Origin of the sequence: Nonomuraea sp. 3N208 (assembly GCF_052245935.1) — a bacterium.
Lineage (GTDB): Bacteria > Actinomycetota > Actinomycetes > Streptosporangiales > Streptosporangiaceae > Nonomuraea.
Genome location: NZ_JBQQBR010000011.1, coordinates 112,940 through 223,972 on the forward strand (window position 1 = coordinate 112,940; position 111,033 = coordinate 223,972).

Genomic DNA, 111,033 nt, shown 5'->3' on the forward strand with positions numbered 1-111,033 from the left:
CATGGCGGGAGTGGTGTCGGCTAAGCGGGACGGCGGGAGTGTGATCTACGCGCTGAGCGCCGGCGAAGTGGCCGAGCTCCTAGGAGCTGCGCGGCGGCTGCTGACCGAGGTGATCGCCGATCAGAGCGGGCTGCTGGCCGAGCTTCGGCAGCCGCCGTACGAATCCCCGCCTGGGTGATCTCCTGCTGATCGTCGGGTGGCGTGCGAAGCAGGGAGACAACGATGGGGTTGTTGCCGGCTCCACCAGGCCCTCCATCGAAGACGCCGTCATGGACATGACGGACATCGGGCAACACACCGATACCCAGGCCCCGCTACTCACCCGCCCCGACCAGCTGCCACCGCAGGGTCCCGGGATGATCCTGCCGACGGTCGCCGAGATCAAGCGCCTGGGTCTTGGCATTTCCCGGAACCGGCATGCCGCCTGATTCGATGGTGGACATCTCAACCGTGCGGAGTTGAGCGTGTCCACCATGTTGCCGCAGTTCTCCGATCACACCAGCTTGATGATGGTTCCGGCGATGTTCAGCACCTGCCTGAGCCAGTCGAGGATGGGAGGGAGGCTCAAGTTGACGGCTGACCTCCATGCCCACCTGTAGCCACCGGCCAGTTCGGGCCATGCAGCAGCGATCGCGGCATTTACCCCGTTGTGGTTGAAGTTGAAGTCCCGGGACCCCGGTTCGAAGGTCCCGTGGCATCGTCCCGATGCCGAGAGGCTGAATGCCGGATTGCCGTCCCTGGTGGTTATGAGCCAAGAGTGGGCCACGTTGTAGCTGGGCAGGCCAGAATCGTGGAAATGGCCGCTGAGGTGGAATGCGCCGTTGGGATAGAGGGCCACATTCGACCATCCCCTCACCGGTACGCCTCCGCCGAAGTGGATGGGACCAGTGCTCGCCTGGATGCTGGGCAGCGCGCGGGCGGGGGCTTCTGCTCCGGGGACGAGTCCCTCGATTTGTTCGCCCCAGGTAGGCCAATCCGGGTGGTCCATCAGGTCTGCGAGGATCGAGTCGCCGGCGGCAAACCCTGCCCCATCGCTCTCCGGATCGGACTCGTAGAGTCCTGCCACCGCCTTGGATTGACCGGCCTCTCCGAGAATCCGGTGGGCGCTTGCCAGAAGCGCCCGCTGCTGGACGTCGGTGAGCTCCGGCATTTCAGTGGGCGCGATTGTTTCGGTCATTTCCGTTCCCCCGAATCGGTCGAGAATTGATGGTTGACACGAATGGGTCCGTTTAAGAACTCAGAACACCGGCCGCCATCGCACCATCCAGCTCAGCTCGCGAATGGCGACTGCCGTACTAGCCCTGCGCCGTCGGCACATCAGGCTGCCAAGCCTCAGTCGGTGCGTACGTCATTCTTCCCCGACACACGCGTGCGTCATTGCGACGCGTTTTCTCGGCATCCTGCGATGAGTCCGTTTCCACGCGTTTCGCTTCCTGCATCGGCACGAAAGGCCACCAAGCCTTCGTTGTTGCGTATGTCAACCTTCCCCCCGTGTGTCGTGAAAGCGCGACGCGCATGACGGATTCCGCTTTGGCTAGGCAAAGATGACACCCATCAAGACACGGAGAATCCCCGTGGCTCTGCCAACGGCAATGCGACAACTCCCCCATCAGAGTCATGGGTCCCACCCCGTTAGGCCACGGAATCGCGCCACCCCGGTCGGCATCTGCCCACCTGGCATCACCTTGCTACATATGGCCTCTGACCTGCAATGACACGTCTTTCATAGGAAGAGTCCTCCCACGGAGAGCCGGTCATACGTGCGACAATCCCCGTTGCGGATCACGAGAACAGCAGCAGCAGTCGTCGTGGCCCGCTGGGGGACTTTTTGGCCGCTCGCCGAGCATCGCTCAACGCAACCGAGGCCGGCTTGACCGAATCCGGGCAGATCCGCCGTGTACCTGGGCCGCGCCGCGAAGAGGTGGCCCAACGGGCCGGAATCAGCACCGACTACTACAGCCGTCTGGAGCAAGGACGCGTTCGTACCGCCTCTCGCGCCGTGCTCGACTCCATGGGCCGGGCGCTGTAACTGAACAGTGACCAGCAGCGTTACCTCATCCAGCTTGCTCATCCCGCTGACAGCGATCGCTGTGGCGGCGGGGATGTGGGCCGATGCGGCACCGCCGCATCGCAACTACGCGCGCATGGTCTTTCTTGACCCGCACACCAGGTCCCTCTTGGCGGACTGGAAGGAACGCGCGCAAGAAATCGTGTCCAGCCTGCGCATGGCTGTCGGAGCGTACCCAGCGCATGTCAGGTTGCGCGAGCTGGTCGACGAGCTGACTGCTTGTGATGGCAATTTTCGTACCTGGTGGAGACAGCACCTCGTCACGACACGCACTTGCGGGCAGAGTCGGCTCAACCATCCAATAGCCGGACAATTCCGCGTTGACTGGCACGTCCTCACACAAGTCGACGATAGTGAACAGGGAATCGTGCTGATAAGCGCCCCCGCCGGCACCCCCTCCCACGCCGCCATTCGGCGTCTGGACGCCTGGGCGGCAAAGCAAAACCTGCAGCACGGCGTGGGCGCACGAGCAATCGACGCCGGCTCGCAATAGCCCCGTCCGGACTCTTACGGTTGTCAAACCGCTGCTGGAAGATCGTGCTCCCGCCGGCAAGCTGACGGCCCGCCACCCTCCGGCTCCGCACTGTCCCTGGTGGTCAGCACCACCCGCGCGTGTGCGAGGCTCGTCAAGGACGCAGCCGCCTCCGAAGGCATGCGCCGTGTGGTGACCTCCTCGAGGCGATCGCGCCGATCTCGACCAGCTGGGCGGTTCCTGTGCTGTTCCTGGTCAGGACCTTCGAGGTGAGGGTAGTGACCGGTGTCAGCTCATATCGCGGGCAGAGGCCGAGCCGGGTCTGCGCAACCGGGGGTGAGTGATCATCTGCCGCGGAGTGGCCTGTACGTCAGGAGGCTGCTATGAGAAAGGGCGGCACGTCCACCACTGCGGAGCGTTCCGGAAGACCGAGGCTGACGTTGGGCGTCGAGGAGGAGTTCCTCCTGCTGGACCGCTCCGACGGGTGCCCGGTCGACCGGGCACCGGGGATCCTGACGCTGCTCGGCGGCGAGCCGCGGGTCAAGTACGAGTTCCTGCGGTACCAGTTGGAGACCGTCACCGGTGTGTGCACGGATCTGGGGCAGGTGGCGGAGGAACTCGCGTTGTCTCGACGGCTTGCCGCCGGCGCGGCGATGGAGCTGGACTGCCATCTGGTCGCCACCGGTATGGCGCCGCAGCGCGGCAACGGCCTGTGCCAGGTCACGGCCGATCCCCGTTATCTGCGATTGGTCGCCCGTTATGGCGCACTGGCCGCGGGTCCCGGCACCTGCGGCTGCCATGTGCACGTCGGCGTCCCTTCGCGGGAACTGGGGGTGCGGGTCCTGTCGAGGCTCCGGCCGTACCTGGCCACGTTGCTGGCCCTCAGCGCGAATTCTCCCGTCGCCGACGGTCGCGACACCGGCTGGGCCAGCAGCCGCTACCTGCGATGGACCCGATGGCCATCGGCGGTGCCTCCCCGGGTGTGGCGGTCCGCGGCCGACTACGACGCCGCCGTACGCCGGCTGATCCTCCGGGGGGATGCGCTGGACGAGCGAGGCGTCTACTTCCACGCCCGCCTGTCACCGCGCTACCCGACGGTGGAGTTGCGCATCATGGACGCCTGTCTCACGGTCGAGGACACCCTCCTGGTCGCCGGACTGGCACGGGCGTTGGTCGCGCTGGCGATCAACGACGAGAGACGCCAAGTACCGATCAAGTCCATCAGCAACCAGCGGATCGCCGCCGAGCTGCGCGCCGCCGCCCGGCACGGCCTGGTCGCGCATGCTGTCGATCCGTACACCGGATCCACGGTGCCGCACCGCCTCATGCTGGACGGCATACTGAACCGCCTGCCTGACCCCCAATCGATCGCCCGGCTGCTCCACCGGCTCGCGCTCCGCGGTACGGGTGCCGACAGGCAGCGCGCGATGTGGGCCCGCGCCGACTCGCCGCAGCGCTTCGCCCAGTTCCTCGCCGACGCAACCCTGCGCTGAGTCCACGGGCTCGCGGGTCGGGTGAGCTTTCAGTGCACGCCCGCCGGATGCGTCTGGTCCGCTGCCAGGCAGGTCAGGAGGCCGGCGGCGTCGGCGCGTCGGCGCCTCGGGACGGGCTCCGGCGGCCGGGTCTGTGCGGCCGCCGGATGTGGAAGACGCGCCGTCTACCGCCAGCCGTACAGGTGAGGAGGAGCGCCGAGGCCCGCTCCGTACATCTCTTGACTCGGCTGGGCGGGCCCGCCGTAGACGCCGGCGCCGGGCTGAACCGCCGTAAGCCCGATGGTCTGCTGCGGGAGGCCGGGCGAGAGCCCAGCCAAGATCATCTCGCTGGTGAGCTGGTCCATCATCGCGTGGATTTCGGACGGTTGCGGAATGACGCCGGGCAGCGAGGGCGCGAGGGCGCGGACGGCGTCCGGCAGCCCCATTCCGGTGCGGAGCGGATCACCGAAGTTCAGTGGCGTGCAGCTGGACTTCATGATCTGGAAGAGGCGGTCCACGCGTCTGGCGTCGCGGTGCCTGAACCCGTCGGTGAAATCGACATGGTGGGCCAGAACGAGCGCGGCCAGGCCGGTGACATGGGGGGTGGCCATTGAGGTGCCGTCCCACGCGGCATAGCCGTCCGGCGGTATCGCCGACACGACCGCCACGCCGGGAGCGCAGACGTCGATCTCCGGACCGAAGCAGGTGAACTCGGCCGAGAAATAGCCTTCGCCGGTTCGCGGCTGGCGGATCTGGTCGGCGTGCGTGCTGTCGGCCGGGAACGTGTCGGCCTTACCGATCGCGGCGACAGTGAGCACGGTCGGCAGGTTGCCGGGGAAGCTGACCGGCCCGCCATCGTTGCCTGCCGCGACCACACAGGCGACACCCGCGTTCCGCAGCTCTTCGATCTTGGCCGCCACCAGCGGAGAGGATTCCTTGGTGCCGAGGCTGAGGTTGACGACGTCGATCTCCTTGGCGATACAGTAGTTGAGCGCCTCGATGAGGTCGCTCAGCCGGCCGCCCGGGAAGATCTTGCAGGCGTAAACCTCCGCCTCCACAGCGAATCCCACGATGCCCTGGCCATTGTCGGCGCCCGTGATGACTCCGGCGCAATGTGAGCCATGGTGGACCTTGTCGGTCTTCCAACCACCTGCCTTGCGACCGGACAGGTCGCACCCGTCGACGACCTCGCCGGCCAGGTCAGGGTGCGCCACGGCGGCGCCCGAGTCGACCACTGCGATCTTGACTCCTGCTCCCCGGAACGTGGGAGGCAGCCGGTGCAGCTGCATGGCCTGCTGCCCCCAGCCGAACAACTGCCGGTCAGGGAAGCCGGGCAAGGTGTCGGAAAGCCTCTTGAGCACGATCAAGTTGTCGCGGTCCGGCCTGAGGTCCGGCCGGTCGACGATACGGCTCCAGTACCCGCTGCGGGGTTTGACCAGCACACTGGCGATCGACTCCGGCGTCTCGCCGGTCATCGTGACCGTGCCTCGCCCGTCGGCCCCCGTGACGGTCTGCGCGGGCCAGAGGTAGCCGTTGACCATGATGGTGACGTCGGGCACCGGCTTGCCGCCGGGATCGGTGACCAAGAAGGTGAAGGTGGATTCGATGCCCAAGGGCTGGACGACCTGGTGACGCGTCTCCCTGCGGGGCATGGCCGAGACCTGCGTGTAGGTGAGCAGCCGGTCACGCTCGACATGGACCTGGGGCAACTGCCTGCGCAGCGACTCGGCCTTCTCACGGCTCATCTGCACCACCGTCACGCTGGGGAAGGAAACACCCTGCACGCCCATTGGCCCCATCCCGGCCCGCTGGTGCATCTCCAGATGCCGCAGCACCTGGACCTGCGTGTCGCGCTCCAGCATGTCACGCAGGTCGGCGGCGTCCATTGGGGACGCCATCACACCCATCGCCTCCAAGGACGGCCGCGGCAAGACCGCCGCCATGTACTGCCGCGTGCGTGGCTGCACCTCCTGCTGCTGCGCCGGCTTGCCCCGTCCCGGCGACCGCGGCCGCGACTCGTTGTTGTTGGAACCAGTGCTGTTGGTCATGACGTCTGTGTCACCTTCTGTGCTTAAAAGAGCTCAACAGGCAAATCAGGCTCGATCGTGAGCCGGGATCCGTGCTGTCGCTGCAGCGCCTCGGCCCGCGCCGCAGGCATGTCCACCGCGATCAGGGTGGGTCGTTCCGGCGGCCCGACGATCCGCCGCACCGTCACCTCGGCATCCACGCCGAGCGCCCGCGCGAGGTCGGCGAGCACCGCCGGCTCGCCACCGATCATGTACGGCATGCGCCCGGACCGGCCACTGGCCGATCCGGGCTCCTCCGATGACTTGATCACAGCGATGGCCGCCCCGGCTGACCCGCCCCGCCGACGAGGTTGACCACATGCTGCACCTGCGCCATGCACGCCTCAAACTGCAGGTTTCGATACAGGCGCACGGCCTGCACCATCGGCGGGATGGCTTCGGCGATCTGCGGCGCCTGCGGAAGCGTCGCCTGCAACCAAGCGTGCAGCTGCATCAGCGCCATCGCACACTGCTGCTGCTGCGGGTTTTGCGGCGCTAGGGCGACTCCCCCGAAGGGCATGCTCGACCAGCGCTCCTGTCCCACCATCGGCTCCATCCGATCCCCGCTTACTGGCCGATGCCCGCGAAGGCCGGCTGCTGCTGGGAGACCATCTGGCCCGGCACGCCGGTGGGCTGCATCTGCTGCGGGATCATCTGGCCCTGCAGACCGATGGGCAGCTGCTGACCGTATTGCTGAGGCATCTGCTGACCAAAAGGCTGCTGAGGCAACTGCTGCCCGTACTGCTGCTGAGGCAACTGCTGGCCGAACTGCTGCTGCGGCTGCGGCATCTGCTGGCCAAAAGGCTGCTGCATTTGCTGCTGCTCGATGGTTGTGAGGATCTGCCTGACGACGCCCGGCCCATACCGCAGGCCACATCGAGCGATTTTGTCCCAGAAAGTCACCGGGCTCATCTGGTGCTCCTGCGGGAAGATCTGCTCGCCCGCCACCTGGAAAGGCTGCGGTTGGGAAGCCTGCGGGCCACCGGGAATACCGCCCTGCATGCCACCGAGCCCCATGGGCGCCATGCCCTGCTGGCCGTACTGCTGCTGGAGGTGCGGCGGGATCTGCTGACCATACTGCTGCTGAAGGTGCGGTGGAATCTGCTGCCCGTACTGCTGCTGAAGGTGCGGCGGAATTTGCTGGCCGTACTGTTGGGTCTGGAACGGTTGCGTTGCGAAAGTCATGATCTCTCCTTGGGAAGGGGCGCCTCCGCCCGCCTGCACAAATGTTGCAGACCTTCGGTTACTTACCGTGCTCAACGATCAGTAAATGGGCTCCGCCGTAATAGTCGCACCAAACCCGCTACCGGCCGCAGACAGAGCTGATGGCGAATCAGGTCTCCCGCAAACACCCAAACGAGCCAAAGAATCACCTGTATTCAGCAATACCTGCCCGCGGAGCGCCGGCTCCATCCCAGACGGCGCACTTTCCCGCCCGCTTTGGGAATCATCCGTTCGCGCACCGGTAATGGGCGGAAACTGCGGTCTTTCACACTCGACCGCAGCCACCAACAGGAAACCTGGGGCGATTCACGCGACCGCACTCGCCGCCAGATCGTTGAGTGTCGCGTTGACCACGGGCCAGCAGATCTCCACCGTGTCCCTGTTGGGGGGATCGCTCATCCTTACCTGGGCGTGCGGATGAACGAGATTCCGGTAATCGCGAAGGGCGTGCGAGAACTTCTGGACGTCCACCCCGATAAAGCCATGCTGTCTGGCCTGGTCGATTAGATCATGCAACGACTTCCGTTGGGGCGGCTGCCCCAGCCGCGCGCTCATCACATCTAGCAGCACCCCTTCGAGAAGGCTTCCCAACATGATGATCGCTGCGATATGACAGCCGTTCTCGGTGCACGTTCGAGCCTCATCCAGGCGCGCTTGGAGGATCTTGGCGTACTGCGGATCGACGACCACCTGGGCCATGGTTACCTTCAAGGTCACCGGGGCGAGCGAGCCGGGCGATGCGGAGGCGGGATCGCACTCGATGATGCGAGGCCGTCCTCCGGGCCGCTCGACTTTATAGCCTTCGTGGACCAGCAGGGCGTTCACCGCCATCGTGATCTCTGCCACGGTGCTGGGCGGCTCGCCCAGATACTCCCTCGGATCAGACAGCCGTAGGATGGCACGTTCCATGGCTTCGGGCTGGTCTCGCCGTTCCCGCAGCCGTTCGATGATCCACTCGCGGCGAGGTTCCCCGCCGTATTCAGGGACATCCATCCAGCCCGCATCACGCAGGAACTTCGCCAGCTCGTACCCCTGGCGCCGATATGCGGTGTCATCTCCGCAGATGAGCCGACCTATCTGTCGGATCGTGTTGTCGTCAAGGCGCTCCATGGCCCTCCTCCCCTTCTTGCCCTTCTTCATGATCGAGGGGCAGCCAGTTCGACGGCCTGGGCGACATAGTCCGCCAGGCGCCCGGCTGGATGCCGCGCCGGTCGAGCTCACGCCACAGAGGTTCCAGCGCTGCTTCAGGGTCGAGGGAGAAGTCGCCTTCGCGCAGCCTCCACAGCTCCCAGCCGGCGCGCCTGAGCTCCTGCTCTCTCACAATGTCGGCCCGCACCTGCTCGGGTGTGCTGTGCCATCGGCGGCCATCGCATTCGACACCAAGCCTGCTTTTCGCCCCACCCACCACGAGATCGATACGCTTGCCGCCGCCTACCGGCACTTGGGGGATGACGTGGTAGCCGCGGTCGCGGATCCGGAGGAAGACCCGCTGTTCGAAAAGGGAGTCGAAGGACTGGTGCCGTTTATCTGGGCGCACGTCGTCCAATGCGATCTGACGTGGGTCGACTACCGCGGGATTCAGCATCCAGGTCAGCAGGGAGTGACGGAGATCTCGCGGGTCGAGGCGATGCGCCGGAACCGAAGTGAACAGCCACAGCTGGTCCCGCGCTCGGCTGGCGGCCACGTTGAACCGGCGTCGTTGATCCCTGGAGCTGGCGATTCTCGGTGGGTTGGTCACGACCATCGACAGCAGGACGACATCACGCTGATCGCCCTGGAAGTCGGGCGGCCCTCCCACACGGAGCCGCCGCTTCTCAACCTCGGCGATGTCGATCCGTTCGCTGATGAGGCGTTCCAGGACGCGAATCTGGCCTGTTCCACCCTGCAGGGTGATGACGCCAAAGGTCTTGCGGTCGTAGCGACGATCGGCGAAGAGCGTGGCGAGCGTCTCCACGATCCGCTCGGCTTCCATGGGGTTTCGCAGGCGATCGTCGGCCCCTTCCGTGAACGCGCCCTCGACCTGCACCACCTGCAGGGGATCCAACCGTTCCGCGCCGAACTGACGCAGGGGGACGAGGCGCCCACCGTAGAACTGGTTCGACCAGCCGATGATCTCCGGCATGCATCGGTAGTGATCGCTTAACCGGACCACATCGGGGAAGCGCGCCGACAGCAAAGCGTAGAGGTTTGACGTCGGAGCGATATCGTCGCGGAACGCCGGCCGCACGTCGGGCATGTACCCATCGATCTGATCGTGGATGGGTTGCAGCTCGCCGTACTGAATCGCGCCGGGGGCGCACTGCTGGTCGTCACCGACGACGATGACGTGCGGGGCCAGCCAGAGCAGGAATGCGGAGTCGACGCGCAACTGGCTGGCCTCATCGACGATGACCACATCGAAACAATCGGGCTGGGGACGGATCGTCTCGACCACCAAGGGCAGCGGCATGATCCAGGCCGGGACAGCCTCTTGAGCGATCGACATGGCGTCGCGGATGGCCAGGCGGCGCCGCTCGCCGTACCGCTTGCTGGTCCCCTTCCCGTAATCGCTCATGCGGTTCTTGTAGCTCTGAAGACCCATCCGCTGGTCCTGTGTCATCCGGCTGAGGCAGCACATCCACGCTTCGGCCGCAGCCAGCTCGGCCGTGACAGTTTCCACGGCGTGCTCGGCATCCTCCAGTGCGCTCACGAGCTCCTGGTCGCGGCCGGGAATGCTCAGCCCTCGGCAAAAGGCCTCCGCCAGCCCCCATTCCCAGGCCTCTGAAAGGTCGGCCAGCCGGTCGCTCCAGGCCAGATCCGCAGGCGCGTTGCTGATCGCAGCGGCGAGCCTCGGATGCGTCAGGCGCAGCGTTTCCACGAGCTCGTCGCAACGCTCCTGCTCGGCTCGATGCCTGATCGCCTCTGCCAGGCCATTGACCGCCTGCTCGTAAGCGTGGACATCACGACTAATGACCGCGTCCCGGAGCGCACGCGCCTCCCGCCCGAGCTCAGCCATGGCCGGGGCCATCTTGAGCTCGAGTGTCTCGAGATCAGCCGCGGCCTGGTTGGCCGCAGCCTGCGACCTGCCCCATTCGATGTTGTCGAGAAGCTCATCCCATCCTTGGGGGGTGTGAATGGCGTGCCTGAGGCCGCTGCCGCGCAAAGCAGCGCGTATGTGCTGCACTGCGGCGCTGAACTCCCGGATGCTTGCCAACTGGGTGGCTCTGTCGCACAGCTCGGACAACCTCACCGGCAATGGCCCCGAAGTGGGCTGGAGCCCTGCGTGCTGCCAGTGCATGTCCAGTGCCTCGGCGACCTCATAGGCTCGAAGATGGACAAGAAGGGCATCGGCCTGATCGTAGGTCCGAGGGTGCCCGCCGTCGACGGCGCAGCCGGCGAGAAGCCGCTCGGCATCGCGTACGGCGCGTGGACGCATCAGACGCCAACTCCTGCCGTCCTCGTCCAGGTGCTCGCGCAACTCCGTGCAAGCGCGTGCCATCGCGGCGACCTTCCCCGGAGGCAGATCGGGGATGGTGACCTGGCGAAGGCCGAGGGATGCCAGCTCTTGCTGATGTTCGACCGCCTGCCGGGCCACCTGATGGAGGTGCTGCCACAGGGCTTGGTCATGTTCCGCGAGCACGTCACGGAGCGCACGTGCGCGCCAGTCGCTTTCGTCCCATTGCGTGGCCTGCTGTGCGACGCCCAGGCGATGCTGCGCGTTCAGCGCCTGCTGCGTGCACAACTCGATGGCGTGCACTCGTTCAGGTGTCAACCGGCCCAGCTGCTCGCCCAGCGGTGACGGCATGATCACGTTCTGCACGGCAACCGCAGAGGTAAGCACGGCGTATTCCGCCGGGGATATCAGATTAGATATGTCCGGGAGGAACTCGTGGCGCAGCCGCAACCGCGCGGGCGCGGCCCCCTTGAGCAGGCCGGCGAGCTCCATTGCCGCGGACGGCGTGAGCGGGGGTGGCGACTGTGCCGAATCAGGGAGTGGCGCTATCCAGGCGAAACGGTCGGCGTTCGATCGCACCGAGTCCACGATGTCTGCCCGCGTGCCCGCGTATCGCGAGCTGACCGTGAAGCGAACGGTTTCGCTCTCACGGAGAGAGAAGATCTCATTCTTGACACGGGCGTGTCGGCTCAGGGCCTGGGCTCGCTGTTGCCGCAACTGGGCGATGTCCTGTCGAAGCTGTCGGGGATCGCTGCTGCATACGCGGTCTGACAGAGCGGTGATGGTACGTTCCAGTTCGTCCGCTCCGCGGCTGTACTGGTGCGAGTACTGGACACAAAGCTCCCGAAGCGGCTCAGGCAGCATGTCGCGAACCACGGAGAGCGCTTGGTCCTTGGCGCTGGTGACCAGCACCCTCTTACCGGACGCGAGCAGGGCGGCAAGGAGATTGGCGATGGTGTGCGTCTTACCTGTCCCCGGTGGACCTTGAACGACGACCGCGGTGTCGCTCTGCAGACGTTGCAGTACGGAACGCTGTGCCGCGTTGGCGGGGAGGGGGAAGAGAGGCTCCTCACCGAGGAGCAGGTCGGCGCGCTCGCCCGATCTGGTCCGCCACGCGATGCGCTCGGCCTTCTCCAGCCCGAACACCAGCTGAGCCAGTCCAAGTGGAGCGGAAGCGTCTGGCCTTTCGAGGGATTCGAGGATCTTCTCGTAGTTCTCGGCGAGTAGGTTGGCATCCCGCTGGCGGAGGATCAGCGCTGGAGCCAGGGCGATGACGGTTTCCCCTTCCGTCGCCTCGGGCGCCTGCCACTCGCCGGTGAAGCGCGCAGCTTCCTCCAACGCTCTCGTCTGCCACTTTTCCAGGATTGCGACCATCTCTTCTGACAGGGGATGGATGGGATGGCTTTGCAGTTCCTGCCAGAGGGATTCGACCCTCTCGGCGACGAAGCCGTCCTGAGCGTTCAGGAACTGGCGGTCCTCAATGCGGGGGACGGCTTCCTCGGGGATCGCCACCGTGATCATGGTGGTGGTCCGATCGATGGAGAGATCTACTCTCAAGGTGATCAGGTGACGGCGGATCGGCTCACGCCCCTGTAGGTCCATGCAGAGGAGGCCGAGGCCGAGGACTGCTTCGAGTGTGTCATCGTGCTGGCTCAGCCGGCGGGCCGCATCGGCAAGATCACGATGCAACTCGCGGCGCCGGCGTGCGCGCAGTTCCGCGTCCGCCCACTGCTGCCATGAGACCAGCCACTTCTCATACGCCAGGGTCTCCGAGGTATTGGTGATCGCCGGCATACCGGGCTCGGGGTCGGGTGGAGCCGGATCCAGGAGGCTGGGTGTCCTTTCCGGGTCGGTCAGGTGCCGACGGTCGATGCGTCCAGCCAGGACGTCCGGCGGCTCTGGCGGTGGACGGCGAGGCTCGAAGGCCAGTTCAAGGAGGATGGCGCCATTGCGCTCATCCGGTTTTCTCGTCCCTTCCGGGAGGTCTGCGAGCCACCAGCAATTCTGGTACGCCGTGCAGTCGCGGACTGTCCGCTTTCCTGCGTTGACGAGGTCGCGCAGGTACCTGATGAGGCCGATGGTGGTCTGGACAACCTGGGGGTCACGTGCAGTTCTCGCGGATGGTGGCTGCATGTGGAGCGGCGCCCTTCTGACGAGCCAGCTTTTCAGAATCCATGGACTTCGGCTCAATCTCAAGCATGAGCTTCGAAGTGGCCATAACGGATGCCCGAGTCATCCGAATAACACTGCCCTCATCGGGAAATATGGCCAGGCGCCCCTGTGGGCGTTGGGTCACATGGTGGTGCACCTGCGTCGACATTGGGTCCAGGCCGAGCAGCTAACAGCTAACAGTGGCCAGAGGCTCAGTGTCTATGTGATCGACGACTGCAGTATCACCGCGGTGGTCCACTCATCCGGCGATAGCGTGTACACCTGGGCGAGCACACTAATATCTTGGCCCGTGGGCACGGTTAAGCCCGATTCGATATCGATAATTTCGGCCGGTGTCATTCCGGCCCGTCCAGCCGCCTGTTCGACCGTGAGCCCCATGCGCTGACGTGCCGTGCGCAGCATCTGCACCAACTGGGCGTGTGACGCGGTTAGAGGTGCTCGTGTCGCAGTGGCCTGCGACTGGGTGGCGACTTCGACCTGCCCGGAGGTCTTCGGCCACAGCAGGACGCCACCAGCGATGAGCGCGGCGATTCCCAGTCCGAACCCGACTCCCGCTGTCACGGGACGGCCACGCGTATGCGCGCGCACCCATGTCATACCGCTGCGCGTTCTCCGCCAGTGTCCCCTGACACGCACCATGAGTGGACCGTACGGAACGACTGTCACCTCGTCCAGCACACGAATGGAGATGATTTGCTTGCCCTGTTCACACCCGCCAACTCAGGCAACCTCGCGTTCCGCGGCCCGACCTCTATCCACGTGGAATGGGACACGATGGCGCGCCGGAAACATGAAGTAAACGTGTCATTTGTCTACTCATGTGAGAAATTTGATTCATATGAGGAAACCGAGATGGCTACAAATCGTCCCGACTTAGCCTACCTCGCCCGCGTCGACGACATCGACTTCATCCTCCGCTTCTTCCTCGGCCTGGCCGACAAGCCCAGCGCCAAGCTCGTCCTCGCCGGCTACCACGTACAGGTGATCGATGGATCCGCCCAGTCCGCGTGGTCGAAATTGGTTCCGTCCCCGCCGTCCTCGACAGCGAGATCCAGCGTGGTGGTGCCCGTAAGGTCCACCGCGATCTGCTGGGGCGGATCAGCGTGAGTGATGAGTCCGCTGTCGGTGGACCAGTGCGCAAGCGCTGAGCAGCAACGATTGGCCGGCAGCCTGGGTCGGGCCGAGCACCTGGCGGCGGTCGGCGCGCTGCGCACCGGCTGAGCGTCGAGCGGGCCGCCGATCAGATTTACGTCTTGACGTCGATCGAGCTGTTGGAGCGGTTTACCGAGATCTGCGGCTGGAGCGTACGCGAGTGCCAGGACTGGCTGGCCGGGATCCTGGCCGAAATTCTTCTCGAACCCGCCAAGCCTGGACGCCGCTGATGGAGCGTCGCGAAGAGTCAGATCGAGGGCAAAGAGGGTGGCTCTGGCGGTGGGACGGCCATGACGAAACAATGTCCTCTATACCACCGACCGTTCCGGCGCATCGGTGTGTCCGGGGGCGGCCCACTGGTGAGATCGAGTGATCCGGGACGCGGATGGTCATGCGCGGACGAGAGTGACGGCATGCCCGGCTGGGCTGATGACCTGCTCGATGGCGGTGCGTTGCAGGAGGGGCGGCGCGGTGGGGCGTCGGTCGAAGACGACGAGCGTGCCTTGTTTCAGATCGAGGTGGTCGAGGTAGCCGTCGAGTTGCGTCAGGCCGTCGGCGACGGGATCGGGCTGGCGGGGGTGGTGCACCTTGAGCTCGACCGCCTCCCACTGCCAGGCGCGCTTGCCGTCCACGTCGACGTAGGGCCATTGGACACAGACGTCCATCCGGCTTCGGCCGAGCGCGTACTCCCGGTCGATCACCCCGCCACCGTTGACCACCCGGTGCAGCCAGGCCATGAAGATCAAATGACAGGCCGCCTCGTGGTAGGTCTCGCCGCTTTCCAGGATCTCCCCGTTGCGCCGCCAGAACTCCACGAACCCGGCCAGCACGGCGCGCATGTCCAACCGTCCATCCGGAGTGAGAAACGCGGCCCGGTCGATGCGGATGGCGGCCTCGGCCCGCTGGGCCAGCACCCGCAGAACGACCTCCTGGTAGATCGGATTGGCGACCTGGATGGGGTTGGACTGGGTGATCAGCCCCAGGTCGCGGGCATAGGCCAGGTCGTCGTCATAGACGTCAGAAGCCAGGACACCACCGGTGATCAACGGTTCGATGACACGCTGGATGCGCTCCTCGCGCAGCTTGGCGGCCAGCGAGTCCAGATGGGTGGCCCGGGTGACGATGAGCCGCTCCACCGCCACGTTCATGTGCTCATCGGTGATCGGCTGCGCGGCTGGGACGCGCATCTCCCGGATGATCTCGCGAGCCAGGGCGTTGACCAGCCACGGCTGCCCCTGAGAGGCATGGAAGGCCCGCTGAATCGCGTGCGGCGTGAACTCCTGACCGGTGGCGTCCGTGTGCTGACCGTACAGCTCGGCCACCTGCTCGAAAGTGAAATCGGCCAGCCGCATGGACTTGGCCAGGATGTTGAACGGCGATGGCCCGACCAGCCGGGACGGATCGCCACCGGAGGCCGCCTTGTAGTCCCGCACGTCCCGCATCCCACACAGAGCCACGCAGTGAGGGAAGGGCAGTGACCAGGTGTTGTGCCCCTGGCGCAGCTGCCGCAAAACGCTGATCAGCTCGTCCCCCTGGAGGGCGTCAATCTCGTCGAAAAGCAGCACGATCGGGCGAGGGCACTCGGCCGCCCACGTGGAGAGCCCTCTGAGCAGCCGGGTGCCTCCCGGAGCCTCCGGCCATGGCTCCGGCGGCAGGCAGTTGTCCGGGAGGCCCGACAGCCGGGCCGTGGCCGCGATCTCGGAGAGTATGCGCACTTCCGCCGAGGCGTCCTCGGCGGCCTTGGTGGAGGCGCTCTCGCAGGAGACGTACACCACCGCGTGCTCACCTTCCACGCTCAACTCGGCGGCCAGCGCCTGGAGAGAGGTGGTCTTGCCACTCTGCCTGGGTCCGCGAACGACGAAGTATTTCCCTTCGTCGACCAGCTCCTTCGCCTCAGGGATCCGGGGAATCGGGGGCAGCATGAAGTGCTTGCCCGGCCGGCATGGGCCCGTCGTATTGAAGGACTTCACCCTGTGTACGGTAGCCGTTACCGAGCATGTTCGCCGCGGACTGTCCCGGCCGGCTGGACGGGTTCTCGGGGTGTCCCGGCCATGCCCAGGGGCTCGCCTGGCCGGTGGCCACCGGGCGGCCCCTGCGCAGGCCGGCCGAGCGTAGTAGCCCCACTCGAAACCGACCTGGGCCAACTCCAGATCATCTTCGCCACCTGAAGCAGGACTCGCGCATTCGGAGAAGGCCTGCTCAGGATAAGCAGGCGAGCACCATCGGGGTCGTGCGGCAGGCCACCGCGGAACTGCGCGCCCTCTGGCAGGAAGCGGCGGGCCGCGAGTGAGCAAGCGGACCGAACCCTCCAACGCGATCCGCGTCGGCTACGGCCCGGGTGTCCACCCGGGCCAAGGACCACGCGGTGCAGCTACGACTTCTGGACGCGGCCAACTGCCGCGAGATCGTGGAGGAGACCGTCTCCACCCGCCGCGCCGACCGGCCAGATCGGAGACGTCCAGCACGCGCTCGGGGAACCGGAAGGGCAAGAAGATTGACTCGCCACCTCGCCTGCGTGCTCCACACGGATCCACCGCTCGGCGAATGCGTTCGCGCCGAGCGCGGGGCGGCGCCTTGATGATTCCAATGTCGGTGCCGGTCATGACCTCATCGGAGGTTTTGGAGAAGGTGCCATCGGCCCCTTACCACCGCATACCCCGGAACGTGCCGTGGTGGCCCGAAGCCTGAAGGCGACCGCCCGATCCGGTTCTCTTCCGGAGAGGACGGTCGCCTGCGGGCGGAAATCAGTGCGGTCAGCCGCCGAGTAGACCGGCCAGCAGCCGGTAGCAGGTGGCCAGGATCGCGACCAGTCCCAGGATCCCGAGGACGTTCTGCCAGGTCCGGTTGCGCATGTCTGCCATGAGTCCCTTGTTGTTGGCCAGCACGAACAGCAGCACGCCGAGGATCGGCGCGAACACCACGGTGAGGGCCTGGGCGAGGATGAGCAGCTGAACCGGTGACTGGCCACCGGCCACCAGGGTGACGGCGAGCCCGAAGGCGAGGACGGCGAGGATCAGCCACTTTACCCGGCGGTTGTCCAGCGCGTTGCCCCACCCGAGCCCGTCGGACAGGAGGGTCCCGCCAGCGGTGGCGTTGGCGACCATCGAGGAGAAGGCGGCGGCGAAGAAGCCCAGCGCGAAGATCTTGGATCCGACCGTACCGGCCAGCGGCTCCAGGACGCCGGCGAGCTGGGCCAGCGTCGCGGCTTTGGTGCCGGTCTGGGTGGTCGCCGTGGCCGCGACGATGATGACCAGGATCGTCATCAGGCCCGGCGCTACGATGCCGGGGACGGTGTCACCGACTGTGATCATGCCGTACTGGTCGCGGGTGAGTTTGCGTTCCCGGACGGCGTACCCGGTGTAGAAGGCGGCGTTGATGGAGAAGTTGGTGCCGACCAGCGCCACTAGCAGCAGCCCGACACCGCTGGGAACGGTCGGCACCAAGCCGGCGCCGGCGGCCGCCCAGTCCGGGCCGGTCAGGACCGCCGAGGCGAGGAACCCCGCCGCCATCAGCGCTACGATGGCGATCATGGCGCGTTCGAACACCGAGTAGTAGCGGCGGGCGAACACGACGCCCGCCACGAGCAGGGTGCACACCAGTGTCCAGATGCTCGGGGGCCCGCCGAACAGCAGCGACAGCCCGAGACCCGAGCCGACCGCGTTGCCGACGGAGAACATCAGTGTGATGCCGAAGACGCCGAACCCGGCGATCGTGCCGACCGGCCTGCCGAGGACGTCCTTGACGGTGCCGATGAGTGACTTCGACGAGCGCAGCGCGATGCGGACGCTCATGTCGGTGAAGGCGAGCATCAGCACCGTCGAGATGGCGATGACCCAGATCAGGGTGTAGCCGTAGCCGGTGCCGGCCTGGACGGCCGACAGCAGATTGCCGGGCCCGAACTGCCAGGCGCCGACGATGAACGCCGGCCCCATGACCGACACGAGGCGTAGCCATTTGCTCCGGCCTGGGGGGTGCCGATGTCCAGCGGTTTCCAGATCGGCGCTCGCTGCCGGGGGGATGTTCGGGGGGTTGCTGGTACTGCTCATGGGCGTCATTCCTCGCGACGGTGAGCTGACTTAGGGTAACGCGTCGGGCGTCAGATGAGCTTGGCGTGCTGGAGGGCCAGCGTGATCTCTTCGGCGGCGGTGTCCGCCAGCGGCTGCAGCGGGGGCCGGACGGTCGCGTCCTTGAGGATGCCGCGGGCGACGAGGCCGAGCTTGAGCGCGACGGTCCCTTCCATGTGGGAGCCACGGTGGTAGACCGCCTTGGTGAGCGGCAGCAGCCGGTTGTGGATCTCGCGTGCGCGGGGGTAGTCCTTGGCCTTTCCGGCGGCGATGAACTCGACCAGCGGCTCCGGGGCGAGGCCGCCGTAGCCGACGAGGGCGCCGTCGACGTCGAACATGGTGTGCAGCAGGTACTCGTCGTGGCAGGTGAGGATCTGCAGGTCCGGGCACTGCTCGCGGAGCACCGGCATCTCGGTGTCCCAGCGGCGCATGTTGCGTACCCCGTTCTTGGTGGCGACGACACCGGGCTGGGCCGCGATCTCCAGCTGGGTCTCCAGGTCGTAGGTGGCCTTGGTGGCATCGGGGTACTGGAACAGGATGCACTGCAGGCCGGACTCCTCATGGATGGCCCGGTAGCGCTCCTGCGGCGCGCCGGCCTGGAACCCGAAGCGCAACCAGCCGTGTGACGGGTAGACCAGCGCGCCGACCGCACCGGCGTCCGCGGCGCGCCGCGCCTCCAGCGCCGCGACCTTCGTGCCCTCGCCCGTGATGCCCGCAATGATCGGGACCTGGTCGCCGACCGCGTCGACGAGGGTGCGGATGAGCGCGACCTGCTCTTCCGCGGTCAGGTAGGTGCCTTCGCCGGCATGGCCGAGGCAGACCAGGCCCTTGACGCCGTCGACGGAGACCAGCCAGCGGGCCAGTTCGGCGTTGGCGGCGTGATCGACCTGGCCGTCGGGGGCGAAAGCGGTCACCGGGGCGGGAACCAGGCCGCGCAGATCCATGGGAGACATGTTCTCTTCCTCGCTGTAGGATCGTTCTCGGGAACGTTCCCATCGGACCATCTAAGGTGCGACGTCGTCAAGACTTGCTCATAACGTCGTTACGGTGGCATGTGTCGATAAGGAGGGCTCGTGGCTCAGCACCGGGAGGCGCCCGTACGCCAGGCAGCAGTGACCCTGCACGACGTGGCCGCCGCGGCGGGGGTATCCAAGTCGACGGTGTCGCGGATCCTGGACGAGCGGCTGCCGCGCTCCGACAGCAGCACCGCGCAGCGGGTCCGGCGCGTGGCCGAGGAGCTCGGCTATCGTCGCGACCAGTCGGCCGCGAGCCTGCGCCGCGGCAAGACGCTGACAATCGGGGTGGTGGTTCCCCGATTGACCGACACGGTCATGGCGATGCTGTACGAGTCGCTGGCGCACGCCTGCCAGCGCTCCGGCCGGTTCGCGATCGTGGCGACGACCGATGACGAGCCGGAGGCCGACCGGACCGCTGCCGAGGCCCTGCTCCAGCGCCGGGTCGACGGGCTGGTGCTCTCCACCGCTCGCTCCGGCGACGACTTCCCGCAGGAACTGGCCGCGCGCGGAGTGCCGTACGTGCTGGCGCTGCGCACCGACGGGCAGAGCCTGTCCTCGGTCGGCGACGACAAGCTCGGCGGCTACCTGGCGACCCGGCACCTGCTCGACCTGGGGCACCGGCGCATTGGCCTGATCGCCGGCCCGGGATACGCCTCCAGCGCCCGCGGCCGCGCCGAGGGCTATCGGGAGGCCATGGCTGAGGCGGGCGCCACCGTGGATCCGGCATGGGTAGTCACGTCGACGTTCGGGATAGAGTCCGGTGCCGACGCAGCGCGAGCGCTCATGAGCCTGCGACCGCGGCCGACCGCGGTGTTCGCGGTCAACGACAACACGGCCATCGGCGCCTTGTCGGCAATCGAGGGCCTCGGTCTATTCGTACCTCAGGATGTGTCGCTGGTCGGATACAACGACATCCCCATCGTGAGCCGTCTCTCGACGCCGTTGACGTCGGTGCGGGTGCCGTTCGACCAGATCGCCACCGCCGCGCTCGACCTGCTCATCTCGGGGCCAGCGCGCGAGCACGACCGGATCAGGGTGGCGCCCCCGACATTGATTCCCCGCCGTTCGACCACGACCGCCTCCCCCGATTGACCTGGCCTTCCGTCCTGGAAGACCATCAAGGGGCTCACGACGCAGGCAGGGTACGTACAGCCCGGCTTCCCGAGCATGGGCTCGAGATCAGCAGGTGCAAGATGACCTACATCGAGAAATTCTCGACAGGCGCACTGTCCAAGCGATGCCGTACCGTTCGGTCAGCACCCGGCGCAGTCGCCCCTTCTACTGCGGCGCGGATCCAGTCGACCGAGGTGTTAGGGACAGTACGGTCTTCGGCCCTGTCGCAGATAACTGGACAGGCCCTCACCAATATTTTTATCGCCTGGATGACCCAGGTGGCGGTCGGGTCAGCAGTGGTGCCCACCACGCGGACCCGCCTGGTGACGTGCTCGATGACGGCCAGAATGTATCGGCGCTGCCCGTCCATGGTGACGGTCTCGATGAAATCGCAGGCCAGAAGAGCCTCGGCTTGCGAGCGCAGGAAGTCGGCCCCACGTGGTGGATGCCCGCTGGGGCGCCGGATCAACTTTCCTGCTTGAAATCTCCCAGACGGTAGAAGGCACGACCTTGAAGCCGAAGGGTGCTTGCTGGGAGAGCGGGGCCGGGTGGCTCGGGCTCGGGTGGTGCGCAGCGGCCAGGCGCGTGGCTTCGCCGTACTCAACTGACGCGGCCGCGCAGCAGCGCGACCGCGGTCTGTTGGTCCAGGGCGGGGACGAAAGTTTGCTAGCGGGCCAGCGCGGAGGCGCTCATCCCGGCCGCGGTGGCCACCACGCCCAGGTCGATCCGCGCGCTCAGCAGTTCGACGATCCAGGAGGAGCGCAGCCGGCGCACCGACAGGGCGGGCAGTCCGCCGGTCGGGGTGTGGCGGGCCGTCCAGGAGCTGAACAGGTTCTTGGCATGCCGGGCGACGCGCCCAGGCCGGAACACAAACTGCCGCCGGGCTGGTCGGAGGCACTGCCAGGACGTCCTCCCAAGCGGCGCGGCATACGATCAACCGCTGCGTGCCGGGGACGGTGACCACGACCGCGCCGGAGTCCAGACGACGCAGATGTTCGGTGCGGACGGCGGCCACCTCACCGTACTGGGGAAGTGTTCTTATTCGAAGGGTGCGGTATTCGGCGAGATGTCGGCGTACGGGTTCAAGTGCAGGGGCGAGTACGAGTAAACGGGCCCTGAGATGATCAGCGCGTCGCGACGCCTTCCGCGGGTGGTGCTGATCATCTCGACACGGCTCCGAGGTCCTCGTTCCGGCGATGCGCCCGTCTACGACTGGGCGGCGGCGTTCGGCGGCCGGGACCCGAGATGGCGGGCGATCTCCACCTCCCATGACCGCAGGAAGTCCGGATAGTGCTCGGCGAACTCGCGGAGAGGCCCCTGGCCCTCTGGCGTGAGTGCGGTCAGGCCATACGTGACTCGTACCGTGCTGGCGCCCTGCCCATCCGCGTCCACCTCGACGGTGACGGTCCCGGCCCGGGAGCCGGGCGTCACCCTGGCGTACGAGACGCGCCGTCCATGCTCGCGCTCGACCACCACCCAGATGGTCCGCTCGCCGTGCGCGCCGGTCTCGAAGACCGTGCCGGGGGCGGAGTCATCGCTGGTCTTCACCTGGAAACGGGGCCGCCACCCGGCCACCCACCGTTCCTCGCCGCGCGGCGTGAACAGCGTGAACGCCGCCTCGGGCGGCAGCGCGACCGCCAGCCGTCCGGTGAGTGTGTACTGCGCGCCGCTCATCGCTCGGTCAGCCGGTGCGCATCGGCGGATGTCAGTGTCAAGCCGTACACGGCCTTGAGCTGCTCGATCTTGGTCAGGGTTGCGGGCGTGAATGGCGCCTTGCCGTCGAAGGAGTGCAGCGCGATGCCCTCCACCAGGTCGCCGAGCGAGATGTCGAGGTACTCGGCCAGTCCCTTGAGCACCTTGAGCACGTTCTTCTCGAGCCGCAGGCCTGTCTGAGTGCGTTCGACTGTTACCATGGTAACAATGTACACCCGCCGACGACGCGCGCCTGCTTGTTGGTGAAAGAAGCTCCAGTGGGCATGGTGCGCTCCTCCTGTCGTCTTCCAACTGCCCCGTTGGCGGCCTCCTTGGCGCGGCAGCCTCCCGTGATCCGCTTCAGGGCGGCCGCGATGTGCTGCGGGTCGTCGCCAAGCGCGGCGTTTCTGACAGCTCTGTACGTTTACTGGCTCTGTCGCTGATCTTGTGACGTTACGCACCCACGTGGGATGGGTGATGACACGCTTCGTGCGTTCGTGAGCCGGTCAGGGGATCCGCAGTCAGTACCAGCGACTGAATGCGGTGGCACCGGATCCGGTCTCCGCCACGAACTGAAGAACCCGCAGTGGCGCGTCAATGAGCTCCGCCGCATCGAAGTCGGGGGCGTCGCCCATCGCGGTCATCCAGGCGGTGATCCGGCTGAGGACCTCGCTTCGCTGTGTGGTGGAGAGGAGGAGGGCTTCCTCAACTCGGGGCAGGGCGGTCCGAACCTCCTCGGCGGACAGTAGGAAGTCGCCAAACCAGCCCGGGTACACCGCTGATCGTTCTGCGCCGAGGCCGTAGCACAGGGCTGCAGCCGGGTTCGCCTTGCGGGCAGTCGCGACGAACAGACCGGCGCCCTCTGTCTCGGGCATGAGCGTCATGCTCGCGTCCCGCATGGCTTCCGTCGCCTCGGTAGGCGCGTTGGCGTCGTCGATGAAGTCCGCGAATCGCCGGGCGGTCGGCGTGGGTATCAAGGGGCCGGAAGGGTCCGCGGGGTGCTCGAAGAAGGGCTCTTGGTCGCCGCCGTTCGACCACCACGCAAGCGTCTCGCCAAAATCCGGCGGCCTCTCCCCGTCGCCTGGCTGTACGAGATGGATGTAGCGATCCGGTAGAGTCCGGGCCTCTTCATCAGGGATGGCACCGACCACCCACAACCCTGTTGAGCCCACGATTCACACCTCTCAATCTGCTCGGCGACTCTATCTGCCGGCGTCAGTCTCGAAACAGGATCTTCTTCCTGAGAAGGTCGAAATTCGCGCGGCCATATCCCTGCCGCTTGATCAGCTTGACTCGCGTGTTTGTCCTTCGGCCTGCCCGGAACTCCAAGACACCGACAGGCCTGCGGTCACGGCGTCCAGGTCGAGAGCAAGGCCGTCGGCGTATTGGACGAGCGAGGGCAGGCCGCTGCCGCGGACGTCGTTGATCCATGCCGGGAGCCGGTCCCCGCGCAGGTCGCGCGTCATGGTGGCGAAGCTGCGCACGTGCCGGGTGACGGCGTCCAGTTCCGGGCAGGCAGCGCGGATGTCCTTCAGCGTCAGGGCATCGTCGGGGCGGAGGTCATCGGGATGGATCATGATCCATCGGGTGACCGTGCGCGGACGCGGGAGGGACGGGGTGGCGGCGGGGCCACCGCTTTGCTCTTCAGCAACCGGACGTACCAGTAGATGAGAGGTGGCAGGGCAGGCGAAATCCGGGCTCGACGCCTCCCCAAGAGACCTCGTTCGGGTTACTCTCGGAGACGAGGGAGCCACTGTCGGTAGCTCTGCTGGTCGCTCACGCAACCTTGGGTGCCGTCGAGGGCCTAATCTCGGCGGCACCCTCTCGTTCACGGCATGACCGTGATCAGGCATGGGCGATCAATCGGCCTCCCCGTCCGGTGCGTCGCCGTTGATCCCGGCGGCTCGCATAGAGACCGTCGGCTTCCCGGCACAGCCACCCGTCGCTGCAACCACGACGGGCCCTCATCGAACTGATCAACCAGTGCGCAGGAGGAAACCGACCCTGAGCGGCAGCTGACGGCCTGCGAAACGCCCGAAACCCTGGGACTCCTGGCCTGATCAGTTCACGTCACCGGAGGTTCGTGGCATTGGCGGACCTCCACCGGTTCGCCGGCTCCCGCGACGATCTGACGGGCGAGCTCCAGCGCTCTCGTCTCGTCCGCGACGTCCACCAGCCACCAGCCGGCCAGTGATTGGCTGGGCTCAGCGAACGTGCCGTCGCGCACGGCCACCGCGCCGTCTTCGAGACTGACCACCTTCGCATGCGGCGCGAGTGCCAGCCCTTCATCGGCAAGCAGTTCACCGGACCTCTTCAGCCCTTCGGTGAACTCGATCATGAATTTGATCATTTGCCGGACCCATTCCTGAGACTTGCCGCTCAGGACGGTTTCGTCGCCGAACTGCATCAGCATGTATTTCATTGCTTCCTTCCGGGGTGAGTACCTGGTCGACTTCGTGCGATGGTGACAGGACCTCCGGCCCGTCCCCTCGCCAACGCGTCGATCGCGCACCGCCGGAATCGACATGGCTCCCGAGGCAACTTTCAGGCGTCATGGAGCGAAGCGGCACCGGTCTCCTGCGGTTGCGTGCCCGGAGGCTGCGGTAGCAGGAGGTGCGCACCATGCGTGTTCGCTTGGCGTCCGGCATGCCGTGCCGCTCTTTGGTTGCTACGGTCCTCGGTCGTGACAGACGACGATGGTCCCAGGCGAGATCTGACAGCTTTGGCGGTTCCTCGGTGGGGCCGGCTGCTAGCGACCGGCGACCATTACGGGCCCTACCGGCTGATCGATCCCGAGGGCGCGACCGTGGAGCCGATCGCGGTCTACTTCCAGGAGCTGTTGGCGGCTGGGAAAGCCTCATCGAGGGTGGGTTCCTACGGGATGGATCTACTCCAGATGGTGGCGGTTTCTGCGGGCAGTAGGGATGTCCCTGGGACCGAGCCACCCGAGTGGAGGCCAGGGACTTCAGCTGGCTCTCAAGCCGGAGCCCTGCGCTTCCTCGTCCGTGAAACGCGCATCCGCCGCAACGACGAACCGATCGCCGACCTCACCAACGTGATCGTCGTCCGGGGGCAGGAGGCATGAGCGTGGACCTGACCGTGGGCGCGGAATCATGACGAGGGCGGGGAGCGGGCCGCGCATCCGCCAAGCGATGATCCAGTACGGAAGAAGACGGTGACGGTGTCCCGGCGCCTCGGCGAAGACACAGTGCTGACCACGGCCGCGGAAGTTCGCACACCGCCATATTTGTAAGGCGGCTTGCGAAAATTTCGTAAGCCGCCTTACGATCTCTGGATGATCAACGCAGAACGGCTGTCGTACGACGAGCTCGTGGAGTTGCGCGGCGTCCCTTTCTCCGTCGAAGATGCCCGCGCCCGCTGGGGCTCGCTTGTGGAGGGGGCCAGGAACGGCAGGACCGCCATGATCACCCGCGAGCACTGGGAGTGGGCCGGGCTGGTGCCGCTGTCGAAGGTAGGCGGAGTATGGACCGGCCTGCCCCTCGTGCCGGTATCGATCGCTCGGTCCAAACTCGGCGAACTCGTCCGCCAGGTCGCCGACCCGCACGGAGAGCCCGTGCTGCTGGGCCGCCACCGCACCCCGGTCGCCGGCCTGGTCGCGGCCCATGTCCTGCTGGACAGGGCCGCTCCCTCAGACCATCCGGCCGCCGACGCGTTGCTGATCGGCGGCCACACCATCACGCTCTCCCACGATCCCGCGGAAGGGCTGGTCCTGGCCGTCGCCCACGATCAGAACGGCGCAGAGGCCTCGGCCGGGGCGGGCCGCAACGCTCGTGAGGCGCTGCGCGCCCTCGCCGAGCCGCCGCCGTGGAGTCAGCCGGACTGGCCAGCGGACGGCATGACGAGCGCGCCCGGACAGGGGTAGACGAGCGGCTTGGGTTCGTCCTGGCCGGAGGTGCACGAGGGTGGTGCCCGCCCTTGGCGCGGATCGGCACGGCCCACTATGCGGAGGTCGTGGCGAACGCGTCGCACGAGCTGCGTACGCCGCTGACACTAAGCAATCACGGCAGAGTACCCCCGGTCCAGCTCGGGTTGGTACGGTGACGGTCAGGGGCGAAGGTCGCCGGGATCACTCGCTCACGGGGCATACCTTGCTCTGTGGCAGGGACAACCCGTAGGTGAGCAGCATGGCCTTATCGGCCAAACACGGCTGGTAGACGACCGAGCCGACTCCTGGCTGCCGCTTCAGCTCGCCGACCACCTCGGCCGGTTCGGACCCGGGCTTCAGCAGCAACCTGAATGCTTCGCGCATGTCCTTCACTTCGGTGGCCTTGAGGAGCGTCTTGTTCTCGCTGAACTCACGCCGGAACTTCTCGTAGGCCATCTGCTGGTCCTCGAAGACGTACGACTCGACCTCGGGCATGGCGTCGATCAGCTTCCTGATGGCCGCCTTCTGAGCCTTCGTCGTCTCCTTGCCGTTCTTGGTGATGATGTCGTTCTTGCCGTGGGTCTCGCGCTCGGCATCGCAGGTGGGCTCGGGGAATCGCTTGTCGCAGAGGAAGACGCTGACCTTTGGTTCCTGCAGTGACCGCAGTGACTCCTCTTCCTGGGAAGTGGCTCTGTTGGCGACGCTCTGGATCCCGGGCATGCCGTTGAGCGTCTTATGCACCGCCTCCGCATCGGACTTCTTGAGCTGCAAGCGGAACGATGCCGGCAGGTCGGTGATCTCGACGGAGTCGAGCACCGCCTTGTTGTGCGCGAAGTCGGCACGGAAGGCGCGGTAGGCGGTGGCCTGGTCAATGAAGGACACGCTTTCGACCGGTGGCAGTGACTTCACTTTCGCCTCGATTGTCTTCACCTCCTCTGGGCTGACGTTGCGTCCCTGGCATGGCGACTTCTTCGGCGCTGACTTCGAGCACAGGAAGACGGATATCTCCATCCGGTCGCTCTGGGCTGGTTCCGGCCCCGTCGCCACCACGTGGTCCACGCTGCCGGCGCCGCCTAGCCCCACGGCGGTCGCCGCCCCCGCGAACACCACGACCGCCGCCACGGCCACCAGCCGGAGATCCACTCGGAACCGCCGCCGTTCGGGGGCCCGAAGCGGCCTCAGAGTGGTGGGGTCGATCGTCGCCCCCGCCTCCGTGAGAGCCTTACGCAGTCTGTCTTCCACCGGACTGTTCATGAATTCTCCCCAAGTGTCCGGGCGAGGGCGGCCAGCGCTCTCGCGATCGTGGACCTGACGGCGCTGGCGCTGATCCCCATGGTTTCGGCGATTTCCTGGTCAGACAGATCGAAGTAGTAGCGCAGCGTCAGCGCCTCGCGCTGCCTGCGCGGCCGCGCGCGCAGGGCGAGGAAGACCTCGCGCCGCTCGTCGCCGACGATGGCGGCGCTCTCCGCCGACCAGACAGGCGGCTCGTACGGCACCGCCCGCCGGAACGCCATCGCCCGCCGGCGCTGCACCGACCGGCAGCCGTTGAGCACCGCGGAGCGCACGTAGGCCAGCGCCTTGTGACTGTCTCGCAACCTGGCCCGGCCGGCGTGTGCACGCGCGAACGCCTCCTGCACGACGTCCTCAGCGGTCGCCTGATCGCCGACCATGATCAGGGCCAGCCGTGCGAGGCCCACATGATGCTCGGCGAAGATCGACGCCACGTCGACCCGCTGCCGCGCCAGGGCCTCTTCTTGAGTGAGTAGTTCACCTTCCATGTAGCAGAGACGCTTGGGGGCCTCATCTGCTGCTTCCGTCACCGGATTATCTTCCGCCGACCCGCAGACGCCGCGTCTCGATTCCACTCATCCCGTGCCCGACACGCAGGCCTTTGCTCTGGAGCACGTTGGTCTCGCTACGCACTATCGACGGCCCGTTCCAGTGCCGCCCCACAAGAAGAGCCCCGCCAAGCGTTGGAGTGACTCTCATTCCGCCGTGGCTTCTTCCATGGCGTCGGCCACGATCTGCCCGAACCCTGCCACCAATACCGCGGCCTGATCCCGTTGCCGCCCACCCCCGAAGGCAGCACATGCACCCGCCGCCTGCCGCTTTCGCCGGCAATCGCCGCGGCGTGCCCGCTGTTCCGACCGACCCTGTGCCGCCTGGTGGCGGCGAGCGCTGCCGGGTTACCTGCCGCGCGGTGAACGCGAGAGACCTCCACGGACGGACCGATCACGAGGCGGCCCAGTGCGGCGCGCGTCGGTAGTCGGCTTGTCAGCGGCCGGTGGATCCGTCGATCTGCTCGCGGAGGATGTCGGCGTGGCCGGCGTGCCGGCCGGTCTCTTCGATCATGTGCACCAGGGTCCATCGCATCGATGGTGCCGGCCCTGGGCGCGGGGGTCGCGGGGCGGGAAGAGCCAGATCTGGGCAGGCGTCGATGACCTGGTTCGCTCGCTCGACGGTCTTGCGGTAGTCGGCGAGCACGCCGTCGATGGTGTCCTCCGCGGACGGCCGCATGGTCGCGCTCCAGTCGCCGACATCCTTACCGAGGAAGTAGAACCGTTCGACGAACGCCAGATGCTTGACCAGCCCGAGAAGGTTGGTGCCCGAGGGCACTCCGCCCGTTCGGACCTGCGGTTCCGGCACGCCCGCAACCTTGTCCGCGACCGCGTTCCGCAGATAGTCGAGGAAGCCCCGCAGGGTGGCCTTCTCGTCGGCGCCGGTCCGCGGAGGCGTGGTGTCCTTCGCCCGCGTCCTGGATCGTTGCGCGTGGTTTCGTGGCATCGAGTCGCTCCGTTCCGACGTGACGTCGTGTGGTTCAGCGGTCATGCGGCGGTTCGCTGGACGAGCAGGATGTTGTCGATGACGGTGGCGGTCTCACCAGCGGGTCCGGTGGCCTGGCGGCGGGGCATGTCGGCGCGCAGGACGGACCAGTGCGCGGGGTCGAGATCAAGTTCGGCGGCGATCTCGGTGGGTGTGGGGTAGTGGGTGTCGGGGTCCTGGTTCCACGACCAGGGCGCGGTGGAGCCGTGGTCGACGATCAGCAGCAGACCGCCGGGGTGCAGGGCCCGTGCGGCGGTGCGCAGGACTCGGCTGCGGAGCAACGGGAACGGGGTGTGGAAGTACTGGGCGGAGACGAGGTCGAACTGGCCGGCCGGGAAGCTTCTGGCCAGATCGTGCTGTTCGGTGGCGACCCGGTCCGCGACGCCGAGATCGCGGGCGCGTTCCCGCACCCGTTCGACGGCGGTGGTGGAGATGTCCACGGCGGTGACGTGCCAGCCCCGCTGGGCGAGCCAGATGGCGTCGCCGCCGGCGCCGCAGCCCAGATCCAGGGCGGCCCCGGGGCGCAGTGGTGCGGCGGTCTCGGCGAGCAGCGGGTTGACGTGTGCGCCCCAGGTACGCCGGGTGCGGTAGTGCCGCTCCCAGAACAGCTCGGCGTCCTCGTCCGCCACGCCCTGGTCGCCCGCGGCGTCGGCGGTGGCGTCGGCGGTGGGTCGTCGGCGTCGGGTGGAATCCATCTGAGTTGCCCCTTCGTCGGCCGGCGTGCCGAGTGTGATCCGATACGCACCTTCGACGCCGGTGATGTACCGACAGCATCGCCACCGCCGTTTCCTACTTGCAAGAAAAGTTGCGGATCCGCATTATCAAGGCATGGATAACCCTGCAGGAGACGTTTTGGCCGGAGTGGGGCCGCGTCTGCGTGCCCTGCGCCGGGCGCGGAGCGCCACTCTGGCGGCGCTGGCAAACGAAACCGGCCTCACGGCGAGCACCCTGTCCCGTCTCGAGAACGGCAAGCTCCGCCCCACGCTGGAGCAGCTACTGCCGCTGGCCCGGGCGCACGGCGTCCCGCTCGATGATCTCGTCGCGGCGCCGCCCACCGGCGACCCGCGCATCCACCTGCGGCCAGTGCGACGATCCGGGCTGGTGATGGTGCCACTGACCAGGCGGGCGGGCGGTATCCAGGCCTACAAGGTGATCTATCCACCCGCCGGCCGAGCGCCCACGATGAACCTGCAGACCCACGAGGGATACGAGTGGTTCTACGTCCTCAACGGACACGTCAGGTTCGTGCTCGGCGAGCAGGAGTTCCGGCTCAGCATCGGCGAAGCCGCGGAGTTCGACACCCGCATACCACACTGGATCGGCAGCGCCGACAGCCGGCCCGCGGAGCTGCTCACCCTGTTCGGCGCGCAGGGAGAGCGCGCCCATCTGGCACCGTACAAGCACTGACCAACTCAGCCCTCCGGCTGCTGCATCTGGAATTTGTTGTCATGAACGAGCGTGCGGATTACGCGGGTTCGTGGATTGTGGACGGCACTCACCGGGGTTCTTAATAGGCCCACTTCTGGTTGGCGCCACCGTGGCAGTCCCAGATGATCAGTTGTGTCCCGTTGGCGCTGGAGCCGCCCGACGCGTCCAGGCAGCGGTTCGACTGCGGATTGCGCAGTGACCCGTCCGCCTGGGTCGTCCATTTCTGGGCGCCGCCGCCGTTGCACGTCCACAGGTGGACGATCGTCCCGTTGGCCGTCGCGCCTCCCTTGACGTCCATGCACTTGCCCAGCGCTCTGATCGTGCCGTCGCCCGGCAGCGTCCAGGCCTGCGCCGCCGTGCCGTTGCAGGTCCACAGCTGGATCTTCGTGCCGTCGGCCGGGTTGGCGCCGTTGACGTCGACGCACTTGCCGCCGACGCCGGCGATCTGCCCCTGGCGAGGACCGGAGCCCGCTGCCTTGATCCGCACGTTGCGGAACGACACGTGATCGGCGTCGCCGTGGTTCTGCAGCCCGATGTGTCCCTGGGCGAGGCTGCGGGCCGGATCGGTGTTGGTGAAATCGTTGATCTTCACGCCGTTGAGGAAGACCTGCAGCCGTTCACCCTCGACGAGCAGCTCGAAGGTGTTCCACTCCCCTGGCGGATTCAGGGCCGTGTCCCTGGCGGCGGTGTCCGGCCCCTTGAACCCGTAGATCGCACCGGTGGTCTTGTCAGCCGCGTCGGTGGCGTCGATCTGCACTTCATAGCCGTTGTTCACCGCCGACCACGGGTCATCGCCGACCGGGAAGCCGACGAAGACGCCGGAGTTGTCGTCGCCGGTGAGCTTCCAGTCCAGCTTGAGCGAGTAGGAGCCGAACTCCTGGGCCGAATACCAGTACAGGCCCATCCCGCCGAAGGAGCTCAGCGTCCCGTCGGCATAGGTGAATCCTCCCGGGCCGGCCTGCTTCCATCCGGTGGTGGTGTCGAGCAGCCTGGTGTAGCCGTTCTCCGGACGGCAATCGGCCTTCGATTCCCCCGCGGCATAGCGGATGCCGCCGAGCAGATGTGCGCGGAAGGCGGCCTCGGCGTACGAGCCGATCGTGTGCCCGCCGCCGGTGTACCAGGAACGCCCACCCTGGTACGGCTGGCACCAGGAGATCGGGTGGTCGCCCATGTCGCCGCCGGAGTAGCTGCCCTCGTTCAGTGTGGCGAGCACGTGCAAGTCGGGGCGAGGGTTGGTGCGGTAGTTGTACCACTCGTCGGTCCTGGTCCAGGTCGCGGGCAGATGCCCGGTGGAGGCGTGGGCGCGATCTTCCACCCTCACCTGGGCCTGCTGGATCGCCGGATGGCTGCGGAAGTAGGCCCCCACCAGGCCGCCGTAGAACGGCCAGTCGTACTCGGTGTCGGCGGCCGCGTGCACACCGGCGAACCCGCCGCCTCCCTTGATGTAACTCTCGAAGGCCGTCTGCTGGGTGTCGTTCAGCACGTCGCCGGTGGTGTTGAGGAACACCACCGCCTTGTACTGCGCCAGGTTGGACGCGGTGAAGGCGGTGCCGTCCTCGGTGTGATTCACGGTGAAGCCGTTGCCTGCGCCGAGGTCGCGGATCGCCTGTACGCCGGCGGGGATCGAGTCGTGCCGGAAACCCGCCGTTTTGGAGAAGACCAGGATCTTGTACGGCTCCGCCTGCGCGGGAGCAGTGAGCAGCGCGCCGGCCAGCAGGACGGCGCCGGTCAGGATTGCCATACGTCTCATGAGCACGTCCGTTTCGGGGTGTGGCCGGCGGCATCTGGCAGGCGCCGCCGGCCGTAGCGAGTCGTCCGTCAGCTGATCCGGGTGAGCTTCCACTGCTGGTTGCTGCCGGTTCCGCAGGTGTACTGGATGAACTGGACGCCGTCGGCCGTCGAGCCGCCGGGCACGTCCAGGCACTTGCCGCTGTTGACCGAGACGATGCGGAAGGCGCCGCCGGCGGCGGGTTCGAACTTCCACTTCTGGTTGTTGCCGCTCCAGCATCCCCACTGCTGGATCAGCGCGTTGTCGGCGGTGGAGGCACCAGTGACGTCCAGGCACTTGTTGCTGTGGGCAGCGGCCAGGGTGAAGGCGCCGCCGCCCGCGTCGGTCGCCTTCCACCGCTGGTTGGCGCCGCCATTGCCGGGCCACTGAACCACGGCGGCGCCGTCAGCGGTGGAATTCCCGCTGACGTCGGCCACCTTGCTGCTGTGGACGGCGGTCAGCGTGTAGACGCCGCCGTTCACCGGGCCCGAGCCGCCGCTGCCGGGGACGCCCACGCCCGGCCCGTTGACCGTGAAGGAGTCCAGGTCGAACGGCGAGTTGACCGGGGACTTGAAAACGGCGTACAGGGTCTTCGTGCCACCGGGATCGGTCACGGGTACGGCTGGCAGTGACACGTAGGTGTCCCATCCGCCGGTGCTCGGGACTGTCTGGCCGGCGACGAGCGGACCGGTGGGCGAACCGCTGCGCAGTTCGATCGAGCCACCGTTGTTCGCCGGTGAGGAAACCCGGAATGACACCGAGGTGATGTTCTTGAGGTCGATTGGGTCGAAGGCGATCCAGTCGTTGTTCGAGACGTCGCCGATGCGCTTGCCGTTCTCGGCTCCGGCCTGGTCGACCACCCGGATCCCGGACGAGCCGGTGAAGTGTTCGGCCTGCTTGTGCATCGGATGAAGCTTCACATTGGCCGTTCCGACCAGGCCTCCCTTGTCGGTGTACTTCGCCAGCAACACATGGAAGAAGTCGGCGGTCGCATCGTGGCCACCGTTGTCGGTGGAGAATGAGCCGGTGCAGCCGTTGACCGTGCTGACGTCGTGGCTGTGCTCGTCATGGCCGATCGCATACAGCACCGAGACCTTGGAACAGTCGATCGCGGTGCCGTCTTCGGGATCGGTGACCTTCACCCGGTAGTTGATCGTGTGGCCGGAGCCGAGGAATCCGCCGTTGGGCGGGTCCTCGAACAGGACGCTCGGCTTGGTGTTGCCGACGGTGATGTCGGTGGTCGCCGAGCCGGTCTTGCCGCCGGGGTCACGGACGGTGAGCCGCGCCGTGTACGTGCCGTTGGCGGTATAGGTGAAGGCAGGGTTGGCCGCGGTGGAGTCTGTGGTGCCGTTCCCGTCGAAGTCCCAGGCGTAGGTGAGCGCGTCGCCGTCGGGGTCCGCGGACCCGGCCGAGGAGAAGGTGACCTGCAGCGGCGGCTGCCCCGAGTCCGGAGTGGCCGCGATCTTCGCCAGCGGGGAACGGTTGCCGTTGACGTAGTCGACCCGGTAGACGCCGTCGTCGGGGTGGTCCTCGAACCAGCCGATGCCCCAGTCGAGGTAGTACATCGCGCCGTCGGGCCCGAAGTCCATGTCCATCGGCGAGCGCAGGTTCAAGCCGGGCACAAAGTTGTTGATCTTCAGCAGGTTGCCGCTACCGTCCAGCCGCATCTCGCGGATGTAGTTGCGGCTCCACTCGAAGAAGAACGGCGTCTTGTCGTAGTAGGCGGGGAACTTCCGCTCGGAGGTGCTGGCGGCGTCGTAGCGGTAGAAAGGTCCGCCCATCGGCGCGGCTCCGCCGCTGGTCCCCATCTCCGGGTACGGAGAGCCGGCGTGGTAGTCGTACCAGACGGTAGCGGCCTTGGCGGCGGGCAGGGTCTGCAACCCGGTGTTGTTGGGCGAGGTGTTGACCGGTGCCGCGCAGTTGAACTTCGGTCCGGACGGCCCGCTGGGGAAGGTGAAGTCGTTGAACGGCGTGTTGGCACCGATGCAATAGGGCCAGCCGTAGTTGCCCGGCTCCTTGATCAGGTTCCATTCGACGATGCCTTCCGGACCGCGGTTGGCGTTGGCGGTGCCCGCGTCCGGCCCGTAGTCCGCGGCAGAAATCCAGCCGGTCACGGGATCCACGTTGAACCGGAACGGGTTGCGCCAGCCCATGGCGTAGATCTCAGGCTTTGTCTTGGCGGTCCCCTGCGGGAACATGTTCCCGCTCGGGATCGTGTAGCCGCCGTTCTCCTCGGGATGGATCCGCAGGATCTTGCCGCGCAGGTCGTTGGTGTTGGCCGCAGTGCCTTGGGCGTCGAACCGCTCGCGGCCCGGCCGCTCGTCGATCGGGGTGTACCCGTCGGACTCCGACGGTTTGATGTCGTCGCCGACGCCGATGTAGAGGTTGCCGCCGGGCCCGAACTCGATGTTCCCGCCGCTGTGGCCGGGTTCGGGCGTGCGCCAGCCCGGAATCTCGATGATCTTCTGCTCGCTGGCCATGTCCAGGGCGGTCCCTGCCGCGTTCAACGTGAATCGGGAGACCCGGACGATCTCAGCGGTGCCGGCGGGCGAGTAGGTGATGTAGAGACGTTTGTTGGTGGTGAAGGCAGGGTCGGCGGCGATACCGAGGACCCCGTCCTCGCCTCCGGTGTAGACGTTCAGCGTCGCCAGCGTGGTGGTCTTGTTCACGCCGCCCTCGCTGGTGATCATCTTCACCTTGCCGAGGCGTTCGACGTAGAAGACCCGGCCGTCGGCCGCGACGTCCAGGGCCATCGGCTGGGCGGGCTGGTTGTCGAGGGTGACCTTCTGGAAGCGGTTCGCAACCGTGCCGCCGCAGGAGCCGGCCTCGGCACCCGCGGCCCATGTCACGCCGCCCAGGATGTGCTGCTGGAACAGCGGCTCGGAGTAGGACGAGGCCTGGTGTCCCATGGCTGTTGCCCACACCTTCGCGGGCTGCCCCTCGCGGCACCACGAGATCGGGTGGTCGTGGCCCATCTTCGATGGGCCGGCGTCGTAGGTGGTCTCGTCCGCGGTCACCAGCACGTGGACGTCGCCGCGCAGGTTCTTGTCGAAGTTGTACCACTCCTCGGTGCGCACCCACCGGTCCGGCAGCCCTTTCGTCGAGGGGTGGACCTTGTCGGCGACCTTCGCCGTCCCCTGGACGGTGGCCGAGTGGGCGGTCATGTGCGCGCCACCCATCACGACCTGGTCCCACCAGGGGAACTGCGCCTCGATGTTCATGTCGGTCGTGTTGTGGATGGCGACGATGCCCTTGCCGCTCGCCACGTAGTTCTGGATGCCCTGGCGCTGGGCGTCGGTGTCCCAGACCATGCCCGAGTTCTGGAACATGATGATGGTGTCGTAGCTGCTCAGGGTGGCCGAGGTGAAGACGTTGGCGTCTTCGGACAGGTCGAGCTGGAAGTTGTTGTCCGCCGCGAGCTTCTGGAACATCGCGATGCCGGCGGGGATGGAGTCGTGCCGGTAGGCACCGGCGGCCGTCTTGGTGAACAGCAGCGCCTTGAACAGGGGCGCCGCCGCCTGCGCAGGCAGGACGGGGCTGAACAGGAGGGTCAGGGTGAGGGCGAGGAGGGCGGATAACTTCTTTCGCATGGGGTGTCCTGTCGGGCTAGAGAATCCACTTCTGGTTGGCGCCGCCGTGGCAGGTCCACAGGACCACCGGAGACCCTGCGGTGGTGGCGCCGTTCTTGACATCCAGGCACTTGCCACCGATGCCGGTGAGCGTGCCGTCGGGGTTGAGCGTCCATTTCTGGTTGGCGCTGCCGGAGCAGGGCCACGCGATGACAGGGGTGTTGTCGGCGGAGCTGCCACCGCTGGCATCCAGGCACAGGCCGGTGCCTGTGGTGACGGCTGCGGCCGGCCCGCCGAGGGTCCAGCGCTGCCCGGTGCCTTGGTCGCAGGTCTGGATCGTCGCAGGTGAGCCGTTGGCCGGCCCGCCCGCCAGGCAGCGGTCCGAGGCCAGGCCGACGAGGGCGACGGCCCATTTCTGAGCGGCCGAGCCGGGCACGCAGGTGCCGAGTTGTACGGCGGAGCCGTTCACGGTGACGCATTTGCCGCCGATGCCGGTCAGGGTGCTGCCGGTGGTGAGCGTCCACTTCTGGTTGGCGCTGCCGGAGCAGGTCCAGCCGATCAGCGGGGTGCCGTCAGCAGAGCTGCCGCCGCCGGCATCCAGGCACAGACCACCCTTGTTGGTCACGGCGCTGGAGGCCGGGTTGTAAGTCCAATCCTGGCCGGCCGAGCCGTCACAGGCCGCCGGCTGTACTGGGGTGCCCGGGGTGGGCGTGCTGCCGGCGAGGCCGGCGCACTGGCCGGTGGCTGGGTGGTGGAGCGGGTTGGCGGCCTTCTGGGCGGTGGTGGGGATAGTTCCGGTCGCCCGGTAGGTGTGGCCCGCCGTGGCGGTGAAGGTGATCCGGTCGCCGTCGCGGGTGGCGGTCACGTTCTGGCCGGTCGTGGTGTCGGCCAGGGTGAAGGCGCCGGTGAACATGGGGCTGCGTACGGCAAGCGGCCCGCTGTTCTTCGGGGTGAGGGTGAACTCCGCGCGGCCGTCGGCCTGCCAGGACGCGCCGACGGTCACGTCGCCGCGGGCCTTCAGTCCGGCGACGGAGCCGGAGCGCCACGCCGTAGGCCGAGCGGGAAGCATCCGGATGTCGCCGGTCTGGCTCTGCAGCAGCATCTCGGTCATGCCCGAGGTGGCGCCGAAGTTGCCGTCGATCTGGAACGGCGGGTGGGTGTCGAACAGGTTGGCCAGCGTGCTGCTCTTGAGCTGCTCGGCGAGCATCTTGTGGGCGTGATCGCCGTCGAGCAGCCGCGCCCAGAAGTTGATCTTCCATGCCTTGGACCAGCCGGTGCCGCCGTCGCCGCGCGCGGTGAGCGAGACCTTGGCCGCCTGGGTGAACTGAGGGGTGGTGGCGGGCGAGATCTGGTTGCCCGGGTGCAGGGCGTACAGGTGGGAGACGTGCCGATGGTCGTCGGTGCGGCTGTCCAGGTCGGCTTTCCACTCCTGGAGCTGGCCCCAGGAGCCGATCCGCAGGCCAGGGTCGAGCTTGCCGAGTGCCGTGGTGAGCCGGTCTTGGAGGGCGGTGTCGGTGTTCAGCTCTTTCGCGGCGGCCAGGGTGTCGGTGAGCAGCCCCCAGACGATCTGCTGGGCCATGGCGTCACCGGCGGTGAAGTCGCCGTGCTCGGGCGAGTAGCTCGGGGTGACGACCAGCTTCCCGTCGCGCGGGTCGGTGCGCAGGTTCGCCAGCCAGAACTCGGCCGCGCCTGTGAGCAGCGGGTAGGCCCGGTCGCGCAGGAAGGCTTGGTCCTTGCTGAAGCGGTACAGGTCGTAGACCTGGGAGGCGAGCCAGCCGTTCGCTTCGGGGAACCAGAAGGCCGTCGCCCAGTCATGGACCCCGGTGAAGCCGTACGGGTTGGTCTCGTTGTGCACGACCCAGCCGGGCGAGCCGAACATGTCCGTGGCCGACTTGGTGCCGGCGGCTTTCAGGTCCTCGACGAAGGCGGTGAACGGCTCGGCGGTCTCGGCGAGGTTGGCCTGCGCGGCGGGCCAGTAGTTCATCTGGAGGTTGATGTTGGTGTGGTAGTCGGCGCTCCACGGGGGCGAGGTGGAGTTGTTCCACACGCCTTGGAGGTTCGCGGGCAGCGACCCGGGCCGCGAGGAGGCGATCAGCAGGTACCGGCCGTACTGGTAGAACAACGCCTCCAACGCGCGGTCGTCAGGGGACACGCCTCCGGTATAGGCGGCGCGGAGCTGGTCAGTGGGCTTGTCGGGCAGCACCCCGCCAAGGTCCAGCCGCACCCTGTCGAACAGGGTCCGATGGTCGGCGACATGTGCGGCCCGCAGATCGGCATACGGCTTGGCCGCCGCCGCATCGACGGCCTGCGTCACTGCGGTGTGCGGGTCGGTGCCCCGATACGAGGGGTACTTCAGCGCGTAGTTCGTGCCCGCACTCATGACGAACGTGGCACTGTCGGCACCCGTGACCTTCACCTGGCCGCCCCCGCCGGTGACCGTACCGCCCTCGGCTTTGACCTGGATCTGCGACTCGAACGTCAGGCGATTGTCGGCCAGCGCACCGCGGATCGTCAGCCGTCCGCCGTTCGCGGTCGCGGTGAAGTCGCTGCGCGGGGACGTGTAGCGCAGGGTGAAGGAGATCTTGCCAGGCTGGTTCGCGGTGAGCCGCCCTGCCACGACGTTGCCGGGGTGGCTGGCGAAGTACTCACGGTCGAACACGGCGCCTGCGCTGGTGTAGGAGACCTTGGCGACGGCATCGTGGATGTTCAGCGAACGCCGGTACCCGGTGTAGGAGGGATTCGCGTCGGCCATGTCCAGGCGCAGGTCGCCGAACGTCTGGTGTGCTCCGTATCCGGTCCGCGCCTGCCCAAGCTTGCCCGCTACCCAGGTGGGGTCCGCCTTGCCGTTGGCGTTGATGGCGTCGACGACCTCCTTGATGGCCGTCGGGCGCGGCGAGGTCCAGTTGCCGTACGCGTATCCGGCCGAGCCGGGGCCGCCGGTCCACAGGGTCTTTTCGTTGAACTGCAGCTGTTCGGAGCCGACGCCGCCGAACACCATCGCGCCGAGGGCGCCGTTGCCGATGGGTAACGCCTGGGACTCCCAGGCCGATGCGGGCTGGGCGTACCACAGAGAGTCCGGCTCGACTGCGGCAGCGGCCGGCGCCGCCGGGGCGATCGGCGCCAACACCGATGCCGGAGACCACTGGGGACCGAACTCCGTCGTCGTGGCGAGCTGGCCGCTGGTCGTGGCGGCGGAGGCCGCCGGCGTCACGGTCACAACGCGGACCAGGCAGACGAGGAGGAGTAAGGGGAGGAGGGCGCGGGTGTGTGACATGGCATGACCTCTCAGGACAAAAGCGATCAGCTTGTGCTCGGCACCGTCCGGGCGAGGCGGCACGACCAGAACATGGTTCGGACGGCGGCGCAGTGTAAGGCCAAGGCTTGACGAAGCATGCCGGGCACCTATCCGCTGGGGGGTGGCGAGGTTAACGCGGCGTTTCGCCGTAATATAGGGCGCTTTTCGCCACTTGCCCAGAGCTTTCGCCGAAAATCGATGAAAGTCGCAGGTAGTTGAAGACAAAAGCAACAGTCATCACGCAGAGCCTCGAAACTGTCACCATGTGCACAGGCTGTCGCCGCTCACCGAATTGGGCCTTGAAAGCTCGTTCTTGCGCTGATAGCAAAGGATCTGCTCATATGTAGGCAAGTCCCTCACGGCCCACCACCGGTTCGCCGGTGTCTCCGTTCTTCAAACCGATCCACGACGTGGAGCTGCGGAGCTCTCGCACCTCCAGTCCCCGGGCGGCCTCCCGCGCAGGCACGAACCAACTGCGCACCCCCACGAGAGGCGATTAGACGGTGACAACAAGCTCGTCGGCGCGGCCGGACTTGGCCTCGCCGCCACGCTCGCACTTGCCGGCTGTGGCTCCGGTTCCGGAACCACAGCCGGTGGTGAGACCGAAGGCGGGCAGATGACGCTGAAGATGGTCGCCGCCGACTACGGCGACGGTCCCACGGCCGAGAACGCGGGCGCCGCGTTCTGGAAGGATGTCGTCGACCAGTTCCAGGCGGCCAATCCGAACATCAAGATCGATGTCCAGGTGATCAACTGGAACGACATCGACATGCAGGTTGCCACCATGGTGCAGAACAATCAGGTGCCCGACATCCTGCAGTCCGGCGACTACTCCGGTTTCGCCAAGGAAGGCCTGCTGCACAAGGTCGACGAGATCGTCTCGCCGAACGTCCAGCAGGACCTGCTGACCAAGTTCGCCGAGTACGGCAAGACCGACGGCACCGCCTACGGCCTGCCGTTCGTCTCCTCCGCCCGCGCCATGTTCTACAACAAGGACCTGTTCACCAAGGCCGGCAACGGCGGCGCCTACAAGGACGCCTCCGGCAAGTGGGCGATCAGCTCCCCGCAGAACGTCGAGACCATGACCTACGTCAAAGGCCTCGTCGACGCCGGTCTGACCACCCCGAACCCGGGCACCAAGGACCGCAAGACGGTCTGGGAGGACTTCGCCGCCGGCAAGGTCGGCACCCCAAGTGGTCCGAGGTCAACACCCAGATCAAACAGACCATGGGTGGCGCGGTGAAGGACCCGGCGAAGACGCTGGACGAGCTCCAGAAGGTCGCCGAGTCCGGCTGATCCATTGCCGGATCCGTACGGCTGCCGCCTGCCCACACGCCGTGCCCTCCTGGAGGTTTTGACATGAGAAAGTGGCGCGCCGCACAGGACCGGCACGTCCAGACGGCGCGCCGTGTCGAGAACCTCGGGCAACACGACGGGGGTGACGAGGTCGCCCGCTTCCGCGGCGACGGCGTTCCTGGCGTAGCAGGTCTACCACTCGGCGAAGCTCCCGTCGGCGTGCCGCCACACCGCGTTGCGCCACCGGTGCCCGAGCTCCGCGGCACGTCGTACCGCATCCTCGTCGACCGAAATACCCAGCCCCGGCGCGACGGGCCGATCGACGTAGCCATCGCTGAAAGCGAACACGGCCGGGTCCACCAGGTAATCGAGCAGATCGTTGCCGGTGCTGTAGGGGATGCCCAGGCTCTGCTCCTGGATGAGGAAGTTGGGCACCGCGAAGTCGATCTGAAGGCTGGCGGCCAGCGCGATCGGCCCCAGCGGGCAGTGCGGCGCCAGGGCCACGTCGTAGGTCTCGGCTGCGGCGGCGATGCGGCGTACCTCGGAGATGCCGCCCGCGTGCGACAGGTCCGGTTGCGCGACGGCGATCCCCGTGGTCAGCACGTCACGGAAGTCCCACCGGGAATACAGCCGTTCACCTGCCGCGATGGGGATCGAGGTGGACTCTGTGACGTGGCGCAGGTCGCGGGAGAACTCTGGAAGTACGGGCTCTTCGACGAACAGCGGCAGGAGCGGTTCGAGCAGCGGCAGGATCCGGCGCGCGGCCGCACTGGTGAAGCGGCCATGGAAGTCCAGTGCGATGTCCACTTCGTCGCCGACGGCTTCGCGCAGCACGGAAAGGCGGTCGACGATGGCGCGGGTTTCGGCCGCCCCGGGCACCGGCGACAGCGCAGCGGACACGTTGCATTTGACGGCGGTGAACCCGGCGGCGACCTTTGCCCGCGCATCGTCGGCCAGGTCGTCCGGGGTGTCGCCGCCGATCCAGGTGTACATCCGGGCCCGCTGGCGCACCGGTCCGCCGAGCAACTCGTGCACGGGCGCCTCGTGGTACTTGCCCTTGATGTCCCACAGCGCCTGATCGATGCCGGCGAGGGCACTGGACAGCACCGGGCCGCCCCGGTAGAAGCCGCCCTTCGCGAGCACCTGCCAGTGCTCCTCGATGTGCAGCGGATTCTTGGCGATCAGAAGTTCCATGAGCGTGGCCACTGCGGCCTGGACGGTCTCGGCGCGGCCCTCCACGATCGGCTCGCCCCAGCCGGTGATGCCCTCGTCGGTGTCGACGCGCAGGAACAGCCAGCGAGGGGGCACCAGGAACGTCTCAAAGCCGACGATCTTCATACGGGGGTCCTTTCGGTGGCCAGGAGGGCGGCTGCCAGGCTGCCGGCTTCGCGCAGCACCAGGGCGGCGCCGCCGCGGGCGCCCGCGCGTGCGCCGAGGTCAAGTTGGGCGGCGACGATGTCGACGTCGCGGACCGGGGTCATCGCGTGCCTGCGCAGGCTGGCGCGCATGGGATCCAGCAGCCGGTCACCAGCACGGGAGAGCTCACCGCCGATGATGATGCGTTCGGGGTTGAGCAGGTTGCACAGGTTAGCCAGCACGCGCCCGACGATCTGGCCGACATCGGCGATGACGCCCAGGCAAGCGCGGTCACCAGTGGCGACGGCCGCTTGCAAGTCTTCGGTCGTGGCGTCGGGGCCGAGGTGGACGCGTAGCGCGTGGAGCACGGCGGGGATCGCGGCGTACTGCACCAGGCAGCCCCGGTTGCCGCAGGGGCAGGCGGGACCATCGAAGTCGACGGAGACGTGTCCGAGCTCCCCCGCGCCGCCCCACGCGCCCCGGTGCAGCTTGCCGTCGAAGAACAGACCCGTGCCGATCCCGGAGGACAGTCCTATGTAGAACACGTGCTTCGCATCTCGGCCGGCACCCCAGGCGACCTCGGCGACGGCTTCCAGCCGGGTGTTGTTCTCCACGAGTACCGGCGCCGTCAGGCGCTTGCCGAACTCCTCGGCCACGTTGACTCCGGCCCACGCCTGGCCTGGCAAGGACGGTCCGACCACGCCGGTGCCGAGTTCTATCTGTCCGGGCACGCCCACGCCGACACCGATCAGCCTTCGGCGGTCCTGTCCCGCGTCCTCCAGAAGCGTGTCAAGCAGGTCGAGTCCGACGGCCAGACGCTGCTGCCAGGTGCTGTCAGCCGGTACGGCCCGGCCGGCATCGGCGACCGGCGTGCCGGCCAGGTCGGTGAGGTGGCCCCAGACATGGCGCAGGGTGAAGTCCAGGCCGGCGGCGCTGCCGGCCGTGGGGTTGACCGCCAGGAAGCCGCGGGCGCGCCCATCGACGCCCGGGTCCGGATGCTCGTCGTGCTCGACGATCAGCCGATTCGTCAAGAGTTCGGAGGTGATGGTGGATACCGATGTCCGCGACAAGCCCGACAAGCGTGCCAGCTCAGCACGGTGGCTTGGGCCACGCTCCAGCAACAGAGCAACGATGGCCTCCTGATTCGTCCGCCGCAGAGACCGAAGTGATCCACCACTAGGCATCGTCATGGTGCCTACCTTAGCTCCTCGATCCCCAATCTGCGTCAAGACTCTTGACATACATACGTGCTCGAAAAAGAATACCGGTCCAAGAGATGACGCATGTGTTACCGGAGGGGACCTTGGCCGTTCATGCTGAGACCCGCCCCACGGTGGTGGTCACCGGCGGGCTGGGCCGGGTGGCGCAGCTGATCCGTCCCACGCTGGCAACTCGCTATCGCCTCCGTCTGCTCGACCGGGAGGCGTACACCGCCGAGGAGTACGTCCGAGCGGATCTCACCGAACCGGGTGCCGCCATCGAGGCGCTACGCGGTGCGACGGCTCTGGTGCACCTGGCCGGGTCGGCCAATCCACGCATCGGCTGGGATCAGGCGTACCGGGCCAACATCGTCAGCACTCAGTGGCTCCTGGACGCTGCCGCAGCCACGGGAGTGCCTCGCGTGGTGCTGGCCAGCTCCGTGCATGCCATCGGAGAGTACAACCGCCCGCAGTACCGGCCGGTCCCGCACGACGTTCCTCCGTGGCCGTGTTGCCCGTACGGATTGAGCAAGGTGGTGATCGAGACGCTGGGCCGCCATCACGCCGAGTCGACCGGCGCCAGCGTGATCTGCCTGCGACTGGGCCTGGTCGGCTGGCCGCTGGTGGAGGAACGCCACCTGGGCATGTGGCTGTCTGATGGCGACGCCGTCCAGCTGTTCGAGGCAGCCCTGACCGCTCCTGTCCCCTACGGGGTTTACACCGGCGTATCCGCCAACTCCCGCCATCACTGGGACATTTCTCGAGCTCGCGATGAGTTGGGCTACCACCCCCGCGACGACAGCGAATCACAAGCCGTCGGTGCCGGCCCTCCGACCGAGGTGCTGTGCCGGCTGTTCGACGAGACCGAAAACACCATCCCTGGAGGGGGAGTCCGATGAGCACAACCCGACGTCGCACGCTGGCGGGGATCGCCGCGCTCGCATTAGGGGCGGTAGTGGCCGGTTGCGGTCAGCCCGGCAGCGGCGGCGATAACGCCGGCGCGTTCACCTATTGGTCGATGTGGCGGGCGGACGAGCCGCAGGCCAAGGTGATCAAGGCGGCCATCGACAAGTTCCAGGCCGAGACCGGCGTGAAGGTGACGGTTGAGTGGCAGGGCCGGGACGTCCGGCAGAAGATCGGTCCCGCGATCGCCGCCGGCAAGGCACCCGACCTGTGGGACCAGGGAGCGGACGTGGTCGCCACCACCGCGCTGGCCGGACAGGCCGCCGACCTGTCCTCGGTCTACGACTCCGAGGTGCCCGGAGAGGGCAAGAAGGTATCAGAGATCATCGACGCCAAGTACGTCGAGGGGCTGCCGAAGGACCCCGCGGGCGTCAACAAGTGGCTCGTGCCGTACGAGCTGGTCTCCGCCGGCTTCTTCTACAACGCGGCCGATCCCGACCTGGCCACGCCGCCCGGCACGTGGGAGGAGCTCATCAAGCTCTGCGACACCCTCAAGGCCAAGGGCAAAGCGTGCCTGGCCTCCGACGGCGATGCGGCTTGGGAGAACTTCCTGACCCTCGACTACCTGCTGGTCCGCGACAACGGCGCCGGCACTCTCAGGAAGATCTTCGAGGACAAGACCGGCGCCGGCTGGGACAACCCTGGCGTGCTGGAGTCGGTCAAGCGGGTGGAGCAGCTCGTCAAGGGCGGCTACCTGATCGAGGGGTACGACGCCGGCAAGTACCCTGCGCAGCAGACCAACTGGGCCAAGGGCAAGGCCGCCCTCCTCATGCAGGGCAGCTGGGTGCCCACCGAGGTCAAGCCGCTGGTCGGCGCCGGCTGGAAGACGGGCTACTTCCCGATGCCGACCACGAAGGGCGGCAACACCGAGGTCGATGCCATCCTGTTCGGCTTCTCGGTGCCGAAGAAGGCGAAGAACCCTGACCCGGCCAAGCGGTTCATCTCCTACTTCTTGGAGAAGGAACGCCTGGAGAAGATCGCCACCGAGGCCGGCAACATCACTCCCCGCGCGGACATCCCCGCCCCTGCCGGCTTGCAAGACGTGCAGAAGGCCCTCAGCGAGGAACCCGTCCGCTGGATCATGGACAACGTTCCCGGTGAATACGGCGACAAGGTCGTCTTCCCGGTCTTCTTGGAGCTCTGGCACGGCAAGATCACTGCGGAGCAGTTCGTGGCCAAGGCCAAGGCGGCCCACGTCCAGTACTGGAAGGTCGCGGGTTGATGGCGTCCTCCCTGACGACCCGGCGCCCGGGGGCGGCACACGCCGCCCCCCGGGTCTGGGGGCGTGGGCGCGCTCCTCTGGACCGGGAGCGGCGGCGGTTGTTCTGGCCGTTCGTCCTGCCTGCCCTGCTCACGTACGGCGCGCTGTTCCTGGCGCCCATCGCATACGCGGCTTGGACAAGCCTGTACAAGTGGGACGGAATGGGAGACAAGCAGTGGCGAGGCCTGGATAACTACCGGATGCTCTGGGACGATCCGACCTTCACCACCTCGGTGGGCAACACCCTGAAGATTCTCGTCGTCGGCGGCCTGACCACCTTTGTCCTCAGCTTCGCCCTCACGCTCGTGCTGCGTGAGATGAAGGCCAAGCTGTTCGCCCGGTCGGTGCTCTTCTTTCCCTGTCTGGTCAACGCGCTGGTCTTCGGCGCGGTGGCTGGCTTCGTCTTCAGCCCCGACGGCCCGGTCAACGTGGTGCTCGGCTGGGTCGGGGTGGACACCCCGCCCAAGTGGCTGTCGACCGACAACATTTTCACCCTGATCATCGCCACGACGATCTGGACCGCAACCGGCTACTACACGACCATTCTCATGGCCGCCGTGGACCAGATCCCCCGCTACCTGTACGAGGCGGCCGAGTTGGAGGGTGCGACGCCCTGGCAGCAGCTGCGGCTCGTGACCATCCCGCTGGCCTGGGATGTGATCACCGTCTGCGCGGTGCTGTGGACCGTGTCGTCGGTGAAGGTCTTCGAGCTGATCCTGCTGTTCGGCGGAAGCACCTCGGGCCAGCCGCCGACGCAGACCTGGACCACGGCCATGTACGTCTACGTCTCGGCGTTCCCGACCGGCTCCGTCCCCAAGCTCGGGCTCGCCTCCGCGGCCGCGCTGGTCAGTCTGCTCATGGTCGGCCTGTTCACCGTGGTGCTACGCCGCCTGATGCGGCGTGACCCGATCCAGTACTAGGAGCGCGCGTGAATCGATTCCCAGTGCGCGGGGTCGGCCTGACGCTGGTCTGGCTGATTGTGATAGCGGACCTGCTGCTACTTTTGTGGATCTTTCTTACGTCGCTGCGGGAGACCGGCGACATCTTCGACCGCCCGTTCGCGCCGCCGAGTGCGATCGAGCTGGGCAACTATGCCAATGCCTGGACCAGCGGCGGCTTCGGCGCCGCCGCGCTGAGCAGCGTGATGGTCTCGGTGATCTCGTCCGTGGCCGCGGTGGCGATCTCGGCGCCCGCCGCCTACATGCTGGCGCGCCCCCGTACCAAGGTCTCTGGCGCGATCACCATGTCATTCATCATGGGCCTGGGCGTGCCGGGGCAGGTGCTGCTGGTCCCGCTGTTCGTCGGGCTGGCCACCGTGGACCTGGTCGACTCCTACACCGGACTCATCCTCATCTACGTGGCGCTCGCCCTGCCGTTCACCGTCTACCTGCTGACCGGGTTCTTCTCCGGCATCCCCATGGTGCTGGAGGAGGCGGCCTCTATCGACGGGGCCGGTCCCTTGTACATGTTCAGGCGGGTGATCCTCCCCGTGGCCAGGGGCGGATTGATCACCGCGTTCCTGCTGCAGTTCATCGGCGCGTGGAACGAGACTCTCTTCGCGATCGCCTTCATGCAGAGCGACGACAAGATCACCCTCCCGGTGGCGCTGGTCAACTTCGTGAAGATGCAGCAGCTCAACGGGCTGGACTGGGGGACCATGTTCGCCGGAATGTGCATCATCCTGGCCCCGATGGTGGCGCTGTTCGCCTGGATGGGCAGCCGCATCATCGAAGGCATGACCGTGGGGATCGGCAAGTAGCCATGACGATCCCACGTACCGTCCTCGCCATCACTGTGGCACTCGCGCTCGCCTGCGCGCCGGGATGCGCCACGCCACCTGTTTCCTCAGTCGGCGACACCCCGGCGCCGCTGTCGATCACTCTTCTGGACGGCCGTCGCGGCCAGTTCCCGACCGGTGGTCCGCTGCTGCTGGCGTTCCTTGATCCCGCCGCGCCGGCCGGTGGCGCTTCTCGCAGCCAGATCCCCGTTCTGCGCAGCATGGCCACCCAGTACGGCCGGACCGGGCTCAGCGTCCTCATCGTCGACGCCACCGGCCGGGCCGACGCAGACGACCTCGTCAACTTCAGCCACGATTGGAACCTGCACCCACCTTCGGTCGCCATCGCCGCGCACACGGAAACCGCGGCTCTCGCCCGGATGTATGGGGTCGCCACCGCGCCGGACACGCTGCTCGTCACCGCCGACGGCGTCATCCGGCACCGCTGGCGCGGCACTGTAGCCGCCGCTCAAGACCTCGCCCTCACCCTGCAAGCTCTGCTGTCCCCCGCCACCTCCACACGCTAGGAGACACCCCTCATGTCCGTCCCACCTCCCAGGTGGCGGACGGCATTCGCTGTCCTCACCACCCTCGCCGCCGCCACTGTGCTGACCGCCGTGGCCGCGTCCAGCCCCGCGGCCGCCGCCACGGCGTTCTACGTCGACTGCTCCGCAGCCGGCAATGGCTCCGGCACGCAGGCCAGCCCCTGGAACACCCTGTCCAGCGTCACCTACCGCACGTTCAGTGCGGGTGATCAGATCCTGTTCAAGCGCGGCACGACCTGCAACGGCAGGCTCGCGCCGTGGGGATCCGGTGCTCCGGGCGCCCCCATCGTCATCGACGCCTACGGCACCGGCGCCAAGCCACATATCGCCGGTGGCGGCGGATCTGACGCCGTCCGTCTGCACAACCAGCAGTACTGGGAGATCCGCAATCTGGAGGTCACCAACCAGGGTGCCACCGTTGCCAACCGCCGTGGCGTTCACATCACGCTGCAGGACTTCGGAACCGGCACCTATTATCGGCTGACCAACCTGACCGTGCACCACGTCAACGGCGACAACAAAAAGGACCTCGGCGGGAGCTCCGGCATCCATTTCGATGTGCTGGGCGGCACGACCAAGACGAAGTTCGACGACGTGCTCCTCGACGGCAACGAGGTTTACACGGTTGACCGGTCCGGGATCAACATGTCCTCGTCGTGGAACTGCCGGGCCTCGATGGGCTGGGAGAACTGCCCAACTCCGCATGTCGAGACCTACTACCCATGGACACGATTCGTCGTGCGCAACAACACCGTGCACGACACCGGCGGCGACGGCATCGTCATGCAGTACACCCAGAGCGGGCTGGCCGAAAGAAACGTCCTCTACGACATCGCGATGCGGTCGCCCTCCGCCAACGCCGGCCTCTGGGCGTGGAACGCCGACAACGTGACCTTCCAGTTCAATGAGGTCTACCAGGTGCGGCGCGTGCCTGGCACCAATGATGGGAACGCCTTCGACGCCGACTACGGCACCAAGGGAACGCTCGACCAGTACAACTACAGCCACGACAACGAGGGCGGAATGATCCTCTACTGCGGCTGCGGCGGCGGGACATCCGAGACGCGCGACGCCGTGGCCCGCTACAACGTCAGCCAGAACGACAAGTCCCGGATCATCATGGGCGCGGGCGCCACCGGAAACTCCGCGTTCTACAACAACACCATCTACCTGCCAGCCGGCTCCACCACAAAGATCATCGAGGAGTACAGCTCCGGCACGTACCTGACCGTGGCGAACAACATCATCGTCAACCAGGGCAGCGGCGGATACGGCTACACGGCCGACCACTACAAGTTCGCCAACAACATCCTCTACGGCAACCATCTAGGAGGACCTTCAGGTCAGCTCGCCACTGATCCTAAGCTCGTGGCCCCCGGCGGGAGCTCCGTCACCGGCTACCAGATCGCCGCCGACTCGCCGGCGATAGGCGCCGGGCAGGTCATGAGCGGCAATGGCGGTCGTGACTACTGGGGCAACCGGGTATCGGCCGTCTGCGCGCCAGACATCGGCGCCCACCAGCGCTCGACCCAGAACGACGCCGCCTGCGGCACCGTAGGCAATGGCGGATTCGAGACCGGTTCACTGTCGCCCTGGTACGCCTGGAACGGCGCGTCGGTCGTGACCGGCAACGCCCACTCCGGCACCCATGCGTTGCGTGTCGGCCCGGCACCCGCCTCGGCGGAGCAGCGGATCACCGTCTCCCCGAACACGACGTACCGGTTGTCAGGCTGGGCGAAGACCGCCACCGCCGGCGAGGAGGTCCACATCGGCGTGAAGAACTACGGTGGCGCGGCGGCGTACAAATCCATCACCGACACCGCGTACACCAACGGCTCGGTGTCCTTCACTACAGGGGCCGGCAACACGCAGGCGACCATCTACTGCTACAAGCACACCGGCAGCGGCTACGCCTACTGCGACGACATCACCGTCACCATGTCCTGACCAACCGGGCCCGGCGGCCCCACGGTTCAGGCCGCCGGACCCCACCCACGCGAGCCTGCTGAACCAGGCGCAACATCATTTCGTCCCGGAGAACCCCGCGAACTCCCGTAATCGCACCCTTCCAGCTCATCAACGTCATCAGCGAATGCTCCTGGCGGCCGCCGAGCGGTGCGACACCGTCGTTCAATGCCCCCACCGGTACTGCCCACGAGGAGTGCAAGGGTGAAGCCCATGACGCTGCGACCGGAGACCGCTCATCAAGCGCGTCTCCTGCGCCTGTTTCAGGACGGTCCCCAGAGCCTGGCCGAACTGGGCGACATCGTGCATCTGTCGCGCTCCAAACTCGCGCTGGAGCTGGCACAGCCACGGGAGCTCGCACTAATCGAGGACGTGGGGTTCGCGACCTCCCGCGGGGCGACAGTCCAGGATCGTGCGCCTGTCGCGGAGTCTGCGGTTCATGGCTGGTGGGTGCCTCGATGGCCAGGCTGAGAAGGGAGGCGAGCTGGGACGCCGGGACAGGATCCGGCCGGTAGTGGCGGATGGTGCGGCGGGTGCGGATCGCCTCGGCTACGGAAAGTGCGTCGCTCTTCATGGGACCAACTATTGGAGAGTCGCTCTCCAATGGGAAGAAGGCACCAATTAGTGCGCTACTCTCCCATCATGAAGACCGTCGTTGAGTCGTCCGGGCTACCGGCCGATGTCTACTCCGCCAAGTGCCCGACTCGCCAAGTCCTCGACCACATCGCCGGCAAGTGGACCATCCTGGTGGTGGATGCCCTGCTCGAGGGCACCATGCGCTACACCGACCTGAGCCGCCGCATCGAGGGGGTCTCACAAAAAATGCTCACCCAGACACTGCGGGCTCTGGAGGCTGACGGGTTCGTGACCCGGACCGTGCACCCCACCATTCCGCCGCGCGTCGAGTACGACCTGACCGAGCTCGGGCTCAGTCTCGCCGAGCCGATCACCGCGCTCCGGCAGTGGACCGAAGACCACATCAACGACATCGAGAAGGCTCGGCGCAAGGCATTGGCAGCGGCGGACGCATCTCGCGAACCGTGACGCATCGGCCTCGAAGCACGCGATGATCGATGTCGCCGGAGGCCAAGAACACCGCGTGGACCGCTGATCAACCGTGCGCGTTTATCACGCCAGGTCCGTATCCGGGTCTCAGGTGGCTCCCGGCCGATCTTTCTTCCGCGCTGCCAAGATGATGAGTGTCCCGGAGACGATCCCGGCGAAGAACGGGGACGGCACAAGAAGGATGCCGCCCAAGGCACACCACGCTGCGAGGCCCCAGCCGATTGCGGCGGGCACAGCGACCCTGCGTCCGGCGAGGTGCCATGTCAGGCAACCCATGAGAATCAGGGGCACGGCGAAGCTTCCCGGACCAGCCCAGAAGATGACCTTGTTCTGAAGGGACTCCAGCGTCTGACCGGCGCCCCCGTCCGTGAGCGCGAGCGGGACGGCTGCCCACATCCCCCGATCCGCCCAGGCGGTGATGTCCTCCCAGGTGACGAGCGCCAGCAAGGACAGGTGCCCGATTCCCAGCACGAGCATGATCCCGCTCGCCCAGCGGAGCAGCCGCTTTCTGGAGTTCATCCTGACATCCCTTCTTCGTACTCCGCCCCCGCGTGGCTGCGGTCACGCCAGGCTCGTTCCCATTTCCGGGTCAGGGCTGGGTAGACGATGAGGTATCGGAAAGGCGCGATGGCGGACATGTAGAGCCGCCCGAACCATCCGTTGGGCTTGACGAGGACGGCCATCCGCAGCTCATAGTCGCGGTTCGCCCCTTGAACCCAGCCGAGATGCATCACGGTGTGCACGGTCTTGTTCGCCAGCTCGCGAGCGGACTCCATGTCGAGCTCGTAGATCGCTTTGAGGGGCATGCTCTCGTTGTCCGGGCCGCGGGGAGCGTCGCGGATGTCGCTGGGCAGGCAGTCGCGGAGCGAGGCGACCCGCTCACCGACGCCCGCTGACGGTTCGTCCCAGCCGAGGAGTGCGCCGAGCTTCCACCGAACGGCGAACAAGAACCTCGCCAGCCAGGGCTGCTTCATGAGTCCGCCGGTAGCTCGCATCGCTGCGAGCATCGTCGGGAAGTCGTCAGGCCCGGCTCCGGGAGTGCGGAACGCCCACACATCCTCGACCGAGAAGTCACTCGTGAATTCGTGGATGCGCCACGGTCGGGAGGCGTGCGCGGATTTCGGCAATCTCACGAAAGCCCCCTTTCGGCCATCATGGCCATCAGCGTCATCTGATCCAGATCGGGTGTGCCGGTGGGGTCCAGTTCGTGGTAACGGCGGTGGAGGTTGACCACGATCCGCTCGGCGTCCAGCCAGCTGGCGTACTCATCGAGGTCCACCGCGTCGACCGCGTCGACCGCCTCGACGAAGGACAGGCCGCGGGCGTGGGCGGCGTCCGCCTGCTCGACCACGTGGGTGAGGTAGCCGCGCACGGCGCGGATCCCCTCGGGGTCGGTGACCGGGCCGTGGCCGGGGACGATCGTGCCGGCGCCGGTGGCGATCATCTTGTCGCACGCGGCGATCCAGTTGCCGATCGGGCCGCTCCACACGATCGGGGTACAGCCGACGAACAGCAGGTCGCCCGCGAAAAGCACGCCCGCGTCCGGCACGTGCACGACCGAGTCGGCTGCGGTGTGGGCGGGACCGAGGTTCATCACTCGCACCTCACGGCCGCCGACATCCAGGGTCAGCTCCCCGTCGTAGGTCAGGTCGGGCAGCCGCAGGCGGATGCCGCTGAAGTCGAAGGCGGCGAAGCGCTCGCGGAAGTAGGGGGTCGCCGGGCCGATGTCCACGACCTGGGTGGCGGTCAGCATCTCAGGGGGCATCTCATGCTGCATCTCCGTGCGGGTGGCCTCCGCGGCGATGATCTGGACGTGCTCGCCCAGCAGCTGGTTGCCGTGGGTGTGGTCGCCGTTGGCGTGGGTGATGACGGCTCGGGTGAGCGGGTCCCGATCAGTGATCTTGCGCATGGCGTCGAGCATCTCGGCCGTCAGCGGAAGGTCGAACAGGGTGTCGACCAGGAGGGAGGCTCCCTCGCCCGCGACCAGTCCCGCGTTGCTCCAGCCGTACCCGCCGTCGGGCAGCAGCCAGGCCCACACGCTCGCGCCGACCTCGTGCAGGCCGCGCGTGTAGGGCAGCTTCGACGGGGCGCGGTTGACCCGCGGGCGGGGCGGCCGCCGGTCGGGGTCGTGCCGGGGCGTCAGCGGGTATGGCGCGGCGGACGCGCGGACGGTCTGGCGGGTACGGCCCAGCCCCTCGACCGTCAGCTCGACAACGTCGCCGTCCCGTAACCAGCCGGGGAAGGCGGCCGGATCGGCGAGGGACAGGTGCTCGATGAGGCAGCAGCCGGGAACCGTGCCCGAACCGAACACCTCACCGGGCAGCAGGTCCACGCCGCGTGAGGCGTAGGAGATGACCTCGCCGAAGCTCCAGTCCATGGCGTCGGTACGGCCCGAGCCGATGGTCTGGCCGTTGACCTTCGCCTCGACCCGCAGGGCGAGCCCGCCGTCGCGGCGGTAGGGCTCCAGCTCGTCTGGGGTGACCAGGAACGGGCCGAGCGTGGTCGCGCCGTCCTTGCCCTTCGCCTGGCCGATCGCCAGCGGAGACTCGCGCAGCTGCAGATCGCGTGCCGACCAGTCGTTGTAGATGGTGTAGCCGATGATGTGCTCCTCGGCCTGCTCCGGCGCAAGGTCCCGGCCGCCCGGGCCGATGATCGCGGCGATCTCCAGCTCGAAATCGAACCAGGCGCTGCCGGGCGAGATCGCCACATCGTCGTACGGGCCGGCGATCGTCGAGGGACAGGCGAAGTAGAAGGCCGGGATCTGGTACCAGGCGTCCTTGAGCGTGCGCGGCTGACCGGCGGCCTGCTGGCAGTTGCGCATGTGGTCCAGGAAGCACAGGCAGTCGCGGACCGAGGGCGGGCGGGGAATCGGCGCGCGCAGCCTGGTCTCGGCCAGCGAAACCGTCTGCGCCGCCGACGCCAAGGCGGCCTCCCCGGCCGCCCGCAACTCCTCCGCTCCCCGGCCGATGAGCTCGATCAGGCTGACGCCCGGCGCGACGGGATGAATCCGGTCCTCGTCGATCACCCCGACGCGGTCTCCGGCATCCGTCACGTAGGTCACCCAGCGCATGGAGAACCTCCTCTGTTTCTATGTTGGCCAGCATAGGCTACAACGATCAGCATTTGCTCTGTTGCTTGGCATACCTGATTGGATGGACCGCATGGCCACGCGACGTATCCAGAGAACTGAGGAGAGCCGCCGACTGCTGGTGACGGCCGCCGCCGAGCTCTTCGCCGAGAAGGGATACCGGCAGACGAGCTTCATCGACATCGCCGACAAGGCCGGCATCAGCCGCGGCTCCATCCCCTGGCACTTCGGCAACAAGCTGGGCCTGCTGGAAGCGGTGGTCGACGACCAACTCCAGGCCGTGCTGACCGGTTTCGCCCCGCCCGTGGGCGAACCCGCCGGCGATTCATTGGACCAGGTCATGCGCTTCATCCGCCTGCCTGTCACCCGCTTGTTCATCACCCTGCTCGCCGAGGCCGTGGAGGTCGGCTCGCCGATCCGCGCGCACTACGCGCGGCTCCACGCGGCGCTCCGGCAGGGGGTACAGGCCCGGATACCGACAGAAGCGCTACCCCCCGGAACCACCCCGAGGGCGTTGGCAGTCCTGCTGGTGGGGGCCGTCATCGGCATCCACGCCCAGTGGCGGGTCGCTCCCGAGGCGGTGGACCTCGAGGCCGTCCACGCCACGATCCGCGCCCTGCTGCCGGCTAGCCTCGGACAGACCTGACGCCGCGCCGCCATCCCGGCTCACGGCACTATTTGGCGCTTCCTTCCGCGGATAGGCGCGATGAGCCTGCCAACCCGCTCCGCCCCCGGCCACGCCAAGGACTCAGGTGCGCCCCGCAGCGGGCCGCCCCGCACACCCGGCGCTCGGCGCAGCAGCGGTAATCCAGCCCATGGCCATGGCTTGCGATGATCAACGATCTCGCCGTCGAGTTACAGAACGCCCCAGGGCACCGCTGGCTGCAAGGTCGTGATCTTCACCGGGAAGGCCGAGCATGCCGGGGTCCGACACGAAGGTTTTCGAGCGTATGGAGAGGCGTTCGATCAGCGATGGGCCGTTGCGATGAGGCGTCGCAGTGCCGCGTGGGCGGGTGGGCCCCACGTGGCCTTGCCGCCTGGCGGGCCGTGGACAACATGCCCACCACGCTGGCCCGCTGATCCAGCACCGCTAGCACTTCTGCTCACCAGGGGTCGGGCTGTGCTTGGCGGCGAGCAGGGCGAGGATGCCGATGACCGTCAAGAGCGCCCCTCCGGATACCGGCTGCATGATGGTCATCGGCACACCGGCCAGCAGCAGGTAGCCGCCTATTTGAGTCGGCATGTGACCGGTCGCCTTGATGGCCCAGCGGGCGAACGTACCGAAGGCCAGGAAACCGATCCCCGCCATGAAGAACCAGAGCGTCGACATGCGCTCGGCGTTGTCTGCGACGGTCTTGTCGCCGACCGTGTTGACGAAGCCGTCGCCAGCGATGCCGCTCCAGTCGGCGAGCGTAAAGGCGACGATGAAGTGCAGTGCGGCCGCTCCGATCGCCAGCCGGGGGACCCAGCGATTGAGGCCGGACTCGCGTGTAGGCCTGCCTTCGGCGCGGCGTCCTGGAACTGCCTTCGCCCTGTCAGCCCGTGCAGACATGGATGCCTCCCTGATTCTGAAGTATATGGAACTGTAGTTCCGGAACTATAGTTCCATATACTGCTCTCGTGTCAGTGAATCGGCAAGGGCGACCTCGCGACAGTCGGATAGATCACATCGTCTTGGCGGCAGTGCGACAGCTGCTGGCCGAAACGGGCTACGAGCGGCTCACCGTCGATGCCGTCGCGGCGCGGGCCGGGGTGGGCAAGGCGGCCATCTACCGGCGGTACACCTCGAAGGTGGAGATGGCCTTCGCGGCCTCTGTGCACGACGACGATCTCCCGCCCCCCGCCGACACCGGATCGCTGCACGGTGATCTGCTGGCGATCGCCCATCGCGTCTATGCCCGGATGAACGCCCCTGTCGCCCGCCAGATCGGACCGGCCGTCATCGCAGAGCTGTCTCGGAGTCCGGAGCTGACAGAGAAGTTCCAGCACGGCCCGCTTGCCGCCGAACGAGAGCTCTACGCGGTGGTCCTGGACCGCGCCACCGCTCGCGGAGAGATCGTCCGCCCCAGCGACCCGGCAATGGTCCACCTGCTGGTAAGCGGCCCGATCTTCTTCGCGGTCTTCGGCTACCTCATCCCGGTGGACGACGCGGTGCTGGAAGCGATTGCGACGACGGTCACCGCCGGCCTCCGCTCATAACCCAGAACACCACTGCAAGATCACGCGTGACCCCGAGGCCACCTGTCACCCCCGAGGAACTTCCAGCAGCGACCACTAAGTCCCGAACGCGTGTGCGGACAACTTCGGACATCCATGCATGCGACTTCGGACATCAACAATGGCCTCGGCCCCGGCGTATTCCAACGCGCGCTGCGAAAGGTTCATCGGCACCCTACGCCGCGAACTCCTGGACAGGATGCTCATCCTCAACGAGCACCATCTACGCCGAACGCTCAGCCGCTACCTGGAGCACTACAACACGGCCCGACCTCACCGCAGCATCGGACAGTTGTCCCCAGCGCAAGCCGAAACCGGACCGCCAACCCCCATCGACCTGGCCAACCACCGAGTACACCGCAGAGCCGTCCTCGGCGGCCTCATCAACGAGTACCAGATCGCCAGCTGAAACCACCGAGGATCGGCAGGTCAACACCGAATCCTATTATTGAGCCCCACAGGCCTGGCTGACCACGGACGACGTCATCAACACCTGGCCCCTGGACCGGCTCCTGGCATTCCTGGGGCACCGAACACCATCGGCCCCATGCCGCTCCACGGCCGCCGGACCGATGGAAACGGCCAGGAAACACCCGCCGCCCTACAAAAGATCCCGCACGCAACGAAGGGATCATCATCATGAACCACGCCATAACGGCACGCCGCGTCACCGGCCTGGCCTGCGCGATGCTGACGTTGGCCGTCGCCGCCACGCCCGCGACCGCGACCGCCGCCACGTCGAAGGTGGGGGACGTGCAGCGGGCCCTGGACGTACTCGCCCGGACCAGCGGGGTGGTGGGGACGATCGGGGAGGTCTTCGTGGACGGGAGGCGCGTCGGCAAGGGCTCGGCGGGTTCGCGGCTCCTCGACGGCAAGGGCGGGCGCATCCCCGCCGACTCCCGCTACCGGATCGGGTCGCAGACCAAGCGGCTGACGGCCACGGTGGTGCTCCAGCTGGTCAAGGAGGGCAAGCTGGGGCTGGAGGACAAGCTGAGCGACCTCTTGCCGGAGGTGGTGAGCCAGGACGCCGTGGAGCGGGCCGACGAGATCACGGTACGGCAGCTGATCCGGCACACATCCGGCATCCCGAACTGGTTCACTCCCAAGCTCGTCGACATATACGACTTCACCACCTATTACCCGCCGATCGAGCTGGTGAAGAAGTCACGCAGCCAGCCGCGCACCGGGGAGCCGGGCGAGAAGTACTTCTACTCCAACACCAACTACATGCTGCTCGGCATGATCATCGAGAAGGTGACCGGCCGCTCGCTGGCCGCCGAATTCGCCCGCCGGCTCTTCGTCCCGCTCGGGATGAGCCGCACGTACCTGCCGGTCAAGCCGCCGGAGGGCATCAAGGGCCCGCACGGGCACGGTTACAGCACCGACGCCGAAGGCAAGGTGCACGACATGGACCGGCTCAACGCCAGTTTCGGGCACGGCGCCGGAGGCGTGATCTCCACCGCGCGCGACATCAGCGCGTTCTCCCGCGCCTTCCACCTGGGCAAACTGCTCCCACCGGCCCTGCAGAAGCTGATCACCGACCCGCCCGAGAACACCCCTGCCCCGACGCCCATGTGCGGAGGCGACCCACAACTGCAGGTGACCGCAGGCGGCGCCGCCGGCTTCACCGCCGTCACCGTCAGCTCCACCGACGGCCGCATCCAGTTCGCGATGTCCACCACGACGAGCAATCAGGACCCCGCCGCCACCGGCCGAGCCATCAACCAGGCGGCCGAAGCCGTCCTCTGTCCCGGCAAATAGGGCAGTCCCGGCAAATAGGGCAGCCTGGCCCCTCAACCCTCCGAGCCCCCAGGCCCGCGGGCCGGCCACCTGGGCACTGCTGTGGTCAGGCCCCAGTCGTGCTTCCAGGTCGGGCTGACCCTCGACTGACGAGAATTTCCTGATCAACAATGGGCTCAGAGCCGTGGTCGACCCGCTTGTCACAGGCTGCGTCGCCGGTCGCCACCAGGCGGTCGAGCTCCCCGCGGCGCGGCGCGGCTCGCGCAGCAGCCAGACGAGCAGGGCCGTGAGCACGCCCGGCACCACCATGACGAGGAACGCCGTACGCCACGAGAACGCCTCCGCCAGAACCCCGCCCAGCAGTGTCCCGACACCCCCGAGGTGCATGGTGACGCGGGTGAGCCCGTACGCCTTCGCCCGGCTGACCGGCGGATGGTAGTCGGCGAGCAGGCTACCGGCGGCGGGGTTGTCGATGTTCTCGGCCGCCGCCAGCAGCACGCGCATCAGGTAGAACATCACGAACCCGGCGGCCAGGCCGGAGCCCAGCGTGGCGATCGCCCAGACGAGGACGACCACCGCGATGATCCGGGTACGGCTGAGCCGGTCCGCCAGATACCCGGCGGGCAAGGCCACGACGGCCGCCGCCAGGGCGGCGGCCGTCGGGATCGAGCCGGCGGCGGTGTCGCTGAAGCCCCATTCGCGCTGAACGGCAGGGAGCACGCCGATGAGCAGGTTGTGCTCGATCCGGTCCACGAATCCGACGATGAACAGGACGACCAGCGGCGCCCAGCCGAACGGCGCGCGCGAACGCGCGTCGATGGTGCCGGTGCGGGGCGAACCCAACGTCCCGACCATGCCCACCCTTCCGTAGGAGATTCTAGAATTCGCCGGGCTGATCGCTGCGTACGCGGCCGCTGTCAGGGACGGGTTGCCGACGGCCGCGGCGCACAAGCTCGTGTTGATCCAGCTCGCGGCGGTGACCTACATCGAGGACCGGAACGCCCGAACGGTCAACGGTCTCGACTGACGCTGCCCTCCGCACGGCTGCGTGATGGTGGTGGTGTCGGCAGCCTGAGCCGCATTCGAGATCCGCTTTACCTTGCCGACCGCGTCACGACCCGATGGCCGGTCACAACCTGCCGAGGGCCTTGGCCAGCGCGGTTGCGGTGGAGGCGATCACCTTGTCATCGTGCGGGGTGTTGTTGAGGTTGCGGTTGGTGAACACCGACAGGATGATCGGCGCGTTCGATCCGGGTGTCCAGACGATCGCCAAGTCGTTGGCGGTGCCGTAGTTGCTCGCGCCGCCGGTGCCGGTCTTGTCGCCGACCGTCCAATCCTTGGGGAGTCCCGCCCTGATCCGATTGGCGCCGGTGAGGCTGGCCTTCAGCCAGCCGACCAGCCGCGCTCGGTCGCGGGTGTGGAGGGTCTTACCGGTGGTGAGCTTGGTGAAGGTCTGTGCGGCCGCCGCAGGGGTGGTGGTGTCGCGCTCTTCACCGGGCTTCCACTCGGTCAGGGTGGGCTCCGGTCGGTCCAGGCGACTCGTCCGATCCCCGGTGGCGCGGAAGAACTCGGTCAGCCCGCGCGGCCCGCCGATCTGCTTCAGCAGCGTGTTGCCCGCGAAGCCGTCGGATTTGGTGATCCCGGCGCGGCACAGCTGTGCGGGTGTCATGCCGGTGTCGGTGTATTCGGTGGTCTCTGGGGAGTTCGCGGTCAGCTCGGCCATCTCGGCAGGCTTCCAGCGAATCACCTTGTCCATCAGCCCGGGGTCGCTGGTGCGCGCTTTGTGCAGCACTGCCGCGCACGCGAACACCTTGAACATGGAGTTGACGGGGAAGCGCTCGTCGGCCCGGTAGCCGACCGTTCTACCGGTCCCCAGGTCGATGCCCACCGCGCCGATACGCCCGTCGTAGGACTTCTCGAGTTCCTGCAGCGTCTTGTTCAGGTCGGAGCCGGAGGGGGCGTTGCTCCCCGTCTGGGCGGCGACGCTGGAGGTACTCGTCTTGCCGGTGACGGCACCCGCCGCATAGGCGGGGCCGCCCAGCAGCGCAGAAGCGGTCAATATCACGACCGCTGGTCGCAGTCGGAGATGTCGTGTCATGCCGAAGAGAAGATCAGAAACTACCCAGGGACGTCCAATATTGATATGGATCATTCCGCCATATCGATATGGATATCGATAGTCGCCTCAAGCGCAAATGACGCCAGCCGCAGCGCCCCGCGCGGCTCCAGCCTGGGCACTCACCGCTGGGTGGTGAAAAGAACCATCGCGCCCCTGCACTGGTTCCCCCGCCTGCGCATCCGCTGGGAAGTCCGCGACGACATCCACGAGGCCTTGATGACCCTCGCCGCCGCCATCATCTGCTGGCGACGCCTCGTCCGCTGATCTTTCTGTTAGGACCCTTAGGCTTATGTGGGCTGACTCCCTACGAGCGCCACCGCCGGTTCCGGCTGTCAGGTGTTAGGCGTCAGTAGGTCGTGGGGCGCCAGGCCAGTTGATGGCCAGTCGCGCGGGAAGCCGTTAATGGTCAGTCGCGCGCGAGGCGGAGCTCGAACCAGACGGCGGCGGCGGTGCTGCCCCAGCAGCACGCCAGCAGCTCCAGATGAGCGGCGACGGCGGCGGAGGTCCGCCCAGCGGCGGTGTGGTCTCTGCCGTGCTCGTCGATCTCGCAGCGCAGCAGGCCGTCCTCGGCCGACAGCGTGAGTGTGATCTTCTCGGCGCCCCGGGCGAGAGCGTCCTCGACGAGCCGCCCGGCCAGCCGCTCGGCGGTGGAGGCCGGCGCGTCCAGCTGCCAGGCCGACAGCCGTGCCGCCGTCAGGCGCCGCGCGGTGCGCACGGCCGACGGCCGGGCCGACAGCGTCCAGGTGACCGTACGCTCCTGCCCGGTCCAGCCGGCGCGCAGCGCCAGGTCATGTCCCATGGCTAGGAGATCGTTCCAGGAGGGCAACCGCCAGGCGGGTGCCTCCCGCGGCATGTCGCCCTGAGTGAATGGCGTCTGACACATGGCCCCCACGTCGATCCTTTCCCCCGGTGATGTGAGCACGTGTCCAGCATCACACTCAGCCCGAAAGCCCAATATGGGAAAAATCCCCATATGGATACCTAGATGTTCTACGTACGTAGTCCCCACGCGAGAAAACCCGTGCAGGAGCGATGAATCCGCCGCCGGCGCCGTCTCTCAACAGACGACACCCCTGCACCGGAAGGAAGACCCGGACATGCGCCAGCTCATCATGTGCAACATCGTCTCGCTCGACGGCTTCTTCGAAGGGCCCGGCGGCGACGTCATGGCCCTGCCGTTCGAGGAGGCGTTCGACGACTACAACGCTGAACGGCTGCGCGCCGTCGGCACGCTCCTCCTGGGCCGCAGGACGTACGAGGGACTCAAGGGCTACTGGTGACCCGTCGGGGGACACGACGGCGTCCAACGCGGACTTGCCCGGACGATAGCCGTAGGAATCTGGATGGAAGACACCGGGCCGTCGCCCTATTGGGCGGCCGGGGTCATTAGTCGTTGGCCGGTGACGAACTCGCTCCACAGCGCGAAGTCGAGCCGTCTCGGTGGCGCTTCTATGTAGCTGGCTGATCCGCGGGTGGCGCCGAAGCTGAGGGTGAACCGGGTCGTGGCGCCGCGGTCCTGGGGCGGCGTGGCATTCGGCGGGAGGATCTCGTCGAGCGCGATTCGATATTTCTTCTGGTACGGCGGCGCGGCCCGCTCCAGCGTCTGCGGGAGAACGGTCTTGCTTGCGGGGATGGACACGAGCACGAGGGGCGTGCCGTCCGGTGCCCGCCCGTTGAACGCGAGCACTTCCTGCGTGCCGGCCGAGCCGTGATACCGCGCCGAGCCCGATCCGACCCGCGACCCGGACGGGCACGCCGCGGGCCCCCGCTCGCGCAACGCAGCTTCGTCGCAGACGGGGAACGCCTCCGGGCGGAGCCGTACCGACCGGTCGAAGAGGAACACGAAACGCCTCGCCGCCGCGGGCTTCTCTCCCGATTCCGTACGGCTGCGTCGGTCGAAGGTGATGGTGACGCCGTTGTGACCGCCCCCGTCCGGGGCCACGTCGACGTCGAGCGTGTCGAGGTTCTCCGGGCCGCCGACCGGTGGTTCGTACGGCCGGTCCGGTCCCGCGGGCGCGGGATCCGGCAGGACCGCGCCCGTGATCGTGACCGCCATGAGAAGGTTCGCCAGTTGAAGGATCATGGCATCAATGGTGGGCGGCGGACGGAGTCGCACCCATGGCCGGATTTATCCTGGGCACCGCGGTACCACCCTTACGAGAGAAGAATGACCGATACTGGCGAGATGGACCGGCGTGCCGAGCTGAGCGAGTTCCTCCGGAACCGGCGTGCCCGCCTGAAGCCAGAACAGGCAGGCATCCAGCCGTTCGGCGGGCGGCGCCGCGTGCCCGGTCTCCGCCGCGAGGAACTCGCCTACCTGGCGGGCATGAGTGTGGACTACTACATCCGTCTCGAGCAGGGCAAGGTCCGGAACGTCTCCGAACCCATCCTCGAGGCTCTCACCCGCGCCCTGAGCCTCAGCGAAGACGAGCGCGCCTACTTCCGCAACCTCGTCAAACCGAGCCACAGGCGGCCCGTCAGCCGCCCGAAAGTGCTCCCCGGTCTGTTACGACTGCTGGACATGGCCGAGGGCGTACCCGCCTATGTGGTCGGTCACCGGGCCGATGTGCTGGCGTGGAACGGCCTGGCATCCGCGGTCTTCACCGATTTCGCCGCGCTGTCTCCTCGCGACCGCAACTGGGCCCGGATGATCTTCCTTAACCGCTCCGTCCAGGCCGTTTTCGCCGACTGGACATCAAAAGGCCGGGATACCGTCGCCTACCTGCGCGTCCAGGCGGCGAGCCACCCCGGCGACGCCGAGCTCGCGGCGCTCGTCGGCGAATTGTCGGTCAAGAGCGACCACTTTCGCACGTGGTGGGCCGCCCACCACGTGCGCGATCATGCCCGTGGCCGGAAGCGGTTCATCCATCCGCTGGTGGGTGAGATGACGCTCGACTTCGAGTGTCTGAGACCCGCCGATGGCGGCGATCAGACGCTGGTGGTGTACACCGCGGAGGCGGGGGCGGCGTCCGAGCGGGCGCTTCGCCTGCTCGCCAACTGGGGCGCGGATGCCGCCACCAGCGAGCCCGAGACCGGGAGACTGTAGGAGAGTTGCATGTGGGTTCAGCTGACCGCCTTCATCGGCCTGTCGATCGTCGTCATCTGCACGCCGGGCCGGATACGGCGCTCACGATGCGCAACGCGTTCTCCGGCGGGCGCCGCGGCGGCATCTGGACCGCGGCGGGTGTCGCCACCGGCCAGGCGATCTGGACGGTGGCCACCGGCCTCGGCATCGCCGGGCTCATCCACGCCTCGGAACCGGCGTTCCTGGCGATGAAGTTCGCCGGCGCCGCCTACCTGGTCTACCTGGGACTGCAGTCGTTGCGGGCGGCCTGGCGCGGGGGCGACCGCCCCGCCGTCGCGGGCGGGCCGCTCCTGCGCGTGACCCCGGGCCGGTCGCTGCGGGGTTGATCAATGACCTGGCGAACCCCAAGATGGCCGCGTTCTTCATGAGCCTGCTGCCGCAGTTCGCCCTCGGCGGGGACTTCGTGACGATGGTGCTGCTCGGCCTGCTGTTCTCACTGATGACGTTCGCGTGGCTGACGTGCTACACGATGGCGATCGACAAGGCGCGGGCGCTGTTCGACCGCTCGCGGGTGCGGCGTGCCATGGAGGCCGTCACGGGCGCGGTGCTGTTGGGTTTCGGTGTCCGACTGGCCCTCTCCCAGCGCTGACGCCGTTCCCCTTGCGGCCGAACGCGCCGGGACCCGCGTGGAACAGGCCGATGAGGAGGACACCCGTGCTGACGGCGGCGAAAGGACCGCTCTGGGTGCCGATCGATGTGCGCCCACCACAGCAGCAGGCCGCCGAGGACGAGGCCGGCCCAGCCCGCGAGGAAATTGGGGATGGGGCCGTTTCCCAGCGCGCACGGATAGCTCGTCCTCGTGATGGAAGGCTCCTGATCCTTTTGGGGTGATAGGGCTGCACGGCTTCCCGGCGTTCCGCGGAGGTAGCCTCCAAACATGCTCCATGGGCGGGAAGAGGAACTTCAGGCGTTGAGCGGCCTCCTTTCCGACACTCGCCGTGGCCGGGGCCGAGCCCTCGTGTTGCGGGGCGAGGCCGGGATCGGGAAGACCACGCTGCTGCGGCGGGCGGTCGCGGAGGCCGGGTCCGATGTGCGAGTGGTCGGCTGCTCGGGCGTGCAGGCCGAGCTTCCGCTGGCCTTCGGAGGGCTGCACCAGTTGCTGTCCCCCCTGCTCGACCTGCTGCCTGAGCTACCGGAGGAGCAGGCCACGGCGTTGCGCAGCGCGTTGGGCCTGTCCACCGCGTCCACCGCCGACCTGCCGGTGCGCGTCGCCGCGCTCTCGCTGCTGCGACGGGCCGCGCAGGAGATCCCGCTGCTCGTCGTCGTGGACGATCTGCAGTGGCTCGACCGGGCCAGCGCCGGGGTCGTGCTGTTCGCCGCCCGCCGGCTCGACGGCCTTCCCATCGGCCTCCTCGCCGCCCAGCGGGAGTCCGAGGGTGCCGTGGAGATCCGGGAACTTCCCCGGATCGCGCTCCTCGGGCTTGCCGACGAGGCCGCCTCCGCGCTGCTCGACGAGCAGGGGTGGGGGTCACCCGGGCCTGCCAGGCGCGCGATCGTCGCGGCCGTCGGCGGCAACCCGCTGGCGCTGGAGGAGGTGGTACGGCTCGGCGATCCGTCCGAGGTGGCGGAGCAGATCGTCCTTACGGGTACGGCCCCGGTCGGCCGGCGGCTGCGCACGATCTTCGCGGAGCGGACCAGGGATCTTCCCGAGCCGGTCCGTACCCTGCTCCTGGTGGCCGCCGCCGAGGACAGCGGCCGCACCGACATCGTGCTGGGTGCGGCCGGCCGGCTCGGGGCCGCCGCCGGAGCGCTCAACGCGGCCGAGCGCGCGGGACACCTGGACCTCCAAGGGCTCCGGTTACGCTTCCGGCACCCGCTCGTGCGCGCCGCCGTGTACGCCGACGCCTCCGCGCAGCGCCGGGCGCGGGTCCACCGGGCTCTCGCCGACGAACTAGCGTCGTCGCCGGAGCCGGCGCGGGGCGAACGGGCCGTGTGGCACCGCGCGCTCGCAGCGACGGGACCCGACGACCGGCTCGCGGAGATGCTGGAGGCCGGTGCGGCGGAGGTGAAGAGGCGGGGTGGTCTGGCCGCCGCGGCGGCCGTCCTGCACCGGGCCGCCCAGATGAGCACGGCCCCGCGGACGACGCCACCCGGCTGGAACTGCTCCGGCTGCAGGGCATGATGGAGCTCTGGGACGGCGACCAGGAGGCGGCCGTCGCGCGGCTGCTGCACGTCGCAGAAGTGATTACCGAGGAGCACCCCGAGAACACCGCGCGCGCGGTCGACCTGATGTTCATGGCCGTGGACGGGGCGTTGCGCGCCGACCGCACGGACGAGTCGCTGCGCGCCGCGGCGCGGATAGAGGCCGCGGGCGCCCTGGACCCGGGATATGCCAGATACGGCCGGTGGCTCGCGGATTCTCTCGCCGACCGGCCCCGGCACGGGCTGTCTCCGTGGCAGCTGTTCGAGGCCGCTCCGTCGTCTCTCTCTCCTGACCAGGCGCTCCGCTGGGTGTGGGCGGCGGCGCTCGCGACGTTCGGGGCACTGCCCCGGCAGGCCCGCGCCTTCGCCCTGGAGGCGTGCGCGCACCTCGAGGCCACCGGGATGCTGGCCGTCCATGTCCTGCTCCTGTCCTGGCTCGCGGAATTGGAGTACCACCTGGGAATGTGGCGGGACTGCGAGGCCCACGCGCTGGAAGGGCTGCGCGCGGCGCGGGACGTGGGGCAGTCCGTCCTGGAGGCGGATCTGCTGGCCCTGCTCGCCCTGCTGTACGCCGGGCGCGGGCAGGAGAACGAATGCCGCGAACATGCCGAGCGGGCCGTGGCGCTGGCGCTCTCGCGGGGCAACAGGTCGGCGGCGGCCACCGCGCAGTGGGCGCTGGGACGGCTGGCGCTGGGTGCGGACGACTACGAGGAGGCCTGCGAGCGGCTTGGGTCGCTCAACCGGCCTGGATCTCCGTTCGCCCACCGGCGGCTGGCGCGCCGCGCGGTCCTCGACGAGGTCGAGGCACAGGTTCGGGCAGGCCGGGGAGAAGGCGCGGAGCAGGTCGTACGGGCGTTCGAGCAGTGGTCGGAGCAGAGCACGCTGGGGTGGCCGCAGTCGCACCGGCACGCCCTGCGGGCCCTGCTGGCGGAGGGGAACGCGGCCGACAAGCATTTCCGGGCGGCTCTGGCGGCCCCGGGCGCGGCGGACGAGCCGTACACCCAGGCCCGTACGGCGATGCTGTACGGCGAGTGGCTGCGCCGCACCCGGCACGAGGGCGAGGCCAGGGGGCAGCTACGGCACGCGGTCGAGGTGCTGGAGGGTCTCGGCGCGGAGCGGGAGGCGGAACGCGCCCGGCTTCAACTGCGGGCGGCCGGGGGTGTGGCCCGGCGGCGCGGTGATCCCACCGCGCGACTGACGGTTCAGGAGTCGCAGGTCGCGCGGCTGGCCGCGGCGGGGCTGAGTAACCGGGAGATCGGTGCGCGGCTCTCGGTGAGCCCGCGGACCGTCGGCTACCATCTGTACAAGATCTTTCCCAAGCTGGGGATCAGCAGCCGCTCCCAGCTGCGCGACGCCGATCTGTAGCCTGATCCCGCCCACCTCAGCTCACCAGCTTGTCCGGGGTGATGGGCAGCTCGCGGATCCGCTTGCCCGTGGCGTGATAGACGGCGTTGGCAATGGCCGCGGCGACACCGACCGCGACCACCTCGCCCATCCCTTTGCTACCGTGCGGGTGGGCGATCGTGTCGGGTTTATCCACAAAGAGCACGTCGATGTCGGGGACGTCTGCGTTAACCGGGATGTGGTAGTCGGTGAACGCGGGGCCGACGTACCGCCCGGAGACCGGGTCGGGCACCAGCTGCTCCATCAGCGCCCAGCCCATGCCGAACACGATGCCGCCCTGCGCCTGGTTCCGTGCCGCCTTGTGGTTGGTGACCCGGCCGATGTCGAAGACCCCGACGTGCCGGGTGACCCGGACGCGCGGCAGCCGGGGGTCGACGCGCACCTCGGTGAAGTGCACGCCGAACGTGGCCACCGCGTGCGACGTGCGCGGCGTGTAGTTCCCCTTGCCCAGGACCGGTTTTCCGCCGTTGCGGGCCAGCAGGGCGCGGTAGGTCTCCCCGCGCCCTGGTTTCTCCCGATGGAATAGCCTGCCGTCATCCGCCTCAATCTCGTCCTGCGGCAGCCCGTGCAGGGGCGATTCGGGGTCCGTGACGGCCATGCGTACGGCGGTCGTACGGGCCTGCTCCGCGGCGAGATGGACCGCGGAGCCGGTGTACCCCGTCGCCTTCGAGCCGCCGTTGCCCGGGGTCCTGGGCAGCCTCGTGTCACCCGCCCGGACATCGACCCGGCCGAGGGGCACGCCGGTGCCGGCCGCGGTGATCTGGGCGACCATGGTGAGGCTGCCGGTCCCGATCTCCTGGATGGCCGTACGTACCTCGGCCGTGCCGTCCGCCCGGATCTCCACCTCGGCCTGTGTCGCCAGGGGATCGGGGAGTTCGCCGCGGACGGCGGTGGCCATGCCGTAGCCGACCAGGTCGTCGCCGTCGCGGAGCGAGCCCGGCTTGGCCGGGCGGCGCGACCAGCCGAAGCGCTCGGCGCCCAGATCGTAGGCCTCCAGCAGGTTCTTGTCGCTGTACGGCCTGCGGGTGAGCGGGTCCTTTTCCAGGTGGTTGCGGCGACGCAGGTCCAGCGGGTCCATGCCGAGGCGGTAGGCCAACTCGTCCATCGCGCACTCCAGGGCGAAGGAACCAGGCCCGTCGCCCGGCGCGCGGAGGTTGGCGGACGGGCTGATGTTCACCTTCGCGACCCGCGTGGTGACCGACAGGACGGGCGCCGCGTAGGTGGAGGCCGTCGAGACGACCGCGGGATCCGGCCGGTCGCCGCGCACCTCGGTCGCGTTGACGACGTCGTGGACGATCACCGCGAGCTTCCCACCGGCGTCGGCGCCGAGGCGGAGGCGCTGGATGATCGGCGGCTGATGACCCGTCGCGGTGAAGGCCTGCTTGCGCGTGAGAACGAGCTTGACCGGCCGCCGCACGGCTCGCGCGGCAGCGGCGGCGAGCAGGCTGTGGGCCCACGTGTCGGTCTTGTTGCCGAACGCTCCGCCGACGAGCGGGGACAGCACCCGTACGCGTTCGGGCGGCAGTCCGAACACGGCCGCCACGATGTCCCGGTGTTGGTGCACCTTCTGACTGCAGTCGCGCAGTGTGAGCGCGTCGCCCTCCCAGGAGGCGACCACGGCACCCGGCTCCAGCGGGGCGTGGCTGTAGTGCGGCACGCGGTAGGTGGCGTCGACGCGCACCGCCGCGCCCTCCATCGCCGCCCCCGGGTCGGCGCCCTCGGGTAGCACCGCTCGCTGGGGGAACGGCGGCTGGATGAAGCGCCCGGTCGCGGTGTAGGCGTGAGGGAGCGCCTGGTCGAGGGTGGGCACCGGCCGGTGCCTCTCGTAGTCGACGGCCACAAGCGACGCCGCGTACTCGGCCTGCGCCAGTGTCTCGGCGACGACGACAGCAAGGTATTGCCCGTAGTAGGAGATCCGGTCATCGGCCAGTGGGAAACGGGCCTCCATGAATTTGGCGTCCTCGGGAGTGCCCCGCCACGGCATCCGGTCACGGTGGGTGAGTACGGCGAGCACACCGGGCGCGGTCGCCGCTCGCGCGGTGTCGATGCGGCGCACCCGGCCCGCGGAGACCGTGGAGGCGACGAGGACGGCGTGGGTCATGCGGGGCAGCCGGGCGTCGGCGGTATACCGAGCCGCACCGGTGACCTTGTCATGTGCCTCCACCCGGTCCACGGGCGCGCCGATCCCCGACTTCGGCACCTCGGTCGTCCTGGATGTCATCGGTCACCTTTCAGCTCGGTGAGGGCTCGCCGTACGACTTCCTGGGCGAGGTTCACCTTGTACGTGTTGTCGTGTCGTGGCGCGGCGCCGTCGGTCGCCGCCTTCGCGGCGGCGTCGATGGCGTCCTTGTCGAACGGCCGGCCGTACAGCACCCGCTCGGCGGCCCGCGCCCGCCACGGCTTGGGCGCCACGCCGCCGAGCGCGATTCTGGACGAGCGGATCTTGCCGCCGCGCAGTTCCACGGCGACGGCGGCGGCGGTAAGAGCGAAGGCGTACGAGGCACGGTCCCGGAACTTGACGTAGTGGGAACGCTCGGAGAAGGCCCGCGGCGGAAGCTCGACGGCGAGGACGAGCTCATCGCGGCGCAGTGTGACCTCCTCGGCGGGGGTATCGCCGGGCAGCCGATGCAGCGCGTCGATGGGAATGCGGCGCTCCCCGCCGGGCCCGCGCACCAGGATCTCGGCGTCGAGTGCCTGCAGGGCGACGGCGCAGTCGGAGGGATGTACGGCGACGCACGCTCGGCTCGTCCCCAGGATCGCCTGCCGGCTGCTGTCGCCGTCCAGCGCGGAACAGCCGGAACCGGGGTCACGGCGGTTGCAGGCGAACTCGGGCACCCGGTAGTAGGGGCAGCGCACCCGCTGCAGAAGGTTGCCGCCGAAGGTCGCGCGGTTGCGGATCTGCGGGGACGCTCCGGACCGCAACGCCTCGGCGAGGACCGGGAAATCCCGCTCGATCCGCTTGTCGGAAACGGCGTTGCGGCACAGGGCGCCGATGCGGAGCCCTCCGTCCGGTCGTTCGGAGACCTCGGCGAGATCGAGCCCGTTGATGTCGATCAGGTGGCTCGGCCGCCGGATCCCGTCGCGCATCAGGGTCGTAAGGTCGGTGCCGCCGGCGATGACGGCGGCCGTGGGATTGCCGGCGAGCACCCGGATCGCCTCGTCGAGGCTGCGGGGCCGCACGTACTGGAAGGGGTCCATGCCTATCTTTCCTTCGCCATCTCGGTGGAGGCGGACTGGATGGCGTCCCGGATGTTGCAATAGGCCGCGCACCTGCAGAGGTTGCCGCTCATCCCCTCCGGGATGCGGTCCTTCGCGATGCCGGGCTCCTCGGCGAGCAGTCCGACGGCGGAGACGATCTGCCCGGAGGTGCAGAAGCCGCACTGGAACGCGTCGTGGTCGATGAACGCCTGCTGTACGGGGTGCAGGCTGTCGCCGTCGGCGATCCCCTCGATGGTGGTGATCTCCTGCTCCTCGTGCATCACCGCGAAGGTCAGGCACGACAGCACCCGCCGCCCGTCCAGTAACACCGTGCAGGCCCCGCATGCGCCCTGGTTGCAGCCCTTCTTCGGGCCCGTGGTGCCCGCTTCGTCGCGCAGGGCGTCGAGCAGGCTGGTGCGCGGGTCGATGGCCGCCGCCACGTGCCGTCCGTTGACGGTAAGAGAGATCGGGCGCGGCGGGGCGGAACTCGCCGTGGCGGTGGGCAGGTGGCCGAGGGTCAGGGCGGCTCCGACGGCTGCACTCCCGCGCAACACGGTGCGCCTGGTGGGGTTCTGGGACGGCTCATCCGACATGCGTGCTCCTTTCGGGACACGCTCAGCCTCTCCGGCTTCCCCGAAGCCCTGCATCTGTCACTCTGACTGGTCGCCGACCGCGGCCCATCCGCGTGCGGGCCGGCGGTGACCCGCCGTCCGGCCATGGTCAGCTACGGCCGGCCAGCCGGCGGACGATCGATCCGAAGGCGGCCACGGGCTGATCGGTCCGGTCGTGCGGCCAGCACATCGCGATGCGTAGCGGCGGGATGTCGTGGACGGGCCGCCAGGCCAGGTCAGGTCGGCCGTAGTGCCGGCTCATCGACTCGGGACCGATGCAGACGGCCGACCCGGATGCGACGTGTTCGAGCATCTCCTCGACGTTGTCGTTCTCCGGACCCCAGATCGGCGTGCGTCCATCCGGGCGGGGGTTCACCGCCCACCAGTCGACCCAGTGCCTCGGGGCCCGGCGGGTCCACACCAACGGCTCATCGGATAGGTCGAGGATCGAGATCGTCTCGCGCTCGGCCAGTCGGTGCCCGGCGGCGATGCCGACCATGCGCCCCTCGACGGCGACGATCTCGGTGTGCAGTCCGGTCGTGTCGGCTGGGAGCCACACAAAAGCGACGTCGACGAGCCCCTCATGCAGCGCAGCGACCTCACCGCCCCACTCGAAGCGTTTCGGCTCGACGGAGAAGCCGGGGTGCAGCCGCCGGAATTCGGCGTAGGCCTGGGTGGCCAGCGAACCGGCCCCTGAGGCTTCGAAGCCGACCCGCAGAATGCGTGCTGTGGCGGCGGCGACAAGCCGCGCCGTGCGCTCGGCGGCCCGCCAGTCGGCGATCAGTTGCCGGGCGAGGGGGAGGAATGCCTCTCCTGCGGTCGTGAGCGACACCTGCCGGCTGGTCCGCTCGAAGAGCGGCGTGCGAAGGTCTTCTTCCAGGCGGCGGATTCCGCGGCTGAGGACCGGCTGGGAGACGAAGAGCCGTTCGGCGGCTCGCGTGAAGTTGAGCTGTTCGGCCAGCTCGATGAAGTAGCGCAGGGCACGCGTGTCCACATCCATGCGACTGCCTCCCGCGCCCATCCCAAGGGCGATCTATGCGTTCACCGTATAGAAAGAGGTCTTGGACGTGACCCGGGAGAAGGAGGTTTTCTAGATCTCGCGAGATCACGAGGCCAGGCGGCCGCCGCGCCGGCGTTCCGGTGAATCGGACCCCGGTTACTCTCGGGGGCGCCTGCCACGTGCACGAACTCCCTTCTCGATCCCGCTGCCACCCATCCTGGAGGACGACCATGTCACTCGATCCACGTGCCGAACGCCGCCGCCCGTCGCTCTCCTCACCGCGGCGCGACGTCCTGATGGCGGGGGCCGCCGGCCTCATAGCGGCCGCCGCCCTTCCAGGTGGGGAAGCCGCCGCGCACACGGCGCCGTCCGGAGCCGGGCGCCACGGCGGCACCGGCGGGTTCGCAGGGAAGACCGTGCTCATCACCGGTGCGACTTCGGGCATCGGCAAGGCCACCGCCTACGCCTTCGCCAAGGAGGGCGCACGGGTGATGTTCTGTGGCCGGCGTACCGAGTTGGGACGGAGCAACGAGCGCGAGATCCGCGACTCCGGCGGAGAGGCGAGCTTCCGCCGGGCCGACGTACGCGAGGAATCCGACGTCGCAGCGCTGGTCACAGAGTGCGTGCGCCACTATGGCCGGATCGACATCGCCGTCAACAACGCGGGCATCGAAACACCCAGGCCCTCACCGTTGCACCAGCAGTCGGTACGCGACTTCGACGCAGTCTGGCGCACCAACGCCCGGGGCGTCTTCTTGTCCATGAAGTACGAGCTGCCGCGGATGCTGAGCCAGCGTCGCGGCGTCATCATCAACACGGCCTCGATCTCCGCCGAAGCCGGGTTCGCCACCATCGCCCCGTATAGCGCCAGCAAGCACGCCGTCGCCTCGCTCACCAAGGTCGCCGCATTGGAATACGCGGACAAGGGCATCCGCGTCAACGCTCTGGCGCCGGGAGCGGTGGACACCCCGATGCTGCGGCGCGCCGCCGAGGCGTTCGGGACCACCTATGCGGAAATCGCGCAGGACTACCCGATCAAACGGATCGTTCATCCCGACGAGATCGCCCGCGTGATCATGTTCCTTGCCTCGGACGAGGCGTCCGCGGTGGTCGGAACAGACGTCGACGCCTCGGGCGGCTACCTGACCGGCTGACCGGCGATCGGATCGCACTCGGTGAGACATCCGACCTGCTGCGAAGCAGGGCGGAACAGGGCGCGCGCCAGCCGTACAAGATTGTCGACGAGAGGCGAGGTGTCCCCCGATGCACCAGGCGAGACTGAGCGTCGAGACCTGCTGGACCGGGCGGGAGCCCGGTTGCGGACGGGCTCCCCCGAATCGTCAGGGGAGGAGCTTGTCCGCGGTGATGGGGAGGCTCCTGACGCGCTTGCCGGTGGCGTTGTAGACCGCGTTGGTGTAGGCCGCGGCGGCTCCCACGGTGCCGAGCTCGCCGATTCCCCGCGCGCCCGTCGAGCTGATCGCCGGCGCTACCGCGGAAGGTGGACGAGGCGTTTGTCATGCTCGGCCCCTCACCCGATGACAGTCAGGAAAGGCGCAGGACACGCAGCCGGGACCAGGCGAGCAGGACATGCACGCGGTCGGGCAGCCCGAGCTTGGCGAGGACGCTCGACACGTGCACCTTCACCGTGTAACGGCTGATGACCAGGCGGGCGGCGATCTCGTCGTTGGACAGCCCTTCCGCGATCAGCCCGCACACTTCGCGCTCACGCTCGGTCAGCCGCTCGGCGGCATCCAGCAGCGCACGGTCCTCGTCGCTGGGCAGCATGGGCTGAAGCGCCTCGATCATCCGGGTCGTCGCCTCGGGCGCCAGCACCGACTGGCCCGCGGCGACGATCCGGATGCCGTCACGGATCCGCTCCCCCGGCGCGTCCTTCAACAGGAACCCGCTGGCTCCGGCCTGCAGTCCCGCGTAGACATAACTGTCGAGATCGTATGTGGTCAGGATCAGCACCCGGGACGGACCTCGCTGTGCCACGATGCGGCGGGTCGCTTCGATGCCATCCATGCCGGGCAACCGGATGTCCATCAACACCACGTCCGGCTCCTGCCGGCCGGCCGCCTCGACGGCCGAAGCGCCGTCACCCACCGCGCCCACCACGGTCAGGTCGCCGGCCGCGCCGACCAGCCGTACCAGCGCCTCCCGAAGGAGCTGCTCGTCGTCACAGACCAGAACACGGATGCCGGTCATGACCTGCTCCGCAGCGGCAGAGTGGCGCACACCTCGAAGACGCCGCCGTCGTGGCCCGCCCATACCGAGCCGCCCAGCAGCTCCACCCGTTCGCGCATACCGATCAATCCCACGCCCGCCCCGTTCCCGATCGTGCCCGACCCGCCCTGCACCGGGTTGGTGACCCGAACCCTCAGCCACTCTGGCGTGTAGTCCAGCCGCACCCATGTCTCCACCGGGCCGGCGTGCTTGGCGACATTGGTCAACGCCTCCTGTACAACACGGTAGGCGGCCAGCTCAATGCTCGCGTCCACCGGGCGCACCTCTCCGCTGCGGTTCAGCACAACCTGGGGACCGCCCGGCGGCGTGGCCGCGACCAGCGCATCGAGCTGATCCAACCGAGGCGGCGGGGCCAGCGGGTCGTGCCCGGACGGTTCCCTCAGCACACCGAGCAACCTCCGCAGCTCGCCCAGCGATACCCGGCCGGTACGTGCCACCCGCCGCAACGTCTCCTCCATGTCGTCCCGGGTGTCCGCGCCGGCCTCGGCGTCGACCACCATCGTGGTCACCGAGTGGTTAAGGATGTCGTGCAGTTCCCTGGCCAACAGTGCTCGCTCACGCTCGGCCGCCCGTCGTTCGACCGCGGCTCTTTCGACCTCCAGCAACCGCTGGCGTGCCTGAAGCTCAAGGATGCGGTCGCGCTGGCGCCCGTCCACTCGGCCCACCATCCAGAATCCGACGAACAGCACCGTGATCGCGCCGTACACCGCCACGACCCGTATCGGATCGCCGATCGCGAGCAGAGTGATCGGCAGGCCGGTGAGCAGCAGCACCAGCACCGCCACCACGCCGATCACCCGGCGGTCGCCACGGCCCCACGCCCCCAGCCGGGAAGCCGCGACCAGGGGCGCCACCAGGACCGGTACCTTCAGCAGGGCCAGCACCAACTCCAGGACGACGACCACGGAGAGCACGGTGAGCGGAAAGCGCCGCGACCACATCAGCGCCACTGACTGAGTGCAGGCCAGAACGATCTGGATGGACATCTTCTCGCCGCCCAGCTCGCCGGCCAGACCGATCAGCCAGCCGACGAGGGGCGGCAGGACGGCCAGCAGCCCGTCGCTCAGCCATTCCAGGCGGGAGTGGCGGCCCGCCGTATCCTGCGGCTGCACCCCCATCCCCAGACCACCAGCACGGCCACCGGTGCCCAGGGCGCCAGCGCGATCGTCCAGCTCAACGACAGCGGCGGGCCCGGCTGCTCGATCACCTGGACCGGTAGGACGCCCGTCGCTCTTCCGCCCGGCCGCTCCACCGCGAACTCGAACCGCCACGTGCCCTCCTCCGTCAGAGACACCACGTCCAGCCCCCACACCTGGCGTGCTCGGGGATGCCGCGGCAGCACAATGCTGTCACCGCGGCGCTGCAGGACGATGCCCTTCAGTCCCTCACGGTCACCGGACGGTGCGACGACGGTGACCAGTCCGGTGCGCCCCTGGATGCCGCCGGTCGGCTCGAAGGTGAAGTCCAGCGACTGCAGGGCGTGGATCGGCCACTCGGTGAACGATACGGCGATCGTCGACTGGTCGCTCATCCTGAGCGTCTCGGTGTGAACGATCTCACCCGGCAGGGGTGGGGGCGCTGCGGCGGCCGGCGCCGCGGCGAGGAACAGGGCCATCACGGTCACGGCCGCCGCGGCCAGGACGCGTCTCATGCCGTCACCGCCACGCCGGCCAGGGGCGTGCGTACGCCGAAGCGGCGCAACATGGTGGCGCACTGCCAGCCCAGCCAGCCCATGCCGGCGCCCACGGCAACAGCCGCCGCCAGCGTGGCCGGCAGGTTCATCTCTACGCCGATGACGGCGTAGAACAACGCGCTGTTGACGCCCACGAGCGCTCCGATGCCCGTCATGATCAGGAGTGGGGTCATGCCACGCCGTACGGCCAGCGCCACCAGGCCACCCGCCGCCAGGGCAACCAGCGGGAACGTCACGGGGAAGCCGATCAGGACCTGCGGCAGGCCGGACGCATAATCTCGCATCGGCTGGCCGATCGTCCCGGCGTACCAGCGGGTCGCGGGCGGCGCGAACAGCGCCAGCCCGCCCTGCACACCCAGGAACACCAGGCCGGCCGCGGCCGGCCAGTGCCAGACCCGGGTCAGGCCGACGATCAGGCACAGGGTGAGCGCGCCCGCCGCACCGAGGCCGAGCACGCGCGGAGCCACCCCAGGCAACCAGTCGAAGACCAGCTCGGAGACCATGCCGAACGCCGAAGTCGAGCCCAGGGTGGCCAGGCCGATGGCCAGCGCCAGGCCCCACCGCTCGGAGCGGGTACGGCGCAGCACGGCGAACGCCATCACCATCGCGAAGATCTCCACCTGGATGGACAGGCCCAGGCCGAAGTGCGAGGGCGTCGTCCCGGCCGCGATGTCGAAGCCGTATACCTCGTGCCACCACAGATCGGCGCCAGCGTAAAAGAGGTTGGCCGCCGCGCCCAGCCCGCCCACCAGGAACGGCCACGGCGCACGGAACACGCGGAACACGTTCACCGACGGCGTCCCGGTCGCCGGCCCTCCCGCCCACGTCGAGAGCAGCACCACGGTCAGGCAGCTCAGCCCGATGATGCCGGTACCGGCGTAGAGCAGCAGGTGGGGGGCGGTCCAGAAGTTGTCGGGCCCGACATCGCCGTGCCATTGCCCGTCCCACACCATGCCGGTCAGCAGTACGGCATACCCGAACATCAGGAACCAGGCACCGGTGACCTCCCTGCGGGGGACGTCACGCGGCCCTGCTATCGCTTGTGTCGCCATCTACTCTCCCTCTCCAACCAGTGTGTTAACCGTGATCACCTCGGTGCCCCGGCCGCCGCGCACACGGATGCCGAGCTGCCAGACGCCGGACATGGTGAACAGCTCACCGCGGGCCACGTACCGGCCCGCGTCGCCGTCCCGCTGAGCGGCGATTTCAGTGGAGGTATGGCCCATGTGCGGCATCACCGCGAACACCGAGACCTCGGCAGGCGCGGGGCTGACGTTGATCCTCGCCTCCGTCAGGCCGACCTCCGACTCCAGGGCCACCCGGACGGTGTAGTGCGCACCCCGGCCCGTCAGCTTCACCGGGTCGGGGTCGCCGCTGCCCTGCACGAGCCACAAAACTCCGGCGGCGATCATCAGGATGGGCAGACCGAAGGACGCGCGTCGGCGCCATGTCATCGGTCACTCCCCTCGGCCTCGACCTCGATGACATGCGGCACAGTGACGATCTCGTAGTTCTTGACGTACTGGACCCAGGCCAGGTAGCGGCCCTGCCGCGGGAATGTGAAAGTGAACCTCAGCCGTGGGCCGTACCGGGCGACGGACTCGTCCGGAACACGCTCCGCGGCGTTCGTCATCGAACTGTTCTCGTGCACGTGGCCGAGATAGCCGCCGTCCTCGCGACGCACGATGAGATGCCCGGCCATGCCCAACCACGGCTGCAGCGTGGCATCCCCTGTGTCCAGCGTGAGGGTCACCGGCCGCCCGGCTACCGGCCGCGCTGGCTCCATCGCAGGCCGTACGGCCTGTGTCACCGGGCTCTCGGGCTTGTTTCCGCTGTCACCGTGCCCGACGGTGAAGTCGCCGGAGACGAGCTGACCGCCTGCGTCTATCCGCTCAAACTCGGCATACACCAGGTGGTGGCCCGCCTCCCCGGCGCGCAGCCGTACCTCGTGGACACCGGGCGCGGTGCGGGTGGGGTGCACGTGCCGGAAGTAGGCGCCGTCCTGACTCGTCACCACGACGTGCGACAGCGCGCCGTGGTGCTCGGCCAGGTCGTCAACGGGACGGCCGGTGGAGCCGTCAAACAGCGCGATCCTCAGTCTGAACTCCGTGTGCGGCCCCGGCCGCGCCGGCTCGACCTCGATCAACGGTTGCGCGTTCGGCTTGCCGAGCGGCAGCTCCCGTGCCGGCCCCACCGGCGCACCGTCGGGTACCGGCGGCAGGAACCACGGCGACAGACCGCCTGCAGTGAACGCCACGGCCGTCGCCGCCACGAACGCGATGGCGGACGCGCCGGCCACCATCCTCCGTGACAGGGCCGCACCCACCAGGGCGACGATCAAAGCCACTGCAGCGCAGGCGAAGGCCACGTACGCGACCACCTCCCACAGCGGCGCCCTCGGCACCATCAGGTCGAACGGCAGCACGGACCGCTCGCCACCGACTTTCACCTCCAGCTCATGCGGTCCCGCCTGGTCCGCTGACAGCAGCACCGGATAGACACCCGGCCGACCTAGCCGTACCTGAGCCATTCCGGAAGAGATCACGCCGGACTCGGCGGAGCGGAGCGTCAGTTCGACCCCACCACCCCGCCCCGGCTCATGCGCAACCACGTCCACCTGCAACGGCGCCGGCACCTGCACGCTCGCCCGCACCACCACCGTCAACTCCATACCGGCGATGGTCTGGGCGAAGCGCACATCGGCCTCGCCACTACGGCCGTGTGCCCATGCGGGAACCGCCCAGGCGAGTACGGCGAGCAATGCCAACATGGCCGGAATCAGCCGTTTGATCACGCGATTAAGCCTAGAAACGACCCTGCGCCCGGCACATCACACGCGGGCACTGACCTTCCTAGTTCCGAGGAACTAGAGCCTTTCCTCCCGGCGGTGACCCGATTTGACGGTCCTCTGTGCAAGACCATCGCCGTTCTTCATAACCAGCTAGTCGCACAGGCCACACGAGAATGTAAAGGCCGGGGTGGCAGTGGCACAGGTCCAGCCCTTGGCGTCCACGCCGAGGGCCGTTCCCCTACCTGACAGGCAGTCCAGTCACGGCCCGGCCGATGATGAGCCGCTGGATCTCCGACGTGCCCTCGAAAATGGTGTAGATCTTGGCGTCACGGTGGAAACGCTCCACCGGATGGTCCCTCGTATACCCGGCGCCACCCAGGATCTGGATCGCCTGCTCCGTCACCCACACCGCCGTCTCCCCCGCCACCAGCTTCGACATCGACCCCTCCGCCTGCTCGAACTGGCGGCCGTTGCGGGCCATCCAGGCCGCGCGCCAGGTCAGGAGGCGGGCGACGTCCACGCGGGTGGCCATGTCGGCGAGGAGGAAGGCGATCGCCTGGTTCTCGCCGATCTTGCGCCCGAACTGTTCACGCTCGCGGGCGTAGTCCCTGGCGTACTCGAAGGCCGCCCTGGCGATGCCGACGGCCATGGCGGCGACCGAGGGGCGGGTGGTCTCGAACGTCCGCATGGCGGCCTGCTCGCCGGACCGTTCGCCGTTGCGTACGCGGGCCAGCCGGGCGTCGAGCCTGTCCTTGCCGCCGAGCAGGCAGGAGCCGGGGACGCGGACGTCGTCCAGGATCACCTCGGCCGTGTGCGAGGCACGGATGCCGTGCTTGCGGAACTTCTGGCCCATGGCAAGGCCGGGCGTCCCTGGGGGAATGACGAAGGAAGCCTGGCCGCGGGCGCCGAGTGACGGCTCGACGGAGGCGACGACCACGTGGACGTCGGCGATGCCGCCGTTCGTGGCCCAGGTCTTGACGCCGTTCAGCACCCAGTCGCCCCGATCGTGGACCGCGCGGGTGCGGATCGAGCCCACATCGGAGCCGGCGTCGGGCTCGGAAGCGCAGAAGGCGCCCAGTTTGACGTCGTTCTCGGTGCCGAACATCTGCGGGAGCCACTCCCCCATCTGCTCGGAGGTGCCGCTCGAGGACAGGGCGGCGGCGGCCAGGCCGGTGCCGACGATGGACAGGCCGATGCCCGCGTCGCCCCAGAAGATCTCCTCGAACGCCACGGGCAGCCCTAGCCCGCTCTCCTCGAACCACTGCGTGGCGAAGAAGTCCAAGGAGTACAGGCCGATCTTGGCGGCTTCCTGGATGACCGGCCAGGGCGTCTCCTCGCGCTCGTCCCATTCGGCGCCTGCGGGGCGGATCACGTCGCGGGCGAACTCGTGCACCCAGTCGCGCACCTGGATCACGTCGTCACTGAGCTCCGGACAGAACCCGCTCATGCGCTGCACTCCTCGACTCGGCCACACCGTTACCGCTGGTAACACCTTACCGATCGGTAGCCTCAGCTGAAATGCCTCCTCGCCTTTTCGAGCTCGGGGGTACACGCCGCTGGATCGCTCAGCCCGGCACGGTGATCATGGGTGGGCGTTCCGAGATCCGGACGTCGCGGTTCAGGACGTCGTGACCGGCACAGCCGCGCCGGAACTGGGCCAGGCGTACAGACGGTTCGTGAAATGCCTGGATTTTGCCTTGGCGTTGCAGGCGGGACCAGGCAGCCAGCATGATCTGGGATGCCATGCCGCCGAGCGCCTCGGTCGACTGCGGGGCGTGCTCCCGCGAGCCCAGATCCACCTGCGCGAAGGCGTCCAGCCCGGCCAGGTCGAGCAGGTCGATCAGCAGGCCCAGTTCGACGCCGTACCCGGTGAGGAACGGGACGCGCTCGAGCGCCGAGCGGCGGCCGGCGTACTCACCGGCCAGCGGCTGCACGAAGCCGGCCAGCATCGGCCAGTGCAGGTTGATGAGCGGGCGCGCGACCAGTTCGGTGACGCGGCCGCCGCCGTTCGGCGCGCCGTTCAGCGGGCGGTCGTAGCAGCCCTTGACGTAGCCCACGGTGGGGTCGGCGAGCAGCGGCCCGAGCACCCCGCAGATCAGCGAGGCGCGAAACCCCCTGATGTCGGCGTCGGCGAACACCAGCACGTCACCGCCGGTGACCGCCAGTGACTTCCACAGGGCCTCGCCCTTGCCGTCCAGCGGCTCCAGCTGCGGCAGGATCTCGTCCTGGGCGTGCACCCGGGCTCCGGCACGCGCGGCCACCCCGGCGGTGTCGTCGCAGGAACGCGAGTCGATGACCACGATCTCGTCGACGAGCCCGTCCAGCTCGCGCCGGATGACGCGGATGATCTCGCCGATGGTCTCTCGTTCGTCGCGGGCCGGGAGCACCACGCTCACGGTGGTGTCTCCCTTGGCGGCCACCAGGTCCCGGACCGGCCAGTCCCCGGCGGACGAAGTACGGCGCCGCAACCATCCGGATACTTCTGGAAGCATGCGACACCTCCCCCCGAATCCCCCAACGGATCCCCATTCCCGCCAGCTGGCGACTTATGTGCTGTTCGTGTGGCGCTCCAGGAAGGTGTACACGTCCGCCTCGTCCACGCCGGGGAACGACCCGGGCGGCAGCGCGGCCAGGACGTGGGAGTTGGCGCGGGCCGACGGCCAGGCGTACCCCTCCCAGCGTTCGGCCAGCTCAGCGGGCGGGCGGCGGCAGCAGTCGCCGTCCGGGCAGTTGGATTTGGTGCGGTTGGTGGTCTCGCGGCCGCGGAACCACCGCGACTCCTTGAACGGCACCCCCAGCGTGATGGCGAAATCCCGCTCGCGTGACGGGTCCACGTGCGCCACGCAGAAGTAGGTCCCGGTGGGCGAGTCGGAGTACTGGTAGTACACGGAGAAGCGGTCCGGAGAGGCGAACACCTGCCGTCCGGACCACTGCAGGCACATCCGCTGGCCCTCGATGGCGCCCTGCTCGTCAGCCGGGAACTCGATGCCGTCGTTCTCGTAGGCCTTGTAGATGGTGCCTCCGGCGTCATTGCGCACGAAGTGGCAGACGAGGCCCAGGTGGTGGGTGGCGAGGTTGGTGAAGCGGTGCGCGGCCATCTCGTACGACACCGCGAACACGTCCCGAAGGTCCTCCACCGACAATGCCCGGTCGGCCTTGGCCTCCTGCAGGTAGAGCGTGGCGGCCCCCTCGGGGACGAGGACGGCGGCGGCGAAGTAGTTGGCCTCGGTGCGCTGGCGCAGGAAGTCGGCGAAGTCGCGGGGCTTGTCGTGGCCGAGTGCCAGGTGACCGAGCGTCTGGAGCAGGATCGTGCGCGGGGTGTGCATGCCGAGCTGCTCGTGCTTGACGTAGATGCGGCGGTTGCGCAGGTCGGTGATGGAGCGTACGGAGCGGGGCAGGTCCTGCGCGGTGTGCACGGTGTAGCCGAAATGCGTGACCAGGCTCTGGATCATGCTCTGGGACAACGCGCCGGTGCGGTAGCCGACCGCGTCGAGCGCCTTGGCGGCGGCCTCCTCGATCTCGGGGAAGTAGTTGCCCACCTCGCGCTGGCGGCGCCGCAGTTCGGCGTTGGCCGCCCTGGCCTCTTCCGGGGTGGCGGTGCGGCGGGCCTGCCTGGCGCGCAGCTCGCCGTACAGGCCGAGGATGTGCTCCAGCACGTCGTTGGGCACGCGGGCGGAGACCTTCAGCCGCGGCAGCCCGAGCCCGGCGTAGACGGGGTCGCGCTGCGCCTCCTCCAGGGCGATCTCGAGCTGCGCGCGGCGGTTGGGCGGCTGACGGCGCAGCAGCTCCTCGACGGGCACGCCGAGCGCGGACGCCAGCGACTTGAGCAGCGACAGCTTGGGCTCGCGCTTGCCGTTCTCCAGCAACGACAGCTGGCTCGGCGCCCTGCTCACGCGCGAGCCGAGGTCGGACAGGGTCATGCCGCGCTGTTTGCGCAGGTGGCGCAGGCGCTGGCCAAACGCGATGAGATCCAGCTCTTGCGTCAAAGACAGCGGTTCTTCACCCAGCAAGGACGCCATGGCCAGATCTTAGACAGAAATTCGGTCCATCTTCTAGCCTCCAGCGCCAGATCTTCTGCTACAGCGTGATTGGTCTAGGCCAACGGTAAAACTCGCGATTTCTTCTGCATCAAATACCCGTCAGTAATGGACAGATACAGAATTTTCGCGAATCTTCTCAGCGGTTTCGCCTATTGGACGCGATGCCCAGGGCACGAGACTCGGCGTAAGCACCCAGGGGACGACAAAGGAGTGAACGATGATCGATCGCCTCAAGGGAGCTGCTGAGCAGCTGCGGGACGAGTGGGAGAACGACCCCCGCTGGGAGGGCGTCGAGCGCACCTACAGCGCGGAAGACGTGGTCAGATTGCGCGGCAGCGTCCAGGAGGAGCACACGCTGGCACGGCTGGGCGCCGAGCGGCTGTGGAACCTCCTGCACACCGAGGACTACGTCCACGCCCTCGGCGCGTTGACCGGCAACCAGGCCGTGCAGCAGGTGAAGGCCGGGCTGAAGGCCATCTACCTGTCCGGCTGGCAGGTCGCCGCGGACGCGAACCTGGGTGCGCAGACGTACCCGGACCAGAGCCTCTACCCGGCCAACTCCGTGCCGGCCGTCGTGCGCCGCATCAACAACGCGCTGCTGCGCGCCGACCAGATCACCTGGTCGGAGGGCATCGCCGACGCGCCGCACTGGCTGGCGCCGATCGTGGCCGACGCCGAAGCCGGCTTCGGCGGCGTGCTCAACGCGTTCGAGCTGATGAAGGGCATGATCGCGGCCGGCGCCGCGGGCGTGCACTGGGAGGACCAGCTCGCCTCCGAGAAGAAGTGCGGCCATCTGGGCGGCAAGGTGCTGATCCCGACCGGCCAGCACATCAAGACCCTCAACGCCGCCCGCCTCGCCGCCGACGTCTGCGGCGTCTCCTCACTGATCATCGCGCGGACCGACGCCCAGGCCGCGACGCTCCTGACCAGTGACGTGGACCCGCGCGACCAGCAGTTCACCACCGGCGAGCGCACCGGGGAGGGCTTCTACCGGGTCAGGAACGGCATCCAGGCGTGCATCGCGCGCGGCCTGGCCTACGCGCCGTACTCAGACCTGCTCTGGATGGAGACCGGCACGCCGGACCTGGACGTGGCGCGCGAGTTCGCCGAGGCGATCAAGGCCGAGTACCCGGACCAGATGCTCGCCTACAACTGCTCGCCCTCCTTCAACTGGAAGAAGCACCTGGACGACTCCACGATCGCCAAGTTCCAGCGGGAGCTCGGGCACATGGGGTACACGTTCCAGTTCATCACCCTCGCCGGGTTCCACTCGCTGAACCACGGCATGTTCGACCTCGCCCAGGGGTACGCGAACGACGGCATGACGGCGTACGTGGAGCTGCAGGAGGCCGAGTTCGCGGCCGAGTCGCGCGGCTACACCGCGACGAGGCACCAGCGCGAGGTCGGCACCGGCTACTTCGACCTGGTCAGCACGGCCGTGGCGCCCAACTCCTCGACCACCGCGCTCAAGGGCTCGACGGAAGAGGAGCAGTTCGGGCACTGACCCCCCTGATCTCGCCGGCCACCTCCAGGGCATGGGATGGTTCCCCGGCGACGGCCGCGCCAGTCTCCCCCAGCGACTGGCGCGGCCCCCTTTCGCTATGCGGCGGGGGTCAGCTGGCGATCGAGGCGGCTTCCTCGGCCTCGACGTCGCGGTTCCAGTCGCGCTTGACGGCGCGCCACCCTTCGTCGTCCACCCCGGCCCGCCAGTAGCCGGAGATCGACAGCCGATCCATCGAGATCCCCCGCTCCAGGCGCAGGTGGCGGCGGAGCTGCTTGACGAAACCGGCCTCGCCGTGGACGAACGCGTGCACGTTACCGTCCGGGAACTCCAGCTCGCGCACGGCCTTCACCAGGGCCTCACCCACGGGCCGGTCACTCCGGTACAGCCACGTGATGCGCGCGTCCGCGGCCGTGTCCAGCTTCAGCTCGTCCTCCGGCCCGTCCACCTCCAGCAGGACATGCGTGAGCACCCCGTCGGGCAGCACCTCGAGCGAGGCCGCGATGGCCGGCAGCGCGCTCTCGTCGCCCACCAGCAGATGCCAGTCCGCCGCCGGGTCGGGCGCGTAGCCGCCGCCTGGACCCAGCAGGAGCACGACGTCACCCGGCGCGGCACGGTCCGCCCACGGCCCGGCCACGCCCTCGTCGCCGTGCACCACGAAGTCGACGGTCAGCTCGCGGGCGTCCGGGTCCCAGGCGCGCACGGTGTACGTGCGCAGCCGCGGCCAGACCTCGCGCGGCATGGTCTCACGGCAGGCCTTCACGCTGAACGGCTGGGGATATTCAACATCCTCGTAGGGGAAGACGACCTTCACATAGTGGTCGGTCAGGCCCGAGGTGGCGAAGTCGGCCAGCCCGTCGCCGCCGACCACGATACGGACCATGTGCGGGGAGAGCCGCTCGGTCCGCAGGACGACACCCCGATGATGGTCCGTGGGCTTTTCAGCCATAGAGAAACATCCCCCTGACAGAGTTAGGCATGCCTAACCTTACACTCTGTCTCGCTGCCCCTGCCAGTGGGGCGCGGAATCTTCGTCGCGGTCAGGCGGCCGCCGTGTCGTCCGCCGACGCGGCGGGGCCGGCCCCCACCGCGGACAGGAACTGCGCCATGTGCTGGAACGCCAGCCGCGCCTCGGGCAACACGTCCGCCAAAATAGGGAACACGTGCGGCATGCGCCGCCATTCCTCGTACCTGACGAGCACTCCGTCGCGCCGCGCCCGCTCGGCCACCCGCCGCGCCTCGTCGCGGAGCACCTCGGTGGAGCCGGTCACGATCATGATCGGCGGCAGCCCGGTGAAGTCCCCGTGCACCGGCGAGACCAGCGGGTCGTGCGGATCCAGCCCAGAGGTCCACCGGCGGGCCAGCCACCGCACCCGGCTGGCCGGCAGCAGCGGGTCCTGCCAGCGGTTCGCGTGGCGCGGAATGTCGGTCAGGTCCGCCCACGGCGACAGGCAGATTGCGGCCGCGGGCAGCGGCAGCCCTCGGTCACGCAGCGCCAGCAGGGTCGCCAGCGTCAGATGGCCGCCTGCGGAGTCGCCCGCGACGATGATGTCCTCGGGTGCGTGACTGCGCAGCAGGCAGTCGTAGGCCTCCAGAGCGTCGGCCAGCGAGTCCGCCAGCTTGTGCACCGGGCCCTGGCGGTAGTCGAGCGCCAGGACCGGCCGCCTGGCCACCACTGACAGCCGCCATGTGATGGACCGATGCGTACGCGGCGAGCACGAGAAGTAACCGCCCCCGTGGAAGTACAACAAGGCCTTGCCCTCGTCGAGCCCCTCACCGCCGCGTACCCACTCGCCGCCGCAGTCGGAGAAGGCTGCGGGCACGATGGAGACGTGCGCTGGGTGTGGCACCTGCACGAGCTGGGCAAGTCGGCCGATGTGCGCCGCCCCCAAGAATGCGAGCGGGTGGCGCATCAAGAGACTGGAAGCCGGCTTCACGGTCCCGCGCATCAGGCCGATCAGCGCGCGGGCCTGCCAGCTCAAGGGGTATTCAGGAACCATATCCCCGTCGATCCGCATATTGACCCTCCGAAGCCCTCCAAAGACTGTCATTCCCCACCGAGCCGCTTCCTACCTGCCAGTAAGTATCTCATCGCTTACGCGGATGTTTCGGTGTTGTGTCACGCTGGTGGACATGGCCGGATATTCGGGGACCCCGCTGCCGCGCAAGCTCGGCGTCAAGCCCGGGCACCGAGTGCTGGCCATCGCCGCCCCCGACGGCCTCGACCTGGGTGAACCCGGCGCGGACGTGCACCGGTCCGCCGATCGGGACCCCTACGACGTCATCCTCGTCTTCTGCGCCGACTTCGCCGCGCTCCACGAGGCCTTCCCCGGCGCCCTGGCCCGCCTGACCAAGAACGGCGGCCTCTGGGTCTGCTGGCCCAAGCGCGCCAGCAAGATGCCGACGGACCTGTCCGAGAATCCCATCCGGGACTACGGCCTGTCCCTGGGCTTGGTCGACAACAAGGTCGCCGCCATCGACACGACCTGGTCGGGCCTGCGCTTCGTTTATCGCGTTGCGGACCGCTGACCCTCCGACGGATAATTCCATGCTTTCCGTCGGCAGACCCGTGCACGGGTCCGGACACGGCGCGTAGCCATGTCTTTACACATTCGGAGGTGCAAAACCATACCCCTCTATGCCCGGCTCGTCCGGTACGGCTTCCGCAAGCACGCCACCTACGTCTGGGCAGCGCTCGCCGGCGCGTTCACCAACAGCGTGTTCGGCGTCCTGCGTGCCTACATCCTCATTGCCCTGTGGCAGGCCCGCCCCGGGCTGGCCGGCTACGACATCACCGACGCCATCACCTTCTGCTTCGTCACCCAGGCGTTCATCGGGCCGATGCAGCTGTTCGGCGGCGGCCTCGGCATCCCCGAGCGCATCCGCAACGGCGACATCGCGCTCGACCTCGTCCGCCCGGCCTCGCTCCAGCTCTGGTCGCTGGCCGAGGACATCGGCAGGGCGGCCTATCTGTTCCTCGTCCGCGGCTTTCCGCCGATGCTGCTCGGCGCGGCGTTGTTCGGCATCGTCGTGCCCACCGACCCCGGCCGGTGGGCGGCGTTCCTGACCGGCTTCGCGATCGCCGTCGTGGTCAGCTTCGGCTGGCGCTACCTGGTCGCGCTGTCGGTCTGCTGGCTGGTCGACGACCGCGGCGTGGCGGTGTTGTCGATGGTCCTGACGACCTTCTTCTCCGGGATGATGCTGCCGTTGCACATCTTCCCGGGCTGGCTCGGCGACCTCGCCGAGTCGCTGCCGTGGGCGGCCATGGTCCAGCTGCCCACCGACCTCTACCTCGGCAAGGCGCCCGTCCTGGAGACGCTGGCCTTCCAGGCGTTCTGGGCGGCGGTCCTGCTCGGGCTCGGCGCCCTCGGCACCCGGGCGATCCGCCACAAGGTGGTGATCCAGGGTGGTTAGGACGTATTTCCTGCTGGCCTGGACGTGGACCCGTGCCTCGGCCGTGTACCCGGCGTCGTTCTGGCTGATGGTCGCGCTCGGCGGCGTCATCGCCGCCCTGGACGTCGCCGTCATCCTGGTCATCTTCGCCAACACCACCTCGCTCGCCGGGTTCTCCCGAGACGAGGTCCTCTTCCTGTACGGCGCCTCCAGCCTGTCCTTCACCGTCTGCGACATGTTCGTCAGCAACCTCGACCGGGTCAGCCAGCACATCAAGGCGGGCACGCTGGACACATTCCTGATCCGGCCGGTCAGCGCGTGGCTGCAACTGGCCGCCGACCGGTTCAACGGCACCAGGGTCGGGCGGGTGCTGCAGGCGGGCGCGGTGCTCGGCTACGCGCTGGCCGTGCTCGGCCTCGACTGGCGGCGCGCCTGGATGATCCCGGTCATGGTGATCACGGGAATGGTCATCTTCACGGCGCTGTGGACGCTGGCCGGCGCGCTGCAGTTCGCGCTGACCGACGCCCCGGAGGTGAGCAGCTCCTTCACCTACGGCAGCCAGCAGCTCAGTCAATACCCGTTCAGCATCTACGGTCGCGACCTGGTCAAGGGCGTGACGTACGCGGTCCCGCTGGCCTTCATCAACTGGCAGCCGGGCCTGTACGTGCTGGGCCGCGACGATCCGTTCGGCACGCCGGAGTTCATGAGGTTCATGGGACCGGCCGCCGCGCTGGTCCTCGCTCTGCTGGCGGCGCTGGCCTGGCGGCAGGGCATCAGGCACTACCGATCCACGGGGAGTTGAGGATGATCGAGCTCGAGCGGGCGGGACGCTCGTTCAAAGTGAAGAAGACCGTCGTCCACGCCGTACGCGACCTGTCGTTCACCGTGTCGGCCGGGGAGTTCGTCGGCTACCTCGGGCCCAACGGCGCGGGCAAGTCCACCACGATCAAGATGTTGTGCGGCATCCTCACGCCCACCACAGGCCGGGTGCGCGTGGCCGGGCTGGACCCGTCGCGCCGGCGCACCACGCTGGCGCGACGGATCGGCGTGGTGTTCGGGCAGCGCACGACGCTGTGGTGGGACCTGCCGCTCGCCGACAGCTTCGAGCTGATCCGGCTGCTCTACAAGGTCGAGCGCGCGGCGTTCAGGTCGCGGCTCGACGAGCTGACCGAGACCCTCGACCTGGGCGCGTTCATGCGCACGCCGGTGCGGCAGCTCAGCCTCGGCCAGCGCATGCGCGGCGACCTGGCGGCGGCGCTGCTGCACGCGCCGGACGTGCTGGTGCTCGACGAGCCGACGATCGGGCTCGACGTCGTCAGCAAGGCCGGCATCCGGGAGTTCCTGCGCAAGCTCAACGCCGAGGAGGGCACGACGGTGTTGCTGACCACGCACGACCTCGGCGACATCGAACGCCTGTGCCGCCGGGTGATGCTGATCGACCACGGGCGGCTGGCGTTCGACGGGACGCTGGAGGAGCTGATGGCCACCGCCCCCGACCAGTCCACGATCGAGGACGTCGTCACCCGCCTCTACACCGGCACCACTGCTCAGTAGTAGGTGCTCTCGGACGCGGGCTCGTACTCCTCGTCCATGTCGTCGCGCTGGCGCGACCAGCGCGACGGCATCAGCACCGGGATGAACAGCGCCACGCCGAGCAGGGCGAACACGCCCGTCGTCAGCATGGTCTTGGCGCCGAAGCCCGCGTCCCTGATGATCTGGTTCACCGACGGCTCGGACGGGATGAGGGACAGCGCCCTGTTCACGTCCAGCGCGTAGATGACCGTCCACGCCAGCAGGACCATGGACGGCACGAAGGTCGCCAAGGGGGAGACCTTGCCCGCGACCACGAGCCCGAAGACGAGGCCGACCGCGGCCATCGCGCCGAGCGCGATCCACATCTGCTGGTTGTCCGGTGGAGTCGCCGCCGCACTGCCGACGGCTTGCTGCACAGCCCAGCCACCACCTGCCACTACGGCTGCCGTTACTACAAGCCCGATAAGCAAACCCGCCAAGTGCCGCAACGTTCTCACCTCTGTATCAACGTAATCGGCACGACCCTAGCGACAAATGCCGCAAAGCGACCAGGCATTGCGTACTTGAGGTCTCATGACACCCTGCCCCGTGAGAGCATGTGGCACACCCATGCGCGCCCAACTTCCCCTCCGGTTCGCGCGGGCGGCCGCCTTCTCCGCCGTCTGCGTGATCCTCGCCACGCTGGCGCACGTGGCAGGCGGCGGCTCGGGTCCCGAGCCGTGGGCCGCCGGGCTGGGGCTCGCTGTGGTGGCCGGGCTGGGGATGGCACTGTGCGGCAGAGAACGTTCTCCCGCGACCATCAACGGTGTGCTGGCGGTGGCGCAGCTCGGGCTGCACGAGCTGTTCGCCGGCGACGACACCGCCTACGTTTCCGTCGTCTCCGCGCACGGGCACGGCGGCGGTCTGGCGGTCGACGCCGGGATGGTGCTCGCCCACCTGACGGCCAGCCTGATCACCGGCGTGTGGCTGGCGCGCGGCGAGGCCGCGCTCTGGTCGTTGCTGCGCCGCCTCGGCCGCCGTTTCGTCCTGCTACGTCCGGTCGCGGCACCCGCCGTGCGGCTCGTCGCGCCGGTCGTCTTCACCCGGGTCGTCCCGCCACAGCCGGGGTTCCGGCACTGTCTGGCCAGGCGTGGTCCTCCACTTCCCGCCTGACCATCTGACATCCCCTTTTTCTCATTCAGCCAAGTGGAGTTTCGCCATGTCCTTCGTACGCCGTGCCGCGAGCGTGCTCGCCGCCGCCACCGCTCTCACCGCCGGCCTCGCACTGCCCGCGCTGGCCCACGTCACCGTCCAGCCGGGCACCGCCGAGCAGGGATCCTTCAGCAAGGTCGCGTTCCGGGTACCGAACGAGCGTGACAACGCCTCGACCACCAAGATCGAGGTCAGCTTCCCCGCCGACCACCCGCTGGCCTTCGTGTCGGTCAAGCCCCTGCCCGGATGGGAGGTGAAGGTGACGGAGGGCAAGCTGCCTGCGCCGGTCAAGACCGAGTACGGCGACCTCGAGGAGGCCGTCACCACGATCGTCTGGGCGGGGGGAAAGATCAACCCGGGTGAGTTCCAGGAGTTCGAGGTGTCCATGGGGCAGTTGCCCAAGGACACGGATCGGCTGATGTTCCCGACGAAGCAGACGTACTCGAACGGGGAGGTCGTGGACTGGTCCGAGGCGCCGAAGGCGGACGGCACGGAGGCCGAGCACCCGGCTCCGCTGCTCAAGCTCGTCCCCGCCGCGGCCGCCGCATCCCCCTCCGCCTCCGCGGCTCCCGCCACCCCTGCGGTGGTGCCGGTGGCCGCGGGGTCGTCCTCGTCTGACGGCACCGCGCGACTGCTGGGGGGCGCCGGCTTGGCGGTCGGGGCCATCGGCGTCGTGCTCGCCGCCTTCGGCCTGCGCCGCCGCTCCGCCTGACACGCGCGGCCCACACCGCCCGACACGCTCGGCGTGAAATGCACGCTCCAGGCCGGCCAGGGGCGCCCGCGACGCGTGGGCGCCCCTGCCAGGACCCGGCCTGCCGGGTCGGCACCGGTATGCCATGTCCGTCACCGTGGGACCGCCTGCGGCTGCCTGGACGCCGCGGGCGGCGGGCGTCCGTTACCGCACCGGGACCTGGGAGGCCGTGGTGCCGCCGCTGGCTGCCTGCCAGCCCGCCACCACTGTCGGGGAGGCGGCCAGGGCGCGGGTCAGGGGCACCGTCACGGTCGTCGTGCCCGTGCCGGACACGGTGACGACCCGGCTGGCCGCCGTGCCCTGGGCGTCGCGGACGAACAGGTGCGCCTCGCCGGCGCCGCCCGTGCGCAACGTCACCTTGACGGCGTCCCCCGCGCCCGTGGCCGCGGTCACCCGGCCGCTCTCCGACGCCGGCGCCGCGGGCCCTCCGCCCAGCGGGACGTGCACGCGGACCGCCTGCTCCAGCGACTGCGGCGAGTCCAGGCTGGACAGGGCGGTGCCGGGGATCACCGGATCGGGCACCGGCCGGTCGGCGGGCGGCCGGTATCCCGGAAGGGTCGCCACACCCCACCGGTACGGGTCGCCCTGCACCCCGCCCCACGTCGACCAGCCGATCCGGGTCTGGCCGGTCTTGTCCTGGGTGTCGGAGTCGTACACGAGGATGTTGAGACCGAGGTGCTCGGGGTCGATGGAGCCGGGCAGGGCCTCCATCGGGATGGACATCTCCACCGTGTACCCGCCGGAGGCGATCGTCGAGGCGATCCGCACACCCGTCGCGGGACCCTGGCGGTTGTCGGCGTCCCGCAGGGCGCACGGCGGCCCCGGTGTCGCGGACCCGGCGACGTTAGACGGTGTCGCGGACCCGGCGGCGTCAGAGTCGGCCGTCACCGGCAGCACCGCCGCCTTGAAGGTGGTGGAGGTGTTCTCGGACGTGCCGCGCGGGTCGATGGTGACCTCCACCGCGTCGGTGCGCCAGTGCCGCTTGCAGTCGGAGGCGGCCAGCCGCGTGCCGAGCACGTCGTCCTTCACCTGCGCCAGCACGTACAACGTGTCGTCGCGCCAGGCGAGCTTGGCCGTGGCGGAGCAGTCGGCCGCCGAGGAGCAGGCCTCGCCCTCCCACCGGCGAGAGATGTCGAGTGCGGGCCCGGTGTACTCCCCGTCGCCCTCGGCGCCGTCCACGGTGGGCTCGCCCTGCGGGATCGTGGTGGCCGGGACGAGTTCGAGCGCGGGCCGGCCGGTGACCGTGCCGTCCACGGTGACGGTGTAGGCGTAGTCGCCGCCCTCGTTGGAGGTTTTCAGCGAGGTGTCGGTGTTGGTGACGGTGAACGGCACCGTCGCCGACGCCCCGGGGGCCAGGTCGCGGTAGGCGGCCTCGGCGCGGTCGGCGGCGAAGCCTGCGGGCAGGTCCACGCGTACGGTGCCGGACCTGGCGGCGTCGCTCACGTTCGTCACCACGACGCCGATCTGCCGGGAGCCGCCCGACGGGAGCGTGAGCACGGGCGTGACCAGTCCGCGCAGCTGCGGCACGCCGACCTCGGTCACCCACTTCTCGTACTGGTCGACCTGGGGGAGCAACTGCTGCTGACCCCGTACCGCCGGACTGGCCTCGACCTGCCGGTCGGTGTAGCCGCGGCCCTGCTCGGTCGTGAGTACGGCCCCGATCCTGGCCCGCCCGGCCGCGCCCGCGGCAGGCGTCACGGTGAAGGTCGCCGACCCGGTGCGTCCGGCGGCGATCCGGCCGAGGTCGCCGGAGCCCTTGACCGTCCAACCCTCGGGCACGCGCAGCGCCGCGGAGGACCGGCCCAGCGGCTCGCGGGCGGCGGTCGTGGTCACCTCGACGGTGAACGCCGCTCCGGGGCGGACGTCGAACGTGCTGGTCCGCAGGCCGAACCGGGTCCCGAGCGGGACGGTCCCGCTCGCCCTGGTCAGCGCCCCGTCGAGGATGGCCGTCGGGGCGGCCGCCGCCGGGGTGCCCGGCTCGGGGAACGGCACCCGCGCGTCCACCTGGGTGAAGAAGTCGCAGGCCAGCTGGGTGGGGTCGGACGGCACGTCGGGGAAGACGGCCCAGCCCTGGGAGGCGTACGTGCGCTGGGCGTCGCGCTCGATCGCGGCCCACGTCCGGCCGCTCTGCGAGGGGCGCCCGCTCCATACGCCGTACACGTTCTGCCCCGGGTTGGCAGGCCGGAACGAAGCAGCACATGACGGCCCGGTCTGCGAGGTGCCGCGCCCGCCACCGGTGAGCAGCCGCGCGGGCGCGTAGGGACGCAGCCCTTCGCGGGTGATCTGCTCGGGAAACGCCTTGGGGTCGGCCGCCGCGTAGAACGCCTCGATGGCCAGCCGCGCGGCCTCCTGGTGGTTGCCGTGGTTGCCCGGCGTCGGGGCCGGGTCCATGGTCAGCAGGATCTCCGGCCGGGTCTGCCGGATGGTCCGCACGACCTTCTCCAGGGTGTCGCCGCCCCAGACCTGGTCGGTCAGCGGGGCGCTGACCGTGTAGTAGAAGTCGACGTCGTCGAGGTTGAACACCTCGCCGATGCCGGCCTTGGCGACCGCCGTCCGCTCCTCGGCCTCACGCAGCAACCCGAGCGCCGGGCCCTCCTCGGGGCCGACGGCGTTGCCGCCGCCCTCGCCGCGGGTGACGGTGACGACGCCGGTGCGCACGTCGTGGTTCTCGTTCCATTGGCCGAGCGTGGACAGGGTGAACGCCTCGTCGTCGGGGTGCGCGCCGACGAACAACGCATCCAGGTCCACGGGCGCCTCGGCGCCCTCGGCGGCGGCAGGTAGAGCGGGCAACAGCGCGAAAACGGTGACCAACGCCATCAGCAGTCGTCGCATGGAACCTCCGTGGGATTACTCGCGGACCGCCCCCTGGAGCAGGCCGCGGACGAAGTGTCGCTGGAGGAACAAGTAGAAGATCACGACCGGGGTCGCCACGATGACCGACCCGGCCGCGAGGAGCGTGAAGCCGGAGGTGTACTGGCCCTGGAAGAACGCCAGTCCGAGCGGCGCGGTCCGCAGCGACTCGCTGGTCACCATGATCAGCGGGATGAGGAACTCGTTCCACGTCCACATGAAGACCAGCACGGTCAGGGTGACGACGGCGGGCCGGGCCGGCGGCACCAGCACCTGCCACAGGATGCGCCACGTCGAGGCCCCGTCGATGCGGGCGGCCTCGACGATCGCCCGGTTGGATGCACGGAAGTACGCCCGCATCCAGAACGTGCCGAACGCCACCGACAACGCCACCTGCGGCAGCGCCACCGACCAGAACGTGTCGATCAGTCCCAGCGTGCGCAGGTCGAAGTAGAGCGGCACCGCGACGGCCTCGCTCGGCATCATGATCCCGAGCATGAACAGGTAGAACAGCACCGACTGGCCGCGGAAGCGCATGGTGCCGAACGCGTACCCGCTCATGATCGACAACAGGACGCTGACGACCACGACGAACGCCGACACCATCAGGCTGGTCCGCAGATAGGTCCCGAACCGGCCGATCTCCCACGCCGCCGCGAAGTTCCCGAGCCCGGCCGTGCCGCCGCTGTCGGCGGGCCCGAGCGCGGCCGACAGGATGGTCACGATGGGGAAGAGCGCGAACGCGGCGAACACCGACAGGATGACGTAGTTGGCCATCCGCTCCCCACGCGAGATCACGCGTCCCTCCTGTCCGCGAACCGGTTGATCGCGAACGAGATCGCGAAGATGACGGCGGTCAGCGTGACGCCGATCGCCGCCGCCGAGCCGACCTGGCTGAGCCCGAAGGCCCGGTGGTAGACCTCATACGACGGCACCGACGTCGAGTCGCCCGGCCCGCCCCGCGTCGTGATGTACACCAGGTCGAACGTGCGCAACGCGGCGATCACCGTCAGCGTCAGGGCGACCGCGATCTCGCCGCGCACCGACGGCAGCGTGACCGTGAAGAACTCCCGCACCGCGCCCGCCCCGTCGAGCCGCGCCGCCTCGTACAGCTCGCCGGGGATGCGGCTCATCCCGGCCAGCAGCAGCACGGTCACCAGGCCGGTCTCGAACCAGGTGCCGACCACGCCGACCGCCGGCAACGCGAACGTGTAGTCGCCCAGCCAGCCCCTGGTCAGCGAGTCCAGCCCCAGCGCGCCGAGCAGCGTGTTGAGCGTGCCGTCGGGGGCATAGACGCGCCGCCACGCCACGGCCACCACGACCATGGCGACCACCTGCGGCAGGAACACCACGGTGCGGAAGAACCCCAATCCGCGCACCTTGGCGTGGTTGAGTATCGCGGCCAGCCCCAGCCCGATCACCAGCGGCCCCAGCGCGTAGAAGACGATGAGGACCAGCGCGTGGCCGAAGGCGGCCCGCAACCCTTCGTCGGCGACGATCGCGGCATAGTTGTCCAGGCCGACCCACCTGCCCAACGACAGCCCGTCCCAGTCGTACAGCGAGATCTGTACCGCCCGCCCGATCGGGTAGAGCAGGAACGCCGCGTACACGGCGAAGGCCGGCAGCAGATACAGGTAGGCGACGTGGCGCGGCTCCCCGGGAGGCCGGGCCCGGACCGTCGGCAGGGTCATCCGTTGCTCTCGGCGAAGGTCTTGTAGTCCTTCTCCAGCGTGGCCAGGAACTCCTGCGGCGTCGCCTTCTTGGCCAGCAGGTCCTGCAACGCCGCCCCCAGAGTGTCGGCGAACGTCGGGGTGGCGTAGTCCAGGTACGGCACCAGCCCGTTCTTCGCGGTCACGGTCCCGAACGCGGTGAAGACCTCCTGCTGCGGCCCCTTGGCCACGCTCTGCTGGTCGGTCTCGGCGACCGGCAGGTTCCCGGTGCCGGTGAGCACCTTCATGGCGTCGGCGCTGGTGATGAAGTTGATGTACGCCGCCGCCGCGTCCGGGTTGGGGCTCTTTGCGGTGATCGCGAACGGCAGCCCCGTCCCGCCCGTCGCGACCGGCGGCGCGTCGGCCGTGACGCCCGGCGGCAGCATGAACCCCAGGTCGTCACCCAGGGCCTTCTGCAGGTCGGCGAGGAGCCAAGTGCCCGCGATCATGAAGACGCCCTGGCCCTTGCCGAACGCCTGCCACGCCGGGTCGTACCCCTGGCCGTTGAAGCCCTTGGCGAAGTAGCCCTTGTCGACCCAGCCGACGAGCTGCTCGGCGGCCGTGGTGTTCTCGGTCGTGTTCCAGGAGGCGCCCTTGCGGCCGAAGGCCAGCGTGCCGATCTGGTCGGGCGGGACGTGGCGGCCCTGCACGGTGCCGAACACGTGGACGGCCGGCCACTTGTCGAGGTTGCCGAGCTGCAGCGGCACCTCGCCACCGGCCTTGGCCGTGGCCAGCGCCGTCTCGAAGTCGGCCCACGTCTTCGGCGGCTCCAGGCCGAGCCTGGTGAGCTTGGCCCGGTTGTAGAAGATGCCGACGACCTCGCCGACCTGGGGCAGGCCGTACAGGTTGCCCTCGCCGAACAGCTTGCCGTCGGCGCTGTAGCGCGAGTACCGCAGCACCGACTCCGGGTAGCGCTGCTTCCAGCCATAGACGTCGGCGTAGGCGTCCAGCGGGCGCAGCTGTCCGGCCTTCACGAACGCGCCCATCGCGGAGCGGCCGTTGTTGGCCTCCACCACGTCCGGCGGCTCGTTGCCGCTCAGCGCCAGGCGCAGGGTGGTATTGAGGTCGTCGAAGGAGCGGGACACCCGGTTCAGCTTGATGTTGGGGTATTTGGCCTGGAAGGCGTCGTTGAGCTGCTTCATCTGGGCCGCCTGCCCGCCGCGTACCTCTTGATCCCAGACGGTGAGCGTGACGTTGCCGAGCGCGGCGGCATCGGTGCGTACCGCACTCGGCGACCCTGAAGACGACGCCGGCGACGGCGGGGCCGAGGAGCCGGGCGCGCACGCGGTCAGGACCAGCATGCCCGCGGCGAGCACGGCGAGTCGCATCGGGGGGATCATGGTGTTACTCCTTCTGCGATGGCACGCGGGGCGTGTCCGGGTCCTCGCCTTCGGCAGGGGGCGCCTGGGAGGCCATGCCGACGTCGGCGTAACGGGCGATGGTGGCGACGGCGCGGCGCACCGCGCCGACCGGGGCAGTGGGCACCAGCCGGTCGAGGAAGGCGTAGCGGCGGGCCAGCGAGCTGCCGTAGGCGCCGCTGTGCCCGGCCGCCTCCCGCACCTCGTGCCACCAGTCCGCGATGTCCCCCCAGCCCGGCGCGGCCAGTGACCCGCCGAACTGCTGCACCGCCAGCGCCGCGCACACCTCGGCGAACGCCAGCCGGTCGGCGAGCGGCCAGCGGCACAGGGTGCCGAGCACGAAGCCCGCGCCGAAGACGTCACCCGCACCTGTCGGGTCGAGCGCCGTCACCCGCGGTGCGGGCACGAACGCCTCCTCGCCCGTGATCGAGTCGATGGCCATGGCGCCGTTGGCCCCGTCGGTCACCACGGCCAGCGGGACCTTGTCGGCGATCGCGTACAGCGCGTCGCGGGGCGTGTCGGTGCGGGTGTAGGCCATGGCCTCAGTCGCGTTCGGCAGGAACGCGTGGCAGATCGACAGCTGCTCCAGCACGGCGGGCGGCCAGGCGCCAGACGGGTCCCAGCCCACGTCCGCGAAGATCAGGGCGCCGTCGAGGTGTGCCAGCTCGGCCCAGTTGCACGAGCTGCCCGGCGCGCCTAGGGGCTCTTCGGGGGAGAGCGTGACGATCACGGCCTTGGAGCGGGGCGGTTTGCCGATCATCTCGGACGACGGCATGGGAGCGGGGTGCCCGTGCGTCACCATGCTGCGGTCGCGGTCCACCGCCATGGACACCGTCACCGGCGAGTGCCAATGCTCGAAACGCCGCGACCTGGACAGGTCGACCGACTCCTGCTCCTCCAGCGTGCGCCAGCAGAAGTCGCCGTAGTCGTCGTCGCCGAACGCGGCCGCCAGGGACGTGCGCAAGCCCAGCCGGCTGGTCGCGATGGCAAGGTTGGCGATCCCGCCCGGGCACGAGCCCATGCCCTCGGCCCAGATCTCGGTGCCGGCCGCGGGCATCGCGGGCAGGCCCGTGAAGATGATGTCCAGGAAGACCGTCCCGGCCAGGAACACGTCGAACTGCGGGCCCTCGGGGGTCCGCTCGCCGGCCAGAGGGTCGTACGCCTGGACAGACACGGGAATGGGTCCTCCTCGACACACCGAGATGTGCGCAATCTTGCACGTTTACTCGCACACTTCAAGTATTTCCACGCGAGTGTCTGGAGCAAAGTGCTTACTTCTGCGCGAAGTTGGTTGATACACTCGCGCCGTGCTTCAGCGCCTCAGGCATACCGAGATCATGCGCCGCGTCCGGCTCTCAGGCGCCACGAGCGTTCGCGATCTCGCCAGCCAGCTCGGCGTGAGCCCGTCGACCATCCGCAGGGACCTCGAGGTGCTCGACCGCGACGGGACGCTGCGTCGCGTCCGCGGCGGCGCCCTGGCCAGCGTGGACGCCGACGCCGACCGACCCTTCGCCGCGGTCGAGGCGGTCGACGAGCGGGACAAGGAGGCGGTGGCCGCGCGGGCCGCCCAGCTCGTGGCCGACGGGGACGTGATCCTGCTCGACATCGGGACGACCACGATGCGGCTGGCCGAGCGGCTGCGCGGGCGCCGCGTCACCGTGGTCACCTCCAGCCTCGCCGTGCTCGACGTGCTCCGCTCCGACCCGGCGGTGGAGCTGCTGATGCTGGGCGGCATGCTGCGCCGGCCCTACCACTCGCTGGTCGGAGTGCTGACCGAGGCGGCGCTGAGCCAGGTGGTCGCCGACCGCGTCTTCCTGGGCGCCAGCGGCGTACGGCCGGATGGGCAGCTCGTCGACACCACGCTCGCCGAGGTGCCGCTGAAACGCGCCATGATCGCGGCGGCGCGGCAGGTCGTGCTGCTCGTGGACCGGCACAAGTTCCCCGGCACCGGCGCGCTGCGGGTCTGCGGGCCCGACGACATCGACGTGATCGTGACGAACGAGGGCGCCGACCCGGCGTCGCTGCGCAACTGCGCCGCCGCGGGCGCCGAGGTGCTGCTCACGTGAAGGGGTGCGGATGAGACTGGCCGTCCTCGGGGGCGGGGGCTTCCGGGTGCCGCTCGTGTACGGCGCGCTCCTGCGCGATCGGGCCAAGCCGCGCGTGGAGGAGGTGGTGCTGTACGACGTGTCCGCTGAGCGGCTCGAGGCCATCGGGCACGTGCTGCGCCAGCTCGCCGCAGGGCACGACGACCCGCCCGCCGTGCGGACCACCACCGACCTGGACGCCGCGCTGCGCGACGCGGAATTCGTCTTCTCAGCCATCCGCGTCGGCGGCCTGGCCGGACGTACCGCGGACGAGCGGGTCGCGCTGGAGCTGGGCCTGCTCGGCCAGGAGACGACCGGTCCCGGCGGCATCGCCTACGGCTTGCGGACCATCCCGGTCGCGGTCCACGTGGCCGAGCGGGTGGCCGCGCTCGCGCCCGGCGCCTGGGTCATCAACTTCACCAACCCGGCCGGGATGATCACCGAGGCCATGCGGCGAGTGCTCGGCGACCGCGTGATCGGCATCTGCGACTCGCCGATCGGGTTGATCCGGCGGGCCGCCGCCGCACTCGGGCTCGACCCGGCCCGCGTGTCGGCCGACTACGTCGGCCTCAACCACCTCGGCTGGCTGCGCGGCCTCGTCCACCAGGGCCGCGACGTGCTGCCCGGCCTGCTCGCCGACGACACGGCGCTGCTGAAGGTCGAGGAGGCCCGCATCTTCGGCCCGGAGTGGGTGCGCACGGTGGGGGCGCTGCCCAACGAATACCTGTACTACTACTACTTCACCCGCGAGGCCGTCGCCGCGATCTCCGGGCCGACCCGGGGCGAGTCCCTGCTGGGCCAGCAGGACGCGTTCTACGCGGCCGTGCGGGCGCGGCCGGACGAGGCGCTCGCCGAGTGGCTGAGAGCACGCAAGCAGCGCGACGCCACATACATGGCCGAGGCCCGCGACGCCACCGACGCCGGCGAGCGGGACGCCGCCGACCTGGAGGCGGGCGGGTACGAGGGCATCGCGCTGGCCCTCATGGCCGCCATCGCCCGCGGCGAGCCCGCCACCATGATCCTCAACGTGCGCAACGGCTCCGCGGTGCCCGGCCTGCCCGAGGACGCGGTCGTGGAGATCCCGTGCACGGTCGGCTGCGCCGGCGTGCGCCCGCTGGCCACCCGCCCGCTCCCCGGGCGGTTCCTGGGACTGGTCCAGCAGGTGAAGGCGGTGGAGCAGACGGCCATCGAGGCCGCGCTGACCGGCTCCTCCCGGCTGGCTGTCGAGGCATTCGCCCTGCACCCGCTGGTGGACTCGGTGTCCGTGGCCCGCCGGTTGCTCGACGGCTACCGCGCCCGCATCCCCGAACTGGCCGCCGTCTTCCCGAGCTGAAGCGCCGTGCTGTGGCAGCGGGAGGGGGTGTCTGCAGCGCGGGATCGGCAGACGCTCTGTGAGCGCCGTGCGGGCAGTGCGCGGCTAGGCTGAGCCCATGGCGCTTTCGCGGCGGCCGCGTCTCCCCGTCCTCACCTGGCGGCCTCGTGGCGCGGTGGCGGACGGGCTCGTGGCACTGGCCGTCGCCGCCGTCATCACCGTCTACCCCCTCATCAGCCACGCCGACCTCGCGCCGATGTGGCCCTACGGGCATCTGCTGCTCGTCCTGGCCCCTGCGGCGCTGCTGCTGCGCAGGTGGCAGCCCGTGCCCGTGCTGCTCGCCGAGATGGCCCTGACCTCGCTCTACTTCGCGAACGGCTACCCCGAGGTCCCGATCTACGTGGCCTGCATCGTGGCGCTCTACACGGTCGCCGACCGTACGCATCCGCTGGTCGCCGTGGCCTGCGGGGCCGTGGCGGTGGCGGGCGCGGCCTGGCAGGAAATCACGACGGCCATGCCGCCGGGCGACCTCGTGATGATCACGGGCTGGCTGCTCATAGTGATCGCGTTCGGCGCCGCGGCCCGCAGCCGCCGCGCGTACCTGGCGGTGGCGGAGCGGCGCGCGGTCGTCGAGGAACGGCTGCGCATCGCCAGGGACGTGCACGACGCGGTGGGGCACGCGATGTCGCTCATCAACGTGCAGGCCGGAGCCGCGCTGCACCGGATCGCCGACCGGCCGGACAAGGCGGAGGAGGCGCTGGCGGCCATCAAGCAGGCCAGCGCCGAGGCCCTGCGGGAGTTGCGGGCCACCGTCGGCGAGTTGCGGCACGACCCGGGGACCGGCGAGATCGGGCGGCTGGTGGACAACGCCCGCCGGGCCGGGCTGGAGGTCCAGCTGCGCCAACCCCGGGAGGTACGCCTGCCGCCGGACGTGGACCTGGCGGCGTACCGGATCGTCCAGGAGGCGCTCACCAACACCGCGCGGCACGCCGGCGCCGCCCACGTGCGAGTGGAGCTGGCCGTGGCGGGCGGGGAGCTGACGATCATCGTCGAGGACGACGGGAGGAACGACGCCGGCGCCACGGCCGTGGGCAGCGGCCTCACGGGCATGGCCGAGCGGGTGGCGGGCCTGGGAGGCACCTTGGAGTACGGTCCGCGCGACGGCCAGGGCTTCCGCGTGCTGGCCCGCCTGCCCGCCGGAGCACGCCGGTGATCGGCGTCCCTGGCGCGGCTGCGAGCGGAGGCATCCCGATGATCAAGGTTCTGCTGGCCGACGACCAGCGGCTCGTGCGGGCCGGGTTCCGGCTGATGCTGGAGGGCGAGCCCGACCTGGCCGTGGTGGGCGAGGCAGGCGACGGTGAGGAGGCGGTGCGCCTGGCCCGTGCCGGCGCGCCGGACGTGGTGCTCATGGACGTGCGCATGCCCGGACTCGACGGTATCCAGGCCACCCGCCAGATCGTCGCCGACCCCGGGCTGGAGGGGGTGCGGGTGGTCATCCTCACGACGTTCGACATGGACGAGTACGTCTACGGCGCGCTCCGCGCGGGGGCCAGCGGTTTCCTGCTCAAGGACACCGAGCCGATGGAGCTGATCCACGCGGTCCGGGTGGCCGCCAGGGGCGACGCGCTCATCGCGCCGGCGATCACGCGGAGGCTGATCGCGGAGTTCGCCGGCCGGGTGACCAGGCCCGCGCCGGAGCTGACCGGGCTGACGGAGCGGGAGCGGGAGGTGCTCGGGCTGGTCGCGTCGGGGCAGTCCAACGAGGAGATCGCCGACCGGCTGGTGCTCAGCCCGGCCACGGTGAAGACGCACGTCAGCCGCATTCTGGCCAAGCTCGGCGCGCGGGACAGGGCGCAGCTCGTGGTGGCGGCGTACGAGTCCGGGTTGGTGACCCCGCGCTGGATCCACCGCGACGGCTGAGCCGCAGTCCCAAGAACCGCAAAACACCACTTCAGGCTGTTAAATCACTCCCCTTACTTACTTCGGAGTTATGACCGCCTTACCTCCAATACCCCTTATGTAAGACATGCGGAAAGCCTCCGCGGATCCGGCCACAGTGTGCTTTGCCGTGTCCAGATCAAGGAGAGGCGAGGCCCGGATGGCACGTGGGGAGAGCGGCATGCCACCTGGCGTGCGACCGCTTACAGTGGGCGACCCGGTCATCATCGGCCGATACCTGCTCCTGGGCCGCCTCGGCACGGGCGGGATGGGAGTGGTGTACCTGGCTGAACACCCTCAGGGTGGCCTGGTCGCCCTCAAGACACCGCATACGGTGCATCTCAACGATGCCACGTTACGGGCGCGCTTCGCTGAGGAAGTGGCATTCTCCCGCAGATTGCTGCCTTTCTGCACGGCGGCGGTCGTGGAGGACGGCACCGACAAGGACCGCCCGTACCTGGTCACCGAGTACATCCCCGGCCCCGCGCTCTCGCAGGTCGTGATGGCCAGGGGGCCGCTCACGCCCGACCTCTCCTACGGCGTGGCGCTCGGCGTCGCCGCCGCGCTGGTGGCGGTGCACGAGGCGGGTCTGGTGCACCGGGACCTCAAGCCCGGCAACGTGCTGCTGTCCACGCAGGGGCCGCGCGTCATCGACTTCGGCATCGCCCGCGACGTCGACACGCTGGCCGCGCACACGCAGGCGGGGCAGGTCATGGGTAGTCCCGGCTGGGTCGCGCCGGAGCGGCTGACGGGCGGTCCCGCGCTGCCTGCCTCCGACGTGTTCGCGTGGGGATGCCTGGTGGCCTTCGCCGCGTCCGGGCACCATCCGTTCGGCGGGGGTGAGCCGGACGTGCTGACCAGACGCATCCTGTTCGACCCGCCGCGGTTGGAGGGCGTGCCCGCCCTGCTGCGGCCCGCTGTGGAGGCGGCTCTGGCGAAGGACCCCGCCGACCGCCCCAAAGCCGCCGACCTGCTGCGGGCGCTGCTGGCCGCCGGCGGTGTCGGCGATCCCTGGGATCTGCGGCAAGCCGTGTCCGGCGTGCTCACGGAGATCTGGACCCCCGTGCCGTATCCGCCCGGAGGCGGCCTGGTTCGTCTCGCGTCGCCTCCCGATGAGCCGGAGCCGGGCACCAAGCCCCGCCGGAAGAGCCGCGCCAAGGCCGGCGCACATCTGTCCCACGCCACCTTCGCGGCGCTGGCCACCGTGTCGATCGCGGCGGTCACGGTGATCGTGGCCTCCAGCGGAGACGGGACGACCATGGGAGGCGGCTCACTGGTCCCCGCCGACCCGGCCGTCGTTCAGCCCCACGGCAGCGCCGACTCCACCGTCCGCCGGTCCGCCGGTCCGACCGGCGGTCTGCCGCCCACGCGGGCGACCGTGGCCCCGGTCACGTCGACGCCCACGGCCTTCGTCCCGCCCGCCCGTACCCGGGATCCGCTCTCGGTGCTCAGCCCCTCCCCCGAGAGAAGGGACACGGGCCGGCCGCAGAACACCAGCGGCCCCGGCGACCCCGGCGGCGGCGACCCCGGTCCGTGCGCGAGCCCGGCGGGGCGCAGGCGGGGCAACGCCGCGGCCCGGCGGGACTGCCCGCAACCGTCCAGCTCGATCAGCACGATCCCGCAGGAAGGGCCCGGCGAGTCCCCGGACCCCTCCGCGACGGTCTCCGCCACTCCGACGCAGACGGCCACCGGCACGTCCTGAGCGGCGCACCGCCGCTCAGGACGTGATGTCCTTGCCGGAGAAACGGGCCCATGCGATCGAGCCGAAGAGCACGATGTACGCCCCGAACGCCAGTAGCCCGTCCCGCAGGGCGGCGGTGTCGATCGGGCTGCGCAGGACCGCGTCGAAGTCGGTGAACCAGGTCGGCAGCAGGTACGGGACGATCGGGGCGAGGTCCGGGACGGCCCGGAGCACCTGGCAGACGATGACGAACACCATGGTGCCGGCGATGGCCCCGATGGACACCTCGGTGAACGTCGACAACGCCACCGCGACGGCGGCCAGCGCGGCCATGCCGGCGCCGACGTATCCGACGCTGACGAGGATGCGCAGCAGCCCCTCCGCCATGGAGATGGTGGTGCCCGACAGCAGCGTCACGGACCCGCCGGGGAACAGGATCAGGCCGGTCAGCAGCGCCGACAGCGCCACCACCGCGGTGGCAGCGTAGGCGAAGACGACCGCGTTGAGGTATTTCACCGCCAGGAGCCGCGTGCGCCCGGCCGGTGCGGCCAGCAGGTAGCGCAGCGTCCCCGTGCCCGCCTCCCCCGCGATCGAGTCGCCCGCGACCACGCTGACGACCACCGGCATCAGCAGCAGCACGAGGAAGGAGAACGACAGGAACGTCAGCATGAGGCTGTTGCCGGCGACGTCCTGGATGATGCCGCTCATCTCGCCGTCGCCGCCGGAGCCGGCGGCGATCCAGAGCCCGATGCCGAGGACGATCGGCACGACGCCGAGCACGGCCAGCAGTGCCAGGTTGCGCGGCCGGCGGAACGTCAGGCCCAGCTCCGAGCCGAGCAGCCGCCAGAACGCCCACGTCCTCCTGGCGGGTGGCAGCGGCGAGGCGATCTGCTCGCCGGGCGCCGGTGGCCTGCGTTCGGTGGTGCGCATGGTCTCCGCCACGGGCACCAAGCCCGGTGTGCGGCGGTGCTCGCGGGTCTGCGTCCGGGTGTCAGCCGTCGACATCGAATCCCTCTCCTGTCAGCCCGACGAACACGTCCTCGAGGCTGGGCCGCACGACCGCCAGTCCTCGTACGGCCACGCCGTCCCCCACCAGCGCGGCGTTGATCTTCTCCGGGGCGTGCCCGCCCAGCTCGGCGGTCACCTCTCCGTCGCCCGCCCGCACGTCGGCCAGGCCCAGCGTGCCGAGCGTGCGCGCGGCGCCGGCCGCGTCCGGCGTCTCCACCTTGACGCGGGCGACCCGGCCGCTGCTCAGCGAGGCGATCGTGCCCTGCGCGACGAGCCGGCCGGTACGCATGATCGCCGCGTGCGTGCACATCTGCTCGATCTCGGCCAGCAGGTGGGAGGAGACGAAGACGGTGGTGCCGTCGGCGGCGATCTCCTTGACCAGCGTCCGCACCTCGCGGGTGCCCTGCGGGTCGAGCCCGTTGGTCGGCTCGTCCAGGATGAGCAGCTCGCGCGGCCCCAGCAGCGCGGCCGCGATGGCCAGTCGCTGGCGCATGCCGAGCGAGTAGTTGCGGTACCGCTTGCCCGCGGCGGCCGACAGGCCCACACGCTCGAGCGCGTCGGCCACGCGCCGCTTGGCGGTGGCGCGCTCCGCGGTCGGGTCGGCGGCGTCGAACCGCATGAGGTTGGCCGCGCCCGACAGGTACGGGTAGAAGGCCGGGCCCTCGACCAGCGCCCCCACCAGGGGCAGGGCGTGGGCGACGGGCAGGCCGAGCACGGAGTACGTCCCTTCCGTGGGTGCGACCAGGCCGAGCAGCATGCGGATCGTGGTGGTCTTGCCCGAGCCGTTGGGCCCGAGGAAGCCGAACACCGACCCGCGCGGCACGACCAGGTCGAGCGCGTCCACGGCGACCTGGCCGCCGCGGAAGCGCTTGGTCAGGCCGTGCGTCACGATGGCGGCCGAGTCTCTTTCCGGCCCCGAGGGCGGGGCCGCCCCGAAGGGCGCCCCCGCTTCCTGCGTGATGACGGTCACTTGACGCCCGCCGCCTTGGTGATCTCCTCGGGTGTGACCGCGCCGACCAGGAGGCGGCCGTCGTCGGTCAGCAGGGCGGTGACGAGCTTGGTCTTGATCAGCTTGCCGGAGCCCCACGTGCCGCTCACCGGGGTGGCGGACTTGAGCACGGCGTCCAGCATCGCCGCCGCGTTGCCCTCATCGGATCCCTGCGCGCTCTCGGCCTGCAGGTCCGACAGCTTGAAGGGCACGACCGCGATCCGCGACCAGCCGTCGCCGACCCACTTGGCCTCGCCGGCCACGTCGGCGGCGTGCTCGGCGCGCTCCTCTGCCTTCTGGCCGAAGCCCTCCTCGCCGAGCGTCGCCTCCTCCACCTTGGCGCCCGCGGGCGGGGTGAAGGTGAAGTTCTCGGCCGCCGGCGGGGTGAACGTCACCTGCGTGAAGCCCACCTGGTACGCCGGCTCCGCCGACCCCTTGGCGAACAGCTGCACCTGGAGCGGCACGTACGTCTCGCCGTCGAGCGCGATGCGTACCTCCTGCACCAGCGAGCCCTCGTCCTTGGGCGCCAGCACGAGCTGGTAGGCCGACCGGCCCGCCACCTCGGCTGTGTTGATCACCCGGACGGACGTGTGCTTGTCCACCCCTTCCAGCATCCGCTGCGCCACCTGGGGCGGCGTCAGGTCGGTCGGCTCCGGCAGGGGCGTGGCGGACCGCTGCCCGGATTCCACCTTGACCGTCAACTTGGTCGCGGTGTTGGTGGCGCTGTCCCAGTACCAGGCCTGGTCGCCGTTCACGATCAGGTTGGTCTCGTTCAGCTGGGTCGGCATGGCCACCCGGAACTTCTGGTCGCCGCCGTACCAGACCTTCACCTCGTGGGAGCCGGACAGCAGGCTGAGCGGCGACGTGTCGCCGCCGGTCTGCGGCAGCGCGGGCAGGCCGAGCGACGCGGTCTGCTGCACGGTGCCGGACATCGGCGCGATGCCCTGCTGCTTGCTGGTGGCCGCCGCGGCGTCGGCGAGCAGTTGCTCGGCCGATCGCTCCGGCAGCACGGGTTCGCCGCTCACCGCGGCGATGACGGGGCCGGCGCCGATCGCGGCTCCGATCACGGCTGCGGCCGCGATCGGGACTCCCCACCTCACGAACGTGCCTCTGCGCATCTCACTCCTTAAAGGTATGTCGATGCTTAGAGCCTGCGTGATGCATCCTGTGGCAGACCTGAGACTGTCTGAGACCCCTCTCAGGCTTCTCAGGGTGGTCTCAGCAACGGAACGGGAGAATCACCACATGAGAGTACTTGTCGTCGAGGACGAGCGGCGCATGGCCGCAGCGCTCCAGCGCGGGCTCCAGGCCGAGGGATTCGCCGTTGACCTCGCCCACGACGGCGAAGAAGGGCTGCATGCGGCCAGGCAGGGCGACTACGACGTCGTGGTGCTCGACATCATGCTGCCCCGGCTGTCGGGCTACAACGTGTGCAAGCGGCTGCGCGCGGAGGAGAACTGGGTGCCGATCCTCATGTTGTCGGCCAAGGACGGCGAGTACGACATGGCCGACGGGCTCGACCTCGGGGCCGACGACTACCTGACCAAGCCGTTCTCGTACGTGGTGCTCGTGGCCAGACTGCGGGCGCTGCTGCGGCGCGACGCGGGGCGGCGGCCGGCGGTGCTCACGGCCGGCGACCTGACGCTGGACCCGGCCCGGCGCAAGGTGGAGCGCAGTGGGTCCTCGGTCGAGCTGACGCCGCGGGAGTTCGCGTTGCTGGAGTACCTGATGCGCAGGCGTGACGAGGTGGTGTCGAAGTCGGAGATCCTGGAGCACGTGTGGGACACCTTCGACACCGACCCGAACGTGGTCGAGGTCTACGTCGGCTACCTGCGCCGCAAGATCGACGCCCCGTTCGGCAGGAACGCGCTGCAGACCGTGCGGGGCGCCGGCTACCGGCTGGCAGGCGACGGTGGCTGATCTCATCAGCTCGGGAGCTCCGCTCCCTTCGTCCTCCCCGCTGGTGTGGTGGCGCCGCCAGGGGCTGCGGTTCAGGCTCACGGTGGCGGCCGCGGCGGTGCTCGCGCTGGCGCTCGCGCTGTCGGCGTCGGTGCTGCTCAGCGTGCTGGACCGGGCCCTGATGGACACCGTGGACGAAAGCACCAGGCGGCAGGCGGACGCGGTGCGCGTGGCGGCCGACGCCGGCACGCTGACCAGCCCCATCACCACTCACGACGGCACGATCGTGCAGGTCATCGACGCTCAGGGCCGGATCACGCACGTCACGTACGGCACTGACAGGCTCGTGCCGCTGCTGGACGCCCGGGCCAGGGCGCGGGCACTGCGCGACGGGCAGGCGACGCTGCTGGACGGGCGGCCGTACGCGATCCCCGGGTTCCTGCGGGTGATCGTGCTGAGCGCGGACCGCGGGCAGACGGTGGTGGCGGCCCGGCCCATCGCGGAGATCCAGACCAGCCTCGGCACGGCCGGACGGGTCCTGCTGGTCGGCACGCCGGGGCTGATCGTGCTGCTGGCCGTGGCCAGCTGGCTCATGATCGGCCGGACCCTGCGCCCGATCGCCGCACTGCGCCAGGGCGCGGCCGACATCACGCACACCGCCAGGTCGCGCCGGCTGCCGGTGCCGCAGTCGCGCGACGAGGTGCACTCGCTGGCCACCACCCTCAACGGCATGCTGGCCCGGCTGGAGGAGGCCGAGCAGCGCCAGCGGGCGCTCGTCTCCGACGCCGCGCACGAGCTGCGCAGCCCCCTCGCCAGCATCCGGCTGCAGCTGGAGGTGGCACTGGGTCACCCTGACGGACAGGACTGGCAGGAGACCGCCGAGGGCGTGCTCGAGGACGCGATGCGGCTGTCCAGGCTGGCCGAGGACCTGCTGGCCCTGGCCAGGCTGGACGAGCGCGGCGGTGTGCCGGCCAGGCGCGAGCCGGTCGACCTCGACGAGGTGGTGCGCCAGACCGCCGACAGGTACGCCGAGGCCCGGCTGACCGTCTGCGACCCGGTCGTAGTCCGCGGCGACGCGCTCGACCTGAGCCGTGTGCTGACGAACCTCATGGACAACGCGGTACGTCACACCACCTCCAAGGTGGAGGTGGCGCTGACCGCCGACGGCGTGCTGACCGTGACCGACGACGGTCCCGGCATTGCCGAGCCGGACCGCGAGCGGGTGTTCAACCGCTTCACCAGGCTCGACACCGGGCGCAGCAGGGACGAGGGCGGCGCCGGGCTGGGGCTGGCGATCGTGCGTGAGACCGTGCGGGCGCACGGCGGCACGGTGGTCCTGGAGGACGCCGCGCCTGGATTGCGGGCTGTGGTACGGCTTCCCGTGTCCCGCTGAGAACGCCGCCGAGGCTGTGGCGGCGGGGCCTCGACGACGCCTATGGCGCATCCCCGCAGGGGCACGCCGGCGGGTTCCGGCGAGGTGCGGAAGACAAGGAGCTGAGCGGGCGGCTCATGCGGCTCATATCGTGGGCGGCCCTCAGGGGCACGGCGTCGTCGCCGGGCCCCTCGGGCTCGAGTGATCCGGGCCCGATTGCGTCAGTGCGGTTCGGGGGGTTGGGAAGGGGATCAGCAGGGGGATCATGGAGCGTTCCGAAAAGTGGTCAGGCAGCTGTCCCCTTTTCGGCGGTGGCCAGGAAGTCCTGGGCGATCAGCGGCAGGCGGCGACGGGCGTGCACCACGGCGATGACGCGACGCACGGCGGGTTCGAGCGACCGCACCACGAGACCTGCGCGACCGGCCTGCTCGGCCATGCCGCGGTACCACAGCAGGGACGCCTGGCCGGCGCGTACCGCGTTCAGCCAGCCGTTGCGCTCGTCGGTTTCGAGCACGACCACCGGGGTGACCGCGTACTTGCCGAACATCGCGTCGAGTTCCCTGCGCCGGGTGCTGCCGCGGGCCGGCAGCGCCAGGCGCATGCCGTGCAGTTTGCCCATCGGCACCGGATTGGGCAGTTCGAGGCCGGGTGGGGAGATCAGCACGATCTCCTGGCGTTCGAGTGGGTGCGTGACGAGGTCGGCGGGCACGGGGAGATCGGTGAGCCCGAGATCGGCTCGTTGATCCCGGATCGCGGTGACGACGCCCTCTCGGCCGTCGCAACGCACGATCTGGACGCGTACGCCCGGATGCTCGGCCGTGTAGGCGGGCAACAGCCGCCCGGCAAGGCCGGCCTCGAGGCTGGGCGTCGAGGCGATACGGAGCTCGGCCTCGGTGACGCTGCCGTGGTTGGCCAGGCCCTCGATCTCGTGAACGGCGTCGAGTGCCTCCCTTGCCAGCTTGACCACCCGGCGGCCCTGTGCGGTGACGACCACGCCACGGCCGGAACGAGCGAAGAGCGTCATGCCGAGCTCGCGCTCGAGATCGCGAATCGCGCGAGACAGCGCAGGCTGCGCGATATAGAGCGACCTGGCCGCGTCGGTCATGGTGCGGTGCTCCGCAGTCGCGACCACATAGCGGAGCTGCTGGAGATTCATGCAAAAGAAGCTAGGACACCGCCCGCTCCGCGGAGGGGGAGATAACCGAGATCACCTCGAATGATTTCGGACTGTAACCGAGCACTGCTACATCCGTGACGGGTGATACGTCAGTATGCTTTTGCCCCAAATTTGCCAAGGGTCCGTCAAGTCGCGGCGCCGAGCTAGGCATTACAGACAACCGGGTGAACGGGGAGACACGGTGACAGGGAACGGGCAATATCCACCCCCACCACAAGGGCCAGGCCAGCCACAACGGCCCCCCTCGTTACCATGGCCGCCGCCGGGCCACCGCCAGCCGCAGCCTCAGGGTGGCCACCCGTACGCGCCGCCGCCCCAGGGACCCCCGCCGCAGGCGCGGCCCTACCCCCCGCAGGGCGCTCCTCCGCACGACGGGCTGACGCGCCCGTACACGCAGCAGGTGCCGCCGCCCCCGCCGCCGTACGGGCCACAGTACCGGCAGCCCATGCCTCCTCCTCCCCCTCCACCGCCGCCCCCGATGCCGCCGCGGCAGTGGCATCAGCCGCCGCGCAGGAAGTCGGGCATGGGCGTCGTCGGGGTGCTCGGCATCGTGTTCGGGTCGATGGCGGCGTTGTTCGTGCTGATCGTCATCGGGGCTGTGATGCTCAAGACCTCCTCGCGTTCGGAGACGACGAATCCGGTGGCGATCCCGTCGTACGAGCCGCCCTCGCGCGAGACCGACGACTCCGAGCCCTTCCCCACGCGTACGCGGGAGACCGAGGAGCCCGACACACAGGCCACCCCGCCACCCAAGGTCACGCTCAACACGAGCCTGAGGAATAACACCGTCTACCGGGCGGGCGCGCTGCCCCGGCTCAACTGCCCGGCCGGCAACGCCAGCATCTTCAGCCACAGTCAGCTCAAGGCGCTGATACTGAAGACCGGCAAGTGCATGGACCGGGCGTGGGGGCCGATCCTGCAGAAGCAAGGCATCGCGTTCCGCCCGCCGGGCTACGCGATCGCGGCCGGCCGCGGCAGGGGTGCGTGCGGCGACTACCCGCACGCGGGCAGCATCGTGCCGTACTACTGCCCGCGCAACAGCACGATCTACGCCTCCACCTCGGCCATGGCCAGGGGCAACGGCAACTCCCGCGGCTATGGTGAGATCATCTCCTGGCACGGCGGGATCGTCAGCATGATGGCCCACGAGTACGGCCACCACGTCCAGAACATCACGGGGCTGCTGAACTCGTGGTGGAGCAGCACACTTGACTCCTCCAGCCAAAGCGGCAAGCTGGCGCTCAGCCGGCGGCTGGAGCTGCAGGCCACTTGCTTCGGCGCCATGTGGATGCGGTCGGTGGCGTCGTCGTACCCGGTGAGCATGGCCAACCGGCAGCAACTGTTCTCGTTCTACGGCCAGGTGGGCGACCATCCGGGTTATCCGCGCGACCACGGCTCGCCCCTGAACAACAATCGCTGGTTCCGGCAGGGGTGGGTGAAGAGCAAGGCATACCAGTGCAACACGTGGCTGGCGCCGTCCTCAACGACCTCCTGATGGCAACGTGGCATTCATCTCATGTTGGGCACATGTCTCTGATGTCCAGATATGGGGACTAGAATCCTGGCAATCTTGTGCCCAACGGGGGACAATCGACAGTTTTGCCTGGTAGGCGTGTGAAGGAGCCGGTGTGAGGAAGCGCGATGGGGTCGACACCGTGCCAGGAGGCAGGAAACAGCGTCCCCCGCGCCGTCCGCGTCCGGCACCCGGCTCCCGCGCTCCACGCTTCGCCAAACCGCTGACGACCGCCTCCGTGCTCGGCTGGACCGCTCTGT

The 111,033-nt window shown here is 68.8% G+C and carries 108 protein-coding genes and 1 pseudogene (2 of these 109 only partly in view); 47 read left to right on the forward strand and 62 right to left on the reverse strand.

What is annotated here, in order from left to right; all coding sequences use genetic code 11:
• Positions 1-178, forward strand: the 3' portion of a protein-coding gene (locus ACTWPT_RS18525) for an ArsR/SmtB family transcription factor (protein WP_443178647.1). The gene continues 170 nt to the left of window position 1, outside the view; the window shows 178 of its 348 coding nt (coding positions 171-348); its start codon lies off the left edge, out of view; the stop codon is at positions 176-178.
• A gap of 91 nt (positions 179-269) precedes the next feature.
• The gene (locus tag ACTWPT_RS18530; RefSeq protein WP_443178648.1) at positions 270-428 is read left to right on the forward strand and encodes a hypothetical protein; all 159 of its coding nucleotides are present in this window, start codon (positions 270-272) and stop codon (positions 426-428) included.
• Positions 429-493: 65 nt separating this feature from the next.
• Here ACTWPT_RS18530 and ACTWPT_RS18535 read toward each other — a convergent pair whose 3' ends face one another.
• Positions 494-1,177, reverse strand: coding sequence for a hypothetical protein (locus ACTWPT_RS18535; protein WP_443178649.1), 684 nt, complete (start codon positions 1,175-1,177; stop codon positions 494-496).
• Between the two features lie 651 nt (positions 1,178-1,828).
• Here ACTWPT_RS18535 and ACTWPT_RS18540 point away from each other — a divergent pair.
• The 3 genes from ACTWPT_RS18540 (at position 1,829) to ACTWPT_RS18550 (ending at position 4,033) form a co-directional block, all read left to right on the forward strand.
• Complete coding sequence (locus ACTWPT_RS18540) at positions 1,829-2,029, forward strand: helix-turn-helix domain-containing protein (RefSeq protein WP_443178650.1); 201 nt, start codon at positions 1,829-1,831, stop codon at positions 2,027-2,029.
• A gap of 34 nt (positions 2,030-2,063) precedes the next feature.
• The gene (locus tag ACTWPT_RS18545) at positions 2,064-2,561 is read left to right on the forward strand and encodes an MmyB family transcriptional regulator (protein WP_443178651.1); all 498 of its coding nucleotides are present in this window, start codon (positions 2,064-2,066) and stop codon (positions 2,559-2,561) included.
• A 362-nt stretch (positions 2,562-2,923) separates the two neighbouring features.
• Complete coding sequence (locus tag ACTWPT_RS18550; RefSeq protein WP_443178652.1) at positions 2,924-4,033, forward strand: carboxylate-amine ligase; 1,110 nt, start codon at positions 2,924-2,926, stop codon at positions 4,031-4,033.
• A 164-nt stretch (positions 4,034-4,197) separates the two neighbouring features.
• Here ACTWPT_RS18550 and ACTWPT_RS18555 read toward each other — a convergent pair whose 3' ends face one another.
• The 8 genes from ACTWPT_RS18555 to ACTWPT_RS18590 all read right to left on the reverse strand — a co-directional run bounded on the left by ACTWPT_RS18555 (position 4,198) and on the right by ACTWPT_RS18590 (position 14,121).
• Positions 4,198-6,060, reverse strand: coding sequence for a S8 family serine peptidase (locus tag ACTWPT_RS18555; protein ID WP_443178653.1), 1,863 nt, complete (start codon positions 6,058-6,060; stop codon positions 4,198-4,200).
• A gap of 23 nt (positions 6,061-6,083) precedes the next feature.
• Positions 6,084-6,299, reverse strand: a complete 216-nt coding sequence (locus ACTWPT_RS18560; protein ID WP_443178654.1) for a hypothetical protein — start codon at positions 6,297-6,299, stop codon at positions 6,084-6,086.
• Between the two features lie 47 nt (positions 6,300-6,346).
• Positions 6,347-6,634, reverse strand: coding sequence for a hypothetical protein (locus ACTWPT_RS18565; protein WP_443178655.1), 288 nt, complete (start codon positions 6,632-6,634; stop codon positions 6,347-6,349).
• 11 nt (positions 6,635-6,645) lie between these two features.
• Positions 6,646-7,263 (reverse strand): hypothetical protein, encoded by a 618-nt coding sequence (locus ACTWPT_RS18570; protein WP_443178656.1) that lies wholly within the window; start codon positions 7,261-7,263, stop codon positions 6,646-6,648.
• A 345-nt stretch (positions 7,264-7,608) separates the two neighbouring features.
• Complete coding sequence (locus ACTWPT_RS18575) at positions 7,609-8,412, reverse strand: DUF4145 domain-containing protein (protein ID WP_443178657.1); 804 nt, start codon at positions 8,410-8,412, stop codon at positions 7,609-7,611.
• A complete protein-coding gene (locus tag ACTWPT_RS18580; RefSeq protein WP_443178658.1) occupies positions 8,399-12,925 on the reverse strand; it encodes an AAA domain-containing protein in 4,527 nt (1,508 codons plus the stop codon). The genes ACTWPT_RS18575 and ACTWPT_RS18580 overlap by 14 nt, the downstream gene beginning before the upstream one ends.
• 180 nt (positions 12,926-13,105) lie before the next feature.
• Positions 13,106-13,546 (reverse strand): helix-turn-helix domain-containing protein, encoded by a 441-nt coding sequence (locus tag ACTWPT_RS18585; RefSeq protein WP_443178659.1) that lies wholly within the window; start codon positions 13,544-13,546, stop codon positions 13,106-13,108.
• A gap of 329 nt (positions 13,547-13,875) precedes the next feature.
• Positions 13,876-14,121: an NPCBM/NEW2 domain-containing protein gene (locus ACTWPT_RS18590; RefSeq protein WP_443178660.1), complete on the reverse strand. Its 246-nt coding sequence runs from the start codon at positions 14,119-14,121 to the stop codon at positions 13,876-13,878.
• 39 nt (positions 14,122-14,160) lie between these two features.
• Between ACTWPT_RS18590 and ACTWPT_RS18595 the strand changes: the two genes are divergently transcribed.
• Positions 14,161-14,289: a hypothetical protein gene (locus ACTWPT_RS18595; RefSeq protein WP_443178661.1), complete on the forward strand. Its 129-nt coding sequence runs from the start codon at positions 14,161-14,163 to the stop codon at positions 14,287-14,289.
• Positions 14,290-14,448: 159 nt separating this feature from the next.
• On the opposite strand, the gene ACTWPT_RS18600 is transcribed toward ACTWPT_RS18595, so the two are convergent.
• The 3 genes from ACTWPT_RS18600 to ACTWPT_RS18610 all read right to left on the reverse strand — a co-directional run bounded on the left by ACTWPT_RS18600 (position 14,449) and on the right by ACTWPT_RS18610 (position 19,076).
• Entirely contained in the window at positions 14,449-16,029 is a 1,581-nt protein-coding gene (locus ACTWPT_RS18600; RefSeq protein ID WP_443178662.1) for an ATP-binding protein, read from the reverse strand.
• A gap of 783 nt (positions 16,030-16,812) precedes the next feature.
• Entirely contained in the window at positions 16,813-17,991 is a 1,179-nt protein-coding gene (locus ACTWPT_RS18605) for an Nramp family divalent metal transporter (protein ID WP_443178663.1), read from the reverse strand.
• Positions 17,992-18,155: 164 nt separating this feature from the next.
• The gene (locus ACTWPT_RS18610) at positions 18,156-19,076 is read right to left on the reverse strand and encodes a dihydrodipicolinate synthase family protein (RefSeq protein WP_443178664.1); all 921 of its coding nucleotides are present in this window, start codon (positions 19,074-19,076) and stop codon (positions 18,156-18,158) included.
• A 120-nt stretch (positions 19,077-19,196) separates the two neighbouring features.
• On the opposite strand from ACTWPT_RS18610, the gene ACTWPT_RS18615 reads away from it, so the two are divergent.
• Complete coding sequence (locus ACTWPT_RS18615; protein ID WP_443178665.1) at positions 19,197-20,231, forward strand: LacI family DNA-binding transcriptional regulator; 1,035 nt, start codon at positions 19,197-19,199, stop codon at positions 20,229-20,231.
• Positions 20,232-20,337: 106 nt separating this feature from the next.
• Here ACTWPT_RS18615 and ACTWPT_RS18620 read toward each other — a convergent pair whose 3' ends face one another.
• From ACTWPT_RS18620 to ACTWPT_RS18650, 7 genes are all read right to left on the reverse strand, one after another.
• Entirely contained in the window at positions 20,338-20,721 is a 384-nt protein-coding gene (locus ACTWPT_RS18620; protein WP_443178666.1) for a hypothetical protein, read from the reverse strand.
• A gap of 197 nt (positions 20,722-20,918) precedes the next feature.
• On the reverse strand, positions 20,919-21,122 hold the full coding sequence (locus tag ACTWPT_RS18625) for a hypothetical protein (RefSeq protein WP_443178667.1): 204 nt from the start codon (positions 21,120-21,122) through the stop codon (positions 20,919-20,921).
• Between the two features lie 336 nt (positions 21,123-21,458).
• A complete protein-coding gene (locus ACTWPT_RS18630; protein ID WP_443178668.1) occupies positions 21,459-21,926 on the reverse strand; it encodes an SRPBCC family protein in 468 nt (155 codons plus the stop codon).
• On the reverse strand, positions 21,923-22,165 hold the full coding sequence (locus ACTWPT_RS18635; protein WP_443178669.1) for a hypothetical protein: 243 nt from the start codon (positions 22,163-22,165) through the stop codon (positions 21,923-21,925). The genes ACTWPT_RS18630 and ACTWPT_RS18635 overlap by 4 nt, the downstream gene beginning before the upstream one ends.
• Positions 22,166-22,465: 300 nt before the next feature.
• On the reverse strand, positions 22,466-23,095 hold the full coding sequence (locus ACTWPT_RS18640; protein WP_443178670.1) for a hypothetical protein: 630 nt from the start codon (positions 23,093-23,095) through the stop codon (positions 22,466-22,468).
• 132 nt (positions 23,096-23,227) lie between these two features.
• A complete protein-coding gene (locus ACTWPT_RS18645) occupies positions 23,228-23,521 on the reverse strand; it encodes a hypothetical protein (protein ID WP_443178671.1) in 294 nt (97 codons plus the stop codon).
• A gap of 488 nt (positions 23,522-24,009) precedes the next feature.
• Entirely contained in the window at positions 24,010-24,366 is a 357-nt protein-coding gene (locus ACTWPT_RS18650; protein ID WP_443178672.1) for a YciI family protein, read from the reverse strand.
• A 261-nt stretch (positions 24,367-24,627) separates the two neighbouring features.
• On the opposite strand from ACTWPT_RS18650, the gene ACTWPT_RS18655 reads away from it, so the two are divergent.
• Complete coding sequence (locus ACTWPT_RS18655; RefSeq protein ID WP_443178673.1) at positions 24,628-25,029, forward strand: hypothetical protein; 402 nt, start codon at positions 24,628-24,630, stop codon at positions 25,027-25,029.
• A gap of 210 nt (positions 25,030-25,239) precedes the next feature.
• The gene (locus ACTWPT_RS18660; RefSeq protein WP_443178674.1) at positions 25,240-25,827 is read left to right on the forward strand and encodes a hypothetical protein; all 588 of its coding nucleotides are present in this window, start codon (positions 25,240-25,242) and stop codon (positions 25,825-25,827) included.
• Between the two features lie 204 nt (positions 25,828-26,031).
• On the opposite strand, the gene ACTWPT_RS18665 is transcribed toward ACTWPT_RS18660, so the two are convergent.
• The 4 genes from ACTWPT_RS18665 to ACTWPT_RS18680 form a co-directional block, all read right to left on the reverse strand.
• The gene (locus ACTWPT_RS18665) at positions 26,032-27,084 is read right to left on the reverse strand and encodes a permease-like cell division protein FtsX (RefSeq protein WP_443178675.1); all 1,053 of its coding nucleotides are present in this window, start codon (positions 27,082-27,084) and stop codon (positions 26,032-26,034) included.
• Positions 27,081-27,650: a sigma-70 family RNA polymerase sigma factor gene (locus ACTWPT_RS18670; protein WP_443178676.1), complete on the reverse strand. Its 570-nt coding sequence runs from the start codon at positions 27,648-27,650 to the stop codon at positions 27,081-27,083. Before ACTWPT_RS18670 ends, ACTWPT_RS18665 begins: the two co-directional genes overlap by 4 nt.
• Positions 27,651-28,104: 454 nt before the next feature.
• Entirely contained in the window at positions 28,105-28,614 is a 510-nt protein-coding gene (locus tag ACTWPT_RS18675) for a DinB family protein (RefSeq protein ID WP_443178677.1), read from the reverse strand.
• A gap of 41 nt (positions 28,615-28,655) precedes the next feature.
• A complete protein-coding gene (locus ACTWPT_RS18680; protein ID WP_443178678.1) occupies positions 28,656-29,348 on the reverse strand; it encodes an SAM-dependent methyltransferase in 693 nt (230 codons plus the stop codon).
• A gap of 133 nt (positions 29,349-29,481) precedes the next feature.
• Between ACTWPT_RS18680 and ACTWPT_RS18685 the strand changes: the two genes are divergently transcribed.
• Positions 29,482-30,060 carry a helix-turn-helix domain-containing protein gene (locus tag ACTWPT_RS18685; RefSeq protein ID WP_443178679.1) on the forward strand — a complete coding sequence of 193 codons (579 nt, stop codon included), beginning with the start codon at positions 29,482-29,484 and terminating at the stop codon, positions 30,058-30,060.
• 100 nt (positions 30,061-30,160) lie between these two features.
• Here the strand turns inward: ACTWPT_RS18685 and ACTWPT_RS18690 are convergent, their stop codons facing one another.
• The 3 genes from ACTWPT_RS18690 to ACTWPT_RS18700 all read right to left on the reverse strand — a co-directional run bounded on the left by ACTWPT_RS18690 (position 30,161) and on the right by ACTWPT_RS18700 (position 38,692).
• Positions 30,161-31,831 carry a ThuA domain-containing protein gene (locus ACTWPT_RS18690; protein WP_443178680.1) on the reverse strand — a complete coding sequence of 557 codons (1,671 nt, stop codon included), beginning with the start codon at positions 31,829-31,831 and terminating at the stop codon, positions 30,161-30,163.
• Positions 31,832-31,899: 68 nt separating this feature from the next.
• On the reverse strand, positions 31,900-35,439 hold the full coding sequence (locus ACTWPT_RS18695; RefSeq protein WP_443178681.1) for a ThuA domain-containing protein: 3,540 nt from the start codon (positions 35,437-35,439) through the stop codon (positions 31,900-31,902).
• A gap of 16 nt (positions 35,440-35,455) precedes the next feature.
• The gene (locus ACTWPT_RS18700; protein WP_443178682.1) at positions 35,456-38,692 is read right to left on the reverse strand and encodes a glycosyl hydrolase family 95 catalytic domain-containing protein; all 3,237 of its coding nucleotides are present in this window, start codon (positions 38,690-38,692) and stop codon (positions 35,456-35,458) included.
• 637 nt (positions 38,693-39,329) lie between these two features.
• Here ACTWPT_RS18700 and ACTWPT_RS18705 point away from each other — a divergent pair.
• On the forward strand, positions 39,330-39,956 hold the full coding sequence (locus tag ACTWPT_RS18705) for an extracellular solute-binding protein (protein ID WP_443178683.1): 627 nt from the start codon (positions 39,330-39,332) through the stop codon (positions 39,954-39,956).
• A gap of 245 nt (positions 39,957-40,201) precedes the next feature.
• On the opposite strand, the gene dgoD is transcribed toward ACTWPT_RS18705, so the two are convergent.
• Both dgoD and ACTWPT_RS18715 read right to left on the reverse strand, forming a co-directional pair.
• Positions 40,202-41,347, reverse strand: a complete 1,146-nt coding sequence (dgoD, locus tag ACTWPT_RS18710) for a galactonate dehydratase (RefSeq protein ID WP_443178684.1) — start codon at positions 41,345-41,347, stop codon at positions 40,202-40,204.
• The gene (locus tag ACTWPT_RS18715) at positions 41,344-42,396 is read right to left on the reverse strand and encodes an ROK family protein (RefSeq protein WP_443178685.1); all 1,053 of its coding nucleotides are present in this window, start codon (positions 42,394-42,396) and stop codon (positions 41,344-41,346) included. Before ACTWPT_RS18715 ends, dgoD begins: the two co-directional genes overlap by 4 nt.
• 272 nt (positions 42,397-42,668) lie before the next feature.
• Here ACTWPT_RS18715 and ACTWPT_RS18720 point away from each other — a divergent pair, with 272 nt between their 5' ends.
• From ACTWPT_RS18720 to ACTWPT_RS18745, 6 genes are read left to right on the forward strand one after another with little or no spacing between them, the layout of a single operon-like run.
• Positions 42,669-43,463 carry an NAD-dependent epimerase/dehydratase family protein gene (locus ACTWPT_RS18720; RefSeq protein WP_443178686.1) on the forward strand — a complete coding sequence of 265 codons (795 nt, stop codon included), beginning with the start codon at positions 42,669-42,671 and terminating at the stop codon, positions 43,461-43,463.
• Positions 43,460-44,749, forward strand: coding sequence for an ABC transporter substrate-binding protein (locus ACTWPT_RS18725; protein ID WP_443178687.1), 1,290 nt, complete (start codon positions 43,460-43,462; stop codon positions 44,747-44,749). Before ACTWPT_RS18720 ends, ACTWPT_RS18725 begins: the two co-directional genes overlap by 4 nt.
• A complete protein-coding gene (locus ACTWPT_RS18730) occupies positions 44,749-45,708 on the forward strand; it encodes a carbohydrate ABC transporter permease (RefSeq protein ID WP_443178688.1) in 960 nt (319 codons plus the stop codon). The genes ACTWPT_RS18725 and ACTWPT_RS18730 overlap by 1 nt, the downstream gene beginning before the upstream one ends.
• An 8-nt stretch (positions 45,709-45,716) precedes the next feature.
• Positions 45,717-46,547 (forward strand): carbohydrate ABC transporter permease, encoded by an 831-nt coding sequence (locus ACTWPT_RS18735; protein WP_443178689.1) that lies wholly within the window; start codon positions 45,717-45,719, stop codon positions 46,545-46,547.
• Positions 46,548-46,549: 2 nt separating this feature from the next.
• The gene (locus ACTWPT_RS18740; RefSeq protein ID WP_443178690.1) at positions 46,550-47,092 is read left to right on the forward strand and encodes a peroxiredoxin family protein; all 543 of its coding nucleotides are present in this window, start codon (positions 46,550-46,552) and stop codon (positions 47,090-47,092) included.
• Positions 47,093-47,104: 12 nt separating this feature from the next.
• A complete protein-coding gene (locus tag ACTWPT_RS18745; protein ID WP_443178691.1) occupies positions 47,105-49,057 on the forward strand; it encodes a carbohydrate binding domain-containing protein in 1,953 nt (650 codons plus the stop codon).
• Here the strand turns inward: ACTWPT_RS18745 and ACTWPT_RS18750 are convergent.
• Complete coding sequence (locus ACTWPT_RS18750; protein WP_443178692.1) at positions 49,044-49,649, reverse strand: nitroreductase family protein; 606 nt, start codon at positions 49,647-49,649, stop codon at positions 49,044-49,046. The genes ACTWPT_RS18745 and ACTWPT_RS18750 overlap by 14 nt on opposite strands.
• 68 nt (positions 49,650-49,717) lie before the next feature.
• Here ACTWPT_RS18750 and ACTWPT_RS18755 point away from each other — a divergent pair, with 68 nt between their 5' ends.
• Positions 49,718-50,119: a winged helix-turn-helix transcriptional regulator gene (locus ACTWPT_RS18755; RefSeq protein WP_443178693.1), complete on the forward strand. Its 402-nt coding sequence runs from the start codon at positions 49,718-49,720 to the stop codon at positions 50,117-50,119.
• 108 nt (positions 50,120-50,227) lie between these two features.
• Here the strand turns inward: ACTWPT_RS18755 and ACTWPT_RS18760 are convergent, their stop codons facing one another.
• The 3 genes from ACTWPT_RS18760 to ACTWPT_RS18770 are packed head-to-tail and all read right to left on the reverse strand — an operon-like array spanning position 50,228 to position 53,210.
• Positions 50,228-50,659, reverse strand: a complete 432-nt coding sequence (locus ACTWPT_RS18760) for a DUF6463 family protein (protein WP_443178694.1) — start codon at positions 50,657-50,659, stop codon at positions 50,228-50,230.
• Positions 50,656-51,273, reverse strand: coding sequence for a DUF2867 domain-containing protein (locus tag ACTWPT_RS18765; protein ID WP_443178695.1), 618 nt, complete (start codon positions 51,271-51,273; stop codon positions 50,656-50,658). Before ACTWPT_RS18765 ends, ACTWPT_RS18760 begins: the two co-directional genes overlap by 4 nt.
• Complete coding sequence (locus tag ACTWPT_RS18770; protein WP_443178696.1) at positions 51,270-53,210, reverse strand: fumarylacetoacetate hydrolase family protein; 1,941 nt, start codon at positions 53,208-53,210, stop codon at positions 51,270-51,272. Before ACTWPT_RS18770 ends, ACTWPT_RS18765 begins: the two co-directional genes overlap by 4 nt.
• Positions 53,211-53,301: 91 nt before the next feature.
• On the opposite strand from ACTWPT_RS18770, the gene ACTWPT_RS18775 reads away from it, so the two are divergent.
• Positions 53,302-53,874, forward strand: coding sequence for a TetR family transcriptional regulator (locus ACTWPT_RS18775; RefSeq protein ID WP_443178697.1), 573 nt, complete (start codon positions 53,302-53,304; stop codon positions 53,872-53,874).
• 444 nt (positions 53,875-54,318) lie between these two features.
• On the opposite strand, the gene ACTWPT_RS18780 is transcribed toward ACTWPT_RS18775, so the two are convergent.
• Positions 54,319-54,780 (reverse strand): DUF6463 family protein, encoded by a 462-nt coding sequence (locus ACTWPT_RS18780; protein ID WP_443178698.1) that lies wholly within the window; start codon positions 54,778-54,780, stop codon positions 54,319-54,321.
• 131 nt (positions 54,781-54,911) lie between these two features.
• On the opposite strand from ACTWPT_RS18780, the gene ACTWPT_RS18785 reads away from it, so the two are divergent.
• The 3 genes from ACTWPT_RS18785 (at position 54,912) to ACTWPT_RS18795 (ending at position 57,206) form a co-directional block, all read left to right on the forward strand.
• Positions 54,912-55,427: a TetR/AcrR family transcriptional regulator gene (locus ACTWPT_RS18785; RefSeq protein ID WP_443178792.1), complete on the forward strand. Its 516-nt coding sequence runs from the start codon at positions 54,912-54,914 to the stop codon at positions 55,425-55,427.
• A 139-nt stretch (positions 55,428-55,566) separates the two neighbouring features.
• Positions 55,567-55,854 carry an integrase core domain-containing protein gene (locus ACTWPT_RS18790; protein ID WP_443178699.1) on the forward strand — a complete coding sequence of 96 codons (288 nt, stop codon included), beginning with the start codon at positions 55,567-55,569 and terminating at the stop codon, positions 55,852-55,854.
• A 230-nt stretch (positions 55,855-56,084) separates the two neighbouring features.
• The gene (locus ACTWPT_RS18795) at positions 56,085-57,206 is read left to right on the forward strand and encodes a serine hydrolase domain-containing protein (RefSeq protein WP_443178700.1); all 1,122 of its coding nucleotides are present in this window, start codon (positions 56,085-56,087) and stop codon (positions 57,204-57,206) included.
• A gap of 258 nt (positions 57,207-57,464) precedes the next feature.
• Here the strand turns inward: ACTWPT_RS18795 and ACTWPT_RS18800 are convergent.
• Positions 57,465-57,938: pseudogene (locus tag ACTWPT_RS18800) on the reverse strand (MFS transporter); the annotation flags it as partial.
• Between ACTWPT_RS18800 and ACTWPT_RS18805 the strand changes: the two are divergent.
• Positions 57,910-58,056, forward strand: a complete 147-nt coding sequence (locus ACTWPT_RS18805) for a hypothetical protein (protein ID WP_443178701.1) — start codon at positions 57,910-57,912, stop codon at positions 58,054-58,056. The pseudogene ACTWPT_RS18800 and the gene ACTWPT_RS18805 sit on opposite strands and share 29 nt — an antisense overlap.
• Positions 58,057-58,314: 258 nt before the next feature.
• On the opposite strand, the gene bla is transcribed toward ACTWPT_RS18805, so the two are convergent.
• On the reverse strand, positions 58,315-59,283 hold the full coding sequence (gene bla / locus ACTWPT_RS18810) for a class A beta-lactamase (RefSeq protein WP_443178702.1): 969 nt from the start codon (positions 59,281-59,283) through the stop codon (positions 58,315-58,317).
• A 153-nt stretch (positions 59,284-59,436) separates the two neighbouring features.
• Here bla and ACTWPT_RS18815 point away from each other — a divergent pair, with 153 nt between their 5' ends.
• Positions 59,437-59,568: a hypothetical protein gene (locus ACTWPT_RS18815; protein WP_443178703.1), complete on the forward strand. Its 132-nt coding sequence runs from the start codon at positions 59,437-59,439 to the stop codon at positions 59,566-59,568.
• Positions 59,569-59,710: 142 nt separating this feature from the next.
• On the opposite strand, the gene ACTWPT_RS18820 is transcribed toward ACTWPT_RS18815, so the two are convergent.
• Positions 59,711-60,103 (reverse strand): hypothetical protein, encoded by a 393-nt coding sequence (locus tag ACTWPT_RS18820; protein ID WP_443178704.1) that lies wholly within the window; start codon positions 60,101-60,103, stop codon positions 59,711-59,713.
• Positions 60,104-60,401: 298 nt separating this feature from the next.
• Here ACTWPT_RS18820 and ACTWPT_RS18825 point away from each other — a divergent pair, with 298 nt between their 5' ends.
• Positions 60,402-60,584 carry a dihydrofolate reductase family protein gene (locus ACTWPT_RS18825; protein WP_443178705.1) on the forward strand — a complete coding sequence of 61 codons (183 nt, stop codon included), beginning with the start codon at positions 60,402-60,404 and terminating at the stop codon, positions 60,582-60,584.
• 86 nt (positions 60,585-60,670) lie between these two features.
• On the opposite strand, the gene ACTWPT_RS18830 is transcribed toward ACTWPT_RS18825, so the two are convergent.
• Positions 60,671-61,387 carry a hypothetical protein gene (locus ACTWPT_RS18830; protein ID WP_443178706.1) on the reverse strand — a complete coding sequence of 239 codons (717 nt, stop codon included), beginning with the start codon at positions 61,385-61,387 and terminating at the stop codon, positions 60,671-60,673.
• 84 nt (positions 61,388-61,471) lie between these two features.
• Between ACTWPT_RS18830 and ACTWPT_RS18835 the strand changes: the two genes are divergently transcribed.
• The 5 genes from ACTWPT_RS18835 to ACTWPT_RS18855 all read left to right on the forward strand — a co-directional run bounded on the left by ACTWPT_RS18835 (position 61,472) and on the right by ACTWPT_RS18855 (position 65,896).
• Entirely contained in the window at positions 61,472-62,350 is an 879-nt protein-coding gene (locus tag ACTWPT_RS18835) for a helix-turn-helix transcriptional regulator (RefSeq protein ID WP_443178707.1), read from the forward strand.
• Positions 62,351-62,361: 11 nt separating this feature from the next.
• Complete coding sequence (locus ACTWPT_RS18840) at positions 62,362-62,715, forward strand: LysE family translocator (RefSeq protein ID WP_443178708.1); 354 nt, start codon at positions 62,362-62,364, stop codon at positions 62,713-62,715.
• Positions 62,712-62,978 carry a LysE family translocator gene (locus tag ACTWPT_RS18845; protein WP_443178709.1) on the forward strand — a complete coding sequence of 89 codons (267 nt, stop codon included), beginning with the start codon at positions 62,712-62,714 and terminating at the stop codon, positions 62,976-62,978. The genes ACTWPT_RS18840 and ACTWPT_RS18845 overlap by 4 nt, the downstream gene beginning before the upstream one ends.
• A 288-nt stretch (positions 62,979-63,266) precedes the next feature.
• A complete protein-coding gene (locus tag ACTWPT_RS18850) occupies positions 63,267-64,511 on the forward strand; it encodes an AAA family ATPase (protein ID WP_443178710.1) in 1,245 nt (414 codons plus the stop codon).
• The gene (locus tag ACTWPT_RS18855) at positions 64,508-65,896 is read left to right on the forward strand and encodes a helix-turn-helix transcriptional regulator (protein WP_443178711.1); all 1,389 of its coding nucleotides are present in this window, start codon (positions 64,508-64,510) and stop codon (positions 65,894-65,896) included. The genes ACTWPT_RS18850 and ACTWPT_RS18855 overlap by 4 nt, the downstream gene beginning before the upstream one ends.
• A gap of 16 nt (positions 65,897-65,912) precedes the next feature.
• Here the strand turns inward: ACTWPT_RS18855 and ACTWPT_RS18860 are convergent, their stop codons facing one another.
• From ACTWPT_RS18860 to ACTWPT_RS18875, 4 genes are all read right to left on the reverse strand, one after another.
• Positions 65,913-68,156 (reverse strand): xanthine dehydrogenase family protein molybdopterin-binding subunit, encoded by a 2,244-nt coding sequence (locus ACTWPT_RS18860; RefSeq protein WP_443178712.1) that lies wholly within the window; start codon positions 68,154-68,156, stop codon positions 65,913-65,915.
• Positions 68,153-69,133, reverse strand: a complete 981-nt coding sequence (locus ACTWPT_RS18865; protein ID WP_443178713.1) for an FAD binding domain-containing protein — start codon at positions 69,131-69,133, stop codon at positions 68,153-68,155. Before ACTWPT_RS18865 ends, ACTWPT_RS18860 begins: the two co-directional genes overlap by 4 nt.
• Before the next feature lie 2 nt (positions 69,134-69,135).
• A complete protein-coding gene (locus ACTWPT_RS18870) occupies positions 69,136-69,726 on the reverse strand; it encodes a 2Fe-2S iron-sulfur cluster-binding protein (protein ID WP_443178714.1) in 591 nt (196 codons plus the stop codon).
• A gap of 127 nt (positions 69,727-69,853) precedes the next feature.
• On the reverse strand, positions 69,854-70,744 hold the full coding sequence (locus tag ACTWPT_RS18875) for a LysR family transcriptional regulator (protein ID WP_443178715.1): 891 nt from the start codon (positions 70,742-70,744) through the stop codon (positions 69,854-69,856).
• Positions 70,745-70,974: 230 nt separating this feature from the next.
• Here ACTWPT_RS18875 and ACTWPT_RS18880 point away from each other — a divergent pair, with 230 nt between their 5' ends.
• Complete coding sequence (locus tag ACTWPT_RS18880) at positions 70,975-71,898, forward strand: SDR family NAD(P)-dependent oxidoreductase (protein ID WP_443178716.1); 924 nt, start codon at positions 70,975-70,977, stop codon at positions 71,896-71,898.
• Positions 71,899-72,286: 388 nt separating this feature from the next.
• Here the strand turns inward: ACTWPT_RS18880 and ACTWPT_RS18885 are convergent, their stop codons facing one another.
• The 9 genes from ACTWPT_RS18885 to ACTWPT_RS18925 all read right to left on the reverse strand — a co-directional run bounded on the left by ACTWPT_RS18885 (position 72,287) and on the right by ACTWPT_RS18925 (position 81,494).
• The gene (locus tag ACTWPT_RS18885; RefSeq protein ID WP_443178717.1) at positions 72,287-72,952 is read right to left on the reverse strand and encodes a response regulator; all 666 of its coding nucleotides are present in this window, start codon (positions 72,950-72,952) and stop codon (positions 72,287-72,289) included.
• Positions 72,949-74,103, reverse strand: coding sequence for a sensor histidine kinase (locus tag ACTWPT_RS18890; protein ID WP_443178718.1), 1,155 nt, complete (start codon positions 74,101-74,103; stop codon positions 72,949-72,951). Before ACTWPT_RS18890 ends, ACTWPT_RS18885 begins: the two co-directional genes overlap by 4 nt.
• Positions 74,055-74,642: a hypothetical protein gene (locus ACTWPT_RS18895; protein ID WP_443178719.1), complete on the reverse strand. Its 588-nt coding sequence runs from the start codon at positions 74,640-74,642 to the stop codon at positions 74,055-74,057. Before ACTWPT_RS18895 ends, ACTWPT_RS18890 begins: the two co-directional genes overlap by 49 nt.
• Positions 74,639-75,736, reverse strand: a complete 1,098-nt coding sequence (locus ACTWPT_RS18900; protein WP_443178720.1) for a hypothetical protein — start codon at positions 75,734-75,736, stop codon at positions 74,639-74,641. Before ACTWPT_RS18900 ends, ACTWPT_RS18895 begins: the two co-directional genes overlap by 4 nt.
• Positions 75,737-76,138, reverse strand: a complete 402-nt coding sequence (locus ACTWPT_RS18905) for a hypothetical protein (RefSeq protein ID WP_443178721.1) — start codon at positions 76,136-76,138, stop codon at positions 75,737-75,739.
• A complete protein-coding gene (locus tag ACTWPT_RS18910; protein ID WP_443178722.1) occupies positions 76,135-77,478 on the reverse strand; it encodes a hypothetical protein in 1,344 nt (447 codons plus the stop codon). Before ACTWPT_RS18910 ends, ACTWPT_RS18905 begins: the two co-directional genes overlap by 4 nt.
• 235 nt (positions 77,479-77,713) lie before the next feature.
• On the reverse strand, positions 77,714-78,922 hold the full coding sequence (locus ACTWPT_RS18915) for an acyl-CoA dehydrogenase family protein (protein WP_443178723.1): 1,209 nt from the start codon (positions 78,920-78,922) through the stop codon (positions 77,714-77,716).
• 118 nt (positions 78,923-79,040) lie between these two features.
• A complete protein-coding gene (locus ACTWPT_RS18920) occupies positions 79,041-79,967 on the reverse strand; it encodes a glucosyl-3-phosphoglycerate synthase (protein WP_443178724.1) in 927 nt (308 codons plus the stop codon).
• Between the two features lie 54 nt (positions 79,968-80,021).
• Positions 80,022-81,494, reverse strand: coding sequence for a helix-turn-helix domain-containing protein (locus tag ACTWPT_RS18925; protein ID WP_443178725.1), 1,473 nt, complete (start codon positions 81,492-81,494; stop codon positions 80,022-80,024).
• Between the two features lie 238 nt (positions 81,495-81,732).
• On the opposite strand from ACTWPT_RS18925, the gene aceA reads away from it, so the two are divergent.
• Positions 81,733-83,019: an isocitrate lyase gene (gene aceA / locus ACTWPT_RS18930; RefSeq protein ID WP_443178726.1), complete on the forward strand. Its 1,287-nt coding sequence runs from the start codon at positions 81,733-81,735 to the stop codon at positions 83,017-83,019.
• Between the two features lie 109 nt (positions 83,020-83,128).
• Here the strand turns inward: aceA and ACTWPT_RS18935 are convergent, their stop codons facing one another.
• Complete coding sequence (locus tag ACTWPT_RS18935) at positions 83,129-83,965, reverse strand: siderophore-interacting protein (protein WP_443178727.1); 837 nt, start codon at positions 83,963-83,965, stop codon at positions 83,129-83,131.
• A gap of 91 nt (positions 83,966-84,056) precedes the next feature.
• Positions 84,057-85,034 (reverse strand): alpha/beta hydrolase fold domain-containing protein, encoded by a 978-nt coding sequence (locus ACTWPT_RS18940; protein ID WP_443178728.1) that lies wholly within the window; start codon positions 85,032-85,034, stop codon positions 84,057-84,059.
• Positions 85,035-85,149: 115 nt separating this feature from the next.
• Between ACTWPT_RS18940 and ACTWPT_RS18945 the strand changes: the two genes are divergently transcribed.
• The 4 genes from ACTWPT_RS18945 to ACTWPT_RS18960 all read left to right on the forward strand — a co-directional run bounded on the left by ACTWPT_RS18945 (position 85,150) and on the right by ACTWPT_RS18960 (position 87,963).
• Positions 85,150-85,545 carry a hypothetical protein gene (locus ACTWPT_RS18945; RefSeq protein ID WP_443178729.1) on the forward strand — a complete coding sequence of 132 codons (396 nt, stop codon included), beginning with the start codon at positions 85,150-85,152 and terminating at the stop codon, positions 85,543-85,545.
• A 69-nt stretch (positions 85,546-85,614) separates the two neighbouring features.
• On the forward strand, positions 85,615-86,430 hold the full coding sequence (locus ACTWPT_RS18950; RefSeq protein WP_443178730.1) for an ABC transporter permease: 816 nt from the start codon (positions 85,615-85,617) through the stop codon (positions 86,428-86,430).
• Entirely contained in the window at positions 86,423-87,211 is a 789-nt protein-coding gene (locus ACTWPT_RS18955) for an ABC transporter permease (RefSeq protein WP_443178731.1), read from the forward strand. Before ACTWPT_RS18950 ends, ACTWPT_RS18955 begins: the two co-directional genes overlap by 8 nt.
• A 2-nt stretch (positions 87,212-87,213) precedes the next feature.
• The gene (locus ACTWPT_RS18960; protein ID WP_443178732.1) at positions 87,214-87,963 is read left to right on the forward strand and encodes an ABC transporter ATP-binding protein; all 750 of its coding nucleotides are present in this window, start codon (positions 87,214-87,216) and stop codon (positions 87,961-87,963) included.
• Here ACTWPT_RS18960 and ACTWPT_RS18965 read toward each other — a convergent pair.
• Complete coding sequence (locus ACTWPT_RS18965) at positions 87,957-88,358, reverse strand: hypothetical protein (protein ID WP_443178733.1); 402 nt, start codon at positions 88,356-88,358, stop codon at positions 87,957-87,959. The genes ACTWPT_RS18960 and ACTWPT_RS18965 overlap by 7 nt on opposite strands.
• Before the next feature lie 193 nt (positions 88,359-88,551).
• Between ACTWPT_RS18965 and ACTWPT_RS18970 the strand changes: the two genes are divergently transcribed.
• Together ACTWPT_RS18970 and ACTWPT_RS18975 are read left to right on the forward strand one after the other, a co-directional pair.
• The gene (locus ACTWPT_RS18970; protein ID WP_443178734.1) at positions 88,552-89,094 is read left to right on the forward strand and encodes an MFS transporter; all 543 of its coding nucleotides are present in this window, start codon (positions 88,552-88,554) and stop codon (positions 89,092-89,094) included.
• Positions 89,095-89,140: 46 nt separating this feature from the next.
• Positions 89,141-89,845, forward strand: a complete 705-nt coding sequence (locus ACTWPT_RS18975) for a YcnI family copper-binding membrane protein (RefSeq protein WP_443178735.1) — start codon at positions 89,141-89,143, stop codon at positions 89,843-89,845.
• A gap of 183 nt (positions 89,846-90,028) precedes the next feature.
• Here ACTWPT_RS18975 and ACTWPT_RS18980 read toward each other — a convergent pair whose 3' ends face one another.
• From ACTWPT_RS18980 to ACTWPT_RS19000, 5 genes are read right to left on the reverse strand one after another with little or no spacing between them, the layout of a single operon-like run.
• A complete protein-coding gene (locus ACTWPT_RS18980) occupies positions 90,029-92,716 on the reverse strand; it encodes a sugar-binding protein (RefSeq protein WP_443178736.1) in 2,688 nt (895 codons plus the stop codon).
• A gap of 15 nt (positions 92,717-92,731) precedes the next feature.
• Positions 92,732-93,532, reverse strand: a complete 801-nt coding sequence (locus tag ACTWPT_RS18985; protein WP_443178737.1) for a carbohydrate ABC transporter permease — start codon at positions 93,530-93,532, stop codon at positions 92,732-92,734.
• On the reverse strand, positions 93,529-94,425 hold the full coding sequence (locus tag ACTWPT_RS18990; RefSeq protein WP_443178738.1) for a carbohydrate ABC transporter permease: 897 nt from the start codon (positions 94,423-94,425) through the stop codon (positions 93,529-93,531). Before ACTWPT_RS18990 ends, ACTWPT_RS18985 begins: the two co-directional genes overlap by 4 nt.
• The gene (locus tag ACTWPT_RS18995; protein ID WP_443178739.1) at positions 94,422-95,783 is read right to left on the reverse strand and encodes an extracellular solute-binding protein; all 1,362 of its coding nucleotides are present in this window, start codon (positions 95,781-95,783) and stop codon (positions 94,422-94,424) included. Before ACTWPT_RS18995 ends, ACTWPT_RS18990 begins: the two co-directional genes overlap by 4 nt.
• 4 nt (positions 95,784-95,787) lie before the next feature.
• Positions 95,788-96,975 (reverse strand): carbohydrate kinase family protein, encoded by a 1,188-nt coding sequence (locus ACTWPT_RS19000; protein WP_443178740.1) that lies wholly within the window; start codon positions 96,973-96,975, stop codon positions 95,788-95,790.
• A gap of 133 nt (positions 96,976-97,108) precedes the next feature.
• Between ACTWPT_RS19000 and ACTWPT_RS19005 the strand changes: the two genes are divergently transcribed.
• The 5 genes from ACTWPT_RS19005 (at position 97,109) to ACTWPT_RS19025 (ending at position 102,837) form a co-directional block, all read left to right on the forward strand.
• Positions 97,109-97,867, forward strand: a complete 759-nt coding sequence (locus ACTWPT_RS19005) for a DeoR/GlpR family DNA-binding transcription regulator (protein ID WP_443178741.1) — start codon at positions 97,109-97,111, stop codon at positions 97,865-97,867.
• 10 nt (positions 97,868-97,877) lie between these two features.
• On the forward strand, positions 97,878-99,218 hold the full coding sequence (locus ACTWPT_RS19010) for a 6-phospho-beta-glucosidase (protein ID WP_443178742.1): 1,341 nt from the start codon (positions 97,878-97,880) through the stop codon (positions 99,216-99,218).
• A gap of 97 nt (positions 99,219-99,315) precedes the next feature.
• Entirely contained in the window at positions 99,316-100,410 is a 1,095-nt protein-coding gene (locus tag ACTWPT_RS19015; RefSeq protein WP_443178743.1) for a sensor histidine kinase, read from the forward strand.
• 38 nt (positions 100,411-100,448) lie between these two features.
• Complete coding sequence (locus tag ACTWPT_RS19020) at positions 100,449-101,117, forward strand: response regulator (protein WP_443178744.1); 669 nt, start codon at positions 100,449-100,451, stop codon at positions 101,115-101,117.
• A gap of 211 nt (positions 101,118-101,328) precedes the next feature.
• Positions 101,329-102,837 carry a protein kinase domain-containing protein gene (locus tag ACTWPT_RS19025; protein WP_443178745.1) on the forward strand — a complete coding sequence of 503 codons (1,509 nt, stop codon included), beginning with the start codon at positions 101,329-101,331 and terminating at the stop codon, positions 102,835-102,837.
• 15 nt (positions 102,838-102,852) lie between these two features.
• Here the strand turns inward: ACTWPT_RS19025 and ACTWPT_RS19030 are convergent, their stop codons facing one another.
• From ACTWPT_RS19030 to ACTWPT_RS19040, 3 genes are read right to left on the reverse strand one after another with little or no spacing between them, the layout of a single operon-like run.
• Positions 102,853-103,821 carry an ABC transporter permease gene (locus tag ACTWPT_RS19030; protein ID WP_443178746.1) on the reverse strand — a complete coding sequence of 323 codons (969 nt, stop codon included), beginning with the start codon at positions 103,819-103,821 and terminating at the stop codon, positions 102,853-102,855.
• A complete protein-coding gene (locus ACTWPT_RS19035) occupies positions 103,808-104,794 on the reverse strand; it encodes an ATP-binding cassette domain-containing protein (protein ID WP_443178747.1) in 987 nt (328 codons plus the stop codon). The genes ACTWPT_RS19030 and ACTWPT_RS19035 overlap by 14 nt, the downstream gene beginning before the upstream one ends.
• On the reverse strand, positions 104,791-105,930 hold the full coding sequence (locus ACTWPT_RS19040; RefSeq protein ID WP_443178748.1) for a LolA family protein: 1,140 nt from the start codon (positions 105,928-105,930) through the stop codon (positions 104,791-104,793). The genes ACTWPT_RS19035 and ACTWPT_RS19040 overlap by 4 nt, the downstream gene beginning before the upstream one ends.
• A gap of 127 nt (positions 105,931-106,057) precedes the next feature.
• Here ACTWPT_RS19040 and ACTWPT_RS19045 point away from each other — a divergent pair, with 127 nt between their 5' ends.
• Both ACTWPT_RS19045 and ACTWPT_RS19050 read left to right on the forward strand, forming a co-directional pair.
• On the forward strand, positions 106,058-106,732 hold the full coding sequence (locus tag ACTWPT_RS19045) for a response regulator transcription factor (RefSeq protein WP_443178749.1): 675 nt from the start codon (positions 106,058-106,060) through the stop codon (positions 106,730-106,732).
• Entirely contained in the window at positions 106,725-108,104 is a 1,380-nt protein-coding gene (locus ACTWPT_RS19050) for a sensor histidine kinase (protein ID WP_443178750.1), read from the forward strand. The genes ACTWPT_RS19045 and ACTWPT_RS19050 overlap by 8 nt, the downstream gene beginning before the upstream one ends.
• Positions 108,105-108,369: 265 nt before the next feature.
• Here ACTWPT_RS19050 and ACTWPT_RS19055 read toward each other — a convergent pair whose 3' ends face one another.
• Complete coding sequence (locus ACTWPT_RS19055) at positions 108,370-109,239, reverse strand: LysR family transcriptional regulator (protein ID WP_443178751.1); 870 nt, start codon at positions 109,237-109,239, stop codon at positions 108,370-108,372.
• 544 nt (positions 109,240-109,783) lie between these two features.
• On the opposite strand from ACTWPT_RS19055, the gene ACTWPT_RS19060 reads away from it, so the two are divergent.
• Entirely contained in the window at positions 109,784-110,755 is a 972-nt protein-coding gene (locus tag ACTWPT_RS19060; RefSeq protein WP_443178752.1) for a neutral zinc metallopeptidase, read from the forward strand.
• Between the two features lie 133 nt (positions 110,756-110,888).
• On the forward strand, positions 110,889-111,033 hold the beginning of the coding sequence (locus ACTWPT_RS19065) for an LCP family protein (RefSeq protein ID WP_443178753.1). 1,409 nt of this gene lie beyond the right edge of the window; the window shows 145 of its 1,554 coding nt (coding positions 1-145); it begins with the start codon at positions 110,889-110,891; its stop codon lies off the right edge, out of view.

What these genes read in the sequence shown, in the direction of transcription:
- ACTWPT_RS18650 (WP_443178672.1), bottom strand. Translation starts at nt 24,366, where the DNA reads ATGAAATACATGCTGATGCAGTTCGGCGACGAAACCGTCCTGAGCGGC.
- ACTWPT_RS18685 (WP_443178679.1), top strand. Translation starts at nt 29,482, where the DNA reads ATGGATAACCCTGCAGGAGACGTTTTGGCCGGAGTGGGGCCGCGTCTG.
- ACTWPT_RS18555 (WP_443178653.1), bottom strand. Translation starts at nt 6,060, where the DNA reads ATGACCAACAGCACTGGTTCCAACAACAACGAGTCGCGGCCGCGGTCG.
- ACTWPT_RS18660 (WP_443178674.1), top strand. Translation starts at nt 25,240, where the DNA reads ATGATCAACGCAGAACGGCTGTCGTACGACGAGCTCGTGGAGTTGCGC.
- ACTWPT_RS18940 (WP_443178728.1), bottom strand. Translation starts at nt 85,034, where the DNA reads ATGCGGATCGACGGGGATATGGTTCCTGAATACCCCTTGAGCTGGCAG.
- ACTWPT_RS18740 (WP_443178690.1), top strand. Translation starts at nt 46,550, where the DNA reads ATGACGATCCCACGTACCGTCCTCGCCATCACTGTGGCACTCGCGCTC.
- ACTWPT_RS18915 (WP_443178723.1), bottom strand. Translation starts at nt 78,922, where the DNA reads ATGAGCGGGTTCTGTCCGGAGCTCAGTGACGACGTGATCCAGGTGCGC.
- ACTWPT_RS18535 (WP_443178649.1), bottom strand. Translation starts at nt 1,177, where the DNA reads ATGACCGAAACAATCGCGCCCACTGAAATGCCGGAGCTCACCGACGTC.
- ACTWPT_RS18870 (WP_443178714.1), bottom strand. Translation starts at nt 69,726, where the DNA reads ATGTCGGATGAGCCGTCCCAGAACCCCACCAGGCGCACCGTGTTGCGC.
- ACTWPT_RS18690 (WP_443178680.1), bottom strand. Translation starts at nt 31,831, where the DNA reads ATGAGACGTATGGCAATCCTGACCGGCGCCGTCCTGCTGGCCGGCGCG.
- ACTWPT_RS18585 (WP_443178659.1), bottom strand. Translation starts at nt 13,546, where the DNA reads ATGGTGCGTGTCAGGGGACACTGGCGGAGAACGCGCAGCGGTATGACA.
- ACTWPT_RS19055 (WP_443178751.1), bottom strand. Translation starts at nt 109,239, where the DNA reads ATGAATCTCCAGCAGCTCCGCTATGTGGTCGCGACTGCGGAGCACCGC.
- ACTWPT_RS18865 (WP_443178713.1), bottom strand. Translation starts at nt 69,133, where the DNA reads ATGGACCCCTTCCAGTACGTGCGGCCCCGCAGCCTCGACGAGGCGATC.
- ACTWPT_RS18610 (WP_443178664.1), bottom strand. Translation starts at nt 19,076, where the DNA reads ATGTCTCCCATGGATCTGCGCGGCCTGGTTCCCGCCCCGGTGACCGCT.
- ACTWPT_RS18920 (WP_443178724.1), bottom strand. Translation starts at nt 79,967, where the DNA reads ATGCTTCCAGAAGTATCCGGATGGTTGCGGCGCCGTACTTCGTCCGCC.
- ACTWPT_RS18925 (WP_443178725.1), bottom strand. Translation starts at nt 81,494, where the DNA reads ATGGCGTCCTTGCTGGGTGAAGAACCGCTGTCTTTGACGCAAGAGCTG.
- ACTWPT_RS19015 (WP_443178743.1), top strand. Translation starts at nt 99,316, where the DNA reads ATGGCGCTTTCGCGGCGGCCGCGTCTCCCCGTCCTCACCTGGCGGCCT.
- ACTWPT_RS18680 (WP_443178678.1), bottom strand. Translation starts at nt 29,348, where the DNA reads ATGGATTCCACCCGACGCCGACGACCCACCGCCGACGCCACCGCCGAC.
- ACTWPT_RS18825 (WP_443178705.1), top strand. Translation starts at nt 60,402, where the DNA reads ATGCGCCAGCTCATCATGTGCAACATCGTCTCGCTCGACGGCTTCTTC.
- ACTWPT_RS18725 (WP_443178687.1), top strand. Translation starts at nt 43,460, where the DNA reads ATGAGCACAACCCGACGTCGCACGCTGGCGGGGATCGCCGCGCTCGCA.
- ACTWPT_RS18830 (WP_443178706.1), bottom strand. Translation starts at nt 61,387, where the DNA reads ATGATCCTTCAACTGGCGAACCTTCTCATGGCGGTCACGATCACGGGC.
- ACTWPT_RS18635 (WP_443178669.1), bottom strand. Translation starts at nt 22,165, where the DNA reads ATGGTAACAGTCGAACGCACTCAGACAGGCCTGCGGCTCGAGAAGAAC.
- ACTWPT_RS18790 (WP_443178699.1), top strand. Translation starts at nt 55,567, where the DNA reads ATGGCCTCGGCCCCGGCGTATTCCAACGCGCGCTGCGAAAGGTTCATC.
- ACTWPT_RS18850 (WP_443178710.1), top strand. Translation starts at nt 63,267, where the DNA reads ATGCTCCATGGGCGGGAAGAGGAACTTCAGGCGTTGAGCGGCCTCCTT.
- ACTWPT_RS18835 (WP_443178707.1), top strand. Translation starts at nt 61,472, where the DNA reads ATGACCGATACTGGCGAGATGGACCGGCGTGCCGAGCTGAGCGAGTTC.
- ACTWPT_RS18745 (WP_443178691.1), top strand. Translation starts at nt 47,105, where the DNA reads ATGTCCGTCCCACCTCCCAGGTGGCGGACGGCATTCGCTGTCCTCACC.
- ACTWPT_RS18605 (WP_443178663.1), bottom strand. Translation starts at nt 17,991, where the DNA reads ATGGGGCCGGCGTTCATCGTCGGCGCCTGGCAGTTCGGGCCCGGCAAT.
- ACTWPT_RS19060 (WP_443178752.1), top strand. Translation starts at nt 109,784, where the DNA reads ATGGGCGTCGTCGGGGTGCTCGGCATCGTGTTCGGGTCGATGGCGGCG.
- ACTWPT_RS18875 (WP_443178715.1), bottom strand. Translation starts at nt 70,744, where the DNA reads ATGGATGTGGACACGCGTGCCCTGCGCTACTTCATCGAGCTGGCCGAA.
- ACTWPT_RS18880 (WP_443178716.1), top strand. Translation starts at nt 70,975, where the DNA reads ATGTCACTCGATCCACGTGCCGAACGCCGCCGCCCGTCGCTCTCCTCA.
- ACTWPT_RS18755 (WP_443178693.1), top strand. Translation starts at nt 49,718, where the DNA reads ATGAAGACCGTCGTTGAGTCGTCCGGGCTACCGGCCGATGTCTACTCC.
- ACTWPT_RS18900 (WP_443178720.1), bottom strand. Translation starts at nt 75,736, where the DNA reads ATGGCGACACAAGCGATAGCAGGGCCGCGTGACGTCCCCCGCAGGGAG.
- ACTWPT_RS18530 (WP_443178648.1), top strand. Translation starts at nt 270, where the DNA reads ATGGACATGACGGACATCGGGCAACACACCGATACCCAGGCCCCGCTA.
- ACTWPT_RS18855 (WP_443178711.1), top strand. Translation starts at nt 64,508, where the DNA reads ATGATGGAGCTCTGGGACGGCGACCAGGAGGCGGCCGTCGCGCGGCTG.
- ACTWPT_RS18550 (WP_443178652.1), top strand. Translation starts at nt 2,924, where the DNA reads ATGAGAAAGGGCGGCACGTCCACCACTGCGGAGCGTTCCGGAAGACCG.
- ACTWPT_RS18895 (WP_443178719.1), bottom strand. Translation starts at nt 74,642, where the DNA reads ATGAGACGCGTCCTGGCCGCGGCGGCCGTGACCGTGATGGCCCTGTTC.
- ACTWPT_RS18935 (WP_443178727.1), bottom strand. Translation starts at nt 83,965, where the DNA reads ATGGCTGAAAAGCCCACGGACCATCATCGGGGTGTCGTCCTGCGGACC.
- ACTWPT_RS19020 (WP_443178744.1), top strand. Translation starts at nt 100,449, where the DNA reads ATGATCAAGGTTCTGCTGGCCGACGACCAGCGGCTCGTGCGGGCCGGG.
- ACTWPT_RS18675 (WP_443178677.1), bottom strand. Translation starts at nt 28,614, where the DNA reads ATGCCACGAAACCACGCGCAACGATCCAGGACGCGGGCGAAGGACACC.
- ACTWPT_RS18775 (WP_443178697.1), top strand. Translation starts at nt 53,302, where the DNA reads ATGGCCACGCGACGTATCCAGAGAACTGAGGAGAGCCGCCGACTGCTG.
- bla (WP_443178702.1), bottom strand. Translation starts at nt 59,283, where the DNA reads ATGACACGACATCTCCGACTGCGACCAGCGGTCGTGATATTGACCGCT.
- ACTWPT_RS18760 (WP_443178694.1), bottom strand. Translation starts at nt 50,659, where the DNA reads ATGAACTCCAGAAAGCGGCTGCTCCGCTGGGCGAGCGGGATCATGCTC.
- ACTWPT_RS18665 (WP_443178675.1), bottom strand. Translation starts at nt 27,084, where the DNA reads ATGAACAGTCCGGTGGAAGACAGACTGCGTAAGGCTCTCACGGAGGCG.
- aceA (WP_443178726.1), top strand. Translation starts at nt 81,733, where the DNA reads ATGATCGATCGCCTCAAGGGAGCTGCTGAGCAGCTGCGGGACGAGTGG.
- ACTWPT_RS18960 (WP_443178732.1), top strand. Translation starts at nt 87,214, where the DNA reads ATGATCGAGCTCGAGCGGGCGGGACGCTCGTTCAAAGTGAAGAAGACC.
- ACTWPT_RS18565 (WP_443178655.1), bottom strand. Translation starts at nt 6,634, where the DNA reads ATGGAGCCGATGGTGGGACAGGAGCGCTGGTCGAGCATGCCCTTCGGG.
- ACTWPT_RS18945 (WP_443178729.1), top strand. Translation starts at nt 85,150, where the DNA reads ATGGCCGGATATTCGGGGACCCCGCTGCCGCGCAAGCTCGGCGTCAAG.
- ACTWPT_RS18570 (WP_443178656.1), bottom strand. Translation starts at nt 7,263, where the DNA reads ATGACTTTCGCAACGCAACCGTTCCAGACCCAACAGTACGGCCAGCAA.
- ACTWPT_RS19010 (WP_443178742.1), top strand. Translation starts at nt 97,878, where the DNA reads ATGAGACTGGCCGTCCTCGGGGGCGGGGGCTTCCGGGTGCCGCTCGTG.
- ACTWPT_RS18645 (WP_443178671.1), bottom strand. Translation starts at nt 23,521, where the DNA reads ATGATCCATCCCGATGACCTCCGCCCCGACGATGCCCTGACGCTGAAG.
- ACTWPT_RS18750 (WP_443178692.1), bottom strand. Translation starts at nt 49,649, where the DNA reads ATGAAGAGCGACGCACTTTCCGTAGCCGAGGCGATCCGCACCCGCCGC.
- ACTWPT_RS19045 (WP_443178749.1), top strand. Translation starts at nt 106,058, where the DNA reads ATGAGAGTACTTGTCGTCGAGGACGAGCGGCGCATGGCCGCAGCGCTC.
- ACTWPT_RS18695 (WP_443178681.1), bottom strand. Translation starts at nt 35,439, where the DNA reads ATGCGAAAGAAGTTATCCGCCCTCCTCGCCCTCACCCTGACCCTCCTG.
- ACTWPT_RS18805 (WP_443178701.1), top strand. Translation starts at nt 57,910, where the DNA reads ATGAGCAGGTTGTGCTCGATCCGGTCCACGAATCCGACGATGAACAGG.
- ACTWPT_RS19040 (WP_443178748.1), bottom strand. Translation starts at nt 105,930, where the DNA reads ATGCGCAGAGGCACGTTCGTGAGGTGGGGAGTCCCGATCGCGGCCGCA.
- ACTWPT_RS18795 (WP_443178700.1), top strand. Translation starts at nt 56,085, where the DNA reads ATGAACCACGCCATAACGGCACGCCGCGTCACCGGCCTGGCCTGCGCG.
- ACTWPT_RS18980 (WP_443178736.1), bottom strand. Translation starts at nt 92,716, where the DNA reads ATGCGACGACTGCTGATGGCGTTGGTCACCGTTTTCGCGCTGTTGCCC.
- ACTWPT_RS18630 (WP_443178668.1), bottom strand. Translation starts at nt 21,926, where the DNA reads ATGAGCGGCGCGCAGTACACACTCACCGGACGGCTGGCGGTCGCGCTG.
- ACTWPT_RS18970 (WP_443178734.1), top strand. Translation starts at nt 88,552, where the DNA reads ATGCGCGCCCAACTTCCCCTCCGGTTCGCGCGGGCGGCCGCCTTCTCC.
- dgoD (WP_443178684.1), bottom strand. Translation starts at nt 41,347, where the DNA reads ATGAAGATCGTCGGCTTTGAGACGTTCCTGGTGCCCCCTCGCTGGCTG.
- ACTWPT_RS18770 (WP_443178696.1), bottom strand. Translation starts at nt 53,210, where the DNA reads ATGCGCTGGGTGACCTACGTGACGGATGCCGGAGACCGCGTCGGGGTG.
- ACTWPT_RS18700 (WP_443178682.1), bottom strand. Translation starts at nt 38,692, where the DNA reads ATGTCACACACCCGCGCCCTCCTCCCCTTACTCCTCCTCGTCTGCCTG.
- ACTWPT_RS18950 (WP_443178730.1), top strand. Translation starts at nt 85,615, where the DNA reads ATGTCTTTACACATTCGGAGGTGCAAAACCATACCCCTCTATGCCCGG.
- ACTWPT_RS18860 (WP_443178712.1), bottom strand. Translation starts at nt 68,156, where the DNA reads ATGACATCCAGGACGACCGAGGTGCCGAAGTCGGGGATCGGCGCGCCC.
- ACTWPT_RS18905 (WP_443178721.1), bottom strand. Translation starts at nt 76,138, where the DNA reads ATGACATGGCGCCGACGCGCGTCCTTCGGTCTGCCCATCCTGATGATC.
- ACTWPT_RS18560 (WP_443178654.1), bottom strand. Translation starts at nt 6,299, where the DNA reads ATGCCGTACATGATCGGTGGCGAGCCGGCGGTGCTCGCCGACCTCGCG.
- ACTWPT_RS18575 (WP_443178657.1), bottom strand. Translation starts at nt 8,412, where the DNA reads ATGGAGCGCCTTGACGACAACACGATCCGACAGATAGGTCGGCTCATC.
- ACTWPT_RS19030 (WP_443178746.1), bottom strand. Translation starts at nt 103,821, where the DNA reads ATGTCGACGGCTGACACCCGGACGCAGACCCGCGAGCACCGCCGCACA.
- ACTWPT_RS18990 (WP_443178738.1), bottom strand. Translation starts at nt 94,425, where the DNA reads ATGACCCTGCCGACGGTCCGGGCCCGGCCTCCCGGGGAGCCGCGCCAC.
- ACTWPT_RS18975 (WP_443178735.1), top strand. Translation starts at nt 89,141, where the DNA reads ATGTCCTTCGTACGCCGTGCCGCGAGCGTGCTCGCCGCCGCCACCGCT.
- ACTWPT_RS18705 (WP_443178683.1), top strand. Translation starts at nt 39,330, where the DNA reads ATGACGCTGAAGATGGTCGCCGCCGACTACGGCGACGGTCCCACGGCC.
- ACTWPT_RS18995 (WP_443178739.1), bottom strand. Translation starts at nt 95,783, where the DNA reads ATGATCCCCCCGATGCGACTCGCCGTGCTCGCCGCGGGCATGCTGGTC.
- ACTWPT_RS18820 (WP_443178704.1), bottom strand. Translation starts at nt 60,103, where the DNA reads ATGGGACATGACCTGGCGCTGCGCGCCGGCTGGACCGGGCAGGAGCGT.
- ACTWPT_RS18780 (WP_443178698.1), bottom strand. Translation starts at nt 54,780, where the DNA reads ATGTCTGCACGGGCTGACAGGGCGAAGGCAGTTCCAGGACGCCGCGCC.
- ACTWPT_RS18885 (WP_443178717.1), bottom strand. Translation starts at nt 72,952, where the DNA reads ATGACCGGCATCCGTGTTCTGGTCTGTGACGACGAGCAGCTCCTTCGG.
- ACTWPT_RS18730 (WP_443178688.1), top strand. Translation starts at nt 44,749, where the DNA reads ATGGCGTCCTCCCTGACGACCCGGCGCCCGGGGGCGGCACACGCCGCC.